Below are 115,343 nucleotides of genomic sequence, written 5' to 3'. Positions count from 1 at the left end.
GTGTCGTCCTCGTCGGTGCCGATCCGGCCGAGCATGGCGGCAGCGCCCCAGATCGCCAGGGGGGTGGCCGGCCCGGTGGTGCCGCCGCCCTGAGGGTCGTCGGTGCTCCGGCTCCGTTCGATCGGTGGCGCGCTGCGTTGAGCCTGCATGGCACTGCCTCTCTCGTCGCAGCCGTGCCCGTTGGGCGGGGCGGCCCCGCGACAATGCGGATCGCACGCCGGCCAGCCCGCGGTCGGTGTGACACGGCTCACTGCAACCATCGCATGCCGGGGTTCGTAGGCACACGCGGTTTCCCATTACCCGACTCTTCTCCAGCCCACGCCGCGTTCAGGGCAGCGGGCAGGAGATGCCCCGGGCGTGGTCGGTGAGCGCCGCGCCGACCACGGTCGCCTCCACCGGCAACACCTCCAGGCAGCGCCGCACCGCGGCGGCCATCAACGTGTTCGGTACCCGCATCGACAGCGTGCAGTGCGGTACCCACCGCCCGGGCTGGTAGTGCTCGACCAGGGTGATGCCGGCCGCGGCGAGCCGGGCGTGCACCTCCCGGTGGTGGGCGAGCAGCTCGGCGGTGGGCGTCGCCCCGAGCCAGAGCACCCGGCCGACGAACTGCCCGGCGTGCTGGAACGACAACCGCAACGGCGCGGCAACCACCGTGTCGCGCAGCGCCGCGCTGACCCGCTCCGGGTCGAAGCTCGGCGCCACCGCGAGCGAGACGTGCGGGCGGTGCCGCTGTTCCAGCAGGGAGCGCATGCTCTGCACACCCTCGGATTCCAACGCGTCCCACAGCACCCGGATCCGCCGGGTGGCGTCGGTGTCCAGGTAGAGCTCCAGCGCCGCGACCACATGATCACGGTAGCGGTCAGGTTTGACCGTCGCCGGTGGCGGTACCTCTGCCAGCGGGGGCGACTACAGGAGGCGTGACCCGAGTGGACGTGAGTGAACTGCTGACCGAGACATACGACCGGCTGCCCGACCTGGTCCGCGCGGCGGTCGACGGGCTCAGCCCGGAGCAGCTGCGTCAGGCTCCCGGGCCGGGCGCCAACCCGGTGGGCTGGCTGGTCTGGCACCTGACCCGGGTCCAGGACGACCACGTCGCCGACCTGATCGGGACGGAGCAGGTGTGGACCACCGGCGACTGGGCCGCGCGCTTCGGTCTCACCAGCGATCCGGGCGACACCGGCTACGGGCACACTGCCGAGCAGGTGGCCGCCGTCCGGCCGGAGAGCGCGCGGGCGCTGCTCGACTACTACGAGACGGTGCACGCCCGGACCCGGGACTTCCTGGCCGGTCTGCGCCCGGCGGACCTGGACCGGGTGGTCGACGAGGCGTGGGATCCACCGGTGACCCTCGGCGTCCGGTTGGTCAGCGTGGCCGAGGACGATCTCCAGCACGTCGGACAGGCCGCCTACGCCCGTGGCCTCGTCGAGGTCGGCTGACCGCTCCCGGGGGCACCGAGGTGGGCGGCCGGTCGTTCCCGCTATACCGAGGCGAGGCGGGGCGGGTGGCGCCCGTCCGCGTCGGACCACCCGGTCCGGGTGAGGCCGGCTCACCCTGGCCGGTGCGACCCTCCGAGGACGAGGGGAGGGCCGATGGCGAGCACGGCGCGGGACTATCTGCAAGGGCTGGCGCCCGGCCGGCGACCGGAGCTACCGGAGCGGACCGCCGGGACGCTGCGGCTGGACGCGCACGAGAACGGCACCACCGAGAGCTGGTACCTCACCGTCGCGGACCAGCACGTCGAGGTGAGCCGGTCAGCCGAGGGCGCCGACCTGGTGGTCCGGGCCGACCGGACGGTCTTCGACCAGCTGGCGGCCGGGCAGACGCACGTGTCCAGTGCACTGCTGCGCAACGACCTGACCGTGCAGGGCAACATCCGGCTGCTTCTGCTGCTCCGGCGGATCTTCCCCGGTTCGCCGGACGCCCGGCACCCGCGCGCGCTCGGCCGGCAGCGCACCGCAGGGTCCGAGCGCCGCGGTGGGCCGGAGCGCAGCGGCGGACGGGACGAGCGGTGATGCCGCAGCAGCCGGTTTGCGTGATCGCGGGGAACGCCTTCGCGGTCAGTGACGCGCAGGGTGACATGGAGGTCGACCCGCGCCACCCGATCGGGGTCTTCTCGTTCGACACCCGGTTCCTGTCCCACTGGGTGCTCAGCGTCGACGGGGAGCGGCTCAACGCGCTCTCCCGCGACGACATGACCTACTTCGAGACCCGGTTCTTCCTGGTGCCCGGGAAGGCGAGCCACTACGTCGACGCGGACATCTCGCTGATCCGGCACCGATCCATCGACGACAGCTTCAACGAGCGGATCACGCTGCTCAACCACTCGGCCGAACCGGTCGAGCTCACCGTCCGGCTGGACATCGGCAGCGACTTCGCCGACACCGCGGAGATCCGGCAGCCGCGCCAGCGCACCGTCGTGGTCACCGCGGATCAGGAGCGGCACCAGTTCCGGCTGCGCTACCAGCGGGAGCGCTTCACCCGGGAAGCCACGGTGACCAGCACCGCGCCGGTCGACGTGGACCAGGGTGGGATGACGTTCCGGATCCGGGTCGAACCGGAGGGCAGTTGGGTCACCGACCTGCACGTCGGGATGACGATCCACGGTGAGGGCGGGCGGGACCTGCGGGCCAGCCTGGAGTCGCACCGGGACATGGTGCGCCGGGGCATGCGCGAGGACCTGCAGGACTGGCTGGACCGGGCGCCGCAACTGATCACCGAGCGGAGGGAGTTGGCCGCGTCGTACGTGCGCAGCCTCACCGACCTGGCGTCGCTGCGGTACGTGCCGCTGGTGAACCCCGGCCGGGTGCCGATCGGTGGCCTGCCCTGGGCGATGGCGCTGTACGGGCGCGACAGCCTGCTCACCTGCCTGCAGAGCATCGCGTTCACCCCCGAGCTGACGCCGGCCACACTTCGCATGCTCGCCAATCTGCAGGGCGGCCGGCTCGACGACGAGCACGACGAGGAGCCGGGCAAGATCCTCTCCGAGCTGCGCTACGGCGAGTCGGCCGCGTTCGGCGACCGGCCGACCTCCCTCTACTACGGCGCGGCGGACACCACCCCGCTCTTCGTGGTGCTGCTCGACGAGTACGAGCGCTGGTCGGGCGACGCCGATCTGGTGCGGGAGCTGCGGCATCCGGCCCGGATGGCGCTGGACTGGATCGACGACTACGGCGACATGACCGGCGACGGCTACCTGCGCTACCAGACGCGCAACGACCGGCACGGCACCGTCAACCAGGGCTGGAAGAACTCGCCGGACGCGATCAGATACGCCGACGGCCGCACGCCCGGTCTGCCCCGGGCGACCTGCGAGTTGCAGGGGTACGCGTACGACGCGAAGCGGCGCGGAGCCCGGCTGGCCCGGGAGTTCTGGGACGACCCGGCGTACGCCGACCGGCTGGAGCGGGAGGCTGCGGAGCTGAAGCAGCGGTTCAACCGGGACTTCTGGCTGCCGCACCGGGAGTACTACGCGCTCGCCCTGGAACCGGACGGGACACCGGTGGACGCGCTGTCGTCCAACATGGGACATCTGTTGTGGAGTGGGATCGTCGACGACGAGCGCGCCCCGGCCCTCGCCGCGCACCTGGTCGGCCCGGAGCTCTTCTCCGGCTGGGGGGTGCGGACCCTGGCCGTTGGGCAGCACTGCTACAACCCGGTCGGCTCGCACCTGGGGGCGGTGTGGCCGTCGGACAACGCGCTGATCGTCGCCGGGCTTCGGCACTACCGGCGGGACGCCGAGGCCGCCCAGATCGCCGCGGGCATCTTCGACATGGCGCACACGCTCGGCGGCTCGGTGCCGGAGCTGGTCGCCGGTTACGAGCGGGAGTTCACCAAGTATCCGGTCCAGCTGCCGGCCGCCGGCCGCCCCCAGTCCTGGTCGGCGGGCGGGCTGCTGATGCTGCTCGGCGCCCTGCTCGGACTGCGGCCGATCGGGGACAACCTGCTGGTCAACCCGAGCCTGCCGCCCGGTTTCGGGCGAATCGAGCTGCTGGACATCCCGGGCCGCTGGGGGCACTCCGACGCGTACGGGCGGGATCGGGCCGCCTCCCCCCGGGAGAGTCGACCCCGGCTGCGCTGACCAGCGGCGGGCGCACCGCCGGCTCAGCGGATCGGCCACCACGGCGCGGGCACGTCGTACCCGGCGGAGATCTCCTCGGCGACCGTCAGGTCATCCGTCACGAGCAGCGCCGCCTCCAGCACCCGGGCCGGCACGGCGCTGGCGTGCCAGGCGCGTACCGCCCGCGCCCAGGGCCGCGGGTCGTCGGGCTGCCAGTACGCGAGATGCTCGGCCAGATGCCGGGCGGCGGGCTGGCCGCCGTCGTTTGCCTACGTCGACAGATACGGCCGCAGGTCCACCCCGGTGGCGCCGATCGCGGCGAGCACGTCGGTCACCTCGACCGGCGCCGGAAAGTCGCTGAGAGTCCGTCGCCACCAGGCGTCCAGGTACGCCTCGACGGCCTGCTGCTCGTCCGTGGGCCAGCTGCGCCAGTGCTCGAACGACCGTCGGCGGCAGGGGTCTTCCGCCCTGCGCTCGGCGGCCGCCGTTCGCCGTCGCCCGGTTCGTCGGGACGCCCCGGCGGCTCGTTCGGCGGCTTGGTCGGTCGGCTGCTCGGGTGGGCCGGAACCACCGGCCGGTCCGAGGGCTTGCCGTGGGATCGCTCGTCGGCGAACACCTGGTCGCAGTAGTCGGCTACCCGGCCAGGGCCACCGGCTGCGCTGACCAGGCCGGCGAAGGCGGGACTCTCCAGCGCCCGGCCGCGGTTGTCACCGGTCTCCCCCCGGTAGGCCCGGCAGAGACCGACGACGGCAGCGGCGGGAGTCGGGCGGCCAGTCGTGCCCGGACCCGCTTCGGGCCCCGGGCTGCCGCCGGGGGAGCGCTGACCGGGTGAGGCGGACGGCGCGGGAACGGTGGTGGTCGGCTCCGGCGGCGCGCCCGGCAACGTGCCGGTGGCGGCGAGCGCGACCCCGCCGGTGGCGGCGAGGGCGAGCGTGGCCAGGGCGGCCCGCAGGCCCATCCGGACCGTGGTGGCCCGCCTGCGTCGCGGCGGGTCGGCGGGCGCGGCGAGGGCGCGGTGGAACGCCTGCACGGCGGCGTGCTCACCGTCGAGCTCACCGGGGCGCGGCGCGGCGCGTAGGGCCGTCAGGAGCAGCACGAGCGGGCGCAGGCCATCGTGGTCAACGACGGGACCGCCGAGCAGGCGCTCGACGGTCTCCGGGTCCATCCGGTGTGCATTCATCTCGTGTCCCTCAGCGCCGGGCGCCGGTGGGACGTCACATCGCACGCCGCGGCTCCGGGACCGGAGTCGGCGGCGGTGGCCGGGCCTGGATGCGGGGGGTCAGCCCATGGTCTTGGCGCCGTCGATCGACTCGCGCAGGATGTCGGCGTGCCCGGCATGCTGGGCGGTCTCGGCGATGACGTGCAGCACCACCCGTCGCACCGACCAGCTCACCCCCGGCTCGAACCACGGGGCCACCGGCAGCGGGTGTGCGGCGTCGAGGTCGAGCGTGGCGACCAGCTCGTCCGTCTGCGCGGCCACCCGGGCGTATTCGTCGAGGAGACCGGCGAGGGTCTCACCCTCCTGCATCTGGAACTGGCCGACCCAGTCGACCGGCTCGGACTGCATGGCCTCGGCGCCGCCGACCGCGAACCGCAGCCAGCTTCGCTCGGTGAGCGCCACGTGCTTGATCAGGCCGCCGAGGCAGAGCTCGCTGACCGTGGTGCGGGCGGCGGCCTGCTCGTCGGTGAGCCCCTCGACGGTCTGGCGCAGGAAGCCGCGGTGGCGGTGGAGCGACAGCAGGAGATCGGCCTGCTCGCTGGTGCCGACCTGCTCGGAGATGGTCATGGACGCCGCCCTTCACTGGTGGTGGACCACGCCGAGCCTAGGACCGGGCACCGACATTTCGGTGTCCCGCGCGGCTGGCGGTCGGGCCAGCGCGGGCGCACCGGTTGCCGATCCCGGCCGAAGGGGGTGAACTGAATGACATGGGTGTGATTCGGGTGGGCACGTCGTCCTGGGCCGATCAGTCACTGCTGCGCTCGGGCTGGTACCCCCGCTCGGTGAACACGCCCGCCGGCCGGTTGCACTACTACGCCGAGCGCTTCGGACTGGTCGAGGTGGACACCTCGTACTACGCGGTGCCGGCGCCGGAGACCACCCAGGGCTGGGTGGACGCCACCCCGGCGGTGTTCACCTTCGACGTCAAGGCGTTCAGCCTGTTCACCGGGCAACCGACGCCCGTCGCCGCCCTCCCGCGCGACCTGCGACCGGCCGGCGGCCCGAGCCGGATCCGCCGTCGTGACCTGCCCGCCCCGGCGTACGAGGAGCTGTGGGCCCGGTTCCGCGCGGCGCTGGACCCGATCGCGGCGGCCGGCAAGCTCGGCGCCGTGCTGCTCCAGTTCCCGCCGTGGCTGGTGCGCGGAGCCGCCGCCGAGCGGCGCATCGCCGAGCTGGCCGAGCGGTGCCGTCCGTGGCGGGTCGGGGTGGAGCTGCGGCACGGGTCCTGGTTCGACGGCCGGTCCGCCCTGGACACCCTGGAGTTCCTGCGCACGCACGAGCTGAGCCTGGTCTGTGTCGACATGCCGCAGGGGCATCCGTCGTCGGTCCCGCCGATCCTGGTCGCCACCGCGCAGCCGGCGGTGGTCCGGTTCCACGGGCACAGCGACGCCTGGGAGAGCGGCGACAAGCAGGAGCGGTTCCGCTACGCCTACGGTGACCGGGAGCTGCGTTCCTGGTCCGAGCTGCTGACGGAGCTGGCCAGCCACGCCGACGAGCTGCACGTGCTGTTCAACAACTGCTGTGCCGGGCAGGCCCAGCGGGACGCGGAGCAGTTGGCGGCGCTGCTGGCCGGCGCCGGCCACGCTCGTCCCACCGCGGCCGGCGCCGCGAGCTGACGCCGTCGCCCGGCCGCGCCCGTGACCGTCCGGGATCGACGGTCGGGTGTCCCGGGCCGGACCGCTCCCGGCGGGGCCTCAGGTGGTGCGGCGGCCCCGGGCGCGGAAGGCGTCCTGCGCCCGCTCGTCGATGTCCGCGTCGTCCGGGAAGGACCGGCTGGGCGGCGTCGGGTCCGGCGGTGCCCCCGGCCCGGCCTCCGTCAGCCGGGTGGGCTCGACCGAGCCGAACCCGTGCCGACCCTGCGGCCCGGACGGCCCGGCCGGCGCTCCGGCCCGGCGTTCACCGCGTCGTCCCTCCGGCACCGCGGTCTCCTCGCTGCCCTCGTCCATCGGCGAGTCCTCGTCCGAGCCCCAGGGCGGCTCCGTGTCGTAGACGTCCCGGGTGCCCCACGGGACCGTCACCTCCGGATCGCGCGGAGTCCCACTGCGTCCCTTGTCCGCCGTCATGTCCACCTCGCTGCTCGGTCCGCCGGTACCGGCGCTGATTGCCCGTCACCGCGCCGGTCATGCCCGCTGAGCCGCGAGGGCGGACACCGGTCGGGACGGGCGTGGCCGGTTGCCGGCGGACGCCGGCCGGCACCCCACCCGAGGAGTCGGCGGGGTGCCGGTCGCGCCGGCCGTTTCAGCGGCCGGACATCGCCATCGGCTTCTTGGCGGCCATGCCCAGGCCGGCGACCTTGGCCACCCCCTTCGGCGCGCTGATCAGCCCACCGGCCCTGCCCAGCATCCCGCGCCACATCTGGCCCGGCTTCTGCTGCTCGCTCATGTACGCGGTCACCACCACCAGCGCGCCGGTCATCGCCGGGACCGCCCACTGGAGCAGCTTCATCTGCCGCTGGTTGGCGGCGACCTTGCTCGGCGTCTGGTGGTTCGGCTCGGTGATGCCGTCCACCGGCGGTCCACCGGCCTTCTGCAGCCGCATGCCGAGCAGTCGGCTGTAGCCGGTGATCGCGAGCGCGCCCACGGTCAGCGCTGTCTTGATCGTGCTGGCCCGGGCCACGCCGGCCTGGCTGGCCACCCGAGGGCTCTCGGTGACCAGTTCGCCGACCGCCCCGGCCAGGTGCGCGCCGATGGCGGCCGCGTTGACTGGCGTCCACCGGGACCAGCCCATCGAGGCGACCGGGAGGCGCTGGGTCGCGTCACTGATTTTCGCCGCCGCGCCGTTGACCCCGAGCGCCCCCATCAGAGAGCCGCCGAACCAGGCCGCCAGACCCAGATCGTGCATCGAGCGCAGTGCGGTATGCCGTTCGGACATCTGATCCCCTTCCGCCGTGTCGGGCGGTGCGGCATACCCACCGCCCGCGCGGCTAACCCCGTCCGTCACCCGCCGAGACCTCCGGGCGGGGGACAGGCGGGACAGCCGGCTCGTACGGGTCGTAGCGGCGGCGGCAGGAGTCGTCCGGGCCTGCGGGGGTAGAGCAGTCCTCAGCCACGAGGAGGGGGAACGGGGATGAGCCAGCCCGAGGAGAGCCGGGAGAAGACCCCGGAGACCGACGCGGTGCTGATGCACCCGGGCAACGACCCGAAGCGGACCACCGCCGAGGTGCCGCCGCGGCGGGACCACGGGGAGATCCGGGTGGAGCGGGACGGGGAGTTGGTGCCGCTCGATCCGGAGGAGTGAGGTCTAGCGCCGCCGCGGCAGGCCGGCGGCGAAGGCGGCCACCCGTCCGGCCAGCGGCGCCGCCGCGCGTACCCAGGTGAAGTGGTCCAGCGGGGCGCCGGCGTCCGCCACGGTGTAGTGCTCACGGAGCACCGGGGCCGCGGTCAGCTTGGCGCAGAGGTGGTCCATGGTGGCGTGCGGCGTGTACTGGTCGTCGTCCACGCTGATCGCGAGCACCGGGATGCGCAGCCCGCGCACCGCGGCCTCGGCGTCCACCCCGTCGAGCCGGGGGAAGCGCCCGGTCCGCGCGGTGTGCGCCCAGTCCCGGATGACCCCGCGCGCCTGCCGGCCACCGAAGCCCCAACCCGGCCAGACTCCGAGCAGCGCCGCGGTGGCGGCGATGCCCTGGGTGTACGGCAGCACGCCGTACCCCCGTCGGCCGGGGTAGCTGCGCCAGTGGGGGATGCCGACGGCCACCAGCGCCAGCCCGTCCACCGCGTCCTGGCCGTGCAGCGCGAGGTGCAGCAGCACCGCCTGGCCGCCGAGCGAGTGCCCGAGCAGCAGCCGGGTTCGCCCGTCCAGCCGGGGCTTGAGCGCCTCCAGCACGGCGCCGACGTCGCCGGCCAGTTCGGCGTAGCCGTAGCGGGACCGCCGGCTCGGCGCCGGTGTGCTGGCCCCGGTGCCGCGCAGGTCGGCGACGACCACGGCCAGGCCGGCCGCGCGCAACGCGGCGGCCAGTGGCCGGTAGTAGCGGGCCCGCACCCCCATCGCCGGCCAGACCAGCACCACCGGCGCGTCCGGCTGGTCCGGCTCGGGATAGACCTGCACCCCGATCCGCTCGCCGTCGACGTCGACGAACTCCTGGGTGTACTCGGCGGCTGCGCTCACCGGCTCAGCGTACGACGGGAAGCTACCGGCGGGTAGCTGGCGCGACGACGCGTGACCGTACGACGAGGGCCCCGCCGGCTCGGCGAGGCCCTCGTCGAACCCGGGTCAGGAGACGGTGATCGACCCGTTGCTGGCGCGGACGCAGGAGACCGCGCGGGCGGCCGTGGTGGCGGCGCCGGTCAGGCACTGGCCGAGCACCTGGTGCCCGGTGCCATTCGGGTGCCAGGACTCCTGGCAGGTCTGGAAGTAGGTGGCGCAGGTGTTCGCGATCTTCTGGATGGCGATCTTGTCCTTGCCGCTGAGACTGGTCACGAAGGTGCCGTTCGGCGGGCTGTTCTGCAGGCGGATGGGCGTGGCCAGCGCCCCGCTCGGGCTGGTCGCGGTCTCGCAGAGCCGGGCGCCGTCGAAGGCCCGCTGCACGTTCAGGTAGACCAGGTCGTCGGCGGGGAACTCGGCCGCGAGGGTGTCCCGGGTGGACTTCACCAGGGTGCCCAGGCCCTGCGAGAAGCGGTGACCGGGAGCCAGGCTGGCCCGGTGGATCGGGCAGCCGGCGGCGTAGCGCTCGGCGCCGAGCGCCCGGAACTTGTCCCGGGTGTCGTCCCGGCTGTCCTCCTCGTGGAAGCTCGAGTAGAGCTCCGGCGGCAGCGGGTTGGTGTAGTCCTGGAAGACGATCCGGTGCTGGCCGTCCGCGTCCACCTGGTCCAGGGTGGTCAGCAGCTGGCGTACCGCGGCGGTGGTCTCCGCGGTCGCGGCGCTGAACTGCGCCGCGGTGGCCAGGTCGGCGTCGCTGCACGGCTCCTGCGGTACCGGGCCGTTCAGGTACGCCCAGAACTCCCACCAGCCCGTCCAGGCGTCGGCGATGAACCGGTTGGCGCACTTCTCGGCCACGTTGCCGAAGGTGAACGAGCTGTTGTTCGAGCCGAGCCCGAGCAGGACCAGGTCGATGTCGTTGGTCTGCGCCACAGCGCGGAGCTGGTCGAGCTGGGCGGCCACCTGACGGCCGTTGGTCCGCGCCGACGACGCGGCGGCCATGTCGTGCGGCTGCCCTCCGGAGCAGGCCAGGTTGAACCGGTTCTGGATGCCGGGCAGCGTCGCACGGTGCAGCGAGGCGTTGGCCGAGCGGTGGCAGAAGTACGCGTTGCTGTTCGGCGCCGTCCACCCAGGGAAGCCCTGGGCGACGCCGTTGACGTCCACCACCGGGGTGTACGCCCCGGCGCCCTCGCCGCTGATGAAGCTGTCCCCGAGGGCGATCGCGGCGGTGGGCAGCGCGGCCGAGGCCGGGGCGGGCAGCGCCACGGCGGTCGACAGGGCGGCCGTGGCGACGGCGAGCGCCGCCAGCAACGTGCTACGGCGGAACCTGGACATACGTCTCCCATCCGTCCATCGAAATATGAAAGATTCTCCGGGAGAGCGCGATCAGATCACCCGCTGCTGACGGACGTCAATGGTTCGTCACGGAATCTTTCGATGACTGACACATCCGCCCGGAGCGCTGGCGGCGGCCGCCCGCGCATCGTGGGAGAAAGCGTGGCGGCGCTGTGGGGCCGGCGTCGATCCCGGGCGCGGCCCGGCACCGGGCCGCCGGAGTTTGCCCGTCAGGCGTCTGTCCGGCGCGGGCTGCGGCCCCGGGCCTCGGCTTGGGGGAGTGGGATCAGGCGGCGCGGTGGAACCGGGCGCGCCAGCGGCGTACGCCCTCGCCGTCGGTGATCTCCTCGACCCGCAGCGGCGTGAGCCCCGATCCGGCGAAGGCGTCGACCTCCGCCCGGGTCAGCGGCCACGGCGGGGCCACCGGCGGCTCCTCGTCGTCGGCCCGGCCGGCGGCGATCACCAGCAGCGTGCCACCCGGGGCGACCAGCTCGCCGACCGCGGCGAACGCGCCGGAGCGGAGCTGCGGCGGCAGTGCCTGCACGTTCATGCTCTCCAGCACCAGGTCGAACCCGTGTCGCCAGGCGGCGGGCGGGTCGAGCAGGTCCGCGGTGCGGTAGTCGACCGGCGAGCCGGGGTGCCGCTCCCGGGCCACCCGCACCGCGGTGGGGGAGATGTCGAAGGCGGTGGTGTCGAAGCCGAGCCCGGCCATGAACTCCGCGTCCCGGCCGTAGCCGCAGCCCACCACCACCGCGCGCCGGCCGGCGCCGGTCACGCCGTGCGCCGCCACCCACTCGACCAGCAGCCCGTGCGGCGAACCCCGGTCCCACGGCACCGCGGACTCACCCCGCTCGGCCTCGGTGTAGAGCCGCTCGAACCAGCCGGTCGGATCGCCCGCGGCCAGTGACTCGGCCGACAGTCGGCTGGTCGCCTCGTCCTCGTCCACGTCGTCTCCCGCCGCCCGCCAACGCCGGTCAGCGTAGCGGCCGCCGGCCGGCGTGCTCGTCCCCGCGGGCCGCCCGTACCCGGGAGACAGCCGCCCGCGCCGGAATCCGGGGAGTGCGCCCGGCGTTGGACCCGTGGGCGCCGCACTCCGCGCCGGTCACCCACGTTCGCGGCCGGCGTTCACGTCCGGACGCGGCGGGTCGCGCGGGGTGCCACGGGCTTGTCGGGGCATCGGGCTAGGCTCGCTGCGGCGCGCCGCGCCGGCGAGGCCCGCCGGTGAGCGGCACCACACCGCCGAGACCGGGGAGTACGACCAGTTGACCGCATCGCCTGAGACCCTCTACGGGGCCGACGACCTCACGCACCTCGAGGGGCTGGACGCCGTCCGCAAGCGCCCCGGGATGTACATCGGCTCCACCGACAGCCGTGGCGTGGGTCACCTAGTCAACGAGATCCTCGACAACTCCACCGACGAGGGTGTCGCCGGTCACGCCACCAAGGTCGAGGTGACGCTGCACGCCGACGGCTCGGTGCAGGTCGACGACGACGGCCGGGGCATCCCGACCGACGTGCACGCCAAGTCCGGCATCTCCGGTGTCGAGCTGGTGCTCACCCGGCTGCACGCCGGCGGCAAGTTCGGCGGCTCCGGCTACAAGACCTCCGGCGGCCTGCACGGTGTGGGCGCCTCGGCGGTCAACGCGCTCTCCCGTCGGTTCGACGTGACCGTCCGCCGCGCCGGCAAGACCCACGCGATGTCGTTCCGGCACGGCGTGCCCGGGATCTTCGACGGCGACGGCCCGGACGCCGCGTTCACCGCCGGCCCGGGCCTGCAGGTGGTCGGCGGCATGAAGCGCGGCCAGCGCACCGGCACGTCGATCCGCTACTGGTACGACCCCCGCTACTTCGAGACCGGCGCCGCGCTGGACACCGACGCGGTCCGCACGAAGCTGCGTAACACGGCCTTCCTGGTCCCCGGCGTGAGTTACCTGCTGCGCGACCGGACCGGCGAGGCGCCGACCGAGGAGCGCTTCCACTACCCCAACGGCCTGACCGACATGGTGGAGTTCCTCGCGCCTGCGGGCGACCGCCCGGTCTCGGGCACCCTGCTGGTCATTGGCGAGGGCAGCTACCGCGAGAACGCCGCCGACGCCAACGGCGTCATGCAGTCCAACGTGCAGCGCCGTGCCGAGGTCGAGGTGGCCTTCCGCTGGGGCACCGGCTACGAGCGCACCGTGGAGTGCTTCACCAACACCATCCGCAACGCGCACGGCGGCACCCACCGCAAGGGCTTCGAGCGGGCCCTGGCACGGACCCTCGCCGAGGCCGTCCGCAACACCCGCGGCCTGCTCAAGGCCAAGGAGGAGCCCCCGACCCTGGACGACGTCCTGGAGGGGATGACCGCGGTGGTGCACGTGCGGATCCCGGAGCCGCAGTTCACCTCGCAGACCAAGGACGAGCTCTCCACCGCCGGCATCACCAAGGTGATCCAGGGCGTGGTCGAGCAGCACCTCAAGGCCTGGCTGGAAGACCGGAAGACCAAGGCCGAGGCCCGCACGGTGCTGCAGAAGATCGTCGACGCGGCCCGGGTGCGGCTGACCCAGAAGCAGCAGAAGGACGCCGCCCGGCGCAAGACCGCCCTGGAAGGGGCGTCGATGCCGGCCAAGCTGGTCGACTGCCGCGCGGCGGGCATCGAGCGCAGCGAGCTGTTCATCGTCGAGGGCGACAGCGCCCTGGGCACCGGGCGCCTCGCCCGCTCCTCGGAATACCAGGCGTTGCTGCCGATCCGGGGCAAGATCCTCAACGTCCAGAAGGCCAACCTCCAGCAGGTGCTCGACAACGCCGAGTGCGCGGCGATCGTGCAGGTGCTCGGGGCGGGCTCGGGCCGTACCTTCGATCTCTCGGCGCTGCGCTACGGCCGGGTCCTGATCATGGCGGACGCCGACGTCGACGGCGCGCACATCCGTACGTTGCTGATCACGCTCTTCGCCCGCTACATGCGACCGTTGATCGAGGCGGGCCGGCTCTTCGCCGCGATGCCGCCGTTGCACAAGATCACCACCAAGGGGCGCAACCCGCAGACGATTTACACCTACACCCAGGCCGAGATGGAGGCGACGGTCCGCAAGCTGGAGAAGTCCGGCAAGCAGATCGTCACCCCGATCCCGCGCTTCAAGGGTCTCGGTGAGATGGACGCCGACGAGTTGTGGGAGACCACGATGAACCCGGCGACCCGGGCGGTGCGCCGGATCACCCTCGACGACGTCGACGCCGCCGAGCGGATCCTCGACCTGCTGATGGGCGAGAAGGTCGAGCCACGCCGCAACTGGCTGATCGACTCCGCCGACCGGGTCGACCGGGAGGCGATCGACGCATGAGCGAGGGCAGCGTGAACGGGAGCACCCGGTTCGGTCGAGGGGAAAGCTGAGTCATGGCACGCCGCAAGGAAACCAAGGTCGACCTCTCCGCGTTCGACCAGGCCGGCGCGCGGGTCTTCGACAACCCGCTGGTCACCGAGGTCTCCGACTCCTACCTGGAGTACGCCTTCTCGGTCATCCACTCCCGCGCCCTGCCGGATGCCCGTGACGGCCTGAAGCCGGTGCACCGGCGCATCCTCTGGTCGATGTACGAGCAGGGGCACCGCCCCGACCGGGGCCACGTGAAGTCCGCCCGGATCGTCGGCGACGTGATGGGCAAGTACCACCCGCACGGCGACACGGCCATCTACGACGCGATGGTCCGGCTGGCGCAGGACTTCTCGCTCAACGCGCCACTGATCGACGGGCACGGCAACTTCGGCTCGCCCGACGACGGCCCGGCCGCGTCGCGTTACACCGAGGCGCGGATGTCCCGCGAGGCGATGTTGCTCGTCGGCGAGCTGGGTGAGGAGACCGTCGACCTCGAGCCGAACTACGACGGCTCGCTGACCCAGCCGACCGTGCTGCCGGCCGCCTTCCCCAACCTGCTGGTCAACGGCGCGTCCGGGATCGCGGTCGGGATGGCCACCAACATGATCCCGCACAACCTGGGTGAGGTCGTGACGGCGGCCCGCTGGCTGATCAACCACCCGGACGCCCCGCTGGACAAGCTCATGGAGTTCGTCCCCGGCCCCGACCTGCCCACCGGTGGCCTGCTGCTCGGCCTCGACGAGGTCCGGCGGGCCTACGAGACCGGGCGTGGCGTGGTCCGGATGCGCGGCAAGGTGGAGATCGGCCCGTTGGAGGGCAGCCGGGGCCGGCAGGCGATCACCGTGGTCGAGCTGCCCTACGGCGTCGGCGCCGAGAAGGTCATCGCGGCGATCACCAACGAGGTCACCAAGACCAAGCGGCTCACCGGCATCGCCGACGTCAAGGACCTCACCGACCGCGAGAGCGGCACCCGGCTGGTCATCGAGTGCAAGGTCGGGGTCAACCCGCAGGCGCTGCTCGCCGACCTCTACCGGCTCACCCCGCTGGAGCAGTCCTTCGGCGTCAACAACCTGGTGCTGGTCGACGGGCAGCCGCAGACCCTCGGGCTGAAGGCGCTGCTGGAGGTCTTCCTGGCGCACCGCTACGAGGTGGTGACCCGGCGCACCGCCTACCGCCGCCGTAAGCGCGAGGAGCGCCTGCACCTGGTCGACGGTCTGCTGATCGCCCTGCTCGACATCGACAAGGTGGTCAAGCTGATCCGGGCCAGCGAGGACGCCCAGGCCGCCAAGGACGGCCTGATGCAGCGGTTCAAGCTCTCCGAGATCCAGGCGACCTACATCCTGGACACTCCGCTGCGCCGGCTCACCAAGTACGACCGGTTGGAGCTGGAGTCCGAACAGGAGCGGCTGCGTCGGGAGATCGCCGAACTGAGCACCATCCTCGACGACCCGAAGGTGCTCCGGAAGGTGGTCTCCGACGAGCTGGCCGCCGTGGCGAAGCAGCTCGGCGCGGCGCGCCGCACCACCTTGGTCGACGGTGACCTCAAGGAGGTGCTGGCCGCGTCCGTGCCGGCCGGTCCGCTGGAGGTCGCCGACGACCCGTGTCAGGTGATCCTCTCCGCGACGGGTCTGGTCGCCCGCACCGCGGCCGAGTCCGAGGAGTCCGCCGAGGGGCGTCGCCGGCACGGCCGGGTCAAGCACGACACCGTGCGTGCCGTCGTGCACTCGACCGCCCGGGGTCGGGTGCTCCTGGTGACCAGCGCCGGCCGGGCTTTCAAGATCGACGTGTTGCCGCTGCCGGTGCTGCCGGAGCAGGCCGGCACGGTGTCGCTGCGCGGCGGCATGTCCGCCGCCGAACTGGTGCCGCTGGAGCCGGGTGAGACCGTGGTGGGCCTGGCGCCGCTCGGCTCGGGCGCGGACGGCTCGCCGGGTCTGGCGCTCGGCACCCGGCAGGGTGTGGTGAAGGTCTGCTCGCCGGAGTGGCCCGTCCGCTCCGACGAGTTCGAGGTGATCAGCCTCCGCGAGGGTGACGAGGTGGTCGGGGCGACCTGGCTGACCGACGGCGCCGAGCAGCTCACCTTCATCAGCTCCGAGGCGTCGCTGCTGCGCTTCCCGGCCACGCTGGTCCGCCCGCAGGGCATCCGGGGTGGCGGGATGGCCGGCATCAACCTGCCCGGCACGGCCAAGGTGGTCTTCTTCGGCGCGATCCGCACCGACGATCCGAAGCACGGTGAGCCGATGGTGGTCACCTCCACCGGGGCGACGGTCAAGGTGACGCCGTTCAAGGCCTACCCGGCCAAGGGGCGGGCGACTGCCGGGGTGCGCGCCCAGCGCTTTCTCAAGGGCGAGACCGACGTGGTGGTCGGCTGGGTCGGTGCGCGCCCGGTCGGTGCCACCGCCCACGGCGAGCCGGTCGAGCTGCCGGCGGCGGACCCGCGCCGCGACGGCTCCGGCTTCGCCGTCATGCTCGGCCCCACCGTCATCGGCCACCAGGTCGAACGCGACTGACGCCCCGCCCTCCGCACCGACACGGCGCCCCGGACCGACTGGTCCGGGGCGCCCGCGGTCTGGCGTTGATCATGAAGTTGTTGCCGTGACGCGCCGGCGCCGAGAACTCATGATCAACAAGGTGGGTGGGGCGGGTCAGAGTTCGGGTTCGGGGCCTCGGCGGGAGGCGGGGGTGGTCTTCCGGAGGCGGGCGATCAGGCGCATGCCGTGGTAGATCACCAGGGCGGCGGCGGTACCGAGGGCGATCCCGTTGAACGACAGGTCGCCCGAGGTGAGGGTGTAGTTCGCCGCGCCGATGATCACCGCCACGGCGGCCGTCATCAGGTTCACCGGGTCGTGGAAGTCCACCCGGTTCTCGATCCAGATCCTGGCGCCCAGGATGGCGATCAGCCCGTAGAGCGCGGTGGTGGCGCCGCCGAGGACACCGGCCGGCACGGTGAGGATCAGCGCGCCGAACTTCGGGCTGAGCCCGAGCAGCACCGCCGTCAGGCCGGCGATCCAGTAGGCGGCGGTGGAGTAGACCCGGGTCGCCGCCATCACGCCGATGTTCTCCGCGTACGTGGTGGTGCCGGACCCGCCGCCGGAGCCGGCGAGCACGGTGGCGAGACCGTCGCCCAGGAACGCCCGGCCCATGTCCCGGTCGAGGTTGCGACCGGTCATCGCCGCGACCGCCTTGACGTGCCCCGCGTTCTCCGCGATCAGCACCAGGACCACCGGGACGACCAGCACCACGGCCCGCAGGCTGAAGCTCGGCGCGTGGAAGTCGGGCAGCCCGACCCAGGCGGCCACCCGCAGCCCGGTGACCGCCGCCGGGTCCAGCTCGCCGAGGGCGAGCGCGAGCAGCCAGCCGACCAGCACGCCGAGCAGGATCGACAGCCGGGCCAGGAAGCCGCGGAAGATCACGGTGGCGAGCAGGATCGCGGCGAGGGTGACCACCGCGATCAGCGGCTGTGCCTTCACACCCGTGCCACTGCCGCCACCGTCCCAGGCGACCGGGGCCAGGTTGAGCCCGATCAGCGCGACGATGGCGCCGGTCACCACCGGGGGCATCAGCGCGTCGATCCAGCGCGACCCGGCAAACTGCACCACCAGCCCGACCACGGCCAGGGCCGCGCCGGCGACGAGGATCGCGCCGAGAGCCGGGCCGATGTCCCCACCGGCCTTCGCGGCGAGCACCGGCGCGATGAAGGCGAACGACGAGCCGAGGTACGACGGCAGTCGGTTGCCGGTGACGAGTAGGAACAGCAGGGTGCCCAGCCCGGAGAAGAAGAGCGTGGTGGCCGGCGGGAAGCCGGTGATGAGAGGCACCGTGAAGGTGGCGCCGAACATCGCCACCACGTGCTGCACACCGATGCCGAGCGTGCGTGGCCAGGAGAGCCGCTCGTCGGGGTGGACCACGTCGCCGGGGTTCACCGCGCGGCCGTCGCCGTGCAGGGACCACGGGGACCAGCGGGATCGGGGTTTGGTGGGGGGCAGGGTCACGGGTACGCCCTTCGCGTCGGGGGAGCGGGACGGGGGCAGGAGACCCTGGGCGTTGTTTCTAGCACGCCCCCGCACCGCCACCGTCCGCGGTCGCCGGGCGATCGGGATGGCCCGGCCGCCGGCCCGCTCCGAGACGTCATCGCGCAGAGGCGGGCGTCTACAATCAACCAGCCTGTCTTCGTCGATGGCCCGGGTGCGCCGCGAAGCACCCCACAAATGATCGATCTCTTCTGCGGCGGAGCCGCTTACGCGGCGTGAGCGCCGCCATCCGGGTCCGGCCTCGACGCGAGCTTCGCTCGGCCCGCCGACCCCGCCCACATCGCTGCTGGCACCATCTCGTCGCCGCTCCGCTCTGGCCGCTGCACGGCGCCAATCTGGGCACCCTGCTGCGCACCTGCGACGCCGTCGGCGCCTGCCTCGCCGTACCGCCGTTCCGCTGGGTCGACGAGGCGGTGGCCCGAGGAAACACGCTGCGCCGGCCCGGCTGCGTGCACCGGGTCGGGAGCCCGCTGCGCTGGCTGACCGCCGAGCGGGCCGCCGGCAGCCGGATCCTCGGCGTCGAACTCGCCGACGAGGCGGTCCGCCTCGGTGACCTGCCGGCGGCCCGGGGTCGCACCGTGGTCGTGCTCGGGCACGAGGCGACCGGCATCCCGCCCGAGGCGCTGGACTGCCTGGACGCCGCCGTGGAGATCCCGATGGTGGGGCACGGGCACAGCCTCAACGTCGCCGTGGCCGGCTCGCTGGTCCTCTACAAGCTCGCCGGCCTGCTCTGACCGCGGGGCGCAACCCGCCCGGGGCGCAGCCGGCCCGGGGCGCGGCCCGGGCGGCGAAGCGGCCCGGCACGGCCCGCGAAGCGGGGGAGCGGTCAGGCGACGCCGACCGGCCGGAACTGCACGCTGACCCGCGGGCCGACCGGACGCGCGGTCTTGGGGATGGTGTGCTCCCAGGTGCGCTGGCAGGAGCCGCCCATCACGATCAGGTCGCCGTGGCCGAGGGGGAAGCGCAGACTCGCCCCGCCGCCGCGCGGGCGCAGCAGCAGCGACCGCGGCGAACCGAAGGAGACGATCGCCACCATGGTGTCGCTGTGCGCCGAGCGGCCGATGGTGTCGCCGTGCCAGGCGACGCTGTCGCGCCCGGAGCGGTAGAGGCACATGCCGGCGGTGACGAACGGCTCGCCCAGCTCGGCGGCGTAGTGCCGGGTGAGCGCCGCCCGCGCCGCAGTGAGCACCGGGTGCGGCAACTGCCGATCGCCGTCGTACCAGCAGAGCAGACGCGGCACGTCGACCTCGGTCTCGTACATCGTGCGGCGCTCGGCCCGCCAGGGCACCTCGTGCAGCAGGGTGTCGAGCACCTGATCGGAGCCCCGCACCCAGCCCGGCAGGTGGTCGACCCAGGCGCCCCGGGTCAGCTGCTGGCGACGAAGCCCGCCCGGCAACCGCGCCAGGGACGGCCCGGCGTCGGTCAGGTCGAGCATCGACGGCTGGTAGGTGGCCGGCGTCATGAGCCCACCCTAGCAGCACTTTCGTACAACCGTACGACCGGCTGTCAGCCGGTCACGGCGGCTCCGCGCAACGATTCGAGCACGGCGTCGACAACCCGGCCGCGGCCCTGCCCGTCGACCGTCGCCCACGCGCGGGCGGCGAGCGCGGCGCGCCGCTCGGGGGAGGCGAGCAGGCCGTGCACGGTCCGCGCGGCCGCTGCCCGGGCGGTGCGCCCGGCCAGCCCGCCGGCGGCCAGCTCGGGCAGCTCACCGAGCCCGGCGACCAGGCCGTGCCGGACCACCCGGTGGTACGACTCGCGCTGGTTGTCGACCACGCAGACCAGCGCCGTGGGCGCGCCGAGGCAGCAGAGTTCCCAGGTGGAGGTGCCGGCCGCGCTGACCACCAGGTCCGCGGCCCGGATCAGCGCCGGCAACTCGTCGGTGGGCGGGACGGGGCGTACGAACTGGCCGCGTCCCGGGGCGAGGTCCTCCAGCTCCGCCTCGATCTCCGGGCGGCCGACCACCACGGTCAGCTCCATCGGGTGGCCGGTGGAGAGCAGCACCCGGGTCAGCACCGGGGCGGCGCCGAGCGCGTCGGTCCCGCCGAAGAAGGCGAGCACCCGGGGGCGGCCGGACACGGTGGGGGACGGGGGCGACGGCGGCCGGGCGGTCACCACCGAGTCGCGCAGCAGGGCGTAGGTCGTACCGGCCAGCAGCCGGCCGGGCAGCTCCGGCGTCGCCGCGCCGAAGTTCTGGTCCAGGTAGAGGTCGGCGTCCTGGCCCCGGCTGTCGCCGTCGATGATGGCCACCGTGCGCACCCCGGCGGCGCGCAGCGCGCCCGCCCCGGCGGGGTCCAGCTCGTAGGAGTCGAGGACCATGACGTCCAGCCGGTGCCGGCGGGCCGTCTCGACCAGCTCCGCGGGCGTCGCCGGGCCGGGGTGCAGCGGGATGCCGCGCGCCGCGAGCTGAGCGGCCGCCCAGCCGACCCCCTCGACCGAGCCGAACATCTCAACCCGCGCGCCGCGGGCCAGGAACTCCTCACCCAGTGCCAGCGACCGGACCAGGTGGCCGACGCCGCGCCGCGGCCCGGCGTCGCAGCGCAGCCCCACCCGTACCGTGTTCAGGACTCCTCCAGCTGCTTCTGGCGTACGTCGGCGTTCAGCGCGCGCAGCGCCGGCTGCCCGTCCAGCCAGTCCGCGAGCTTGGCCAGTGGCACGCTGACGTCACCGAAGTGGTCGGTCACCGCCCGCACCAGGGCCCAGTCCCGGTCGGTGTCGAGGGTGAGCCGCAGACCGGAGCGGTCCGGGGTCAGCGTCACGCCGAGCACCCGGAACAGCTCCGGGTGGGTGTACGCGTACGAGGTGACGTGCACCCGGTGGTGGTCGGTGGCGAGCCGGTCGAGGGTACGCAGCGCCTCGGCGCGGATGATCTCGACGTCCAGCCCGCGGGGCAGGGTGCGGGCGATCGAGGTGCTGGCGTAGTCCAGCCCGGGCACCGCCCGGTAGACCGACGCCACCAGCGTGATGATCTCCGGGTCGAGCAGCGGGCAGTCGGCGGTGAAACGCATGACCGCGTCCCCGGGGTGCGCGTCCAGCGCGCCGATGAACCGGGCCAGCACGTCGTCGACCGGGCCCCGGTGGCACGGCACACCGAGCCGGGCGCACTCGGCCGCCACCGCGTCGTCGACGCTGTCCGTGCTGGTGGCCACCACCAGGTCGGCGAGCACCCCGCTGTCCTGGGCGGCCCGGACCACCCGGCCCAGCACGCTGCGCCCGGCGAGCGGACGCAGCACCTTGCCGGGCAGCCGGGACGAGCCCATCCGCGCCTGCACCACACCCACGATCCGTAGTCCGTCGGTGTGCGGGGCCGTACCGCCCGGCTGCGCTCCGGTGGTCGGCGCGGCGGTGGCGCCGGGACGGTCCGACCTCGTCGCGTCGGTCACTGCTGCTCCTCCTGCTTCGGGGTCAGCGCCTCGCGGGCCCGGCGCTTGGCGGCCCGGGCTCCCCGCTTGGCCAGCCGGGCCGGGGTGATCGCCAGCCGGCCGACCCGGTAGCTCAGCGAGCCGCTGAGCAGGTTGATCGTGGCGTCGGCCCGGCGCAGCGCCCGCTCCCGCGAGGTCAGCAGCTCCTCGGTCCACTTGAGCAGCGCGGCGAGCCGGGTCAGCTCCTCGCGCTGGCGCAGCCACGCCTCGCGCAGCTGCTGGTAGCTGCGCGGCCCGGCCGGTGGGTCGGTCGGCTCGACCGCCTTCAGCTCGGTGGCCAGGGTGACCCGCCCCTCGGCGTCCAGTCCGCGCAGCGCGGCGGTCACCGCCGCCTCGGTCTCCACCGCCGCCGAGACGGTGGCCCGGTCCAGGTCGCGTCCGGCGAGACCGCCGAGCACCACGGTCAGGCCGGCGACGTCCAGGGTGGACGCCCAGGGGTGGGCGTAGCCGCCGGTCAGTAGGGTGGCGGCGAACCGCCACAGGCTGCGGGCGAGCACGACGTCGCCCGGCAGCGGCTCGCTCGCCCGCCAGCTCGGGTCGAGCACCGCGTACCCGCCGTCGAAGACCACCGTGTTGTCGGCGCCGGCCAGCGCGACCGCCCCGGCGAGCCGACCGTCCGAGTCGGCGTGCCCGGCCAGCCACTGCGCGTATCCGTGCAGCAGCCGCCGCAGCGCGTCCAGGTCGCGTCGCAGGCTGGCGTCGAGCAGGAGGGTGCGCAGCAGGCGACCCTCGGGCACCGGCTGCCCGTCGAGCGCGGCCAGATCCCGGTACGCCGCCTCCCGACTGGCGAAGGGGGCGGCCGTCACCTCGCCGCGTCCGGCCGCGGCGGTCACCCGCCACTGCCAGCCCAGCGGTCCGTCGACCACCTCCAGAACCTCGGCGCCGGGCGGTCCGGTCTGCACCATCGCCACCGGCAGGTCGGCCGGCGCGGCGGCGGCCGGGGTCACGTCCAGCGGGGTCACGTCGTTCGTCCGGTGGGCGAGCACCAGCCAGCCCGGGGCGAGCGCGGCGGCCTGCCCGGCGTGCAGGGCGTCGACCGCCAGCCGGGCCGGGTCCTGGAGCACCGTCGCGGCGGCGGAGCCGTCGGCGCAGGCGCCGTGCAGCACGGCGTCGAAGAATCCGGACGCGGTGCGCCACTCCAGCTGGTCGGCGTCGAGCAGCGCGGTCGCCGCGCCCGCGTCGGGATATCCGGCGAAGGCCGGCCCGGGCCGGAGGCCGACCTCGGTGAGCCGCTCGCGCAGCTGCGCCCGGTTCGCCGGGCGCTCGGCGTCGAGCACGCCGGGGATGCTCCAGGCGGCGTCGTCGCGCCGGGCGTACCAGGGGGCGGTGTCGACCAGCCGGTGCAGCCCGATCGGGTTGTCCATTCGCAGCAGCAGGGTGCCGCCGGGGCGCAGCGCGTCGGCCAGCCGGGCGAGTACGCCGCCCCAGCCCAGCCGGGCGCCCTCCACCGACTCGACCGGATCCAGGCCGGCTCCGGCGATCACCACGTCGAAGCGCTCGTCGTCCGGGAGCGCGGCCGGGCCACCGACCATCACCCGTGCGCTGCGCGCCGCCAGCGCCACCCCGTCCGGGTAGCTGCGCAGCAGGCAGGTCACCTCGGCGTGCCCCAGCCGGTCGAGCAGCGTGGGATCGTGCGGCCCGGCCAGCAGCACGCGGGCGCCGGCCGGCACGATCCGGGCGGCCAGCGCGGCGAGCGGACCGCCGTCGACGAGGCGCTTCTCCGGCAGGTCGGACCAGGCCAGCATCTCCCCGCCCGGTAGCGCGATCCGGTCGGCGGCCGCCGTCTCAGTGGTCAACTCGTTCCTCCTGGAGGTTCGCCCACCCGAGCAGCTCGCGCAGCTCGGCCGGCGTGCAGCGGTGGTCGGTGCCCAACTCGGCGCGGGCGATCGCGACGGCGGTCGGCAGATCCACCGACTCGCCGTGCAGCTCCGGCCATTGGCGGCGGATCCGGGCGGTCCCGCCGAAGGTCGGGTCCTCGTTGGCGAGCACCATCGGGTCACCGTAGACCGCAGGCTCGCAGCCGGCGGCGATGCCGTAGAAGATCGCGCTGGTCAGCCGGTTCGACGCCACCCGGCGGTGCCGGCGCAGCTCGGTGAGCTGCTTGTCGAGGAAGTACGGGTCGGTGTCCCGCCACCAGTGGCCCCGATAGCCGTGGCAGATCACCCGGAAGCCGGCGTTCTCGTAGAGGCGGCGCACCCGGCGCATGCCGAACTCGTGCCAGTAGAGGCAGACCGTGACCGGGCCCGGCTCGGTGTCCCGGATCCGGGCGATCAGCTCCTTGTGGTCGCCGCGGACGTGCTGACCCTCCCAGCCGTGGAACGGGTACCAGATGGTGCCCTCCCGCTCCGCCTCCGGCGGGTCGTCCGGCCGCATGGCCAGCAGGTACGCGAAGGGCGCGCCGATCACGACGACGTTGCGCCGGCCGACCGACCAGGCGCGCCGGCGGGTCTGCTCCGACCAGAGCAGGCTCGGCGTTCCCTCGGCGTACGGGTGGCCGGGGGCGAGCCCGTCGCCGATGTTCCAGCCGTGCTGCACGTACCCGTTGATCCGCGGCGGGTGGCCGTCGCCCAGTCCCGCGTAGCGCGCCAGTACGTGGGCGTGGCCGTAGAAGTGGTTGGCGTGGTGCATCAGCGTCCCATCAGGCGGCGACGGGCCTCGCCGGGCGGCCGCGCAGCGCCGCGCCCAGCGCGTCGATGACGCGGTCCTGGTCGGCGTCGGTCAACGTCGGGTAGAGCGGCAGCGAGAGCTGCTGACCATAGAACGACTCGGCGACCGGGCAGGATCCGCGCCGGTAGCCGAGGTCGGCGAAGGCCGGGTGCCAGTGCACCGGGATGTAGTTGACCTGCACGCCGATGCCGGCCGCGCGCATCGCGTCGTAGACCTCGCGGCGACGCCCGTCGAGCACCCGGATCGGGTAGAGGTGCCAGGCCGGCTCCGCCCAGGAGTGGCGTCCCGGGGTCAGCACGCCCGGCAGGTCGGCCAGGGCCTCGTCGTAGCGGGCCACCAACTCGGCGCGGCGGGCGAGGAACGCGTCGAGCCGGCGCAACTGGCTGCGGCCGAGCGCGCAGAGCACGTCCGGCAGCCGGTAGTTCAGCCCGAACTCGTGCACCTCCTGGTGCCATCCGCCCTCGTCCGGCCAGCGCAGCTCGTCGCGCTCGCGGACCAGCCCGATGTTGCGGAACCGGCGGGCCCGCTTGAGCAGCTCCGGGTCGGGCGCGGCGACCGCGCCGCCCTCGGCGGTGGTGAGGTGCTTGGTCGGGAAGAACGAGAAGGTGGTCAGGTCGGCGAGCGAGCCGACCGGCCGGCCCCGGTAGGTGGCCCCGATGGAGTGCGCCGCGTCGGCCAGCAGTAGGGCGTCCGAGCCGGCCATCGCGGTGCGCAGCGCGTCGTAGTCCGCCGGGTGGCCGGCGTAGTCCACGGCCGAGACCACCTTCGTGCGGGAGGTCGTCGCGGCGGCCACCGCTGCCGGGTCGAGAGTGAAGGTCTCCTCCTCGACGTCGGCAAAGACGATCTTCGCGCCGAGCAGGGCGGCGCTGCTGGCGGTCGCCACGAAGGTCATCGGCGGGACGATCACCTCGTCGCCCGGGCCGACGCCGGCCGCCGCGTACGCCACGTGCAGCGCCGCGGTGCCGTTGGAGACCGCCGCGCACCCGGCCCCGCCGGTCACCTTGGCGAGGTCGGCCTCGAAGCCGTCGACCTGCGGGCCGGTGGTGAGCCAGTCGCCGCGCAGCACCTCGGCCACGGCCTGGATGTCGTCCTCGGCGACCGAGTGCCGGCCGTACGGGAGCATCGCCATCACGCGTTGAGGCCGAGCATGGTGCGCAGCTGCTCGACCGTGAGCCACTCGTCGTTGGTGTCCGACTGGTAGGCGAAGCCGTCCGGCACCGCCTCGCAGTCCACCGGCGGCTGGTAGCCCCAGCCGGCGATGGTGGGCTGGACGATGTAGCGGTCCTTGGCCCGCAGCGTCCGGCGGCTGTCGTCCGGCGCGATCATCTCCTCGTGCAGCTTCTCGCCGGGCCGGATGCCGATCTCGTGGGTGGTGGCGTCCGGGGCGACCGCCTCGACCAGGTCGAGGATCCGCATGCTGGGGATCCGCGGGACGAAGAGCTCGCCACCCTGCATCTGGTCGAACGAGTCCATGACGAACTGGACGGCCTGCTCCAGGGTGATCCAGAAGCGGGTCATCCGCTTGTCGGTGATCGGCAGGCTCTTGCCCTCGGCGGCCAGCCGGCGGAACAGCGGGACCACCGAGCCGCGGCTGCCGACGACGTTGCCGTAGCGGACCACCGCGAACCGGGTCGGATGGTGGGCGGCGTAGTGGTTGGCGGAGACGAAGAGCTTGTCGCCGACCAGCTTGGTCGCGCCGTACAGGTTGATCGGGCTGGACGCCTTGTCGGTGGAGAGCGCGACGACCTTCTTCACGCCGGCCTCGATCGCCGCGTCGACCACGTTCTGGGAGCCGGTGATGTTGGTGGCGATGAACTCCGAGGGGTTGTACTCGGCCGTGTCCACCTGCTTGAGCGCCGCGGCGTGCACCACGTGGTCGACGCCGTGCATCGCCCGGGTCAGCCGGTGCCGGTCCCGGATGTCGCCGATGAACCAGCGCAGCCGCGGGTCGTCGCCGAGCTGCTGGCGCAGCTCGTACTGCTTGAGCTCGTCGCGGGAGAAGACCACCACCCGGGCCGGGTCGGCCTCGGCGAGGATGTGTCGGAGGAAGGTCCTGCCGAAGGAACCCGTTCCCCCGGTGATCAGAATGGACGATCCATTCAAGTCACTCAATTTGGTGCTCCCGTGATCGTGGATGAAACGGCGGCCCTCGGCCGGCCGACCGGACCGAGACGCTAACCGCGGCGGGTTAACGGGCCGACGCTCCCGGGTTAACCACGGCCCCTCGGGCCGTGAATGGCGGGCACCCGGCCGGCGAACACTTTCCCGCAGCTCAGTCACGGGCTGACCGGGCCGGATCAGGCGGCTACAGTGACCGCGCGTACGCGACGCGGCCCGCGATCCGGGCCTGGTGTCGCACCCGTTCCGCGGGCCAGACGTCGCGGTGTCGCGACCGGCCAACCCCAGTGCAGAGCAGCCCGGCCCCGTTCGCCGCGCCTACCGGAGCAAGATCCGGCGCCGGCGGGTGACCGGTGACCCCAGGAGGCGGCGATGGCAACCGGCACCGACGTGATGGAGCGGGCGGCGACCCCGAGCGGCGCGCCGGCCGGCTCGCGCCGGCGATGGCTGGTGCCGCTGCTGCTGGTCGTCGGGTGGCTGCTCGGGGTGGCCTGGCGGATGTGGCTGGGCCGGCACATCAGCCTTCCGATCGCGCACACCGACGAGGACAGCTATCTCAACACGGCGCGGGCGCTGGCCGGTGGGCCGGGCGGATTCAGCAGCGAGAACGAGCTGCTGCGCCGGGTCGGCTACCCGATGCTGATCTCCCCGGCCTTCCTCGGCGACTGGGACTTCACCCATAGCTACCGGCTGGTGCAGCTGATCAACGCGATGGTGAACGCGGCCCTCCTTCCGTTGGCGTACCTGCTCGGCCGGCGGCTGCTGCGCCTGGACCGCGGGCCGGCGCTGCTGGCCGCCGCGGTCGCCGCCACGCTGCCGGCGACGGCGTTCTACGCCAACGTGGCGATGATCGACACCGTGATGGCGCCGCTCGTGGTGGCCTGGCTGCTCGCCGTGCACCGGTGGATCGAGCGACCCGGTCCGCTCGCCGCGGCGACCGTCGGGCTGTTGGTCGGCGCGTTCCACCTGTTGCACTCCCGGGGTCTGGTCATCGTGGTGGTGCACGCCGCTCTGGTGCTGCTGCTGTTGGTCCGTCGCCGGATCACCCCCGGCGTGGTGCTGGCCGCGCTGCTGCCGGTGCTCGCTCTGGCGCTGGTGAACGAGGCCGGGATCCGCCTGCTCGGCGAGAAGGTCTACCTGCTCGGCAACGAGCCTTCCGGCGGCACCGTGCAGGCGATCGCCTCCGGCCCGGGGCTGCTGCGCCTCGGCGCGGCGGTCGGCACCCAACTCTGGTACCTCGTCGTGATCACCTTCGGGTTGGCCGGTGTCGCCTGGGTGGGCGCGCTGCGTGAGCTGCGCCGCCCCGAGCACGGTCCGGCGTCGCGGTGGACCCTGGGCGTGGCGCTGGCCACCACGGTCGGGGTCGCCGGTGGGGCCTCGGTGATCCTCGCCGGCATCACCGGCAAGCCGCTGGACGCGATCTACGGGCGCTACGTGCAGATGCTCGCCCCGTTCTGGCTGCTGGTCGGGCTCCGGGTGGTGCTCGCCGCCGGCTACCGGGTGGTGCTGCGCCGCACGGCGGTCGCGGCGGCGCTGCTGGTCGTGGGCGCCGCCCTGATCAGCGCCCGGCTGGCGTACGTCCAGAGCCGGGGCCACAGCCTGCGCTACGGCGGGTTCAGCGCTCCGGACCTGTTCGCGCTGACCGGCGGCTGGCGGGAGTTCCGCCCGTTCACCGGCGCGCTCGTCGGCGTCGCCGGCTGCGTGCTGCTGATCGCCGCGGCGTGGCTGCCCCGGCTGCGGGTGCCCCTGCTGGTGGCGCTGCTCGCGGTGAACGTCGGCACCATGCAGGTGATCTCGCACCGGATCGTCCGACCGATGGTGGCGGCGACCGCGCCGACCCCGGCGGTCGCGGACCTCGGCATCCGCCCCGGCGAGCGGGTGTACGCCTCGACCGGCGTGCACTACATCCTCCGGTTCAACCTGAGCCACCAGGTGACCTGGACCGACGTGCGCTGGTTCAGCGACCGCCCGCCGGCCGCGGCCGAGGTGGTCTTCACCCGCTGGGCGCCCGGCGAACCGGACGACTGGCCGGGCGAGCAGTACGGCTTCGTCCGGCTCGGCGGCAACCCGCAGCAGCACTGGGCGGCCTGGCGGCGCGGCTGAGCGCAGCGGCGCCGGTCCGGCCGTTTCCCGCCGTGCGGGCCATTTCCGGGCACTTCAGTTAACGACGGGTGTCCGGCCGGTGAATGGCGTACGGACAATTGTCGAACGGCTCGGACAATTCAGCGCCGCCGACGGTTCGAGCGGTCGAGGGAAATCGGGATGACGGTGATTTCCCGGCCGTCGGAAACCTCCGTCCGTGGCGTGCCCTCGACGAATCGGAACCGACGGTTCATCTGCCGCACGACGGTGTTGTGCGCGAGCACCTCGCCGTCGAGTCGCGCCAGCCCGAGATCGTCGAACGCGTGGTCCACCGCCGCGCGCATCACGGCCAGCCAGGCGGGCAGTGTCTCGCCTCGGGCGGCCAGGCCGTCGGCGTCGAGATAGAAGCCCCAGGAGCCGGTCCGTGGCTCGTCCCAGCGCAGGTCGAAGAAGGTGACCACGCCGCACGGCACCCCGTCGTGGAGGTACATCAGCACACGCCGGGACGGGTCGCCGCGCACCGCCGACCACCACCGGTCGTGCTCCTCGGCGGTGATCTCGTGACTGGTCTTGCTGACCTGCCGGTTGGTTTCCTGATTACGCCAGGACAACATCAGGTTAACGTCGTCCCCGGTCGCTTCGCGCAGCACGTGCCTCTCGCTTTCCGTGGTGTTTCCCGCAATCGTCTGAGCACCCTACCCGGCCCCGGGAAATGTGATGTCGATTCGCTGGGCCTGTACACTCCGGCGCATGAACGAATTGAGTCGCGCGCAGATCCGCGACCTCATGGCGCAGGTGCTCAAGAACCAGGGCAAGGTGCTGCCGGAGGACGACGCTGCGGATCTGCGGGAGATCGCTTTCCGCTCCCTGGACTTCTCCGAGCTGGCGCTGCGGGTCGAGGACGAGACGGGCGAGGAGCTCAACTTCGACGCCCCCGGGCTGCGTCGGATCTCCACCGTCTCCGACGTGCTCGACTTCCTCGTCGAGCTCCAGCGGCAGTGACCGTCGCGACCTCTCGCGCCGGGTCCACCGCGCACCCGGAGCCGGCCGGCATCGACAACCGCATCGTCGTCGGTGGCACCCCACTGACCTGGCGGGCGCTGCCGGAGCTGACGCTGTCCGCCCCGGCCGCGGTGCTGGCACACGGCGCGGCCGACGCCCTCGCCGCGGCCCGCCACCACGCGACGCACGGCACCGAGCTGCTGCTCAGCGGCGCCGGTCGGGTCGACGCGGCGCTGCGGGCCGAACTGCGCGACGCCGGCTTCGCGCTGACCGAGCTGGTCGACGGTGAGTCGCGCGACGAGGCCCCGACCCGGGTCCGCGCCGCCGATCCCGGTCGGCTCTGGCTGCTCACCTCCGGCTCCACCGGCCGGCCCAAGCGGGTCGGCCACACCCTCGACTCGCTCACCACCGTGCGGGGCGAGCAGCCCGCCCGGACGTGGCTCTGCCCGTACGCCCCGGGCACGTACGCCTGGTGGCAGGTGGTCACGCTGTCGCTGACCCAGCCCGGCCAGCACCTGGTGGTGGTCGAGCAGGATCAGCTCGACGACTGGCCGGCGCTCGCCGCCGCGCACGGTGTGGACGCCGCCTCCGGCACACCGACGTTCTGGCGCCGCACCGTCTACCGCGACGCCGCCGCGCTGGCCCGGGTGCCGCTGCGCCAGATCACGCTCGGCGGCGAGCCGGTCGACCAGGCGATCCTCGATCAGTTGCGGGCCCTCTTCCCGGCCGCCCGGCTCTCCTGGATCTACGCCTCCTCCGAGGTCGGCGCCGCGATCGTGGTGCACGACGGTCAGGCCGGTTTCCCGGTGCAGTGGCTCGACCGGGTCGTGCCCGGCCGGCCGGCGCTCAGCGTGCGCGACGAGGAGCTGGTGATCACCTCGCCCTACCACGGAGCCGGGCTGGACGGCGCGGTCCGCACGGGCGACCGCGTGCAGGTGGTCGGCGACCGGGTGGTCATCACCGGCCGGCTCGACGCCGACGAGATCAACGTCGGCGGGAGCAAGGTCTCCGCCGGGCTGGTGCGGGACGTGCTCACCGCGCACCCGGGAGTGGCCTGGGCCCGGGTGACCGGGCGGCGCGCCCCGATGCTGGGCCGGATGGTGGTGGCCGAGGTGGTCCCGCAGCCGGGCACCGACGCCGAGCCGCCGGACGAGGCGGCGCTGGTGCGCTGGTGCGCCGACCGGCTGCCCGAGCACGCCGTACCCCGCCGGATCCGGATGCTGACCGAGATCCCCGTCAAGGAGACCCTGAAGAGCGATGTCTGACCGCGCCGAAACCCCGATCGTTCCGCCCAGCTCCGTCGTCCTCGTCTCCGGCGGTTCGCGCGGGCTCGGGCTGGCCATCGTCACCGACCTGCTCGAGCAGGGCGTCCGGGTGGCTGCCTTCGCCCGGACCGTCACGCCGGAGCTGGCGAAGCTCGCGGCCGAACACCCCGACCGGATCCACGTCGGGTCGGTGGACGTCACCGACCTCGCGGCCGCCCAGTCGTTCGTCCGCGAGGTGGAGCAGCGGCTCGGGCCGATCGACGGCCTGGTCAACAACGCCGCCGTCGGGCAGGACTCGCTGCACGTACACACCGCCACCGGTGACATCGCGCGGATCATCGAGACGAACCTGACCGCGCCGTTGCAGCTCACCCGGCTGGTGATCCGCCGGATGCTCGGCCAGGGGCTGCGCGGGCGGATCGTCAACGTGACCTCGATCTGCGCCCAGCGCGGCTTCCCGGGCCTGGTGGCGTACTCGGCCACGAAGGGCGGGATGGACGCGGCCACCCGGTCGCTCGCCCGCGAACTCGGCGGCCGGATGCTGGTCAACGCGGTGGCGCCCGGCTTCTTCGCCTCGGAGATGTCCGCGGTGCTCGGCCAGACCCAGCTCGACCAGATCGTGCGCCGCACGCCGACCGGCCACCTGACCGAGCCGGAGGAGGTCGTGCCGGTGGTCCGGATGCTGCTGCGCGAGCAGACGAACATCAACGGCCAGGTCATCGTGGTGGACGGTGCGGCCTCCATCTGAGCTGGAGCGGACCGTGCTGCCCCGGCCGCCGGCCGGGGCAGGGCCGCGTCCGGTGCCGGCGCTAGTGGCGGGGGCCGAGCGCTACCTGCGGGTGGGCACCCCCGCCGAACTGGCCGCGGCGCTCACCCGCAGCCACCTCGACGACGGTCGCTGCGTCGGCTGGTACGGGCCGCCGACCCCCGGCTGGCGGGTGGCGATCGACGCCGAACGGGCCGACGCGCCGGTGCCGGTGGCGCTGGCCCGACGCTTCGGTGCGGCCGACTTCTGGGCCCGGTGGACCCGGGCCGAGTGCTACTGCAAGCTGGCCGACGTGCCGGTGGTGGCCTGGTGGCGCCGGCACGGGCTGGGTACGCCGGCGCAGAGCCCGGCGGTCTGGCGGACGCTGCGCCTGGCCGACCTGGTGGTCACCGTCGCCTTCGCGCCGCAGGCGGACGGCTGCTGATCTCCCGATCTCCCCCGACCCGGTGGGGGCGGGGGAGATCGGCGCGGGTCCGGCGACGTCACGGCGGCCGGCGGGTGTGGACCCCCGACGTCACCGACCCGAGCCGCGCGCCGCCGACGGGGGCGACGCGCGACGGACCCGGCGGTCAGCCGGGCAGCCGGTCAGATCAGGTCCCAGCTCAGCGGGGTGCCGCGGGAGACGTCGGTGGCGAAGGCGCGGCCGAGCACCCGGTCGATCTCGACCGGCGGCAGGCCACCCGCCGGCCGGATGGAACGGACGTTGCGCTCGGTCACCGGGTCGCCGGCGCGGACGTCCTCGACGACGAAGAGCGAGCGACGGAAGCGCAGGCCCTCCCGCTCCGCCGGCGTGGGGCCGATCGCCGTGCCACCGAGTGCCGCGTACGCCCGCTCCGACTCGATCACCAGCGCGGCCAGCTCGTCCGGGTTGAGCGAGAAGTCCGAGTCCACCCCGCCGTCGGCGCGGTCCAGGGTCACGTGCTTCTCGATGAAGCAGGCGCCGAGCGCCACCGACGCGACCGGCACCCCGATGCCGGGGGTGTGGTCCGACAGCCCGACCGGCACGCCGAACGCGTCGGCGAGCACGGGGATCCGGCGCAGGTTGCTGTCCTGCGGCGGGGCCGGGTAGGAGGCGGTGCAGGCGAGCAGGATGATGCCGCCGGCGCCGCCGTCCCGGGCGGTGCGCACCGCGGCGTCGATCTCGGCCATGGTGGCCATCCCGGTGGAGATCACCATGGGCTTGCCGGTGCTCGCGACGAGCCGGATCAGCGGCAGGTCCACCAGCTCCGAAGAGGCGATCTTGTACGCCGGCGCGTCCAGCGACTCCAGCAGGTCCACCGCGGTGGCGTCGAAGGGGGAGGAGAAGACGGTCAGGCCGTGCTGCCGGGCCCGCTCGAAGATCGGGGCGTGGAACTCGTACGGGGTGTGCGCCTTCTCGTAGAGCCGGTAGAGGTTCTCGCCGCCCCACAGCTCGTGACCGCTGGAGATGCGGAACGCCGGGGTGTCGACGTCGATGGTGATCGTGTCCGGGCGGTACGTCTGGAGCTTCAGCGCGTGCGCGCCGCTCGCCGCCACCGCGTCGACGATGGCCAGCGCCCGGTCCAGGTCACCGTTGTGGTTCCCGGACATCTCGGCGACCACGAAGGGTCGCTCCCCGGCACCGACCGCGTGCGGTCCGATCTTCAGTGTCGCCGTCATACCGACCTCTGCTCACCTGCGTCCGCACCAGTGTGCGGTCCTGTCGTCGTCGTCCACCGGGTGCGGGGACGACCTGGAAAACCAGGGCGCCGGGAGCCGAAGCGGCTCCCGGCGGGGATGTTGACCCGGGGTGCGATCACGGGTTGCCGCGGCCCGCCAGCGCGTCGTTGCGGACGTTGTCCGTCGCCCCGCTCGCCGGGTGGTCGCCGGCGGATTCGCCCGGGGCGTCGTCCGCGGCCCGCCCGCTCGCGGCCTCGCCGGCCGGCGGGGCCGGGCGGCGCAGCCGACCCGCCACCCGGTGGGCCTGGCGCAGCGCCGCGTACGCGAGGTAGTCGTTGCGCCCGACCAGCCGGTGCTTCAGCCCGGTGATCCCGGCCGGCGGCGGGTAACCGGCCGCCGGCAGGTACCGGCGGTAGTGCTCGGCGACCCGCTGGAAGAAGGCCCGGCGCAGGTGCGGGTGCAGCCGGTCGTCGTTGCCCACCACCACGAGGTAGTGGTTCACCATCAGCTGGAACAGCTCGGCCTGCAGCTGCTCGTCGGGGTGCCGGCGGCGCACCCAGTCCATCAGCCGCTCGTACTGGTCGAAGGCGTCGAAGTGCCGGCCGCTGCGGGTCGAGGTGATCGCGCCGAGCCGGCCCTGGCGGTAGAGGTAGCAGATCCGGTCGAGCACCGAGATCTTCTCCGCGCCGATCAGCAGCGGGTGGCTGAACGGGATGTCCTCGTACCAGCCGGGGAAGAAGCGCAGCTCCAACTCGTCCAGGAAGGCCCGCCGGACCACCTTGTTCCAGGCGGTGTGCTGCACCCGCAGCAGCTGCGGCTGGTCGGCCAGGCGCACCACGCCGGAGATCCCGTGCAGCAGGTGGCTGCTCGCGTCGACCTCGCGCCGGCCGTCCTCGTGCACCCGCAGGTGGTCGAGCATCAGCACGTCCGGCTCGTGCTGGCGCAGCCGGTCCAGCACCGCCGGGATCGTGCCCGGCGGCAGCCAGTCGTCGCTGTCGACGAACCAGACATACCGGCCGGCGGCCACCTCGAGGCCGGCGTTGCGGGCCAGCCCCAGGCCGACGTTGCTGCTCAGGTGCACGGTCCGGATCCCGGACCGGCCGGCGGCGTACGACCGGAGCATGTCGCCGCAGCGGTCCGGGGACGCGTCGTCCACGGCGATCAGCTCGACCGCGCCCGCCTCGCCCGCCGGAATGTCGGCCCGGATCGACTCGAGGCACTGGTACAGGTACGCCTCGACGCCGTACACGGGCACGACGATGCTGAGCAGCGGTGGCGGGGACTCGTTGACCACGCCGCCACCTTCGACCCCGCGGGTGGACGGACCCGGAACCGGACGTGGCCGACGAAGGTGGAGTTTCTGAACAACCGCTGAGCGGCGGGTTAACGGTTGAGGATGCGCCGCACCGGGCCGCCGACCACCCGCTTGACCCGGGCCCGCAGCTGCTGTTCCTGGAGGGTCTCGATTTCGCCGCGCAGCTCCTGGTTGCGGTCGTGCAGCCATCGCACCCGCTCCAGCAGCACGTCGGCGCTGGTGGCGCCCGCCGGGCGGACGGCGGGCGGGAAGGTGGTGGCGCGCACCTGCTCGTCGAAGCGGGTGGCGCTCTCGCCGTCGGCGAAGGCGTGCCCCAGGTCGTGCTTGGCGAGGAAGGCGAGCATGGTCTCGTACCGGGCCTTGTGCCCGTTGTTCATCGCCGTGTAGTCCGCCTCCGCGTACAGGTCGGCGGCGTCGACGTCGGCCGACACGTCCTTCATCACCCGGTGCGGGATGTCGAAGTACCGGGCCAGCTCCAGGGTGCGCGAGTCGTGCGCGAAGAGGTAACCGGGCGTCCCGGCGATCAACGCGGTGATGGTGCCGTGGATCCGGGTGCCGAAGGCGAAGTCGAACCCGGAGAGGTAGTCCATCCAGGTCCACGGGTCCACGAACATCCGCACCTTGTCCTCGGTGAAGAGGGGGTGCGAGGTGTGGATCGGGATGGCGCTCTTCTTGCCCCGGTCCTCCGGCGCGTCGCCGTAGAGCAGGGTGCCGAGGGTCTTCAGGTCCTGCGGAAGGTAGCGCAGGTTCGGGTACCGCTGGTGGTGCGCGGTCACCACCTTCGCCATCGACTTCACGTACGGCGAGATGGTCAGCGCGACCCGGTCGTGCGGCTCCAGGGTGGCCTTGCGCTTCTCCACCCGCAGGCTGTCACCGTGCAGGAACATCGACGGGCAACCGATCACGTCGACCGCGGAGAAACCGAGGGTGCGCAGGTAGCTCTCGGTGATCTCGCCCCGCACACCGATGCTGTGCGAGCGGTCCAGCACCGCGCGGACGAAGCGGCTCACCACGTCGTCGATCGGGCGCAGGTACTCGCGGTCGCCCTTGACGTCGGTCTGCACGCCCACCCCGAGCACCACCACCGGGATCTTCAGCCGCTCGATCAACTTGGTCATGGTGACGATGCGGTGCGCGTAGCTGCGGCGGAACGCGTTGGCGAGCGGGATGACGTACACGTCGTACTGCTCGTTGATCTTGTCGGCGTCGCGCAGGTCGATTTTGAACTCGGTGGAGGTGATCTCCGCCGTCGCCGTCCGGAGCAGCTTGTGCGCGGCGTGGCTGAAGACCAGGTTGCCGTTGTTCTCGCCGATCCAGTTGCCCTCGAAGGCCTCCTCCGGCGAGTAGACGTCGAAGGGCCCCTTCTTGGCCCGCATGAGGATCCGCTGGTGCATCGGTGGCTCCACCTCTCGTCCGTCCGCGGCGGCGTCCGACTCCGGACACCGGCCCCGACAGGGTTGGGGAGGCGGTACGTCCGACACCTCCAGGCCCCGAGATATTAGGCCACGCGACAGCGGACGAACACCCACGCGTCACCCTCGTCCACCCGGCTGGACGGCGTCCACCGACCGGGCGGGTAGGGTGCCCGAACGGACGGCACTGACCGGGAACCACCGCACGGCGGCGGCCTGCGCCGCCCACCGGACCGCTGGGAGGAGAGGTACGTGCTGGTGACGCCGCGCAGGGTGGAGGACCGGCCATGACGGGCGCACCGACGACCGTGGCGCCCGGCCGGACCGCACCGGCCGGCCGGCTGCCCTCCCTCACCGGACTGCGCTGGATCGCCGCGCTGCTGGTCTTCGGCTTCCACGCCGGCACCATGCGGATCATCGCCGAGCCGGACTACCAGGGCGTGGTCAACAAGGTGTTCAGCCTCGGCCTCTCCGGGGTGCAGTTCTTCTTCATCCTCAGCGGGTTCGTGCTGGTCTGGTCGTACCGGCCCGGCGAGCGTCGGCGGGACTTCTGGCGCCGGCGGGTCGCCAAGATCTACCCCAACCATCTGCTGCTCTGGGCGCTGGTGCTGCTGGTCGGGCTCTGGTTCGCCGACCCGGTCAACCCCTCGGCGGCGGTGCAGAATCTGCTGCTGATCCAGGCGTGGAACCCGACGCCCGGCTACTTCTACAGCGTCAACACGGTGAGCTGGTCGCTCTCCTGCGAGTTCTTCTTCTACCTCTGTCTGCCGCTGGTGCTGCCCTACCTGCGCCGGGCCCGGCCGTGGCTGCTCTGGGCCGTCGTGGTGGCCGTGCCGCTGCTGATCCTGGCGCTCTGGCCGGCCCAGGCGCTGGTGCCGGAGGCCGACCGCTGGTGGTTCACGCAGATCTTCCCGCCGGTGCGGTCGCTGGAGTTCTGGATGGGCGTGGCCGCCGCCGAGCTGATGCGCCGCGGCCGGTGGCGGGGCCCCCGGCTCACGTCGGCCAGCGTCCTCTTCGTCGCCACCTGGGCGGTCGCCGCCGCGTGGGTCCGCGCCGAACTCTGGGCCGCGCTGCTGTCGGTGGCGTACATCCTGGTCATCACGGCAGCGGCCGACGCCGACGTGCGCGGCCGGCGCTCACCGTGGCGGTCCCGCCCGATGATCTGGCTCGGCGAGGTGTCGTTCGCCTTCTACCTGGTGCACGTCTTCGTGATGATGACCGTGCTGCGGCTGACCGGCGACTGGGGCGTCGGGCTGCCCGGCTGGCGCGGGCCGGCGGTGGTGCTCGGCTTCCTGCTGCTGAACCTGGTGCTCGCCGGGCTGCTGCACCGCTACGTCGAGATGCCGATGATGCGTCGGCTCGCGCCACGCCGGCGGGCCCGCCCGGCCGACACCGCGCCGCCGGCCGCGCCCCCCACCGCGCCGCCCGCCACGGTCACCGTTCCGGCGCCGCGCGCGGGCACCGCGACCCCCGCCGACCAGCCGGCGTACGTCGAGTCGCGCTGAGGCTGTCCACCCTGGTCAGTGCCCTCGGCGCGGCGTCGGCGACACGCCCGTCACGCGATGCGACCCGGCGGCGCCGACGGTAGCGTGGTGCCGTGCCTTCCGTCGCGCTCACCTGTCCCCTGTGGTGGGTCGCGCGATGGGCGGCCCGGCTGCTGACCAGCCTCGCTGTCCTCGGTGCCCTGAGCCTGGGAGCGTCGGCCACGGACGCGCCGGCGCCGGCGGTGGCGCCGGTGGCCGGCTCGGTCGCGGGGCACCACGCCGGCGCCGACGACACGCTGGCCGCCGAGCAGCGGGTTCCCACCGGCGTTCTTCCCTCCGTGGTGGCCGGTCCGGCCGCACCGGCGCCGGCTGGCGCGTCGACCGTGGTGGTCGCCGCGGACGTCCGGCCGCCGCTCTCGGCCACGCCGGCCGCCCGGGCGCCCCGGGCCCCACCGGCCGCCTGATCGCACCCCGCGCAAGCCGCCCGCCGCCGCGCCTGTCGAACCTCCCCGCCGCGCCCGCCCGACGACCCGATCCGGGCTGTTCCACTGCCCCAGCTCCGGGCAGCCCGACAGTGGCCCGCGATCACGCCGGAAGCCCCGGCCGTCCCGCACCCGCCTCCGCTGCCCGTTAGGTGCCGTCAATGGAGAAGACCGTCCTCTACCAGTTCCTGATCGAGGTGCCGCAGGCCGCCGCCATCTGGTCGGCCCTGCTGGTGCTGGCCCTGACCGTGCTCACCGTGCTGGTCGCCCGCCCCGAGCGCGACCGACCGGACGACACCCCGCCTGCCGCCCCGACCGAGCGGGAGCTCGCCGCGGCCGACGCCGCCGACCTGCGCCGGTACGCCGACGAGGTGGCCGTCGCGGCCGCCGGGGCCGCGCAGACCGCCCGCCGACGGCGCGCGGACTGGCTGGCCACTCAGGCCGAGGCCGAGCGGGCCTGGACGGCGTACGACGAGGCGGAGGCCGTTGCCCGGCGGTTCGCCGGCGCGGGCGCGTTCGGCCCGCCCAGGACACCGCACACCCCCGCCGAGTACGCGGCCCGGGAGCGGCACCTGCACCGGGCCGCCACGGCGGCGCACTGGCGCGGCGAGCTGACCCTGCGGCAGCTCGGCGACGTGCTGGCCCACCGCAACGGCTGGGATCCCCGGCGGCACCCGGTCGAGCAGGAGGTCCTGCTGGCCCGGGTGATCCGGGACGGCAAGCTGGCCGAGCACCGGGCCGCGGTGCAGCGGGAGCGGTCGGCGTGGCGGGACGCCGAGTTGGCCGCCGAGTCGGCCCGGACCCTCGCCGCCGAGGCGTACGCGGCGGCGGCGCGGCTCCGGCCGGCCCGGGTGCCGGCGCCCCGCCGGGCCGAGGGCATCAGCGCCGCACGGGCCACCGTCGGGCGTTGGCGGCCGGCCCGGGTGGGCTGATCCGACGATTGTTCCGTGACCCCGGTCACAGAGCGCCGGAAACGGTCAGCCGGAACAGTGGGCACCAATCTCGCAGGGGTTCCGGGGCTGTTGTCGCCGACCTGTCCGATTGTCGCCCTCCGGTGCCGGCAGAACTGCTCGTCCCATTGAGTCACGCCAGTGTCCGTACGCGCAAAAAAAATTATCATGATCGACGTTTACGCAGGTGGGTAAGGGTTGGCAGGGTCCATACCTACCAGTAGTGTCGGCGCGTCCGGTGCGGTAACCGATCGCAAGAGGCGACGCCGCGCCGACCCGCCTAATCGAGTTCCACGAGCCGGGGACCCACAAGCATTTCCGGGGTGAATCCGCGAGCCACGGCCCGCGGTAGGGCGATCTTCCCGCCCGAATCCGTCAGCTAACCCGGTCGGCGGTGTCGGAAGGAGTTCAATCCTCGTGTCATCCGCTCCCACCCCTTGGTCGTCCCCACCTCTCCACGGCACCGCGGTGCCCGCGCTCGCCCGCCCCGTAGCGGCGAGCTGACCCCGGCACCCGCGTCTTCCGCCCGGCCACCGGGCGTTCCCCTGAGCGGTCCACCACCCGCGGACGAGATCCGCGCGGTCACGCCTGCCTGTCCTCGGACGCCGGCGCGGTGCGTCGCTCTTCCCCTCAGTCCGTGGAGGATCCCGTGAAGCACACCCTCAAGCGCCAGCTCCGTCGTCTCGCCACCCAGCGTCCGGTGCAGGTCGCCGCCGCGTCCGCCGCGGCGCTGGTGCTCGCGTCCGGCACCGGCGCGCTGCTCCACAACGGCGACGACAAGCCCGTCACCCAGCACGCCTCGGCCTCGGTGGCCGAACTGCGCAGCGACAGCGTCGCCTCCCGGGGCGAGGCCCGGACCAACCCCTCGACCAGCAGCTCGCCGTCGACCGCCGCGCCGTCGGCGGCCAGCCCGGCGCCTGCGGTCAAGAAGGCCGTCGACCCCGACCTGACCCGCAAGCCGGAGCCGCCGAAGCCGCCGGCGAGCAAGATCCTGGACTACGACTACCAGGCCCAGACCACGTACTTCTACTGCGGCCCGGCCGCCACCCGCAACGCGCTCAGCGCCGCCGGGATCGAGCGCAGCCAGGACGCCCTGGCCACGCAGCTCGGCACCACCGAGATGGGCACCAACTCCGCCGAGGACACCACCCGGGTGCTGAACGCGGTGGTCAAGGGCGACCCGTACCGGACCCGGATGTTCCCGGGCGCGCCCAGCCCCGCCCAGATGGACCGGCTCCAGGCCGACGTGGTGGCCGCGGTCAGTGACGGGCGCGGCGTGGTCGCGAACATCGTCGGCGACGCCACCGACGTCGACGGTGGGTGGCACTCCTTCTCCGGCGGGCACTACATCGCCGTGGTCGGCTACCGGGACAACGGCCGGACCGTGAAGATCGCCGACTCGGCGAACCCGGCGGTGCCGTCGTACTGGATCACGACCATCGACCTGGCGAACTGGATGGCCACCCGCGGCTACTCCGCCTGAGCAGACAGCAGGACGTCGGGCGTCGGCTCCCTCAGGGAGCCGGCGCCCGCTGCGTTGGTGGGCGGAATCCTGTCGGATCCGCTACCTCCGGCTGTCGTCCGCCGACCGGACACTCGCCCGGCAGCCGGGCCGGTGGCACACTGCGGACCATGGTCGATGACACCGGTACCCGCGCCGACCGCCAGCCCGTCCTGCTGCTGCTGCACGGGCTGGGCGCCACCGGCGAGGTGTGGCTGCCCTGGGCGCCGCTGCTGGAGAGCCGGTGGGCGGGACGGTGGCTCGCACCGGACCTCGCTGGGCACGGCTGGTCACCGCCGCTGCCGGCGTACTCCTTCGGCGCGCTGGCCGAGCGGGTCGCCGCCGCGCTGGCGCCGGGCGACCGGTTGGTCGTGCTGGGGCACTCGTTGGGCGGCGTGGTCGGGCTGGCGCTGGCCGCCCGGGCCACCGGGCTGCCCGTGGACGCGGTGATCGGGCTCGGCATCAAGGCCGTCTGGTCCGAGGCCGAGCTGGACAAGGCCGGCGAGCTGGCGACCCGACCGGTCACCTGGTTCGCCAGCCGGGACGAGGCGGCCCGCCGCTACCTGCGGGTCTCCGGGCTGGCCGGGCTGCTGCCGCCGGACCACCCAGTGACCGAGGCCGGGCTGCGCCAGGTCGACGGTCGCTGGCGGCTGGCCATGGACCCGGGGGCCTTCGCGGTGGGCAGGCCGGACCTGCCCGCCCTGCTGGCCGGGACCGACGTGCCGGTGCTGCTCGCCCGGGGTGAAAACGACCCGATGGTCACCGACGCGCAGCTCAAGGAGCTGGGGGTGCCGGTCGCCACGCTGCCCGGGCTCGGCCACAACGCCCACGTCGAGGATCCGGCCGCGGTGCTGGCGTTGGCCGACCCGTACCGCTGAGCCGCCCGACGGGCGTGTGCCGGCGGCTCAGGCGGTGGGGGACAGCGGCAGCGCCTCCGGCTCGACCGGCAGCCCGGCGCGCGGGGACGGCGGGCTCCAGCCCGGCTCCAGCTCCCGCCGGGCGGCGTCCAGGAACGCGTCTGCGTACGACTCGGCGGGGAAGTCACCGAGGTAGCGCCGCCGGGTCACCCAGCGCTCCGGCGCCATCGGGTCGGCGCCGAGCAGCCGGTCCAGCATGTCGTCCAGGTTGGCCATGTCCCGGCGCAGCACGTAGCCCGCGCCGGCCAGCGGGAACCGCTCGGTGAACCGGTCGCCCTCGCCGCCCATGTCGGTCACCGCGAACGGCTTGCCCGAGTAGAGGTAGTCCGAGATCACCCCGGAGACGTCGGAGATCAACGCGTCGGAGCGGTTCACGCACTGCACCAGGCTCAGCTCTCGGCTCGCGGCGGCGCCCCAGATGTGCGGCCGCCCGGTCCGCGCCCGATCCGCCGACAGCAGCTCGGTCAGCCGGCCCAGCTGCCGGGCCGAGGCCGGGTTCTGCGCGGTGTACGGGTGGGCGCGCAGGATGACCGTCGCGCCCCGGTCGAGCAGCCGCCGCAGCAGCGCCTCGGCCACCGGCAGCGAGCAGTAGTCCGCGTCCGCGTGGTGCCCGGTCCAGGTCGGGGTGTAGAGCACCGTCCGGGGCGCCTCGGCGGGCAACGGCTCCGGGCGTACCTCGATCGACTCGACCTGCGGGCGGCCCACCACCACGAACTTCTCCGCCGGGATGTCCACCCCGGCCCGGGCGTACCGGTCGATCGCCGCCGGCCCGGCCACGAAGATCCGGTCGAAGATCGCGGAGACCGGGTTGGCGCTCGGCGCCTTGTCGCTGTCGCCGTGGTGCAGCTGCACGTGGGTCAGCTGGGTGAACCGGATGAGGTGGGCGTTCTTCGCGCCGTGGTTGACGTAGAAGGCCACCTTCAGGCTCGGCACCAGCACCTCGTCCATAGCCCGCAGGGTGGGGCAGTAGACGACCGGGGCGGTGGTGGCCGCGGCGACCGGGGCCAGGAACTCCGGCTCGCGCACCAGCACCAGGAACGGCCGGCCGATCCGCTGCAGGTACGGCAGCCACATGGTGACCTGGTACTCCGAACCGGGCGGGGCGGAGAAGTGCAGCACGAACTCCGGCTGGTGCCGGCGCAGCGCCCGGCCCACCGCCCCGCCGCCGGCCGGCGGACGGAACCGCCGCCGGGCCAGGTCCAGCGCGACCGCCCCGGCGCCCGCGCCGACCAGCAGGGTCACCGCGAGGGCGACCAGGGCCGGCAGGGTCGCCGCGGCGCTCAGCGCGAGCACGGCGAGCAGCCCGAGCAGCGCGCCGCCGAGGTGCGTGGCGACCAGCGGAGCCCAGGACCGCACCGGCAGGTTCGCCGCCCGGATCTCCAGGTTGCCGGCCTGCCGCAGCGGCCCGACCAGCAGCACCAGCCCCAGCAGCACCAGGGCCGTGGCGGCCAGCGCGGGGTCGAAACCGGCGTCCAGCCGACGGGCGTACCCGACCAGGACGGCGGCGGCGATCAGCGTCGTCTCGGCGGCGGTGTCCGCGCTCGGGCGGATCCGCCGTTCCACGGCGGCCGCGCCGAGGGCGGCCACCGCCAGCGCCAGCCCCCAGCCGGTCGCCCCGGTCAGGGCCACGACCAGGAAGGCCAGCACGGCCAGCCCGATGCTCAGGCACCGTGCGATCAGCTTCCGGACCAGGTCACCACGCATGTCGCTCCGTTCACCGCCGTCCCGGTCAGCAGTCGTCGGCCGTCAGCCGACGCTCGCCGTGGCGGCGTCCGCCTCGGCCGGCGTCGGCTGGGCCGGCACCGCCGGCGCCTCACCCGGCGCCCGGCGTACGTCGATGACCTGCCCCGTGAGCTCCGAGATCAGCACGTCGAGCGAGGCCTGGGCGACGGTCTCGGCGGCGAGCAGGGTGTGCTCCGGCTCCTCGCCGAACGCCTTGGTGCGCATCGGGGTCGCGGTCCGCTCGGGGTTGATGCAGTTGACCCGTACGCCGAACTCCGCCCACTCGTCGGAGAGCGCCTGGGTGAGGTTGACCAGCGCCGCCTTGGTGGAGGAGTAGAGGGCGTACTGGGCCCGGCCCCGGGTGTAGGAGCTGGAGGTGTAGAGCAGCAGCTGGCCCTTGGTCTGCTGCAGGTAGGGCAGCGACTGGCGGGCGGCGATGACCGGCCCGACGAAGTTGACCTGGAGCACCCGGTCCATGGTCTCCTCGTCCATCTCGGTCAGGGCGCCCTTCTCCAGGATGCCGGCGGTGACCACCACGTGGTCGATCCGGCCGGTCGCCTCGAAGGCGCTCTTCAGCGCCGCCTCGACGTCCTCGGTGCGCTCCACGTGGGTGCCGGTGCTGGAGCGGCTGAACGGGAAGACCTGCGCGCCGTAGCGGCGGGCCAGCTCGGCCAGGTCGTGGCCGATGCCGTAGCTGCCACCGAAGATCACGATCGTCCGGCCGGTCAACTCCTCGGTGTAGCTGCGGTGGTCGGTGACCCGGGGGGCCTGCGCGGCGGCGAGCTGGAAGAGCTTGTCCGCGAGGTGCACGTCGACCGGGTGGGTGACCTTGATGTTCTCGTCCGAGCCGTCGATCACCTTGATCGGCGTGCCGGGCAGGTAGCGAAGCACCACGCCGCAGTCGTCGGTGGCGGCGAAGTTCGGGTCGCCCTCGGCGCGCCGGTAGGCCTCCCGGATGGTGCCGGAGCGGAACGCCTGCGGGGTCTGGCCGCGGCGCAGCGAGGAGCGCACCGGGATGTCGGTGATGCACTCGTTCTCGTCGACCTGGATGATCGTGTCCGCCGACGGGATGGCCACGTCGACCGCGGAGTAGCTCCAGAGCGCGTTCACGCACTCACGGACGATCCGGCCGCTGAGCAGGGGCCGCACCGCGTCGTGGAAGAGGATGTTGCAGTCGCCCTCGCCGACCGCGTCCAGCGCGATGCGGGTGGTGGCGTTGCGGGTGTCGCCGCCCTCGATCACCTTGGTGACCTTGCGGAAGCCGGCCTTGTCGACGATCTGCTGGGCGTCGGGGACGTGCCCGGTGGCCATCAGCACGATGATCTCGTCGATCTCCGGGGCGGCCTCGAAGACGGCCAGGGTGTGCTCGATGATCGGCTTACCGGCGATCTTCAGCAGCTGCTTGGGGATGCCGAGCCCGAGCCGCGTCCCGGTGCCGCCGGCCAGCACCACCGCCACTGTCCGCGAGGGCCGCCATGGCGCCGGGTTCTCCGGTGCGGCGTCCGGGCCAGTGGTGTGGTCCTGCGTCATTGCCGATCCTCACTTCCGGGGGGGGTTAACGAAAGGTTCCGCCCAGGCGGCGACCGGATGAACCTTAACGCGCGACGCGCCCCGCCCCAATGCCGCGGCGGGCCGGACGGCACCCGTGTCGGGTGCGTCCGGCCCGCCGCCCAGGTCACTTGCGGTTGGCGAACGCCTCGTAGGCCCGGATCACCTCGTCGGTCGGCCCGTCCATCCGCAGCACGCCCGATTCCAGCCAGATCGTCCGTTCGCAGGTGTCCCGCACCGAGGAGAGCTGGTGGCTGACCAGGAACACCGTCCCGGCGCCCTCGCGCAGCTCGCGCACCCGCTGCTCGCTGCGCTTGCGGAAACCCTTGTCGCCGGTGGCGAGCGCCTCGTCGATCAGCAGCACGTCGTGCTTCTTCGCCGCCGCGATCGAGAAGCGCAGCCGGGCGGCCATGCCCGACGAGTACGTGCGCATCGGAAGCGAGGCGAAGTCGCCCCGCTCGTTGATCCCGGAGAACTCGATGATCCCCGGGGCCTCCCGCTGCACCTCGGCCGGGGACATCCCCATCGCCAGGCAGCCCAGTGTCACGTTGCGCTCGCCGGAGAGGTCGTTGAGCAGCGCCGCGTTCACCCCGAGCAGCGAGGGCTGGCCCTGGGTGAAGACCGCGCCCCGGTTCACCGGCAACAGGCCGGCGATGGCCCGCAGCAGCGTCGACTTGCCCGAGCCGTTGCTGCCGATCAGGCCGATCGCCTCGCCCCGGTACGCGGTGAAGCTGACCCCCTTCACCGCGTGCACCTCCCGGATCTCCGGCGCGGAGGTGCGGGTGACGATCCGGCGCAGCGCCGCCACCGGGCTGGTGCCGCCGCCGGCGCCCTTGTGCACCCGGTAGATCACGTGCGCGTCGTCCACCACCACCGTGGGGATCCGCTCCCGCACCTGGGGCAGCGTCACCGTCGCGTCGTTCGACGCCTCGTACTGGTCAACCACGGCCGTACTCCTGTTCGCCGCGCCAGAAGTAGAGGTAACCCCCGACGCCCATCACGATCGCCCAGCCCGTGGCGACCAACCAGAGCTGGGGCAGGGACGAGTTGAGCACCGGCGCCTCCTCCAGCAACGCCACCCGAGCCAGCTCGATGTAGACCAGCATCGGGTTGAACTCGACCAGCCGGGTGGCCCAGCCGGGCAGGTTCTCCTCGAAGAGGGTGACGCTGTAGAGCACGCCGGAGCCGTACATCCAGGCGCGCAGCACGAAGGGCATGACCTGCCGCAGGTCGGCCAGCTTCGCGCCCATCCGGGCCACCGCCATGGTGAGCCCGGCGTTGAAGACCGTCTGGAGCAGGATCGCCGGCACCAGCAGCAGCCAGGCGAAGGTGATCGGCTCGCCGGTCACCAGGACGATCGCGATCAGCACCACCAGCGAGCCGAGCAGCTGCTGGAACTGGGTGACCGTGACCGCCAGCGGCAGGCTGGCCCGGGGAAAGTGCAGCGCCCGGATCAGCCCCAGGTTGCCGCTGATCGCCGTCGTGCCGTTCTGCGCCGCGGTCTGGGTGAAGTTGAAGATGAACAGCCCGGTGCAGAGGTACGCGATGAAGTTCGGGATGCTCTTCTGCTCCAGCACCAGGCCGAAGATCAGGTAGTAGACCGCCGCGTTGGTCAGCGGGGTGAGCACCTGCCAGAGCTGCCCCAGCTTGGCGTTGCTGAACGAGGCGACCAGCTTCGCGTTCGCGTACGTGGCGATGAAGTGCCGGTAGTGCCAGAGTCGCCGGCTGTACTCGCCCAGGGACGGCGGCTCGTCGGCGACCCGCAGTCCGTAGCGGGCGGCCAGCTGCGCCTGGGTGAGGCCGGAGTCGGGATCGGCCAGCGCGGTGTTGGCCATGGATTTGGCGCTCCGATCTTTCGGTTCAACGGGATGCGCGCGACGATGGTGTCGGACGTGGCCGCGTGCGGGGGAGCGCCGCCTCGTCGCTGCGTGGACACTAGTCCGAAACACGTCGGGACGCAACCGTACCGTCGTTGCGCTACTCTGGTCGCCGTGACGTGCGGAAAGAGTCCCAGGTGACGACCGAGAAGAGGCGCGCGCCGGCCGGCGCGGCGGTGCTCCGCGACGACATCACCACGGCCATCCGCCGCGCGTTGATGCAGGAGCTGGCCGCGGTCGGCTACGGCCGGCTCTCCATCGAGGCGGTGGCCCGCCGGGCCGGTGTGAGCAAGACCGCGATCTACCGGCGGTGGAGTTCGAAGCCCGACCTGGTGCTGGAGATCGTCGCGGCGGCGGCGCAGGGCAAGGTGCCGGCGCTGGACACCGGCAGTCTCCGCGGCGACCTCGCGCTGCTCTTCCAGGTGGTGTCGCGCGCGCTGCGCCACCCGCTGGCCTCGCAGATCATCCCCGACCTGCTCGCCGAGGCCGCCCGCAACCCCACCATCGACCAGACCCTCCAGCAGGTGCTCCGGGCCCGCCAGCAGGAGATCGGCGGCCAGTTGGTCCGCCGGGCCGTGCAGCGCGGCGAGTTGCCCGCCGACGCCGACCCGGAGGTCGCCGTCGACCTGATCGTCGGGCCGCTCTACTGGCGGCTCGCCGTGGCGCGCACCGCACTCACCGACAGCTACCTGGACAACCTGGTCGAGGCGGTCGCCGTCGGTCTCGGCGCGAAGAGCGGTGTGCCGCACCAGCGGGAGACTGCGGTGGGGACGTGAATTTCCGGTTGCCGGCCGGCCGCCGCAGGACGAACACGCGCGGACGGAACCGGTAGGCTGCACCCGCCCATCCGGACACCCTCCGTGTCGATGCCAGGGAAGTCCGACCCTGAGCGCCTACGGAACGACGACAAGGACGGCTCGTGACGCAAGTCAAGGACGCTGTTGTGACGCCCGCGTCGGCGGAGCCCGGAACGGGCCCGAGCGCCGTGCCGCGGCAGGGTCTGACCCGACTGGTCAGTACCGGGATCGCGGCCGCACCGGCCCTGCTCACCGACGCCGCGGTGCTGGCCTTCGCGCTCTGGACGGTGCTCTACCACGCCGCCTTCATCTTCAGCCTGGCCCCGTCGGTGACCTTCAAGATCTGGCTGGTCGGCTGCGTGCTGGTCGCCGCCGTGGCGCTGCTGCGGGCCCGCCGCCGGGCGGTGTCCGCCGCCGCTCCGGCCGCCGACTCGCCGGCCGCCGCGTCGCCGGCCCCACTCCCGCGCCGCTGGCTGGCCGTGGTGCTGGTCGCCGCGGCCGTCGCCGCGGTCACCGCCGGGCTGGCCGGCGTCAGCGCCGGGGACGGCATCTCCTGGTGGATCCCGGCGGCGGCCGGCGCGGTCGCCGCGGTCGGCGGCATGCTGCTGCTGCGCCGCTCCTGGCTGGCCACCCCGCAGCCGGTCCCGGCCGCCCCCGCGCCCACCACGCTCCAGTCGACGTACGCGCTGGTCATCTCCGGGCTGGTCGCGATCTCCTCGTTCTTCCTGGCCCGCAACACCCCCGACGACGTCTACTACGTCGGCAAGTCGGTCTGGGTCGCCGAGCGTGACATCGTGCCGCTGCGGGACTTCCTCTTCACCGAGAACGTCGCGCACGCGATGGGCTCCCAGCCGCCGATCGCCTCGATCGAGGTGTTCGCCGGCGCGCTCGCCCGCGTCATCGGCATCCACGCCGCCTCGGCGACCTGGTACGTGCTGCTGCCGATCATGGCGGTGCTCGCGATCCTGGCGCTCTGGCGGCTGGTGCACCGGTGGGCGCCGCGCCGGCCGATGCTCGCCTTCACGGTGGCGGTCGCCTTCCTCTACCTGGTCGCCGGTGGCGACGCCGCGCTCGGGACCTTCCACCTGCCCCGGCTCTACGAGGGCAAGGGCATGTTCGTCTCGGCGGTCATCCCGCTGATGTGGCTCTACCTGACCGAGTGGTTCGACACCCGGTCGCGCCGCAGCCTGCTGCTCGTCGTGGCGCTCTCGATCACCGCGGTCGGCCTCACCACGACCGCCGCCATCATCCTGCCGATGCTGGCCGGGGCCGGCGCCTTCGCCATGCTGCTGGTCGGTCGCTGGAAGGACGCGCTGATCGCCGGCGCCGCCGCGGTGGCGTACCCGGTCGGCTCGGTGGTCGTCTCCCAGCTGGTGTTCCCCGCCGTGGCCGCCACCGGCGCGGACGCCGCCTTCTTCGACGCCGAGTACACCTACCGGCGCACGCTGATGGTCGGCGTGGTCGGGGTGGTCTGCGGCCTGGCGCTCTGGTGCGGCCCGCTGCTGGCCCGGCGACGGACCCCCGCGCTGCTCGCGGCCGGCGCCACCCTGGCGCTCAGCGTGCTGCTCATCCCGGGCGTGCTCGAGGCGTTGAGCGCGGTCAGCGGCATCTCCGTGGTGCTCTGGCGGGTGCCGTGGCTGCTCGCCCTGCCGACGCTGATCGGGTTGCTCTGCACGGTCGACGTGCCCGCGCCGGCGCGGGCGCTGCGCCGGGTGGCGAGCGTCGGCATCGCCGGCGCGATGGTCGCCTCGTTCGCCCTCTTCGCCACCCCGATGTGGTCGCCGCAGAGCTGGGTGGAGGTGCACGACCGGCCCACCTGGAAGCTGCCGCAGCAGCGACAGGGGATCGCCTTCTGGATCAAGGACCTGGACCGACCGGACGGGCTGGTCCTCGCCCCGTCGGTGATCATGCGGACCTCGCTCGTCGTCAGCAGCCGGGTCCGGGTCGTCCTGCCCCGCGACTTCTACCTGGTCGAGTACGACCTGAACTCCGACTTCGCCAAGGACCGGCTGCTGCTGTCCCGGTTCGCCGACGGACGGACGCAGCCCACCCGGGCCGAGCTGGAACCGGCACTGCAGCGGCTGGATGTCGGGACCATCTGTGTCTACAACGGCAACACCTACGCCCGGGAGGTGGCTCCGCAGCTCGGCTACACGGAGTTCGCCAAGCGTCGGGCGCCGGGGGCGGTGACCTGCTTCCGGCGCGACGGCTGAATTCGGCTCGCCGCCTCCGGCCACACTGGAGGCGGCGTTGGCCGTCTTTGACCGGTATGGGGCGGGATACCCGAGCGACGCCCGGCTGTCCCTTCGCGTTAAGGTCGCAGTCACCTGCGGGCGGCTCGTGATCGATCAGAACCGGGCCCGTCGTCGATCTTCTAGGGGAGCGTACTCGTTGTTCGGCACGTTGACAGGACGGATCGGGGTGGCCGCTCGCGGCGCGCTGCTGGTGCTGTCCTACCTGGTCATGCTCGTTGCCGGCGCCCTGGGCTGGGTCGCCGTCTTCGCCGTCGCCGGGCTGGCCGCCGTTCTCGGCGAGTTCGCCCTGGCCCGCTGGTCGCCGGCGTCGGCGACACTGCTGGAGAAGGTCGGCCTGCACGGGTCGTACCGGCAGCTGACCCGGGACCTCGCGGCCGTGCTGCTGGTGACCGTGGAGGTGGCGCTCAGCGGCGCCGAGTTGACGCTGCTGCTGTTGCTGCCCGCAGCGGTCTGGGTGATCTCGGTCTTCGCCGGCGCGCTCTCCACGATGATCGACCGACGTAACCCGGTCTCGGCGCTGGTCCGCAACATCGAGCTGGGCCCGATGAAGTCGGCCCCCCGCCCGCCGGCCTGGGCCGCGGCCGTCGCCGGCGACCGGATGCCCCTGATGAACGTGCTGCTGGTGCCGGCCGCGGTGGCCGCCGCCGTGCAGGACGACGTGACCCCGTTCTTCGTCGCCGGTGCGGTGGCGCTGGCCGCCACCGCGGTCGTCGGCGCCGTCGTCGCGCTCACCTGGCTGCGGGGCCGGGGCAGCGGGCAGGGCCCGCTGCTGCCCGCCGTGCAGCGCTGGCTGGACACGCACCGCCCCGAGGTGGCGCTCTACTTCGCCGGGCCGGCCAAGGACGTCTACCAGGCGAACATGTGGCTCGCTCCGACCGAGGCGCTCGGCCAGCGCGCGGTGGTGCTGATGCGCAGCCGGGAGGCGTTCCTCGAACTCGCCGACACCCGACTGCCGGTGATCTGCGTACCGGCCGGGGTGGACTTCATGAACCTCGAGCTGGGCAGCGTGCGGGCGGCGCTCTACGCCGCGAACGTCGGAGCGAACATCCACATGCTCCGGGAGCCGGGCATGAAGCATGTCTTCGTCGGTCACGGCGACAGCGACAAGCAGGCCAGCGTCAACCCCTACAGCAAGGTGTACGACGAGGTCTGGGTCGCCGGCCTCGCCGGCCGTGAGCGGTACGCGCGGGCCGGGGTGGGCGTGCTCGACTCCGACATCGTCGAGATCGGACGCCCGCAGCTCGCCGGTGTGCACACCTTCGGCGCCGAGTCGATCGACCGGCAGTTCACCGTGCTCTACGCGCCCACCTGGGAGGGGTGGCTCGACGACGACCCGTACCACACCTCGCTGGTGCTGATGGGCGAGCGGATCGTCAAGGGGCTGCTGGCCACCACGCCGGGAGTCCGGCTCATCTACAAGCCGCACCCGCTGACCGGCTCCCGGTCCAAGGAGGCCAAGGCGGTGCACGACCGGATCGTGGAGCGGATCCGGGCCGCCGGTGGGGACACCGACGCGAGCTCGCTGGACGGTACCCGGCACCTCGTGGTGACCGGCCGCGTGCCGGCGCTCTTCGACTGCTTCAACCAGACCGACCTGCTGATCAGTGACGTGTCCAGTGTGGTCTCGGACTTCGTGCAGAGCCAGCGGCCGTACGTGGTGGCCAACCCGGGCGGGCTGCCGGAGGACGAGTTCCGCCGGGAGTACCCGACCTCGCGGGCGGCGTACCTGCTCTCGGTGGACTGCGGCGAGCTGGAGAAGATCGTCGCGGTGACCCGGGCCGGGGACGACCCGATGACCGAGGCCCGCCGGGAGCTGAAGACCTACCTGCTGGGTCCGGCCGAGGCCAACCCGATGGACCGGTTCCAGGAGGAGATCGCCCGGCTCTGCCGCTGATCCACCCGCCCGGCGGTGGTCAGCCCAGCAGGGCGGCCACCGCCTCGGCGACCGGGGTGTCCGCCGGCAGCGCCGCGGCCGCGACCACGGCGGCCACCGGCAGCGGACCGTACAGGTGCGGAAAGAGCTGCCCGCCGCGCGACGGCTCCCAGCGCAGCCGATCCCCGAGTCGATCCGGGTCCACGGTGAGCAGGGTGAGCCCGGTGGCCCCGGCGAAGTGCCGTCGGGCCGTCTCCACCACCTGGTCGGCGCCGGAGAGGTGGATGAAGCCGTCCTGGCGGTCCACGGCCGAGCCGGCCAGGTGCCCGGCCGCCCGGGCGTCGTCCCACTCGGTGGTCGGCAGCAGTTTGTAGATCACTTCGGCAGCGTACGTGGGGTCCGGCCGCGGGCGGGCCGGCGCGGGCCGCTCCGGACGGTTTCGGCGGTACCGGCCCGGCCGTCCGCCCCGGGCCGGCATGCTCACAGGTGGAGCGGGTCGCGGAGGGATGGGCGATGGCGAGCTACGACGACGACTGGACCGACAGCCAGCGCGCGCTGTACGACGAGTGCTACCAGGCCGGCGGTGACTGGGCCGAGGATCCCGACACCCCCTCGGACGACGTGCAGCACGTGATCAACCTGGCCGAGGCGGACGACGACACTCTCGGCGACTCCGAGATCGACTTCCCGCCCCTGGTCGACGCGGTCACCCAGGCCACCGGGGAGAACGTCACGAGCGTCCCGGTCAGCCACGAGGACCCGGCCTTCCGGGGCTTCGTGGACGGCGTCCGGGACGCCACCGCGGAGGACGTCTTCGGCCTCTGACCGAGCCGGGCACCCGCAGCGCGCGGCCGCGCCTGCCCTGCGCCGGTCCGCGTTGCCTCCGCGCCGGCCCAGTTCCCGACTTCAAGCGACGGATTCCCCCCACCGCCGGGCTCCGGCCGGGACATCTCGCCCGCCCTTTGCTCTGCTTCACCGCAGGCGACAGTCAGGGCCCGTCACTGTTGCCCCCGCTGAAGCAGAGCAAAGGACGTCAGCAACGGAGTCGGGGCAGGGCGACCGGGCGCGAGCCCCCCGGGGACGAACAACGGCGGCGGAGGGGCGAGCAGAGGCCGAGCAGAGGCCGATCCAGGGGCGAGGGGAGGGGCCGACCGGGGTGCGGCAGAGGGCGAGCAGGGCCGTGCCGGGAGGCCGGCGGCGGGGCGGATGCGGTGGTCGGGGTGCTGCGGGGGGTTAGCCTCAGCCGGGCGGCCCTCCCGCCGGGGCCGCGCTTCTGCCACCATTCGCAGAACGACGGTTCGACGGATGGGGGGCACGGGTGCGGATCCTGCTGGTCGAGGACGACCGTCGGGTGGCCGCCGCGCTGTTGTCCGCGCTCACCCGGCGGGGCTACGAGGTCGAGCACGCCGCCACCGTCGGGGCGGCGCTCTCCGCCGCCCCGTGCGACCTGGTGCTGCTCGACCTGACCCTGCCCGACGGGGACGGCACCGACCTGTGCCGGGAGCTGCGCCGGCGCAGCAGCCAGCTGGGCATCATCGCGGTCACCGCGCGGGGCGAGGAGCGGGACCGGGTGCTCGGCCTGCGGCTCGGCGCGGACGACTACGTGGTGAAGCCCTTCTCGATGGTGGAGCTGCAGGCTCGCATCGAGGCGGTGCTGCGCCGCGCCGCGCACGCCGTGCCGGAGCGGAACCTGATCGAGGCCGGTACGGTCCGGATCGACGTCTCGGCCCGTACGGTCACGGTCGACGGCCGCGCGGTGGCGCTCACCCGCAAGGAGTTCGACGTCCTGGTCTCGCTGGCCCGCCAGCCCGGGGTGGCGGTGCCCCGTGACCGCATCCTGCTCGACGCCTGGGGCACCACCTGGACCGACCGGCACACCGTCGAGGTGCACGTCGGGTCGCTGCGGGGCAAACTGGGCGACCCCGGCCTGGTGGAGACCGTGCGCGGCGTCGGCTACCGGCTGCGGAGCGAGTGAGGAGGGGCCGGTGCGTCGTCGGCTCGTGATCAGCTACCTGCTCCTGATGGTGCTGGTCCTCATCGCGCTGGAGACCCCGCTCGCTCTCACCCTGGCGACCCGGGAGACCGATCGGGTGCGCGCCGACCGGCTCGCCGACGCCACCCGGTTCGCCTCGCTCGCCGGGCCGGCGCTGCGTGGCGGCGGCCCCGGCCCACTCGACAGCGAGCTGCGCAGCTACGACGAGCTGTATGGCATCGGCGCGGCGGTGGTCGACCGGGACCGGCGCACCGTGGTCTCGTCGGCGAGCTGGCAGCGTGCCGTGGGTACCACCGAGGCGCAGGCCGCCGCCCTGGCCGGCCAGCAGTCCAGCGGCCCGGAGTCGGTGTGGCCCTGGGTGGACGGCCCGATCGTGGTGGCGGTGCCGATCAACGACGGCGGCGAGGTGCTCGGCGCGGTCGTCACCGTCACCTCGGCCGCAGCGGTACGCCGCACGGTCACCACCTGGTGGCTGCTGCTCGCCGGGATCGGCCTGCTGGTCGTACTGGCCTGCGTGCTGACCGCGTTCGGGCTGGCCGGTTGGGTGCTACGCCCGGTGACCGAGCTGGACGCGGTCACCCACGAGATCGCCGAGGGCGACCGTGGCGCGCGGGTGCAGCACCAGCTCGGGCCGCCCGAGCTGCGCCGGCTGGCGGCGAGCTTCAACAACATGGCCGACGTGGTCTCCGACGTGATGGACCGGCAGCGCGCGTTCGTCGCGCACGCCAGCCATCAGCTGCGCAACCCGTTGACCGCGCTGCGGCTACGGGTGGAGGAGTTGGGCCCCAGCCTGACCGACCCGCAGGGGCGGACCGAGCACCGGCTGGCCCTGGAGGAGACCGACCGCCTCGCGCTGGTGCTCGACGCGCTGCTCACCCTCGCCCGGGCCGAACGGGAGGAGAACGAACGGGTCACCGTCGACGCCGCCGAGGCGGCCGAGTCGCGGGTGGCCGCCTGGCAGCCGTTGGCCCGGCACCGGTCGGTCACGCTTCGACTGGTCACCTCCGGCGCACCGACGTACGCCTGGACCGTGCCGACCGCCGTGGACCAGGCCCTCGACGCCCTGATCGACAACGCGGTCAAGTTCAGCGGCGCCGGCGGGGAGGTCACGGTGACCGTCGCCCGTCGCGACGGCGGGGTCGCGCTGGAGGTACGCGACACCGGCCCCGGGATGACCGAGAGCCAGCTGGGGCAGGCGACCGAGCGGTTCTGGCGGGCGCCGGACGCGCAGAACGTGGACGGCGCGGGACTGGGGCTGACCATCGCCGCGGTGCTGGTCGACGCCTCCGACGGGCGGCTGACCATGCGTCCGGGCGAGCCGCGCGGCCTGGTCGCCGGCCTCTGGTTCCCGGCGCCCGACGAGCCGGCCGCCGGGCCCGACGAGCCGGTGACCGGGGACGACGAGTCGAGGGGCGGGTCCGGTGCGCCGGGGGCTGGAGTCGGTGGACCGGGCTCGGGGGCCGACGAGGCGGACCCGCCCGCGCCGGACCGGCTGCCGGCCGCCGCCGGTTAGGGCTTCGCCGCCCGGTACCAGGCGGCGGCGCCGGGGTGCAGCGGCAACGGCGAGGTGGCGATCGCCGATCGCGGGCTCATCCGTCCGGCCGCCGGGTGCGCCTCGGCCAGCTCCGACCGGCGCTCCATCAGCAGCCGGGTCACGTTGCGGACCAGTGGCTCCGGCAGGCCGGCACGGACGATCAGGAAGTTCGGGTCGGCGACGGTGGTGACCGGCGCGACCCCGTACACCGAGCGGGGGATGTCCCGGGAGACGTAGACCTCGCCGTAGCGGGCCCGCAGCGGCTCGGTCCACGCGCCGAGGTCGATGATCCGGGTCGGGCTGCCGCCGGCCAGGTCCGCGATGCCCCGCACCGGCAGCCCACCGGAGAAGAAGAACGCGTCGATCCGGCCGGCGCGCAGCGCGGCCACCGAGTCGTCCAGGTTGAGCCGGGCCCGACGGATCCCGCCGTCGCCCAGGCCGACAACGTCCAGCAGGCGGGTCGCGGTGATCTCGGTGCCGGAGCCGGGTGCGCCCAGGGACACCCGCCGACCGCGCAGGTCGTCGACCGTGTGCACCGGCCCGGCGCCGGAGGTGACCAGGTGCAGTTGGTCGTCGTAGACCCGGGCGATCGCGGCGACCCGCGGGTCCGCGTCCAGGCGGGCCGGGAGCACGTCGGCCTGGGTGAAGCCCAGCTCCGCCTCGCCGGTGGCAACCAGCCGGACGTTCTCCGCCGAGGCGGGGGTGACCACCACGCTGGCCCGGACCCCGGGCAGCTCCCGGTTGAGGATGGCGGCCAGCGACTCGCCGAAGGCGTGGTAGACCGCGGTCGGGCTGCCCGTGGCGATGCGGATCTGCACCGGATCGCGGGGAGCCTCCCGGCAGCCGGTCAGGCCAAGGCCCGCCGTCAGCAGCACGGCCAGCAGCGCCGCGGGCGGGGCGGCGCGCCACCGGACGGGGCCGGGCCGGGTAGGACTCACGCGGAGCACTCTGCGCCGGACAGGTGCCCGGCCGCAACCCCGGCGTCGGTCGATCAGGCCGGATCGCCGGCCCGGGCGGGGGCCAGCGCGCTGCGGTGCAGGATCACGGCCCGATCCGGGCCGTCGGCCACGCTGACCAGGAAGCAGCCGGTGCCCGGCCGCAGCGTGGCCGAGACACCGAGCAGGGTGGCGCTGCGGATCAGTACGGCGGCGAGTTCCCGGTCGGTGAGCCGGACGCCCAGGATGTGCCGGCGGACGTGTCGCCCACCGGCCAGCAGCGCCGACCGCCAGGCCGCCTCGGCGAGCCGGGGCACCCAGACCCGGCGGGCGGTGGAGGCACCGGGCACCGGCGCGGCGAGCAGCTCCCGGCGCCCCTGCCGCCAGCCGACCTCCAGCAGCCGCGCGTAGCCCACCCGGTGTTCCCGCCGAACCCGGAGCCGGTGCACCTCGTAGCGGCGGCGCAGCCCGCCGACCGACACCTCGTGTTCGACCGGGACCTCCAGCCGCTCCAGCAGTTGCCGCATCCGCTGCGCGGCGTCCTCCCGGTTGAACTCCACCACGGGGGCCGGGTAGTGCGCCGCCCCGCGCTGCGGTCGCAGCTCGGCCGGGCGGGGCATGCAGCGCAGCAGGCAGGCGGCCTCGAAGGCGTCGGCCAGGGTCAACCAGTCCAGCGGGGGCGGCATCGACGGGCGGTCGGGCCGGTCGAGCAGGGCGGGTTCACGGGCCAACGGTCGCTCCCTTGTCGGAGTCGGGGTGCCCCTACCGTGACGGGTAAGCCCGTCGGGCGAAACCGATCCGGCCCAGCCTTGAGGAAATCTTGCGGCTGCCTCAGAGCTCGGTGACCACCACGTCGACCTGGCGTGGCCGCCCGGCCGGAGCCGGCTGCTCCACGACGGTGTACTTCAGCTCCCGCAGCGCGTCGAGCAGCTGCTCGGCGGTGCGCGGTCGGACCCCGGCGAGCAGCAGGTCGCGGACCAGTCGCCCCTTGGTCGCCTTGTTGAAGTGGCTCACCACCGAGCGGACGGGGACCCCGTCAACCTCCCGCTCGTGCAGCACCCGGACGGTCACCGTCCGGGCCGCCAGCTCGCCGCGCGGGGCCCAGGTGGCGGCGTACGCGCCGGAGCGCAGATCCAGCACCGGCCGGTCGCCCGCCGCCGCGGTCATCGCCGGGGCCAGCGCTCGCCGCCAGTACGCCGACAGCGCGCCCGGGCCGGGCAGCTTCGCGCCGATCGGGCAGCGGTAGGGCGGGATCCGGTCGGTGAGCCGGACCGCGCCCCAGAGCCCGGAGCTGATCAGGATCGACCGGCGGGCCGCCCGCTCCGCGGCCGGTGGCAGCGAGCCGAGGTCGAGCGCCTCGTAGAGCACACCGGTGTAGATCCGTGCGGCCGGCGCGGTGGCCGCCACGGCCAGCCGTGCGTTGCGTCGCAGCTCGTCCCGCTGGCCCTCGCTGAGCCCGAGCGCCGCCCGGGCCGCCGCCTCGTCCGGCCCGCCGCAGAGCGTGACCAGCGCGGCCAGCACCTCCTCGCGGGCCGGGTTCAGCTCCGGCAGGGCGAGCCGGGACAGGTCCAGCCGCCGGCCGGTGCCGGCGTCGGCCTTCCCCTCCGACGGCGGCAGCAGGATGAGCACCGGTGAAATCTACCGCCACGGCCGCACGGGGATCTCCGGGTGGTACACGCGGTAACCGCCGATCTCGCGTACCGGGGTGGCGTCGAGGCGGTCGCCGAGCAGCCGGCGCAGCCGGAACTCCGCCACCGAATCGATCTCCACCACGTAGCCGGGCCGGTCGGCCCGCCCCACCTGCCGCCAGTACGGCGGGTACCGGTTCTGCCCCGGGCTGAGGTTGTCGGCGAGCACGCCGCAGACCACCTCCTCGGCGGTGTTGAAGACCAGCCGGTTGCAGGTCCAGTAGTCCCCGTACACCTCGTGTGGCCCGTCGGCGCGCAGCGCGGCGGCCAGCTCCCGGGCCCCCCGCTCCTCCTGGCGGGCCGCCGCGACGCCGGTGCCCGCGAAGAGCACGGTGGCCGCCACGGCGGTCGCGGCCAGTCCCGCCAGCAGCGCGGTCGCCACCGCGCCGGCCAGCCGGCCGAGCGCGCCCACCGTCCCCCGCCAGCAGGCGACCGCAGCCACCCAGAGCGGCCAGAGCACCGCCGGTAGCGAGATCTGGAGCACCGACAGGTAGCGCGCGTTGCTCAGCGGGTCGGTGGCGGCCAGCGGACTGCGCACGTACGACAGCAGGGTCAGCGCCGCGCCGGCGACCAGCGCGAGGTGGGTCACCGGGCCGATCCGCCGATCGGGCGGCCCGCCCGCGGCGCGTCGGTACGCGACCAGCGCGAGCGCCGCCGCGACCACCAGCAGCAGCGGGTAGAGCACCCCGAACCACTCCTGCCACCTCGCGCAGCCGTCGACGGGGCAGAGCCCGGTGGCCAGCGGCACCCCCTCCAGCAGCCCGCCCCGCACCCGCGGCGGCCACCCCGGCACCGGGCCCTCACCACTGCTGATCCGTCGCAGCACCGACAGCGAGTCCTCCCCGGGCGGGGCGTAGAGGTTGTCCCGGATCATCGGGGCGACCCCGACGGCGAAGCCGGCCAGCAACAGCGCCCCGGCCCAGCCGAGCAGCTCCCGGCGGGCCGCGTAGACCAGCAGCAGCCCGGCCACCGCGAGGTACGGCACGATCAGCCAGTCGGACCAGACGGACACCCCGGCCAGCAGGCCGAAGAGCCCGACGGCCAGCCGGCGGCGGCGGATCGTGCCGGCCGCCAACCCCACCGCGATCAGCAGCATCAGCAGCACCGCCGCCTTCACCTCGGGCCGGCCGCCGACCACGGTCAGCTGGTCCCGGACCACCCGCTCGGGGCCGACCGCGAGCAGGCCGACCACGAGCGTGGCGAACCACGGTGAGCAGATCCGCCGGGTGAGCCGGTAGATCAGGTAGAGGAAGAGCGCGTAGAGGACGAGCATCGGTAGCCGCAGTACCGGCCAGCTCGGCCCGGCCACCGCGATCAGCGGCGCGGCCAGGTACGACTCGAGCATCCCCATGTAGCGCTGGCCGTAGAGGAAGACCGGGTGTGACCGGCCCTGCGCGATGTGCAGCGCGGCCAGCCCGAAGGTGGCCTCGTCGCTGTTCGAGGCGGGCACCGTCAACAGGGTCAGGACCAGCCGGTAACCGACCCCGGCCAGCCCGAGCAGGAGTGCGACCAGCGCTGGCCGGTCGAGCCGCGGACGCCACCGCCCACGGTGCTGCACTGGTTGCGACACGACCACGCCCCCGTCGTCGTCCCGACCGGAGTGTTTCACGGCCTCGGGGGCGGCCGGGGTGGATCGGGGCAGACCGCTCGGCGAAGATCGCCTCGCATGGCCGTGGCCGCGTTGGTGTGGCAGGGTGGCAGCGTGTCACCCACTCCCGCCGGCCAGCTGGCCGTCCCGCGCCTGCACCGTGCGGCGCGGATCGAGGACGCCGTGCACCAGCTCGTCGAGCGCCGGCTGCGGCGCACCGGCTGGCGGATCAACATCGTCGCCTACACCGGCTACGGCTCGCCCGGCTGGGTACGGGTGATGTGCCGGGTGTTGCTGGGCCGCCCCGACACCCGGCAGCGGGGCCGGCTGGAGAAGGTCCGCGGCTGGCGCAGCTTCACCACCCTGCCCGCCAAGTACGTCACGGTGTTCATCGAGGCCGGCGGGGTGCGGCACGAGGCGCAGGCGGACCGCAGCGGCTTCGTCGACATCATGGTCAAGGCCGACCTGCCGCCCGGCTGGGGCACCGTCCGGCTGACCGTGTCGGACGCCGAACCGGTCGACGCGCCGGTGCGCATCCTCGACCCGGACGTCCGCTTCGGCATCCTCTCCGACATCGACGACACGGTGATGGTGACGGCGCTGCCCCGGCCGCTGCTCGCCGCGTGGAACACCTTCGTCCTCGACGAGCACGCCCGCGCGGCGGTGCCCGGCATGGCGGTGCTCTACGAGCGGCTGGTCACCGCCCACCCGGGCGCCCCGGTCTTCTACCTCTCCACCGGCGCCTGGAACGTGGCGCCGACGCTGACCCGGTTCCTGTCCCGGCACCTCTACCCGGCCGGGCCGCTGCTGTTGACCGACTGGGGCCCGACCGCCGACCGGTGGTTCCGCAGCGGCCGGGAACACAAGCGGGCCACGCTGGCCCGGCTGGCCCGGGAGTTCCCCGACGTGCGCTGGCTGCTGGTCGGCGACGACGGCCAGCACGACCAGGAGATCTACCGCGAGTTCGCCGCCGCGAACCCGGACAACGTCGCCGGGGTGGCGATCCGCCGCCTCTCGCCGACCCAGTCGGTGCTGGCCGGTAGCCTGCCCGGCCCGCACGACCTGCCGTCGGCGGTGGGGCAGAAGTGGCTCTCCGCGCCGGACGGGGCGGGCCTGTGGCAGCTGCTCCGCGACGCCGGCCTGGTCTGACCCACGCCGAGGGCACGCGGGCGGCGGCTCGGGCCACGCCGCCTGCGCGGGTCAGCCCTGACGGAGCCAGACGACGCCGAGCGGCGGCACCTGCAGCGCGGCTGAGGCCACCATGCCGTGCCACGGCACGTCCTCGGCGTGCACCTCACCCAGGTTGCCCACCCCCGACCCGCCGTAGTGGTGCGCGTCGGTGTTGAGCACCTCCTGCCAGGCGCCACCGGCGGGCAGGCCGATCCGGTAGTCGTGCAGCGGCAGGGCGGAGAAGTTCGCCACGCAGACCAGCGTCGAGCCGTCCGGGGCGATCCGGACGAACGACACCGTGTTGTTGGCGACGTCGTCGCCGGCGATCCAGCGGAACCCGGCCGGCTCGGTGTCCTGCGCCCAGAGCGCCGGGGTGGCCCGGTAGGTCCGGTTCAGGTCGGCGACGAGGCGCTGCACGCCGGCCCGCGCCGGGTCGTGCAGCAGGTACCAGTCGAGCCCGCGCTCCTCGCTCCACTCCCGGTCGTCGGCCAGCTCGCAGCCCATGAACAGCAGCTGCTTGCCCGGGTGCGCCCACATGTACGCCAGCAGCGCCCGCACGTTCGCCAGCCGCTGCCAGGTGTCGCCGGGCATCTTCGCGGCCAGCGAGCCCTTGCCGTGCACCACCTCGTCATGGCTGATCGGCAGCACGTAGTTCTCGCTCCACGCGTACGCCAGGGAGAAGGTGAGCTGGTGGTGGTGGTGCTGGCGGTAGACCGGGTCCTTCGAGGTGTAGAGCAGGGTGTCGTGCATCCAGCCCATGTTCCACTTGAAGCCGAAACCCAGCCCGCCGGCGGAGGTGGGGCGGGTGACCCCCGGCCAGGCGGTGGACTCCTCGGCCACCATCACCACCCCGGGGTGGTGCTTGTAGACGGTCGCGTTCGCCTCCTGCATGAAGGCGATCGCCTCCAGGTTCTCCCGACCGCCGTACCGGTTGGGGGCCCACTGGCCGTCCTGCCGCGAGTAGTCCAGGTAGAGCATCGAGGCGACCGCGTCCACCCGCAGCCCGTCGACGTGGAACTGCTCGCACCAGTAGAGCGCGTTCGCCACCAGGAAGTTGCGCACCTCGAGGCGGCCGAAGTCGAAGACGTACGTACCCCAGTCGGGGTGTTCGCCGCGGCGCGGGTCGGGATGCTCGTAGAGCGGGGTGCCGTCGAAGCGGGCCAGCGCCCACTCGTCCTTCGGGAAATGCGCCGGCACCCAGTCCAGGATCACCCCGATGCCGGCGCCGTGCAGCCGGTCGACGAGGTGACGGAAGTCGTCCGGGTCGCCGAAGCGGGAGGTAGGGGCGAAGTAGCCGGTGACCTGGTAGCCCCAGGACCCGCCGAAGGGGTGCTCCATCACCGGCAGGAACTCCACGTGGGTGAAGCCCAGCTCGGTCACGTACTCGGTGAGCTGCTCGGCCAGCTCCCGGTAGCCGAGCCCGGGCCGCCACGAGCCGAGGTGCACCTCGTAGACGCTCATCGGCTCCTGGTGCGGCTGGCGCCGGGCCCGCCGCTCCAGCCAGTCCGCGTCGGACCACTCGTAGCGGGAGTGGTGCACCACCGAGGCGGTGGCCGGCGGCACCTCGGCGTACGCGGCAAGCGGGTCGGCCTTGTCCCGCCAGCGGCCGTCCGCGCCGAGCACCCGGTACTTGTACCGGGCGCCGACCCGGGCGTTCGGTACGAAGATCTCCCACACCCCGGTGGAGCCGAGCGAGCGCATCGGCCAGCCGTCGTCCGGCGCCCAGCCGGTGAAGTCGCCGACCACCCGCACACCGCGCGCGTTCGGCGCCCAGACGGCGAACGCCACCCCCTCGTCGAAGACCCGGGCGCCGAGCGCCTCCCAGAGCCGCTCGTGCCGGCCCTCCCCGATCAGGTGCAGGTCCAGCTCGCCGAGGGTGGGCGGGTAGCGGTACGGGTCGTCGTGCACGACACCGTCCGCCTCGACCCGGTAGTCGAGCGCGGTGCCCGGCACGACGGTCTCGAAGATCCCGACGTCGTGCACCCGCTTCATCGGGTGGCGCTCCCCGTCGACCAGTGCGGCGACGTCGCCGGCGCCCCGGCGCAGGGTGCGGATGGTGGTCCGGCCGTCGGCGGGGTGCGCGCCGAGCACCGCGTGCGGGTCGTGGATCTCACCGGCGATCAGCTGGTCCATCGGGCGTCGTCCTTCTGGGCGGGAACGGTCGGGGCGGTGCCGCCGGAGAGGTCATCGGGGACGGCTTCGACGGTGAGCTCCGCCGGGCCGGTCGGGGCGGGCGCCGGCACCTCGGGCGGGACCGGGCGGCGCACGGTGAGCACGTGCGCGGGCTGCAGGTACGGGTCGAGCCGCACCGCGTTGCGCTGCCCCCAGTCGTAGCTGGTCCCGGTCAGCTCGTCGTGCACGGTGAACCGCTCGTGCCAGTCGAAGCCGAGCGCCGGCATGTCCAGCGTCGTGTTGCCCCACTGCACGGTCCGCGAGTCGAACGAGCAGACCACGATGACCGTGTTGCCGGTCTCCGGGTCGCGTTTGGACCAGCAGAGCAGCGCCGGGTTGTCGATGTCGTGGAAGCGCAGGTTGCGCAACCGGTGCAGGGCCGGGTTCTCCCGCCGGACCCGGTTGAGGTCGGCGATGAACGGGGCCAGCGAGCGCCCCCGCGCCTCGGCGTCGGCCCAGTCCCGGGGACGCAGCTCGAACTTCTCGTTGTCCAGGTACTCCTCGGCGCCGGGGCGGGCCACGTGCTCGAAGAGTTCGTAGCCGGCGTACATGCCCCAGGAGGGGGAGAGCAGCGCGGCCAGCACCGCCCGGATCTTGAACATCGGCGGGCCGCCGTGCTGCAACGACTCGTGCAGGATGTCCGGGGTGTTCGGCCAGAAGTTGGGTCGCATGTAGTCGGCCGCCGCGACCAGTTCCTCGCAGTACTCGCGCATCTCGGCGGCCGACGTACGCCAGGTGAAGTAGGTGTACGACTGACTGAAGCCGATCTTGCCGAGGCCGTGCATGATGGCCGGCCGGGTGAACGCCTCGGCCAGGAAGAGCACGTCCGGGTCGACCTGCTTGACCTCCCCGATCAGCCAGTGCCAGAAGTCGAACGGCTTGGTGTGCGGGTTGTCCACCCGGAAGATGCGGATGCCCTCGCCGACCCAGTGCAGCACGACCCGGAGGATCTCGGCCCGGATGCCCTCCGGGTCGTTGTCGAAGTTCAGCGGGTAGATGTCCTGGTACTTCTTCGGCGGGTTCTCCGCGTACGCGATGGTGCCGTCGGCCCGGGTGGTGAACCACTGGGGATGCTCGCTCACCCAGGGGTGGTCGGGCGCGCACTGCAACGCCAGGTCCATCGCCACCTCCAGGCCCTGCTCGGCGGCGGCGGCGATGAAGTTGCGGAAGTCCCGCGCCGTACCCAGGTCGGGGTGGATGGCGTCGTGCCCGCCCTCGGCGGCGCCGATCGCCCACGGCGAGCCGACGTCGTCCGGCCCGGCGGTGAGCGAGTTGTTGCGGCCCTTGCGGTTGGCCCGGCCGATCGGGTGGATCGGCGGCAGGTAGAGCACGTCGAAGCCCATCGCGGCGACACCCGGGAGCCGGTCCGTGGCGGTGGCGAAGGTGCCGGAGCGCGCCGGCGCGTCGACCGTGGCCGGCACGGCGCCCTCGGAGCGGGGGAAGAACTCGTACCAGGCGGAGAAGAGGGCCCGCTCCCGGTCCACCCAGAGCCGGTGCTCGTCGCCGGTGGTGACCAGCTCCCGCACCGGGTACGCCCAGAGCAGCTCGGCCAGCTCCAACGCCGGCGTGACCCGACGTGGCAGCGGGCGGGCGGTGTCGCGCAGCGCGGCGGCGGCCGCGGCCACCCGATCCCGTTCGGCGGGCGGCACCAGCGCGGCGGCGACGTCGAGCACCCGGGCGCCCTCGGCCAGGTCGTTGGCCAGCTCCGCCGGGCCCTGACCGGCCGCGACCTTCTTGGTCACCGCGTTCTGCCAGGTGAGGTACGGGTCGGCGAACGCCTCGACGTGGAACGTCCAGGCGCCCACCGCGTCCGGCCGGATGCCGGCGTGCCAGCGGTCCTGCCCGGGCTCGCCGGGGCGCATCCGGGTGAAGGGGCGGGCGGCGCCGTCCGGGCCGTGCCAGACCACGTTGCAGCCCAGCGCGTCGTGGCCCTCGCGATAGGCCCGGGCCGCGACCGGCACCCACTCACCGACCACCGCCTTGGCGGGGTAGCGGCCGCACGAGACGACGGGGGAGACGTCTTCGATCGGGAACCGTCCAGTCACCCCGCCAACCTACTGCGTGTGATCCGCTTCCGCGCGGCTCAGCCGGCCGCTCCCACCGACCGGTAGACCTCCAGGGTCCGCGCCGCGATCGCGTCCCAGGAGAAGTGCTCGACCGCCCGGCGCCGGCCGGCCAGACCGAACTCGGTGATCCGTTTCGGGTCGGCCAGCAGCTCGTTCATCCGCGCGGCCAGGTCGGCGACGAAACGCTGCGGGTCCAGCGGCCGGCCGGACCCGTCGCCGGCCTGCTCGATCGGAACCAGCAGACCGGTCTCGCCGTCGGCGACCACCTCCGGGATGCCGCCGGTGGCGGTGGCCACCACCGCCGTCTCGCAGGCCATCGCCTCCAGGTTGACGATGCCCATCGGCTCGTAGACCGAGGGGCAGGCGAAGAGCGTGGCGTGCGTGAGCACCTGGATCACCTCGTGCTTGGGCAGCATCTCGGCCACCCAGACGACCCCGGAGCGGTTCGCCCGCAGCTCGGCGACCAGACCCTCCACCTCCGCGGCGATCTCCGCGGTGTCCGGCGCGCCGGCGAGCAGCACCAGCTGGGTGTCCGTCGGCAGCTCGCGCGCGGCGCGCAGCAGGTAGGGCAGCCCCTTCTGCCGGGTGATCCGGCCCACGTAGACCACGCTGGGCAGCGCCGGGTCGATGCCCAGCCGGTCCAGCACGTCGGTGCCCGGATCCGGCGCGTACTGCCGGGTGTCGATGCCGTTGTAGACCACCCGGACCCGGTTCGGGTTCACCGCCGGGTACGCGGTCAGCACGTCACGCCGCATCCCCTCACTGACCGCGATGACCGCGTCGGCGGACTCCACCGCCGTCCGCTCGCACCACGAGGAGAGCTCGTAGCCACCGCCGAGCTGCTCGGCCTTCCACGGCCGCAGCGGCTCCAGGCTGTGCGCGGTGACCACGTGCGGCACCCCGTAGAGCAGCTTCGCGGTGTGCCCGGCCAGGTTGGCGTACCAGGTGTGGCTGTGCACCACGTCGGTGCCGGCGCAGCCGGCCGCCATCTCCAGGTCCACACCCATCGTGCGCAGCGCGGCGTTCGCGCCGTTCAACCCCGGCGGTTCGGCGTACGCGGTGACCCCCGGCTCGGTGCGGGGCGCGCCGAAGCAGTGCACCCGGACGTCGGTGAGCCGACGCAGCTCCCGGGCCAGGTACTCCACGTGCACCCCAGCTCCGCCGTAGACCTCCGGCGGGTACTCACGGGTGAGCAGATCGACGCGGAGCTGTCCGGTGGCCGGGGAGGAGTCGGTCATGCCCGCACCCTAGTGCAGAAGTGTGCCCGTACGAGTGGTGAAGTCGGACGGCTATGGATAGCGTCTGAGCATGGCTGCCAAGGTGCTCGCGATCGTCCTGGCCGGCGGAGAGGGCAAGCGCCTGATGCCGCTGACCACGGACCGGGCCAAGCCGGCCGTCCCGTTCGGCGGGATGTACCGCATGGTCGATTTCGTCCTCTCCAACCTGGCCAACGCCGGCTACCTCAAGATCGTCGTGCTGACCCAGTACAAGTCGCATTCGCTGGACCGGCACATCACCAAGACGTGGCGGATGTCGACCCTGCTGGGCAACTACGTCACCCCGGTGCCGGCGCAGCAGCGCCGCGGGCCGTGGTGGTTCGCCGGCTCGGCCGACGCCATCTACCAGAGCTTCAACCTGATCAACGACGAGCAGCCCGACTACGTGATCGTCTTCGGCGCCGACCACATCTACCGGATGGACCCCCGGCAGATGGTGGAGGACCACATCGCCTCCGGCGCGGCGGTGACGGTCGCCGGCATCCGGCAGCCGCTGTCGACGGCCGACCAGTTCGGCGTCATCGAGGTGGGCGAGGACGGCCGGCGGATCCGGGCGTTCCGCGAGAAGCCCACCGACGCGGTCGGCCTGCCCGACGCGCCGGACGAGATCTACGCCTCGATGGGCAACTACGTCTTCACCACCAAGGCGCTCTGCGAGGCGGTGGAGCGCGACGCGGCCGACAAGACCAGCAAGCACGACATGGGCGGCAGCATCATCCCGATGCTCGTCGGGCGGGGCGAGGCGAACGTCTACGACTTCCGCGACAACGAGGTGCCGGGCAGCACCGACCGCGACCGCGGCTACTGGCGCGACGTCGGGACGCTCGACTCGTTCTACGACGCGCACATGGATCTGATAAACGTGCACCCGGTCTTCAACCTCTACAACTTCGACTGGCCGATCTACACCGAGCAGCCGCCCTGGCCGCCGGCGAAGTTCGTGCACCAGTGGGGGGAGCGGGTCGGCCGGGCGGTCGGCTCGATGGTCTCGCCCGGCGCGGTGATCTCCGGCTCGCTGGTGGAGAACTCCGTCGTCTCGCCCAAGGTCAAGGTGCACTCCTGGTCGCACGTCGACGGCGCGGTGCTCATGGAGGGCGTCGAGATCGGCCGGCACGCGGTGGTCCGCCGGGCCATCCTGGACAAGAACGTCTTCGTCCCGGAGGGCGCCGAGATCGGCGTCGACCTGGAGAAGGACCGGCAGCGCTACACCGTCTCCGACAACGGCATCGTGGTGATCGGCAAGGGTCAGCGCGTCGAGCCCTGACCGTCTCGCAATTCCCGAGGAGGACCCCGCAGTGACGCACGCCCGTGCCGGCCAGCCGGCCGAGCCCGCCGACCTGGTCGACGTGCCCCGGCTGGTGACCGCCTACTACGCCGAGCACCCCGATCCGCAGGACCCGGCGCAGCAGGTCTCCTTCGGCACCTCCGGCCACCGGGGGTCGAGCCTGCGCGGAGCGTTCAACTCCGACCACATCGTCGCGGTCACCCAGGCGCTCTGCGACTACCGGCGGGAGCACCGCGTCGACGGCCCGCTCTTCCTGGGCCGGGACACCCACGCGCTCTCCACGCCGGCCACGGTCGACGCGCTGGAGGTGCTCGCCGCCAACGAGGTGACCGTGCTGGTGGACAGCCGGGACGGCTACACCCCCACCCCGGCGTTGTCGCACGCCATCCTCACCCACAACCGCGGTCGGACCAGGGGGCTCGCCGACGGCATCGTGATCACCCCGTCGCACAACCCGCCGGACGACGGCGGGTTCAAGTACAACCCCACCCATGGCGGGCCGGCCGACACCGACGCGACGAAGTGGATCCAGGACCGGGCCAACGCCATCCTCGTCGGCGGGCTCGCCGAGGTCCGGCGCGTCCCGTACGCCCGGGCCCGCGCCGCCGAGACCACCGGCACGTACGACTTCCTCGCCAGCTACGTCGACGACCTGCCGGCGGTGCTCGACCTCGACGCGGTGCGGGCCGCCGGGGTCCGGATCGGCGCCGACCCGCTCGGCGGAGCGAGCGTGGCCTACTGGGGCGAGATCGCCGAGCGGCACCGCCTCGACCTCACCGTGATCAACCCGACCGTCGACCCGACCTGGCGGTTCATGACCCTCGACGGCGACGGCAAGATCAGGATGGACTGCTCGTCGCCGAACGCGATGGCCTCGCTGATCGCCGCCCGCGCCGACTACCAGGTCTCCACCGGCAACGACGCGGACGCCGACCGGCACGGCATCGTCACCCCCGACGGCGGGCTGATGAACCCGAACCACTACCTGACGGTGGCGATCGGGCACCTGTTCCGGACCAGGTCGCAGTGGGGTCCGGCGGCGGCGGTCGGCAAGACCCTGGTCTCCTCGTCGATGATCGACCGGGTCGCCGCCGACCTGGGCCGCCCGCTGCTGGAGGTGCCGGTCGGCTTCAAGTGGTTCGTGCCCGGGCTGCTCGACGGCGCGGTCGGCTTCGGTGGCGAGGAGAGCGCCGGCGCCTCGTTCCTGCGCCGCGACGGGGGCACCTGGACCACCGACAAGGACGGCATCCTGCTCTGCCTGCTCGCCTCGGAGATCATCGCGACCACCGGCAGGACGCCCAGCGAGCACTGGACCGAGCTGGCCGAGCGCTTCGGCGCCCCGGCCTACGCCCGGATCGACGCCCCGGCGACCCGGGAGGAGAAGGCGGTGCTCGGCAAGCTCTCCCCGGAGCAGGTGACCGCCACCGAGCTGGCGGGCGAGCGGATCACCGCCACCCTCACCACCGCTCCCGGCAACGGCGCGCCGATCGGCGGGCTCAAGGTGACCACCGAGTCCGGCTGGTTCGCGGCGCGCCCGTCCGGCACCGAGGACGTCTACAAGATCTACGCCGAGTCGTTCCAGGGGCCGGAGCACCTGACCCAGATCCAGCAGGAGGCGAAGGACCTCGTCGCCGAGGTGCTCAAGCAGGCCTGAGCGAGGGGCGCCGCCGGCCTCCGCGCCGGCGGCGACCGCCCTGCCGCGTCGCTGTCGTGCTGGCGGCCGTGCCATCTCGCCGCGGTTCGCGCCGGCCCAGCGGGGTCCGGGCCCGGATCAGCGCGGTGGCGGCAGTTCGCGGCGGTTGAGCTGCTCGCGCAGCCCCTCGGGCAGCAGTTCGCGCAGCTGCTCCGGGAGCAGCGGCAGATCCAGCAGGCTGAGCTTGAGCTGGTTGCGCTCCTGGTAGCGGCGCGGGTCGAGACGGACCACCAGCCCGGCCTCGCGGCGGAAGCTGACATCCAGGGTCCCCTCGGTCGCCGCCTCCCGGATCACCAGGCCGTCCATCTCCACGGCGACCGGCGCGGAGTCCGGCTCCAGCTCCAGGCGGATCTTCTCGTCGGGGGAGAGCACCACCGAGCGGGAGATGCCCGCCATCGGCGCGGACGGGGTGACCACCACCGCCTGCGCCGCCGGCGAGACCAACGGGCCGCCGGCGGCATAGCTGTACGCGGTCGAGCCGGTCGGGGTGCTGATCACCAGCGCGTCGCAGCGGTAGTAGCCGTAGCGTTGCCCGTTCACCGCCAGGGTGGCGTTGACGAAGCCGGCACCGGGATGGCGGACCAGCGCGACGTCGTTGAAGGCCACGATGTCGTCGCCGCAGACGTCGCAGACCAGGCAGCTGTGCGCCTCCACGGTGAAGTCGTGGCTGCTCAGCCGGTCCAGCGCCGCCGGCAGCTCCGGCGGCTCCACCTCGACCAGGAAGCCGAGCCGACCCAGGTGTACGCCGAGCACCGGCTTGGGGTCACGGACCACCAGCCGGAGCGCGCCGAGCATGGTGCCGTCCCCGCCGATGCTGATCAGCGCGCTGACCCGGCGAGGCAACTCGTCCTCGGGTAGCGCCTCGACACTCGCCGGCACCCGGTGCCGGTCCGCCGAGCGCACGGCGAGGCCCTTGCGGTGCCGGGCGGCCCAGTCGGCGATGATCCCGACGATCTCGGTGACGTCCCGCGTCGGGTGCAGCACCAGCCCGAGCAGGGTGCGGTTCATGTCTACAGCTCACCACATCCCCGCTTCCTCGGGCAGCGGTACTGGTAGGTGCGGCGGTAGGCCTGTCGACCCACCTGACGCCCCCGCTCCCGCGCGGGAGGACCTGATGATTCGAACGACCCCGTCGCCGGAAAGGGCGGATCGACCATGGCGACGGTGGTCTCGACGGCGTCCATCGTCCATCGAGCGTCGTGATGGTTGCGTGAACAACTCGGTTGTTTAACCATTTTTGCGTCATTTAGTCAAGTATGGTGCTGGACGTGTCTTTCGCCCGAAATCTTCGCTCCCCAGTAGATGAACGTCAGATTGGGTTGCGCCCCACAGGCGCGGTGAGGAGTGGCGGAGTGCTCGGCCCGCCCGCGGCCACGGTGTCCCGACCGGCTCGGCAGCACGGCGACCAGGGCACCGGCTCCGTCGTCGCCGGCCGGTGGGTCACCCGGCTTCTCCGCTGCTATCCGGTCAGCCTGGTGGTGCTCGCGCCATACGTGCTGTTCATCCTCCCGGTCGCAGCGGTCAACCAGAATCCCGACCTAGGGTTCCTGGTGCGTCTGGTCGGCCTGGCGCTGGCGGGCAGTGTGCTGATGGAGACAGCCGCGTTGCCGCTCCGTAGGTCAGCGCTCGGCTGGGACCGGGGCATACGGGCGGCCAACGACCATCCGCGCATCTATGCCATCGCCCGCGGTGTCAGCGTGGTCAGCATCGTCGCGGACCTCACCGGTGCCGTGGTCGGGCGTGGAACCGTCTTCACGCAAGTGTCCGGGGGTCTACCTGACTCGCCGCTCGCCAGCCTCTCCGCGCTGGTGTCCGGCTGGTCGGCGCTCGCCGTCGCCCTGCTGATCGCCTCCTCTCTGGGCGGCCGTGCCAGCACGCGGAGAGTCGGTGGCTGGCTGCTTGCGCTGGCTCTGACGCAGGCGCTTCTTGTTGTCATGACGGCCCGTTCCGCGCCGTTGCTCGGGTTCATCTCGTTCCTGGCGGCGGCGGGTGCCATCTCGGGAGTCATCCGGGCCCGCTACCTCGCGGTGGCCGCTGTGGTGCTCGCGCTCGCCTGGCCTGCCATCTTCGAGTTGCGCAACGACATCCGGCAGAGCGGCGGGGTCAGTGTGTCCGAGCTGGTCACAGCTGGGGACCGGCTCAGGCTCGACCTTCAGATGTCGGCGGCCGCCCACCATCGGGTTCCGGTTGACCTGCCACAGCCTGGACCGGTGGACTACCTCCGGTACGGGTTCGTCCCCCGGGTACTGGACTCCGACCGTCCCACGATCTCGACCGGGGTCGAGATCAACCAGTACCTGGGTGGCGGAGCGACCTCGGCTTACAGCTTTCTGGCTCTGGGCAACGTGTACTTCCTTGATGGTCCGTGGGCCGTCGTCATCTTCTACGGGCTGTGGTCGGCCTTGGTGGTGCTGTTGCTCCGTGCGGGCCGAGCCCCCGGCCCGATGCGGCTCGCCGTGCTCTGCTTCACACTCGCGGGCCCGTTGCTCTGGTCGAGCACTTACCCCGACTCCATGCTCGCCTTCATTCAACACGTCGTCTCGGCGGTGCCGGTGTTCCTGCTGCTTCACCTGACCGGCAGGAAGGGCACGTCGGCAAGGGTGGAACAGCATGCAGGCAGCCTTGGCCAGGGACGAACTGCGGAGGCTGTCCATGCGGTACGCGGCCGAGTGGCGGGCACGGCTCGCGTATGACGTGGAACGGCAGACGTTCCGCGTCGGACTGGTGTTTGAGCTCGCAGCCGTTGGGACCGTCGCCGATGTGGGAGGCGGGCCGGGACTCTTCTCGGTCGGATGCGCCAGCGTCGGCATGTCCGTCACTTTGATCGACGAGTTCGCCGACGCGGCCAACGAGTCCCGGATCGGTGAGCTGCTCGACCTGCGGTACATCGCCGCGACATGAGCTGATGGGTGTGCGGACCCCCAATCGCAACTGGCTGGGACGGGGCCACGCCCATCCGCTCGTCCGAACGTTGACCCCGGTGGTGGTACGGGTGCTGCCCAGCCGACGCACTCTCTGCTCGGACATCTACCTGTCCGGACGCTGGCCCCTGGACCGCTGACGACTGGGTCACGCGGTCTGCTGCGAACCCTGGCATCGACCGAAAGGTGCACGTCTGATGGACCGTTCCCGACTTGGTCGCGCCGTCCTGCGTGGTCGTCACCAGGGGCTGGCGCGGAAGATCGCCCTGTACGACGAGGACCCGGACCGGACGTGGATTGAACGGCACCAGGTGCGACGGTTCAACGAGGTGTGGGAGTACTGCCTCGCAGAGGTGCCGTTCTACCGGTCGTGGGGCCGGGAACACCGTCTTCCGGAGCGGATCGACCGGCTCGCGGAGCTGCGAGGCTTCCCGTCGTTGACCAAGGAGATCCTTATCGCCCGGCATGACGAGATCTTTCAGAACGGCCGGATTCGCGACGCCTACACCACCGGCGGCAGCACCGGGCAACCGACGCGTTATCCACGCGGCGCAGGTGAGGTCGACAGGCGATGGATCGACGCGTACCTCGGCCGGCACTGGGCGGGGGTCCGCCCGACGGATCCTGGGGTGCTGCTGTGGGGACACTCCCACCTCTTCGGCGCCGGCCTGCGCGGCCGGCTGGCCCAGGCGCAGCGAAAGCTCACCGACCTGGTCGTGAACGTCACTCGGCTGAACGCCTACGACCTCAGCGAACCGTCGCTGCACGCGCACTACCTGGCGGTGCGTCGTCGTGACCCGGTCGCGCTCACGGGTTATACCTCGGCGGTGTTCAAGCTGGCCCGGTACATCGAACGGAACCAGCTTGACCTGGGTGAGCCTCGTCGGCTGCGGGCGGTCATCCTGTGCGCCGAGACAGCCAGTGACGCAGACATCGCCCTGGTGGAGCGGGTGTTCAAGGTCCCGGCAGTGATCGAGTACGGCTCGGCTGAGACCGGTGTGCTCGCCATGTCGCGAGAAAGCACGCGAGACATCAGGCTTATCTGGGACAGCTTCATCTGTCTCACCGATGCCGACGGAGAACTCAGCGTCACCACTCTGACCGACCGTCTCTTCCCGCTGATGCACTACGCCATCGGCGACCGGGTCGAGCCCAGCGACGTGGTGGACGGCAACGCCCTGGCGTTCCGTGCGATCCTCGGCCGGCAGCAGGACGTCGTCAGCGTCGGGTCGGCGCGGGGTGTGCTCGACCTGTCCGCGATCCTTCCGGTACACATCCTCAAGTCGTACCCAGGCATCGTCGGGGTGCAGTTCCGGCAGGTGCGTCCGGACGTTTTACAGATCCACGTCGAGGCGAACCGGCGACTCGACCTGGCGGACGTGAGCGCGTTCTTCGTACGCGAATTGCGAAAGGACCATCCGGAGCTCGTTGCGGACTCGATCAGCTTCGCCCAGATCTCCGATCCCGCCCGGACCCGGGCCGGCAAGCACGCCCTCTTCGTTCCGTGAGACCAGAGTCATCGTCGGAGGAGCACGCGTTTCCCTTCGAGGTGAGGGTCGTTTGACAGTGGTGCCGACACCTCAGGCTGCCTTCTCTTCCCCGGTCGGAGGCGCACCGTATCGGGTGCCACACCCCCGGCGACCCACGCTCGCCCCCGGGGAGCGGGTGATCTGGATCCTGCGGCGCTACCCGATCACCATCCTGGTGCTGGCGCCGTACGCGTTGCTCTTTGTACCGATGGCCGTCCTGTACGCCAATCCCGAGACCGTGTTCATCCTCAGGCTGCTGGGTGCGGCGCTCGCCGGTACGCTGCTCGTCGAGACGGCTGCCCTTGCGGCTCGTCCTCAGCGCCGCTGGCGGCCCGGCGTCGCCGCGGTCAATGCCTCCTACCGGCACCTGTATCTCGTGGCGCGTTTCGTCGCCGCGGTCAGCGTCGCCGCATCGATCGCCGCAGCAAGAGCGGGTCAGGGCACCATCTTCACCCAACTGGGTGACGAGGTCGCCGCCTCCCCGGTGGCCCGGGTGGCCGCGCTCTCCGCCGGCTGGTCCTACCTGGCCTTCGCGCTGCTGCTCGCCAGCTACCTCGGCGGCCACGCCAGCCGTACCCGCATTCTCTGCTGGGTCGGCTTCCTGGTGGCCGGGCAGGTCGCGACGGTGACGCTCACCGGCATCACGTCGCCGGTGTTCGGTTACCTGTCGTTCGTCGCCGGCGCGGGTGCCATCTGCGGCCTCTTTCGTGCGCGCGCGGTGCTGCTCCTCGGCGCCGTGCTCCTGATGGCGTGGCCGACCCTGTTCGCACTGCGTAACGACATCCGCACCGACGGCGGGGTGAGTGTCGCCTACGACGTCACCGCTGGCGACCGGCTCCGGCTCGACCTACAGCTCGCCCACGCCGCCGAGTACGACGCCCCGGTGGACGTCGGGCAGCCCGGCCCTATCGAGTTTGCCCGGTACGGCCTGGTGCCGCGGATTCTCGACTCCGACCGGCCGGCCATCTCGACCGGAGCCCTGATCAACCAGTACCTCGGCGGCTCGGCGACCTCGTCGTACAGCTTCCTCGCGCTCGGCAACGTGTACTTTCTCGTTGGTTGGCTGGGTGTGCCGCTCTACTACGCCGCCTGGGCGGCGCTGGCCGTCCTTCTACTCCGGGCACGTGGCGCACCGGGCCCGATTCGACTCAGCCTTTTCTGTTTCGTGCTGGCGGGCCCTCTGCTCTGGTCCAGCGGCTACCCCGACGCCATGATCGCTTTCCTCCAGCACATGGTCGCCGCGCTGCCCGTCTTCGCGGTGCTGTTTCTGCTGAAAGGACGGGCGCGGGGCCGACACGCTGTGGACCGGAAGCCGGTCCGGCTGTCGCCGGCTGCGGGCCTGGGGGCGACGCGGTGGGCCTGATCGAGGGATGACCCGCCCAATCGGCTCGGGTGTGCACCGTCTCCGTAGGCGGCCGAACCGCGCCCGTATCTACGTCCGGGGCTTCATCGGTGGTCGTGCCCCGTGGGCGGTCCTGACGACGGCACTGTCGAGCCTGGGAAACCTCCTGCTCTCACTGACCGTCGCGCGGCTGGCGCCGATCGACGACCTCGGCCGGTTCGCTCTGGCCTTCTCCCTGTACGTGCTGGCGACCGGCCTCTCTCGGACGGTGGTGACCGAGGCGGTCCTGGCCGAGGCGGTGGTCGAGCGGGCCAATCGTCCAGCGATCGCGGCGGGTAGCCGCAGGGTGGTCGCCGTCGGCATTGGGGGCGCTGGTTTGCTCCTCGCTGGCGGGATCGCCGATCGATCCAGCTACCTGATTCTCGCTGGAATCGCCCTGCCCGGTCTGTTGCTGCACGACTACGCGAGAAACGTCGGCGTCGGGGTAGGACGGCCCCGCCCCGCGTGCGTGCGAGAGTTGGTCTGGAGCGCACTGACCGCGCTCGCCGCTCTGCTGGGCCTGACCGGGGTGGTGGGTCCGTCAGTCGTCTTCGGCTTGTGGGCCGGCGCCGGCGCCCTGCTCGGGTACGCCACGGCTCTACTGCACCGTCATCAGGTCCGGCCCGGCTGGCGCCTGGACCGTACCGGCAGCCGCACGGCCGCCAGCTACGGCCTCCAGTTTCTGCTCACCGCCGGATCGGCCCAACTCGCCCTGACGGCGTTGAGCGTGACCGTCGGCATGGCCGTCGTGGGCGCATTGAGCGCCGGACGCACCGTGCTCGGTCCGGCGACACTCCTGGTGGGAAGTGCCTCCTCGCTGGTCATTCCCTACCTCGCCCGCGTCCGGGCGGCGACGGGGCCCGTCCGGCGGCGTGCGGCCGTGCGGATCACCGTCGCACTGCTCCTCGCCACCGCGCCGGCCTGCCTGTTCGTTCTGCTGCTGCCGGACCGTATGGGCGAGGCGGTCCTCGGCGACAACTGGCGGCACGCCGAGCCGCTGTTGTGGCTGCTCGCGTTGGAAGTGCTGCTCGGCGGGGTCGCCATGGTGGGTTTCGCAGGGCACCGGGTTCAGGGCGTCGCCCGACGGGCGCTACTACTCGGGGGCGTGCTCGGTGTGCTCAGGGTTCCGGTGGTCGTGGCCGGCGCCGTGATGTGGGGAGCGGTTGGTGCCGCGGTCGCCTTGGCGGTAATGGGTCTGATCAGTGCCGCAGCCTGGTGGGCCAGCTACCTGCAAACGACCGGTCGAGGTCGCGATGGCGGAGCGATTGCCGTGGAGCGCCGATCCAGCGGGAGGCCGACTGCTGCTTCCGGAGCAGGAGGGGCGGGCTTCGAGCTGCCCGCTCCCGCGCCCGGGGTCACCGGTGGCCGATAACCCTTGCAAGCGCGGTGAGTACCCGATCGATGATGACCTTCAGGTCCACGTCCGAGAGTTCGGCGTATGTGGGCAGGTTGATGCCGCGCCGAGCCAGGTCGACAGTGACTGGATAGGCCCCGTCGGCATCCGCGTACGGCGGCAGGTGCGGGATGGGAACGAAGAACGGCCGTGTCTCGACGCCGAGCATCTCCAGCGTTCGGGCGAGTTCGTCGCGCAGGTTTTCAGTACCCGGCGGGCCGACGAGAAACGACCCCATCCAGGGTGCTCGGCGTACCCCGGGGAGGATCGGCTGGCGGTTGATCAGTGGCGGGCTGGCCAGCTCACGTTCGTACGTGCTGATGACCGCATCACGTCGGCCGATGATTTCGTCGGCGCGTTCGAGTTGGGCGCAGAGCAGAGCCGCCGCGAGGTTGGTCAGGCGGTAGTTGTAGCCGACGACGGGGAAAAAGTAGCGTCGGTGTGGGTCCATGCCCTGGTTCCGCAGTAGCCGCATTCGCTCGGCCAGAGCGGGGTCAGAGGTAGTCACGCAGCCGCCCTCACCAGCCGTGATCACCTTATTGCCGAAGAATGAGAACGTGGTGGCGTCGGCAAGGTCGCCCGTCGGGCGGCCGTTCAGAAGGGCGCCGAACGACTCGGCGGCATCGGCGACCAGGAGCAGTCCTTGTCGCGCGCACAGTGCCCGGAGCGCAGGGTAGTCGGCCGGATGACCGTACAGGTCGACGGCCACGACGGCACGGGTACGGGGGCCGACGGCGGCCGCGACCTGTTCCACGTCGATGCACCAGGTTTCCGGTGACACGTCGACGAAGACCGGCCGGGCGCCGCAGTAGGTCACCGCGTTCGCGGTGGCGACGTAGGTCAGGGCCGGGACTATGACCTCGTCACCGGGACCGATTCCCGCCGCCGCGAGGACGAGATGCAGCGCCACGGTGCCGTTGCCGGTTGCCACGGCCGTCGCCGCACCGCACCTGGCCGCGAACTCCCCCTCGAACCGCTGGAGGTACGGGCCCTGGGAGGAGATCCAGCCGCTCCGGTACGCGTCAAGCAGGTAACGCTCCTCCAGATCCGACAGGCAGGGGCGGGCGACCGGGTAGTGATCCTGCGCGTTCAACGGCTTCCCCCGGAACTCAACGTTTCGGCGAACGACGACCGAGGCATCGGCCCTGGCTGGCCGGCCCGCACCCAGTCCAGCACGGCGACATAGTCGGCGGCGGTGTCCCGCCACGTGCGTTCCGCCAGCAGCGCCCCGGCCGTCCGTGAGGAGCGTGCGTAGTGCTCCCGGTCCTGCAGGAGGCGCCGGACGGCCGCCGCGAGGGCGGCCGGATTGTGTGCCGGGAACACTGCCGCATCGGCCTGGGTGAAGTCGAGCTGGGCCAGCAGGGGCTCCGAGTCGGCGCAGGCCACGGGTAGCCCCCAACTAAACGCCTCCAACATGGCCCCGCTGGCCGCCTCCCACAGCGACGGCACGACCACCGCCGCGGCGCGGGCGTACAGCGACGCCAATTCGTCGGTGCTCACAAATCCCGGGAAGGAGACCCGTCCCCGCAGGTCGGGCCGGTTGGCGCGGGCGCACAGCCGGCTCGCCTCCGGTTCCACCAGGGGCCCTGGGCACACGAGTCGGCACTCAGGGAGCAGCGTCATCGCCTCCAGCAGTGTGGCGTGGTTCTTCAGCGGCGCGGTCGACGACGGATACACCAGCAGACCCGCTTCGGGCTCGGCCGACGGCTGCGGGCGCGCGGCGTGAAAGGCGGGCAGCGGAATCATCGCGATCTTGTCACGCGCCTCGGGAAACGCCCGCACCGCTTGCTCGTAGGGGTGTGGCCAGGACACCACCACGGCGGCAGCCCGGGCCACGTTCCGCCGGATGACCTCCGCGAAGCCCGGAGCGCCGAGGCCCGGGTGGAGCTGACGCAGGTCGTGCATCACGATGACGGACGGGTTCGCGTGCACCGGCACGCCCGCGAACGGGTAGATCGTGACGTCGACGCCCGCCCCGGGGGCACGGTTCCACTGCCGAACGAGGTTGACAGTACGGCGTAGGGCCACCGACGTTGCCGCGCTGCGGGGGGTGTGCCGGCGCAGCAACCGGCCGAGCCGGTTGTCCGTCCGCAGGGGCGTACGGATCTCGGACCACCCGATGTGTTCCGACGGGACCTGCCGGCGCCACTCGTCGCCGGTGCCGGTGAGCACGTGGACGGTCAGCTCGTGCGGCCCCTCGGCCATGCCATTCAGCAGCCCGTAGGTGAACGCCTCGATTCCCGCCGAATGTCCCGGCCGGACGGCGGTGGCGTCGATACCGATCCTCACCGGTCGACTCGCACGAGCCGGCCCGCCCGCTCGTCCTCGAGCAACTGGCGGTCGGCGTCCACCATCACCCGCACCAGATCGGTGAAGTGGGTCTTGGGTGCCCACCCCAGCAGGCGGCGGGCCTTGCCGTAGTCGCCGATCAGCGCGTCCACCTCGGCCGGGCGGAAGTAGGCCGGGTCTGTGTCAACGTACGTCCGCCAGTCCAGGCCGACGTGGGCGAACGCCGCCTCGACGAACTCGCGGACGGTGTGTCCCTCGCCGGTCGCGACCACAAAGTCGTTCGGCTGGTCCTGCTGAAGGGTGAGCCAGACTGCCTCCATGTATTCCGGTGCGTATCCCCAGTCGCGGACCGCGTCGAGGTTGCCCAGGTAGAGCTTGTCCTGGATGCCGGCCTCGATCCGGGCGACCGCCCGGCTGATCTTCCGGGTCACGAAGTTCTCGCCCCGCCGAGGGCTCTCGTGGTTGAACAGGATGCCGTTGGCGCAGTACATCCCGTACGACTCCCGGTAGTTCACCGCAGCCCAGTAGGCGAAGACCTTCGCGCACGCGTACGGGCTGCGGGGGTGAAACGGGGTCTCCTCGCGCTGCGGCGGCGGGGTTGAACCGAACATCTCCGAGGAGGACGCCTGATAGAAGCGGCTGCTCACCCCCGCGAGCCGGGCGGCCTCGAGCAGCCGGAGGGCGCCCATCCCGGTGACGTCGGCCGTGTAACTCGGGATGTCGAAAGAGACCCGCACGTGGCTCTGCGCGCCCAGGTTGTAGATTTCGTCAGGTCGGATGTCTCGTAGCAGGGCTACCAGCGAGCCAGCGTCGGACAGGTCGCTGTAGTGCAGGAACAGGCGCGCGTCCGGGTGACGTGGGTGCACGTCGATCCGGTCGATCCGCTCGGTGTTGAAGCTCGACGACCGGCGCTTGAGACCGTGCACCGTGTAGCCCTTGTCGAGGAGAAGCTCCGACAGATAGCTGCCGTCCTGCCCGGTGATGCCGGTGACGAGTGCGACTCGACTCATGCCGCGCCTTTCCCGAAAAGATGAAGGTTGTCTTCGATCAGTGGTCCGCGGGATGGCTCGGCCGCAGAATCCGTGCGGGAACACCCACCACCACCACGTTCTCCGGCACGTCCTGGACAACCACTGCGCCGGCGCCCACCACCGCGTTTCTTCCGATGGAGATGTTGTCGACGACGGTGGCGCCAGCGGCGATGGTCGCGCCTCGGCCGACCCGGCTGCTGCCGGCCACCCTGCACCCCGGCAGCAGTGTGGCGAAGTCACCGATCGCGGTGTCGTGACTCACCGTCGCGCCGGTGCCGACGTGTACGTGTCGCCCGAGGCGGACATCGGTGGTGAGGATCGCGCCGGGCCACACAACGCTGCCGTCGCCCAGCGTGCACCGGGCGCCGACGGTCGCCGCCGGAGAGACCAACGACCCGGCGCGGCGACCGTTGCGGCTGGCCAGCTGGTCGATCCGAGCCCGTACGGAACCGTCGCCGACGCCGATGAGGTAGCACACCGAGGGGTCGGCGGTGTCCAGCCATTCGTCTTCGCCCAGCCAGGGGACCGGGAAACGGGTCGCCTCTGCGGTCCGGTGCGGACCCAGGCAACCGAGCAGCGGACGCCCTGCCTGCTCCCCGACCCAGGCGATCTCGCGGGCGTGTCCCGACGTGCCCAGAACGACCAGTGGTGAACGGGCCGATGCGGTCCGGTCAGGGGAGGGAATGCGAGCGACCTCGGCGGTGGTCATGTCACGGTTATATCGGCACCGGGATGTCGCCATCTCGTCTTTCACGTTTGGCGCGACGATTGTCGGTGGAGACGAATCTCTCAGCCAGCAAGATTCGCGGAATCGTCACCGTACTCGCGGACGCTCGTTTTCAGAATCGTTCAACGAGGCGCTGGATGCGGGAGGTCCGTGGTGCAGGAGAACCGCCTGACCCCCCGCCCGCGCCAGAACGGGCGGCAGATCACCACGGAACCGAAACCGTTCCGGGTATTGATCACTTCCACCTTCTTCGAACCCGGTTACCGGGCTGGTGGCCCCGTCCGCTCCGTCGCGCACATCCTCGACGCCGCCTCACCCGAGGTGGCCCCAATCCTGGTCACTCGGGACCGTGATCTGGGCGCGACCGAGGCGTACCCGGGACTGTCCGGTCGGTGGGTAGATCGCGGCCGAGCCAGGGTTTTCTACTTGTCGTGGCGACGGCCCCGGCAGTGGTATGGCCTTTGGCGGCAGCTGCGGGCGGTGCGCTTCGACCTGCTATATGTCAACAGCCTGTGGGCGCCGATGTCGCTGGTGCCGATCCTCGGCGTCCGGTTCGGCCTGCTGCGCTCGGGCCGGGTAATGGTTGCCCCCCGGGGTGAGTGCTCGGCCGGGGCTCTGTCGCTGAAGTCAAGCCGCAAGCGACTGTTCATCACCGGCTGGCGCTGGGTGCTCCGCAGTCTCGCCGTCGAGTTCCACGCTTCGACCGAGCGGGAGGCGGCCGACGTCCGGGGGATGTTCCCTTGGACGACCGTCCGGATCAACGCCAACCAGACGGGGCTGCCGCTCGAGCCAGTGCCGGTCCCCGCTCCCGCGCCGGGGCCGCTGCGGTTGGTATTCGTGGGCCGGATCGCCGCGATGAAGAACCTGGCCCTCGCGCTGGAGGCCCTGTCGGCCGTGCGACAGCCGGTGCTGCTGGACGTGTACGGCCCGATCGAGGACGCCGCCTACTGGCGCCGTTGTGAGGCGCTGTTGGCGGCGCTTCCGTCGAACGTCCGGGCGACATATCGTGGCAGCCTCGCACCCTCGGCCGTGCTGGACGTGTTCGCGGACCACGACGCGCTGGTGCTGCCGACGCTCGGGGAGAACTTCGGCCATGTCATCGCGGAGAGTCTCGCCGGCTCCTGCCCAGTGCTTTGCTCCGACCGGACACCGTGGACCCCTGTCCTGCGGAACGGGGGAGGAGCGGTGTTGCCGGAACTCACCGCTGGCGCCTGGGCGGCCGAGATCGAGCGGTGGGCGGCGCTCACCCCCGAACAGCGCCACGCCGCTCGGGTGGCGGCGGGAGACGCCTATCGGCATTGGCGCGCTGATCTCGCCGAGGTGAACATTCTGGACCTGGTGCGGGGATCCGCCGGCCCGCGGTGACGACCGGGCATCCGTCGGAGTTCATCCGGTTTGTGGTCGTATGGCGTTTCTGGCCGATGCCTCGCTCGTTGCTCGACGTGTGGCCGTCCGACCGCCTCTGGGGCGTGCCTGATCCGTGAGCGACGAACAGGAGCTTCCGTGACTCACTCAGTAGCCGGACGCCGGGTGCTCATCACCGGCGGTACGGGTTCCTTCGGCCAGACCATGGTGCGCCGGCTCCTCGACCGGGGGGTCATCGAGGTACGGGTGCTCAGCCGGGACGAGGCCAAGCAGGACGCCATGCGACGGCTGCTCGGCGACGAGCGGGTCCGCTACTACGTCGGCGATGTGCGGGACTACGACTCGGTGCTCAAGGCCAGTCGGGGCATCGACTACATCTTCCATGCCGCCGCCCTCAAGCAGGTGCCCTCGTGTGAGTTCTTCCCGCTCGAGGCGGTCCGCACGAACGTGCTGGGCAGCAGCAATGTCGTCGAGGCCGCGGAGCGCAACGGGGTCGGCTCGGTGGTGGTGCTCAGCACCGACAAGGCCGTCTATCCGGTGAACGCGATGGGCATGAGCAAGGCGATGATGGAGAAGGTCGCCCAGGCGCACGCCCGGAACAACCCGAACAGCGCCACCACGGTCTCCTGCGTCCGGTACGGCAACGTCATGTACTCGCGCGGGTCGGTGATTCCGCTCTTCATCGAGCAGATCAAGGCGGGTCGGGCGCCCACGGTGACCGATCCGGGGATGACCCGGTTCCTGATGTCGCTGGCCGACTCGGTCGAGCTGGTCGAGCACGCCTTCCAGCACGCCCGGCCCGGCGACATCTTCATCCGCAAGGCCGCCGCCTGCACTGTCGGTGACCTGGCCGAGGCGGTCTGCCAGCTCTTCGACGTGCCCGCCAAGCTCGACGTGATCGGCGTACGGCACGGCGAGAAGCAGGATGAAACGCTGGCCAGCCGGGAGGAGCTCGCCCAGGCCGAGGACTTCGGCGACTTCCTCCGGGTGCCACTCGACGGCCGCAACCTCAACTACGCGCTCTACGTCTCCGAGGGTGACCTCGGCGGCGGGCCGGCCGAGGACTTCAACTCGGCGAACGCGCCGCGGCTCGGCGTACCCGAGATCATCGAGCTGTTGAAGACGCTGCCCGAGGTCCGCGCGGAGCTGGCCCTGCGGGACCCGGTGCTGGCGTGCTGAAGCTGGCCGTCACCGGCGCCGGCGGTTTCCTCGGCTGGCACGTCCGGGTGCTGCTGCGCGCGCTCGGCTGGCCCGAGCCGACCGTGCTCACCCGCGCCGACCTCGCCGACTCCGGCTTGGTCGCCGCGAAGGTGGCCGGGGTCGACCAGGTGCTGCACCTGGCCGGCGTGAACCGCGGGGAGCCGGCGGACGTCGCCGCCGGAAACGTCCAGCTCGCCGCGCAGCTCGCCGCCGGGCTCAAGCACTGCGCGAACCCGCCGAGGCGGGTGGTCTACGCCAACTCGGTGCAGGCCGGCAACGGCACCCCGTACGGCGACGCCAAGGCGACCGCCGCCCGGGTGCTGGCGGACTCCGGCGTCGATCTCGACGACGTGTTGCTGCCGAACCTCTACGGCGAACACGGCCGGCCCTACTACAACTCGGCGGTGGCGACCTTCTGCCGGTTGCTCGCCGAGGGTGGGCGGCCCGAGGTGCACGCCGACCGTGAGTTGAGCCTGGTGCACGTGACTGACGCCGCCGCCCGGCTCATCGGCATGCCCGCGGGCGGGTCGTGGGACCCGGCCATGCCGGCGCTGCGGATCGGTGTCCAGGCACTGGCCGACCGGCTCGCCGGGATGGCCGCGACGTACCGGACGGGGGAGATCCCGCCCCTGTCGGAGCGGCACGACGTGCGGCTGTTCAACACCTACCGGTCGCACTGCTTTCCGGCGCACTATCCGCTGCCGTTGCCTCGCCGGGCGGACGCCCGCGGTGAGCTGGTCGAGACGGTCAAGGCGCACGGCGGCGCCGGCCAGACCTTCTGCTCCAGCACGGTTCCCGGGATCACCCGTGGCGAGCACTTCCACCTGGCGAAGGTGGAGCGGTTCGTGGTGTTGCGCGGCTCGGCCGAGATCAGCCTACGCCGGGTGGGCGATGCCGAGGTGGTGCGCTTCCCGGTGCGCGGCGACGAGCCGGTGCTCGTGGACATGCCCACGATGTGGGTGCACAAGCTGGTGAACACCGGCCCGGACGAGCTGGTGACGATGTTCTGGACCAACGAGCTCTTCGACCCGGATCGGCCGGACACCTGGCCTGAGCCGGTGGAGGCGGCGCGGCCGGCGCCGGTGGCGGTCGGCGCGTGAAGATCGGCCTGGTCAGCCAGTGGTATCCCCCGGAGGGGGTCTTCATTCCGGGCAACCTTGCCGACCAACTGGCCGACCGTGGTCACGAGGTCCGGGTGCTCACCACCTTCCCCAGCTACCCGCACGGCCGGATCTTTCCCGGGTGGCGGCAACGCTGGCGGCACCGGGAGAGCGACGGGCCGGTCGAGATCCGGAGGGTGCCCGCCTATCCCAGCCATGACACGTCGGCCGCGCGGCGGGCCGTGAGCCACCTCTCCTTCGGCGCCAGCAGCTCGGCCGGGATGCGGTGGCTCGCCGGCGTCGACGTCACGTACGTCTACCATCCACCGCCCACCTCGATCGCCGCCGCGGCGCTGCTGCACGCCGTCCGGCGGACACCGATCGTGCTGCACGTCCAGGACCTGTGGCCCGAGTCGGTGGTGCACTCCGGGATGGCGCCTCTGGGACGGAAGGGGCGCGCCCTGGGAAGTGCGCTCGGCGGGCTGATGCGCCGCACGTACCGGATGGCGGACGCGGTCGTGGCGATCTCGCCCGCGATGGCCGAGCGGGTCGTGGCGCGCGGCGCTGACCCGGCCCGGGTACGGGTGGTCTGGAACTGGACCGACGACGCGCTGTTCCGTCCGGTGCCGGTCACCGCGGAGGCCCGCGCGGTGCTCGGTCACCGGGGGCGCCCCACCGTGATGTTCGCCGGCAACATCGGTCTGCTGCAGGGCATCGAGACGGCCGTGCGGGCGGCCGCCGCCGTCCGGGACCGGGTCGACGTCGTGCTGGTCGGCTCGGGCGCCGGCGAGGATGCCGCCCGCCGGCTCGCCGACGAGCTCAGCGCCGACAACGTGCGGTTCGTCGGCCGGCGTCCGGCCGAGCAGATGGCCGACCTGTACGCCGCCGCGGAGTGGCAGCTGATCTGCCTGCGCGACGTGCCGGCCCTGCGCGCCGCCGTCCCGTCGAAGCTGCAGGCCGCGCTGGCCTGCGGCGTGCCGGTGATCGCGTCGGTGGCGGGCGACACCGCGAACCTGGTCCGGTCGACCGGGGTCGGCCTCGTCTGCCCGCCCGAGGACTGGCAGGCCCTCGCCGACCGGTTCGCGGAGGCGGCCGCCCAGCCGGCCCTCGCGCGGGAGGAGATGGGCCGCCGGGCTCGACAGGTCTATCAGGAGCGGATGTCGCTGCGCGCGGGCGTCGACCAGTTCGAGGACATTCTGACCAAGGTGGTAGCAGAGAGAGGACGGGCATGACCCGGATCATGACGGTGGTCGGCACCCGACCCGAGATCATCCGGCTCTCCCGGGTGATCGCCCGGCTCGACGACACGGTGGACCACGTCCTGGTGCACACCGGACAGAACTGGGACAGCACCCTCTCCGACGTCTTCTTCACCGAGCTGCGGCTGCGTCAACCGGACCGCTTCCTGCGCGTCGACACCTCCTCGCTCGGCCGGGTGTTGGGCGGTGTGCTGGTCGGCATGGAGGCGGCGATCGCCGAGGTGCGGCCGGACGCGCTCTTGGTGCTCGGTGACACCAACAGCTGCATCGCCGCCCTGATGGCCCGGCGGATGCGCGTGCCGGTCTACCACATGGAGGCCGGCAACCGGTGTTTCGACCTCAACGTGCCGGAGGAGACCAACCGCCGGCTGGTCGACCACGTCGCCGACTTCAACCTCGTCTACACCGAGCACGCCCGGCGCAACCTGCTGGCCGAAGGGCTGCACCCCCGCCGGATCCTGCACACCGGCTCGCCGATGCGGGAGGTGCTGGAGCACTACCGCGTCGAGATCGCCGCGTCGCCGATCCTGCGGCAGCTCGAACTCGAACCGGGCCGCTACTTCATGGTCAGCGCGCACCGCGAGGAGAACGTGGACCAGCCGGCCCGGCTGCGGCAGCTGCTGGACTGCCTCCGGGCGGTCCACGACCGCTGGGGCTACCCGGTGCTGGTCTCCACCCACCCGCGCACCCGTAAGCGGCTGGAGGCGTTGGCGCCGGACGCCGCCGCTCTGGAGGGCATCGCCTTCCACGAGCCGTTCGGCCTGATCGACTACGTCCATCTGCAGACGAAGGCGTACTGCACGCTGTCGGACAGCGGGACGATCAGCGAAGAAGCGGCCATTCTCGGTTTCCCCGCGGTCACCCTGCGGGAGTCGATCGAGCGGCCGGAGGCGCTGGACGCCGGCGGCATCATCATGACGGGGTTGGACCCGGCGGGCGTGGTCGAGGCCGTCCAGGTCACCGTGGACCAGGTCGCCGCGCAGGGCGTGCCCTGTCCGGTCGACTACCAGGTGCCGGACACCTCCCGGCGGGTGGTCGACTTCATCCTCTCCACCGTCCGCCGGCACCACGACTGGGCGGGCATCCGCCGCTGATCCGCGTCGAACGAGGCCGGCGATCGCAACCGCGACCGCCGGCCTCGATGTCTCTCCCGATGCCGGTCCCGGTCATCGGCGATGTACGGGACGACGAAGGGGGCACCGCGTGCGGTGCCCCCTTTGCCGACTGCCCCGCCCCTGCGGGGAGCGGGTGGTTCAGCGCGACGGCAGCGGCACGCCCAGCGGGCCGTCCAGCATCGGCCCGACCGGCTGGGCGGAGAGCAATGCGAGCTGCTCGACGACCTTCGCCGGGTCGTCGTACGGGTCGAGCCCGCTGGCCTCCATCGGGTCGAGCGCCGGCACGGCCACGTGGGACACCAGGGGGTGGAACGGCCGGGTGTCGATCTCGCCGGTGCCGAGCAGATCCTCGTGCAGCTTCTCACCGGGCCGGAGGCCGGTGTAGACGATCGGCACGGAGCTGGACGCGTGCTCGGCCATCTGGCGGGCCAGGTCGGCGATGCGGACGGGCTCGCCCATGTCGAGCACCAGAGCCTCTCCGTCGCGCCCGATCTCGGCGGCCTGGAGCACCAGGTGGACGGCCTCCTGGACGGTCATCAGGTAGCGGGTGACCTCAGGATGGGTGACGGTCAGCGGCTTGCCGTCCTCGATCTGCCGCTGGAACGCCGTCACCACCGAGCCGCGGCTGCTCAGCACGTTGCCGAACCGGACACTGAGGAAGGTCCCGGGGAACCGGGACGCGGCGTGCGCGGTCAACCGTTCGGTGATCCGCTTCGAGTAACCGAGGACGCTGATCGGGTCGGCTGCCTTGTCGGTGGAGATGTTGACGAACTTGGCCACGTCCGGGCAGGCGTCCAGCACCGACAGGGTGCCCCAGACGTTCGTCTTGACCGCCTCGCCCGGGTGTCGTTGCAGCAGGGTCAGGTGCTTCAGCGCCGCGGCGTGGAAGATGATCTCCGGGCGGCGCTCCCGGATGATCCGCCGGATCTCTTCGTCGTCGCGCAGGTCGGCGAGGATCAGCTCGGGACCGTCCAGCAGGGCCCGTCCGGCGAGTGACATCTGCAGGCTGTGCAGGGCGGACTCGTCCCGGTCCAGCATCATCAGCTCACCCGGATCCGCCTTCATCACCTGGCGGCACAGTTCGGAGCCGATGGAGCCGCCGGCGCCGGTGATGAGGATCCGGCGACCGGTCAGGCTGTTCGTGCTCATCGGCAGGTCACCGACCACCTGGCGGCGGCCGAGCAGGTCGCTGATCTGCACGTCGCGGACGTCGGTGACGGTGATCCGATGATCGACCAGGTCCCGGACCGGGGGCAGCACCTTGAACGCCGCGCCGGCCTGGAGCGTCGCCTCGCGGATCTGTCGGATCAGCGCGGCGTCGGCGTTCGCCACCGAGAAGATGACAGTGCTGGCGCCGGTACGTCGAACCGAGGCGGCCACGTCGTGCCGTCCGCCGAGCACGCGCACCCTGCCGATGCGCAGGTCACGCTTGTCCGCGTCGTCATCGAGCGCGCCGACCGGCAGGTACCGGCCACGCGGGTCGCTCAGCATGGCGCGCAGCAGCCCCTGGCCGGCGTTACCCATCCCGAACAGCAGCACCGGCGTGGACGACCGGACGTCGGGCCGCATGGCGAGATCGCGCCGATGCCGGTACGCGAACCGGGCGCCGAGCATGAACAGCAGGGCCAGCGCGCCGCCGACCAGTGGGGTGCTCGCCGGTACCGGCCGGTCGCCGGAGGGCAGCAGGCCGAGCAGGACGATCGCCGCCGTCATGATGGTGGTACCGGCGACGCCCTGGACCTCCTGCAGGCTGCCCAGTGGGTGCCGCCCGGAGTACAGGCGACGCAGCGCCGCCACCGCCACGTGCACGATCGCCGCGACCGCGCCGATGGCTGCGGCCCGGCCCAACTGGCCCGGGGGAAGCTGGAACTCGAACCGGGTCCACACGGCCGCGACGAAACCGCCGATCCAGGCGGTGGTGTCGGTGGCGAGGAAGCCGGTGGTGCGGCGACGGGCCCTGGCCCGTCGCGTCCGCCGGTCCGCGTGTGCCGTCATCTCGGGGTGCTGCGGCATGTATTGGCTCCCTGTTCCGTCTTTCGACCACTCCCGCCGCACGGCAGAAGGAGCTCTACGCTCTTTGTCCTTGTTACATGCTCATACGGCACTGTTGGGCGTTTTCGGGTTGGATGAGTCGAATATCCTGCCTGTCCTGGTTGGGGCGGGCGGGCTACCCGGCGGCCCTCAACGGGCCGGTACGCCCTTGACAACCACCTGATCGGGCACATCCCGAACGACGCAGGCACCGGCGCCGACGGTGCTGTCGCGTCCGATCCGCAGGCCCTGGAGGACGGCCGCGGTGGTGCCGATGAGGACACCCTCGGCGAGGTGACAGTCGCCGGAGACGGCGGCGAGCGGATTGACCGAGACGTAGTCGGCGAGAGTGCTGTCGTGGCCGACCGTGGCGTTCTGGTTGAGATGTACGTGTCGGCCGAGGGTGACGTTCGTGGTGACCCGGGCCCCCGGGAAGGCCACGAACCCCGGCCCGTGCTCCGTGTCCGGCCCGACCGTGGCGTCCGGGTGGACCAGACTCGCCGCCGGGACGCCGTACCCGTCGGTCCGCCGCCCGACCGCTCGGCGGATCCGCGGGTCTCCGATGCCGACGACGTGGTGGACGCCCGGCGGGGCGTCGCGCAACCAGGCCACGTCGCCGAGGTACGGCACGTCGAGTCGCTGCAGCCGCTTGAGGTTCTCCTCGGTGGGTCGGTCGTCGACGACACCGAGCAGCTGCCAGAGCGGCTGTGGGGCGGCCTCGTTGACCGCCCGGGCGATGGTCAGCACCTCCCGGCCGTGTCCACCGCAGCCGACCACCACAAGTCCCGTGGTCACGCGGCCGGGCCCCCCGCCCGGAGGGTGAGGAACTCGTCGATCGCGGCGAGCACCCGGCCGACCTGGGGCTCGCTCAGCGCGCTTCCGCTGGGCAGGGTGAGGCCGTCGGCGAACAGCCGCTCCGCCGCGCCGGTGAGCAGGCTCTCCGCCCCGGCGTGGACGGGTTGCAGGTGCATCGGTTTCCACACCGGTCTGGTCTCGATGTCCCGCTCGGTCAGGTGGGCTGCCAGATCGTCCGCCCGCCAGCCGCACCGCTCCTGCTCGACGGTGATGACGGTGAGCCAACAGTTCGACCCGGTGTCCTCCCCGCCGAGCAGGCGCACGCCCGGCACTGGAGCGAAGAGCTTGGCGTAGCGGTCGCGCAACTGACGGCGTCGGGCGATCATGCCGTCCAGCCGTACCAGCTGGGCCCGGCCCAGTGCGGCCAGGAGGTTGCTGAGCCGGTAGTTGTAGCCGGTCTCGCGGTGCTCGTAGTGCGGCGTCGGCTCCCGGGCCTGGGTGGAGAGGTGACGGGCCCGAGCCAGCAGGGCGGCGTCGTCCGAGACGAGCATCCCGCCACCGGAGGTGGTCATGATCTTGTTGCCGTTGAAGGAGAGCGCGCCGACGCGCCCGAAGGAGCCGGCAGCCCGTCCCCGGTAGCCGGCACCGAGTGCCTCCGCGGCATCCTCCACCAGGGGAACGTGGGCGTCGACGCAGAGCGGTACCAGGGCCTCGTAGTCGGCGCAGCTGCCGAACATGTCCACCGGGACGACAGCGCCGACCCGTTCGCCGCGCGATCGCAGCCGCTGGATCAGCGTGGCCACGAGCTGCGCGTCCACGTTGCCGGTCTGCGGGTCACAGTCGACGAAGACCGGTCGCGCGCCGATGTAGCGGACCGCGTTGGCGGTCGCGACGAAGGTGAGCGTGGGCACGATGACCACGTCGCCGGGTCCGACCCCGACGCCGAGCAGAGCGAGGTGCAGGGCGGCGGTGCCGGAGCTGACCGCCAAAGCTCCCGCGGTGCCGACCCGCTCCGCTATCTCGCGTTCGAACGCCTGCAGGTCCGGACCGGCCGGCGCCACCCAGCCCGAGCGGAGCGCGGCGATCAGGTACGACTCCTCGAGCGGACCGACGTCGGGTGGGGAGAGCAGGACTCGCGGGTTCGCCGGTCCGGCCCCCTGCAAGGTCGTCATGCCGGGGTCCGATCCCGCTGCGGCGGTGCCGGGCGGTGCGGCGTACCCAGGAACTCCGGGGCGGTGGCCGAGCCCGCCGCGTTGATCCCGTCGCGGCGCAGCACGGTGCGCACGGTCGCGAGGAGGATCGACAGGTCGAGGCGGGGGCTGCAGCTGTCCACGTACCGCACGTCGAGGTCCAGCTTCTCCTCCCAGCTCAGACTGTTGCGCCCGCGCACCTGGGCCAGCCCGGTGACGCCGGGTCGTACCTCGTGCCGGCGGGACTGCCACGGCGAGTAGCGATCGAGGTACTCGGGCAGCAGCGGGCGGGGGCCCACCAGGCTCATGTCGCCGCGCAGCACGTTCCAGAGCGTGGGCAGCTCGTCGAGGCTGGTGGCGCGCAGCCAGCGCCCGAGTGGAGTGAGTCGGGCGTCGTCGCCGACCAGGCCCCGGCTGGGGTTGGGCGGTCGCATGGTGCGGAACTTGACCACCTCGAAGGGGCGTCCGTGCAGACCGGCCCGGCACTGCCGGAACAGCACCGGGCGGCCGAGGCCCACCGCGACCAGGACGGCCACGAGCGCCAGCACCGGCGCCACCAGCACCAGCAGCAGGGCCGCGAGGGTCGTGTCGAAGATGCGCTTGCCCCGGTGGGGGCGGGTCAGCAGCAGAGGGTGATCGGGGGCGTTCACGAGACCACCAGGTACCGGCACCGTTTCGACCTCCGGAAGAATGTGACGCGCAGTTACAAAACGTTCTATCAGGACAAAACAGCCCAGCGCCTCCGAATGGCGACACTCGGGCTGCTACGCCCCGATCAACCCCGAAAGTTCGCGCATGGAAACGGCCTACCCGCCCGTCCTTGCGCGGTCCGTGCCATCGGTGGCCGGGCGGTAGAGTCGCGACGCCGGACGGGCGAGGGGAGCCCGCCGGTCGGGCGAGGGGGACTTGTGCTGCACCTGAGGGTGATTGCTCCGCCGGACCAGTCGGCGGCGGTGACCGACCTGCTGGCCGCGGAGCCCGGCGTGACCCACCTGGTGGTGCTGCCCGGCGCCGCCCGACAGCCCCGGGGCGACCTCATCCAGTGCGACGTCGTCCGGGAGAGCGCCGACAGCGTGCTGCGCGGCCTGCAACAGCTCGGTGTGGAGGCGCGCGGGGGTGTCGCCGCCGCCGACGTCGAGCTGACCATCTCCGCGGCGGCCGACCGGGCGGCGGAGGAGGCGCCCGGCAGCGGCGCCGACGCGGTGGTGTGGGACGAGATCGCGGCCAAGACCGGCGAGCAGACCGAGCTCTCCGGCACCTACCTGGTGCTGATCATCGTCGCCACCATGATCGCTGGCATCGGCGTCCTGCTCGACCAGCCGATCCTCATCGTCGGCGCGATGGTGGTCGGTCCCGAGTTCGGCCCGCTCGCGGCGCTCTGCGTCGGGCTGCTACGCCGGCGACCGGGCACCGTCCTGCGGTCGGTGCAGGCCCTGGTGGTGGGCTTCCTGGCAGCCATGGTGGCCACCGTGCTGAGCACCTGGGTGCTGACCGCGGCCGGCCTCGTCAACCGGGAGATGCTGCTGGCGGAGCGGCCGCTGACCGACTTCATCTGGCGGCCGGACGCGCTCTCCTGGGTGGTCGGCCTGCTGGCCGGGGTCGCCGGCATGCTCTCGCTCACCTCGAAGAAGTCCGGCAGCCTGGTCGGGGTGCTGATCTCGGTCACCACCGTGCCGGCCGCCGCGAACGTCGCCGTCGCCGGCGCCTACGGGGTCTGGGGCGAGGCGGGCGGCTCGGCGCTCCAGCTCGTGATCAACATCGTCGCGATCGTGCTCGCCGGGCTGCTCACCCTGCTCGTGCAGCAGTTCTGGTGGTGGAACGTCAGCCGTCGGAACCGGCTTCGAGCCGGCGGGTGAGCAGAGTCCGCAGCGGGATCGACTCCCCGTCCCGGCCGCCCTCGCCGACGATCAGCGGCGGTGGGCTCGGTTCGGCCTCCGTGCCGAACAGCCGGGCTCGCAGGCTGCCCGGCACGGTCAGCAGGAAGAACCGGCCGTCCACGTCGACCGCCCGGCTGCGCGCCTGGTCCACGTACCAGCCGGTGAGCCCGGTCCGGTACCGACCGCGACCGTCGTAGGAGCGCGCGACCAGCCGGGTCGGGCGCAGCCCCCGCCGGTTGGCCTCGGCCACGAACCAGGTCACGATCTCCGCGGCCTCCGCGTGCGCGGCCGCCCGCCGTCGGGCGTCGGCCTCCGCATGGGCCCGTACCGCCCGCCGCTGTCGCTCCGGCCAGTCCAGGCCGTCGTCCTCACCCACGCCCCGACGGTACGCTCCGACGCCGCGCGGCCTCGTCGGCCCTCGGCGTCCTCGGCCACTCGTCCCGGCCACGGCTGGTTCACCGCCCTCATCGGCCTGCGGGCCGATCCGGCGCACCTCTCGTGGGCCGATGCTGTGGAGCTGACTCGTTCGCGACATCACCGGCGTGATGCGCTTACGACATCAGCTCTACAGCAGCGGGCAGGGTGTTGGTCGGCGCGGAGCAGGTGCTCGGGCGTGCGGGCCGCGGCAGCCGGCCGGCAGGACCCGGTCAGGTCGATCGGCGGCGGCCCGCCGGGCGGTGGCGTGGGTACCGCCTGCCGCCCGGCGGGCCGGCCGGAGAGGTCGGGCCGTAAGGGTCAGGCCAGGCCGGCGCGGCGCAGCGCGTCGGCCATCGCGTCGTTGGCCGGCGGTGTCGCGCCGCCACGGCCCTGTCGGACCCCGCCGCGGTCACCCTGACCGCCGCGTCCGTCACCACCCTGGCCACGGCCGCCCTGACCGCCGCGTCCGGCGCCGCGCTGACCCGGGCGCCCGCCACGGTCCTGACCGCCGCCGCGAGGGCCGCCCTGACCACCGGCATCGCCCTGACCGCCGGCGTCGCCTCGGCCGCCGCGACCCGGGCCGCGACGGTCGGCGTCGGCGCCGGGCTCGTCCTCGAGCCGCAGGGTCAGCGAGATCCGCTTGCGCGGTACGTCGACGTCGAGCACCTTGACCTTGACCACGTCACCGGACTTCACCACCTCGCGCGGGTCCTTGACGAAGGTCCGCGACATCGCCGACACGTGCACCAGGCCGTCCTGGTGCACGCCGACGTCGACGAAGGCGCCGAAGGCGGCCACGTTGGTCACCACGCCCTCCAGCACCATGCCCGGGGTCAGGTCGCCGATCTTCTCCACGCCCTCGACGAAGGTCGCGGTGCGGAACTCGGGCCGCGGGTCCCGGCCCGGCTTCTCCAACTCGCCGAGGATGTCGGTGACGGTGGGCAGGCCGAACGTGTCGTCGACGAAGTCGGTCGCCCGCAGCCCGCGCAGGATCGCCGACCTGCCGATCAGTGAGCGCAGGTCCTGCCCGGTGCTGGCCAGGATGCGCCGCACCACCGGGTACGCCTCGGGGTGCACGCTGGAGGAGTCCAGCGGGTCGTCGCCGCCGGGGATGCGCAGGAAGCCCGCGCACTGCTCGAACGCCTTCGGGCCGAGCCGGGCCACCTTCTTCAGCTCCGCGCGGGTGCGGAAGGGGCCGTTGGCGTCGCGGTGCAGCACGATGTTCTCGGCCAGCCCGGCTCCGATGCCGGAGACCCTGGTCAGCAGCGGGGCCGACGCGGTGTTGACGTCCACCCCGACCCCGTTGACGCAGTCCTCGACCACCGCGTCGAGCGAGCGGGAGAGCTTCACCTCGGACAGGTCGTGCTGGTACTGCCCGACGCCGATCGACCGCGGGTCGATCTTGACCAGCTCGGCGAGCGGGTCCTGGAGCCGGCGGGCGATGGAGACCGCGCCGCGCAGCGACACGTCCAGCCCGGGCAACTCCTGCGAGGCGTACGCGGAGGCGGAGTAGACCGAGGCGCCGGCCTCGGAGACCACCACCTTGGTCAGGTTCAGCTGCGGGTGCCGCTTGATCAGTTCGCCGGCGAGCTTGTCGGTCTCCCGGGAGGCCGTGCCATTGCCGATGGCGATCAGCTCCACCCCGTGCGCTCCGGCCAACCGGGCCAGGGTCTCGATCGAGGCGTCCCACTGCCGGCGCGGCTCGTGCGGATAGATGGTGTCGGTGGCGACCACCTTGCCGGTGCCGTCCACCACGGCCACCTTCACGCCGGTGCGCAGACCCGGGTCGAGCCCCATCGTCGGCCGGGCGCCGGCCGGGGCGGCGAGCAGCAGGTCGCGCAGGTTGGTGGCGAAGACCCGCACGGCCTCCTCCTCGGCCGCCTGCCAGAGCCGCATCCGAAGGTCCGCGCCCAGGTGGATGAGGATGCGGGTACGCCAGGCCCAGCGAACCGTGTCGGCCAGCCACCGGTCACCCGGCCGGCCCTGGTCGCTGATCCCGAACCGGCCGGCGATGACCGCCTCGTACCGGCTCGGACCGGTCGGCGCCGCGTCGGCCTCGCCGCTCTCCTCCGGCTCCATGGTCAGGTCGAGCATGCCCTCCTTCTCGCCCCGGAACATCGCCAGGATCCGGTGCGACGGCAGCTTGGCGTACGGCTCGGCGAAGTCGAAGTAGTCGGCGAACTTCGACCCGGCCGACTCCTGCCCGTCGCGTACCCGGGACACCAGCCGGCCCCGTGACCACATCTGCTCGCGCAGCGTGCCGATCAGGTCGGCGTCCTCGGCGAAGCGTTCGATGAGGATGGCCCGGGCGCCGTCCAGCGCGGCGGCCGGGTCGGCGACCCCCTTCTCCGGGTCGACGTAGCCGGCGGCCACGGCCCGCGGGTCCTGCGCCGGATCGTCGAGCAGCGACTCGGCCAGCGGCGCCAGCCCGGCCTCGCGGGCGATCTGCGCCCGGGTCCGCCGCTTCGGCTTGTACGGCAGGTAGATGTCCTCCAGCCGGGACTTCGAGTCGGCCGCCATGATCTGGGCTTCCAGCGCCTCGTCGAGCTTGCCCTGGCCGCGGATCGACTCCAGCACCGCCGCCCGCCGCTCGTCCAGCTCGCGCAGATAGCGCAGCCGCTCCTCGAGGGTACGAAGCTGGGTGTCGTCGAGCAGGCCGGTGGCCTCCTTGCGGTAGCGGGCGATGAACGGCACGGTCGCGCCGCCGTCGAGCAGCTCCACGGCCGCCCGCACCTGACGCTCGGCCACGCCGAGCTCCTCGGCGATCCGCTGATGAACAGAGAGGGTCACGATCTCGATCCGCCTTCGGGAGTGGTTTCCGCCCAGCATTCTGCCGCGCTAGCGTGGCGATCATGGAACCACCTGTGGAGCCGCGCGCTCGGCGGCTCTTCGGCGGCAGCGCCCGGGCCCTCGGTGACCTCGCCGCCAGCCCGTTCCGGGCCGACCGGGACCGGATCGTCGGCTCGCCGTTCTTCGCCCGGCTCGGCGGGGTCACCCAGGTGATCAGCCCGGTCGGATCCGGCCTGCTGGTGCACAACCGGCTCACCCACAGCCTGAAGGTAGCCCAGGTCGCCCGCGCGATCGCCGAACGGCTCACCGCCGACGAGCGCCAGCGTGACCTGCTGGAGAAGCTCGGCGGCTGCGACCCGGACGTGGTGGAGGCGGCGGCGCTCGCCCACGACCTCGGGCACCCGCCCTTCGGGCACCTCGGCGAACGGGTGCTGGACCGGCTGGCCCGGCAGCGGCTCGGCCTCACCGACGGCTTCGAGGGCAACGCCCAGTCGTACCGGATCGTCACCAGCACCGAGATCCGCGGCGCGGCCACCACCGGGCTGGACCTCACCGCGGCGGTGCGTGCCGCGATGCTGAAGTACCCGTGGACCCGCCTCGACCACCCGGATCCGCATCCCCGGCTGCTGGACCCGCCACCGCGCGGGGCCACCCCGCCGCCGGACGACCCGGAGAGCGGCTCGTCGAAGTTCGGCGCGTACCGGACCGAGGTCGACGACCTGCGCCAGGCCCGCGAGCCGTTCGTCGGCCGGATCGCGGACTGGCAGCAGACCGTCGAGGCCTCCGTGATGGACACCGCCGACGACATCGCGTACGCCATCCACGACGTGGAGGACTTCTATCGGGTCGGGGTGCTCCAGCAGGGGGCGGTGGCCGCCGAGCTGATGGCCTGGCAGCGGGAGGGCGGGCACTTCCGGGCGATCACCGACGCCGCGTTGGGCACCTCGGCCCGCCGGCCCGGCGCGGCGATCGAACGGCTGCGCCGGCAACTGCACCGCAAGGACGCCTGGGTGGCCGACGACGAGGCGTTCGGCGCCGCCGTCGAGCATGTCCGGGAGGAGCTGGTGGACGGCCTGCTCGCCATGCCGTTCGACGGTTCGATCGAGGCCGAGCAGTACGTGGCCCGCTTCTCCGCGCGCTGGTCGACCCGGTTCGTCGAGGCGATCACGGTCAACGACCAGCCGTCGGTGCGCTCCGGCCATGTGCTGCTCGCTCCGGCGCAGTGGCACGAGGTGCAGGTGCTCAAGTTCGTCCACCACCGGTTCGTGCTGGCCCGCCCGGACCTGGCCCTGCACCAGCGTGGGCAGGCCCGGCTGCTGGGCACCCTGGTGGAGGCGCTCTGGGAGTGGCTGCTCGACCCGGAGGAGGAGTCGCGGCTGCCGCGGCGGCTGCACGACCTGGTCGAGCTGGCCGAGGCGGAGTTGCATCCGCGCACCCCGGACCGGATCGGCCGGGCCCGTGGTCGGGCGATCATCGACTTCGTCGCGCAGCTCACCGACAACCAGGCGGTGGCGCTGCTGGACGCGCTCTCCGGCCGCGGCGGCGCGCTCTGGACCGACGCGTTCGTGCTCTGAGCGCCGCTGCCGCCCGGGTCAGGCGACCGACTGCCACCAGCCGTCGACCGCCGGCGGGTCGTCCACCACCACCCGCTCGCCGGGCCGCGGCACGGCCAGCCGGACGTCGCGCGCCTTCGTCTCGGCCCAGAGCCGGTCCACCGGCTCCGACCAGTCGTGCAGGGCGAGGTTGAACGTCGCCCAGTGCACCGGGATCAGCAACCCGCCGCGCAGGTCGAGGTGGGCGGTGACCGCCTCCTCCGGGTACATGTGGATGCTCGGCCAGGCCCGGTCGTACGCGCCGATCTGCACCAGCGTCGCGTCGAACGGGCCGTGCTCGGCCCCGATGGCGGCGTAGCCGGCGAAGTAGCCGGAGTCTCCGGTGTAGAAGACCTTCCGGTGCGCCCCGGCGACCACCCACGAACTCCAGAGCGTGCCGTCGCGGCGCAGCCCCCGGCCGGAGAAGTGCTGCGCCGCAGTCGCGGTGATCTCCAGGCCGCCCACCCGGTGGCTCTCCGACCAGTCCAGCTCGATGATCCGCTCGGCCGGCACCCCCCACCGGTCGAGGTGCGCGCCGACGCCCAGCGGCACCACGAACGGGGCGGACTGCCTGGCCAACAGCTCCCGCACGGTGGGCAGGTCGAGGTGGTCGTAGTGGTCGTGGGAGATCAGGATCGCGTCCAGGGCGGGCAGTTCGTCGAGGCGGACCGGCGGCTCGTGCAGCCGGCGGGGGCCGACCAGCGCGGACGGTGAGCAGCGCTCGCTCCACACCGGGTCGAGCAGCACCCGGCGGCCCTCGATCTCGATCAGCGCGGAGGCGTGGCCGTACCAGATGATGTTCAGTTCCCGGCTCTTGTCGGCCTCGCCGGGCACGTCCGCCGGCCGCAGCAGCGGCACGGCCGCGCCCGGGCGGCGCTTCTGCTTGCCGAAGACCAGCTCCCAGAGCAGGTTGCGGCCCGGCTCGGGGACCATCGTCCGGGTGCTGGCCGGGTTGTGGAAGGCGCCGTTCCGGAATCGTGGCGACCGGGCCGCCCGCTCGGCCCGGGCCCCGGCCAGCCGGCCACCCAACGCCAGCGGCACGTCCCGGGCCACCCAGGCCAACCCGGCCAGCGCGGCCACGCCGACGAGCCCTCCCAGCCGCCGGCCGAGAGCCCGCTCGAACTGCGGTCGTTCCGCTGGTGCGCCCATGGTTGTCCCTTCCAGCCGTCTCCCGCAGTACACCGTAGCCACCGAGCGCCGCCGCGCTCCAGGGAACCCGGTGCGCGGCGGCGCCCGGCCGCGGGACGCGGCTGCTCAGCCGCCGTTGCTCGGTCGCTGCCTGGTCAACCGCAGGCGCGGGCCGGCGCCGGCGAGCCGGGCGGTCGCGCTCAGGAAGAACCGGCCGAGCCGGGCCCGGGCCTGCACGGCCGGGTGGGTGGCGCCGAAGTCGTCCGGGTCGGCCTGCCCGTCGGCGAAGAGCGCGTAGGTGAGCAGCGGGGCGCCCGCCGGGTCGAAGATCACCCCGGCCTCGTGCCGCGCGCTGTCGAACCAGCCCGCCTTGGTGGCGACCCGGGCGCGCTCGGCCGACGACATGACCCGTCGGATCCCGTCGGTGTAGGCGATGGGGGATCGCAACAGGTTGAGCAGGAACGTCGTGGCGGTCGGGGAGAGCAGGGCGCCGGCGACCAGCGCCCGCAGCAGGTCGTGGGTCTCCCGGGGGGTGCTGGTGCCGAGGAAGAACCGGTTCGGGTTGGCGACCGGCTGGACCTGGGTGTTCGGGAAGCCCTTCGCCACCAGGATGGCGTTCAGCTCGAGAGCCGGGCAGACCAGGCCGCAGAGCCGGACGGCGGTGTCGTCGGAGACGGTGAGCAGGGCGGCCAGCGCGTGCCCGAGGGTGATCGAGCTGGGGTAGGCGCCGTCGAGGCTGAAGATGCCGTCCCCGCCGGGCACCACGATCGACTCGGTCACCTCGAGCCGCTGGTCGAGGGCGAGCAGACCCCGGTCGACCTTGTCGAGCACCGCGACGGCCACGGCGATCTTGTTGACGCTGTACGCCTCGAGGCGCTGGTCGGGGGAGTCCGCCACGGCCACCACCGGCGCGCCGGCGGCGTCGGTCACGCTGACGTACGCCTGCCAGTTGCCGCCGGCCTGCGTCGTCGCCCGCTCGTAGGCCCGGGCCACCCGGGCGGCCACCAGCTGGGCGGTGGCGGCCGGGGCGGCGTCGGTTTCCACCGCGGCGGACGCCGGCGAGGTGGTGCCCAGTACGGTGCCGGCGGTGGCCACCGTGCCGAAACCGAGCGCGGTCCTGCGGTTCACCCGGATAGTCAATCGTCTCTCCCGTCGTGGTGCGCCGGAGTTGTCTCCGGCCCACCACCCTAGGCGAACCGATAGATCCCGGTGATCCCGTGGACGCCTCATCCCAGGCGTCGCCGCAACCGGGAACCGAGCGTTCCGGGCAGCCCGACGGCGACCCGCAGCAGGTGGGCGGGGTCGGGCAGCCAGCCTCCGCTCAGCGACTCGCTGGCCGGGTCGGGGTCGAAGAGCACCCCGTCGTGCGGGGCCACCGGCCGGTCGCTCAGCCCGAGCCGGCGCATCAACGGCCCGACCAGGGCGTCGTAGAGCCCCGGCAGCACGGTGAAGCCGACCCGCATCAGCGGGTTGAGCCGGCCCACCGACACCTCCCGCCGGGGCCGGTCGGCGCAGTTGACGATGGCCCGGGCCACCCGCTGCGGGGTGGTGATCGGTGGCGGTGGCCGGCCGACGTGGCCCAGGTGGTTCGCCGCCCGCTGGTACACCGGGGTGTCCACGCTGCCCGGGTTGACCAGGCAGACATGGATGTCCGGGGAGTCCCGCAGCTCCTGCTGGAGCACCCGGGTCAGCCCGGCCAGGCCCCACTTCGCCGCCACGTAGGCGCTCAGGTAGGGCGCGGTGATGTGCCCGAGCACCGACCCGGTGAGGATCAGGGTGCCCGCCCCGGTGGCCCGGAAGTGCCGCAACGCGACCCTTGCGGCCTCGGCGGCGGCCAGCAGGTCGGTCCGGACCACCTGCTCGAAGAGCCGTCCGGGCAGCTCGTCGAAGCGCCCGTACGCGGTGACCGCGGCGGCGTGCACCCAGACGTCGATCCGGCCGAAGCGGTCGACGGCCGCCTCGGCGAGCGCCTCCAGCGCGCCGGAAGTGGTGACGTCGGTCGGCACGGTGAGCACCTCGGCGGCGGCGCACTCCGCTCGTACCTCGGCGAGGGTCTGCGGGGCGCGGGCGGCGAGGACCAGGCGGTCGCCGCGCCCGGCGAACACCCGGGCCGCCGCCCGCCCGATGCCGCTGGTGGCGCCGACGACCACCACCACCCGGCTCATGGCGCGAGTACGACCTTGACGCACCCGTCCCGCTTCTGCTGGAACATCTCGTACGCCTCCGGCGCCCGCTGCAACGGCAGCCGGTGGGTGTGCAGGTCCTCGACGCCCAGCGGGTCGTCGTCGCCGCTGAGCAGGGGCATGATCTCGTCGACCCAGCGCCGCACGTGGCACTGGCCCATCCGCAGCTGGATGCCCCGGTCGAACATCTCCATCAGCGGCATCGGATTCTGCTCACCGCCGTAGACCCCGGAGATCGAGACGGTGCCGCCCCGACGGACGGCCTTCACCGCGGCGTGCAGCACGCTGAGTCGGTCCACCCCGCCCCGGTCGATCACCGGCCGGGCCAGCCGGTCCGGCAGCAGTCCGGCGGCGGTGTGGGCGAGCTTGCCGGCGGGCGCGCCGTGCGCCTCCATGCCGACCGCGTCGATCACCGCGTCCGGGCCGCGCCCGTCCACCAGGTCGATCAGGGCGCCCGGCACGTCGTCGAGTTCCCGGACGTCGAGCACCTCCACGCCGTAGCGGCGGGCCAGCTCGAGCCGCTCCGGGACGAGGTCCAGGCCGATCACCCGGCCGGCGCCGAGGTGCCGGCCGACCCGGGCGCAGAGCTGCCCGACCGGGCCGAGCCCGAAGACGGCGAGGGTGCCGCCGGGCGGGGTGTCCGCGTACTTCACCGCCTGCCAGGCGGTGGGCAGGATGTCGGAGAGGTAGAGCCAGCGCTCGTCAGGGCCGTTCTGCGGCACGGTGATCGGGCCGAAGTCGGCGTACGGCACCCGAAGGAACTCGGCCTGCCCGCCGGGGACGGAGCCGTAGAGGGACGTGTAGCCGAAGAGCGCCGCGCCCTTGCCCTCGCTGCGCACCTGGGTGGTCTCGCACTGGGCGTAGAGCTGTCGGCTGCACATCCAGCAGTTTCCGCAGGCGATGTTGAACGGCACCACCACCCGGTCGCCCGGCTTCAGCCGGCTCACCCCGGAGCCGACCTCCTCGACGATGCCCATCGGCTCGTGGCCGAGCACGTCGCCCGGCTTCAGGTACGGCCCGAGCACCTCGTAGAGGTGCAGGTCGGAGCCGCAGATGGCGGTCGAGGTGATGCGGACGACCGCGTCGGTCGGCTCCTCGATCCGAGGGTCGGGCACCTCCTCCACCCGCACGTCCCGTTTGCCCTGCCACGTCAAAGCCTTCATGCCCGCGTCCTCCCCTGGAAGTCCTCCTCGGGGCTGCTACCCCGGTTGAGGGACTTGAACCGGAAGTACCCGCAGACGCTGTCGACCTGCCCCGGATGTGGGGCAGGCCGACTGGCGTGGGCCGGGATCCTCGCCCGGGCAGGGCGCCGACCGGCGTCCCCGCCTGCGCTGGAACAGGGCGAGGGACGGCCGGTCAGCGTGGGGGAGGCACTCGCGCCGGGCCGCAGACGGGCACGGGCCGCCGCCTCCCGGGCGGGAGGCGGCGGCCCGTCGTGCGGCCGGGGCCGTCAGGAGCCGGGGGTGTTGTCGCCCCGCTTCGTGGTGGTGGCCGCGAGGAAGTCCCGGTTGAGCCGGCCGATGGTGTTCAGCGGGATGCCCTTCGGGCAGGCCACGGTGCACTCACCGGCGTTGGTGCAGCCACCGAAGCCGGACTCGTCGTGCGCGTCGACCATGCCGATCACCCGGGTGTACCGCTCGGGCTGGCCCTGCGGCAGCAGCGAGAGCTGGGTGAGCTTGGCGGCGGTGAAGAGCATGCCGGAGCCGTTCGGGCAGGCCGCCACGCAGGCGCCGCAGCCGATGCAGGCCGCCGACTCGAAGGCGGCGTCCGCGTTGGCCTTGGCGACCGGGGTGGAGTGCGCCTCGGGCGCGCTGCCGGTCGGCGCGGTGATGTAGCCGCCCGCAGCGATGATCTTGTCGAAGGCGCCCCGGTTGACCACCAGGTCCTTGATGACCGGGAAGGCCCGGGCCCGCCACGGCTCGATGTCGATCGTGTCGCCGTCGGAGAACTGCCGCATGTGCAGCTGGCAGGCGGTGGTGCCGCGCTGCGGCCCGTGCGCGTTGCCGTTGATCATCATGCCGCACATGCCGCAGATGCCCTCGCGGCAGTCGTGGTCGAACGCCACCGGGTCCTCGCCGGCGAGGATCAGCCGCTCGTTGAGCACGTCGAGCATCTCCAGGAACGACATGTCCGGGGAGACGTCGTCGACCTGGTAGGTCACCATCCGACCCTTGTCCTCGGGGCCGGTCTGGCGCCAGATGCGCAGGGTCAGGTTCACTTGTAGCTCCGCTGCGTGGGGTGGACGTATTCGAACTTCAGGTCTTCCTTGTGCAGCACCGAGGGCTCACCCGTGGCGGTGAACTCCCAGGCCGCCACGTACGCGAACCGGTCGTCGTCGCGCTGGGCCTCGCCGTCGGAGGTCTGGTGCTCGGCCCGGAAGTGGCCGCCGCAGGACTCCTCGCGGTGCAGGGCGTCGATGCACATCAGCTCGGCCAGCTCGAAGAAGTCGGCCACCCGGCCGGCCTTCTCCAGCGACTGGTTGAGCCCCTCGCCGTCGCCGACCACCCGGACCCGCTGCCAGAACTGCTCGCGCAGCGCCCGGATCTCGGCGATCGCCTTGCGCAGCCCGGCGTCGCTGCGCTCCATGCCGCAGTGCTCCCACATGATCTGGCCCAGCTCGCGGTGGAACGAGTCCACCGTCCGGTCGCCGTTGACCGCGAGCAGCCGCTGGATCCGGTCCTCGACGTCGGCGCGCGCCTCGACCGCCGCCGGGTGGCTGGCGTCGACCTTCTCCAACGGGCCCGAGGCCAGGTAGTTGGCGATGGTGGTGGGCAGCACGAAGTAGCCGTCGGCCAGGCCCTGCATCAGCGCGGACGCGCCGAGGCGGTTGGCGCCGTGGTCGGAGAAGTTGGCCTCGCCGATCACGAACAGGCCCGGGATGCTCGACTGGAGGTCGTAGTCGACCCAGAGCCCACCCATCGTGTAGTGCACCGCGGGGTAGATCCGCATCGGCACCTCGTACGGGTCCTCGCCGGTGATCCGCTCGTACATCTCGAAGAGGTTGCCGTACTTGGCCTCGATGGCCTTGCGGCCCAGCCGGTTGATCGCGTCGGCGAAGTCGAGGTAGACGCCGAGCTTGGTCGGCCCGACGCCCCGGCCCTCGTCGCAGACGTTCTTCGCGGCGCGGGAGGCGATGTCGCGGGGGACCAGGTTGCCGAAGGAGGGGTAGATCCGCTCCAGGTAGTAGTCCCGCTCGTCCTCGGGGATGTCGCGGGGGCTGCGGTCGTCGCCCTTGGCCTTCGGCACCCAGACCCGGCCGTCGTTGCGCAGCGACTCGCTCATCAGGGTCAGCTTCGACTGGTGGTCGCCGGAGACCGGGATGCAGGTCGGGTGGATCTGGGTGTAGCAGGGGTTGGCGAAGTACGCGCCCTTGCGGTGGGCCCGCCAGGTGGCGGTGACGTTGCAGCCCTTGGCGTTGGTGGAGAGGTAAAAGACGTTGCCGTAGCCGCCGGAGGCGAGCACCACGGCATCGGCCATCTCGGTGCTGATCTCGCCGGTGACCAGGTCGCGGACCACGATGCCCCGGGCCTTGCCGTCCACCACGACCAGCTCGAGCATCTCGTGCCGGGCGTTCATCTCCACGTTGCCCAGGCCGATCTGCCGCTCCAGCGCCTGGTACGCGCCGAGCAGCAGCTGCTGGCCCGTCTGACCCCGGGCGTAGAAGGTGCGCTGCACCTGGGCGCCACCGAAGGAGCGGGTGTCGAGCAGGCCGCCGTACTCGCGGGCGAACGGCACGCCCTGCGCCACGCACTGGTCGATGATGTTGACCGAGACCTCGGCGAGCCGGTGCACGTTCGACTCCCGGGAGCGGAAGTCGCCGCCCTTGACGGTGTCGTAGAAGAGCCGGTGCACCGAGTCGCCGTCGTTGCGGTAGTTCTTCGCCGCGTTGATGCCGCCCTGCGCCGCGATCGAGTGCGCCCGGCGCGGGCTGTCCTGGTAGCAGTAGGACTTGACGTGGTAGCCCTGCTCGGCCAGCGTGGCCGCGGCCGAGCCGCCGGCCAGACCGGTGCCGACCACGATCACCGTCATCTTCCGGCGGTTGGCCGGGTTGACCAGCTTGGCCTCGAAGCGCCGGGTGGACCAGCGCTGTTCGATCGGGCCGTCGGGAGCCTTGGCGTCGGCGATCGGGTCGCCCTCGGTGTAGAGATCCATGTTCAGGCCACCAATCCGGTGAGTACGGCGAACGGGACCACCAGGAAGCCGGCGCAGAGCGCGACGGCGAAGACCAACGCGGCGGTACGGGCCCGGCGCTCACCCTGCGGGGTCTGCTGCCCCAGGCTGCGGAACGCGCTGAACGCCCCGTGCCGAAGGTGGAAGCCCAGCGCGACGATCGCCAGGGTGTAGAAGAGCGTCACGTACCAGCGCTCCGGCGCGAAGTCGGCGACGACGTTGGCGTACGGCTTGGTCGGGTCGCCGACCGGGTTCAGGTGACCGGTGGTCAGGTCCAGCAGGTGGTAGATGACGAAGAGCAGGATGATCACCCCACCCCAGCGCATCGTGCGGGCCGCGTAGCTGCCCCGGACCTTCGCGCGGTGCGCGTACCGGACCGGTCGGGCGGCCCGGGCCCGCAGCGCCAGCATCGTGGCGGCGCCGATGTGCGCCAGTACGGCGACGGTCAGGACGCCGCGCTGGATCCACAGGAACCAGACGCCCGGCAGCAGCGGCTTGCCGATGTCGCGCAGCCAGTGCGCGTAGTGGTCGAACGAGGTCTCCCCCGTGAACACCTTCAGGTTGCCGAGCATGTGCAGGATGAGGAACAGCACCAGGATGATGCCCGTCACCGCCATGACGGCCTTCAGGCCGACGTTGGAGCGGATGGGCGACCGCGTTCTCGTGACTACCACGTGTTCGACGCTAAAAGCACTTTGATCAGTCGTCCAATGCATCGACCTCGCAGTCTTGATAGCCGTAGGCTATGTAGATGCAGCTCCATCAGCTCAGGTACTTCGTTGCGGTGGCCGAAGTACGACATTTCACCCAGGCGGCCGACATCGTCGGCATAACCCAGCCGTCGTTGAGTAAGCAAATTCACGCCCTGGAGACCGACCTGGGAGCCCCGCTCTTCGAACGGGTAAGAGGCAACATCGCCCTCACCTCCGCCGGCGAGGTGCTGCTGCCGTTGGCCAAGCGGATCCTCGCCGACGTCGACACCGCCACCCGGGAGGTGCAGGAGCTGGTCGGGCTGCGCCGCGGCCGGGTACGCCTCGGCGCCACCCCCAGCCTGGCCACCTCGCTCGCCCCGCCGGTGCTGCGCCGGTTCCGCGACGCGCACCCCACCGTCGACCTGCGGGTGGAGGAGGGCGGCTCACAGGACCTGGTCCGTGACCTGCTCCGCGGTGACCTTGACCTGGCGCTGATCATCATGCCGGCCCAGGGTGCCGACCCCGGCCTGCGTGTCGACCCGATCCTGCGGGAGAGCCTGGTGGTCGCCTCGGTGGCCGGGGTGTCCGCCGCCACCACCGGCGAGCTGCTGCGCATCACCGACCTGCGGGACCAGCCGATGGTGATGTTCCGCGAGGGCTACGACCTGCGCGACGCCACCATCCAGGCCTGCCGGGAGGCCGGTTTCGAGCCGACCTTCGCCGTCGACGGCGGAGAGATGGACGCGGTGCTCAGCTTCGTCGAGGCCGGCCTGGGCATCGCGCTGGTGCCGGGCATCGTGGTCGCCCGCCGCCCGGGGGTGCGGATCACCCGACTGGCCCCACCCGGGGTGACCCGGACCATCGCCGTCGCCCGGCGCCGGGACGTGGTGCCCACCCACGCCGGCCGGGAGCTGCGCCGCATCCTGCTCGACTACGTCCGCGACGCCACCTCGACCGGCGAGCTTCCGCCCGGCGTCGAGCCGCTGTAGGGGGTCGCGCCGGCCGCCCGACCGGTCGCCTCGTCCCAGCTGCGCGACGAGCAGCAGCAGGCAGACCTCACCGAGGCAGACGAGGCGTTCGATCAGACCCACGAACGGGCGCAGCGGCGAGCCCACCAGGTAGGCGGCCACGAACGGGGCCATCGCGACCAGGCAGGCGATCGCGCCCAGGCCCACCGCGCGGGCGAGCCGCCCCGGATGCCGTACGGCGGTCAGCAGCGCGCCGACCGGCAGCCCCGACAGGGCGGCGACGGCGGCCCAGCGGTGGATGTCCCCGGTCGTCGTCACCGCCGCGCCGACGGGATCGCGCGGGAAGGCGACCAGGACCACGAGCCCCAGGCACCAGGCGCCCAGTCCGGCCGGTCCCACCGCCGACAGGAGCCGAACCCGGCCGCCGGCGACCCGCCCGACGGACCGGGCGACCGGGGCGAGCAGCAGCGCCGACCCCACCGCCAGCGCGACGATCGCCACGTTGAACAGCCACCCGTGGCGCGACAGCGCGTAGTCGCTGACCGTCTCCCGGACCGGATCGACCGGGCTCCCGGGCAGGTGCAGGACGCCGATCAGCAGCAGCGCCAGCCCGGCGACGAGCAGCCCGACGAGGCGGGCGACGGTCGCGGTGCGGGCCGGCCGGGGGCGGGCGGCGATGGCGCTGCCGGGGGCAGCTCCGGGGACCACAGGGGCAGTGGGCACGGATCGGGCTCCTCAGCGCGGTGGCGCGCCCGGTCGGCACGCGAGGGCGAGGCGTCTTCCCGATCTGCCCCGCGCCACACCACCCGATCGGGATCCGCCCCGGTCCCGCCGGCTCAGCGCCCCTCGGCCTCGTCCATCGCCCGGTAGATGCGCTGCTCCGAGACCGGGTACGGGGTGCCGAGCGCCTGCGCGAAGACGTTCACCCGCAACTCCTCGATCATCCAGCGGATCTCCCGCACCGCGGCCTCCTGTCGGCGGGCCGGGGACAGGGCGGCGAGCATGTCGTCGTACTCCTTGCGCACCGTCGCGACGCGGTCCTGCTGCTGCCGGTCCCGCTGCGGGTTCTGCGGCAGCCGCTCCAGCCGCCGCTCGATCGCGGTCAGGTAGCGCAGCAGATCGGGCAGGCGGGCGTACCCGGTCTCGGTGAGGAAGCCGGCGTGCACCAGCCCGGAGAGTTGGGCGCGGATGTCGGCCAGCGCGGCCACCACCGACAGGTTCTGCGTCCGGCCGAGTCGCTGCTCGACCGCGTACCCCGCCGCGAGCACCCGGCGGGCCCGCTCCATCACGTCGACCACGGTGTCCACCAGGTCGGCCCGGACCCGCTCGCGCAGCGCGGCGAAGCCGTCGGCGTCCCAGGCCGGGCCGCCCGCGTCGGCGATCAGCTTGTCGATCGCCGCGCCGGCCGCGTCCTCGATCAGCGCCGGCACGCTGCCGTGCGGGTTGCGGCTGAGCGCCAGCTTCGCCTCGTTCGACAGCCGCCCCTGCAGGAACTTCGCCGGCGATGGCACGGTCAGCCGCAGCAGTCGCCGGGTGCCGGCCCAGTGCGCCGCCTCCGCCTCGGCAGCCGAGTCGAAGACCCGTACGCCGACCGTGCTGCCCTCGTCCACCAGCGCCGGGTACGCGGTCACCGCGTAGCCGGCGCGGACCTGCTCGATGCTGCGTGGCAGGGTGCCGATGCCCCACTCACGCAGCCCGGTGCGGGCCACGTCCGGCGCGGCGGCCGCCACCACCTGGCGTACCTCCCGGGTGAGCTGGCGCTGCAACGCCGGCAGGTCCTTGCCCTCGGCGACCGGCTGGTCGTCCTCGCCGAGCACCCGGAACGTCACCCGCAGGTGCGGTGGCAGCTTCGGCACGTCCCAGGCCTCCCGGGGCACGGTGACCCCGGTCATCCGGCGCAGCTGCCGGGTGAGCGCGTCCAGCAGCGGCTCCTCGCCGGCCGGCATCGCCGCGAGCGCGGCCCGGGCGTAGTCCGGCACCGGGACGAAGTTGCGGCGCAGCGCCTTGGGCAGCGAGCGGATCAGCGCGATCACCAGCTCCTCGCGCAGCCCGGGCACCTGCCAGTCGAAGCTCTCCGCCGGCACCTGGTTGAGCAGCGGCAGCGGGATGTCCACGGTGACGCCGTCGGTCGCGGTGCCCGGCTCGAACCGGTAGGTCAGCGGCAGGGCCACCCCGTCGGCGCGCCACTCGTCCGGGTAGTCGGCCTCCTCGACCCCGCTCCGGCCGGCGTTCACCAGCAGCTCACGGGTGAAGGTGAGCAGCTCGGGCCGCTCCCGGCGGGTCTTCTTCCACCAGGCGTCGAAGTGCCGGCCGGAGACCACGTCGGCGGGGATCCGCTCGTCGTAGAAGCGGAACACCGTCTCGTCGTCGACGAGGATGTCCCGCCGGCGGGCCCGGTGCTCCAGCTCCTCGATCTCGGTCAGCAACCGCTGGTTGTCCTGCCAGAACTGGTGGTGGGTCTGCCAGTCGCCCTCCACCAGCGCGTGCCGGACGAACAGCTCCCGGCTCAGCGCCGGGTCGATCCGGCCGAAGTTGACCTTCCGGGAGGTGACCAGCGGAATGCCGTAGAGGGTCACCTTCTCGTACGCCATCACCGCCGCCTGCTTCTTCTCCCAGTGCGGCTCGCTGTAGCTGCGCTTGACCAGGTGCTGGGCGAGCGGCTCGACCCACTCCGGCTCGACCCGGCCGGCGATGCGGCCCCACAACCGGGACGTCTCCACCAGCTCCGCGGCCATCACCCAGCGCGGCGGCTTGCGGAACAGCGCCGAGCCGGGGAAGAGCCCGAACTTCGCCCCCCGGGCGCCCAGGTACTCGTTCTTCTGCGGATCCTTGAGCCCGACGTGTGACAGCAGCCCGGCCAGCAGCGACTGGTGGACCTTCGGGGTGTCGATCTCCTCCGGCAGGTCCGCGCCGACCCCGCGCCGCTGCCCGGCGTTCGGGCCGCCGTCGGCGTCGCGCGCCGGTCGTCCGCCGCGCCCCCCGCCGCCCGATTCGGGGGTACGCAGCACCTGGCGCAGCTGGCTGACGATGTCCTGCCACTCGCGGACCCGCAGGTAGTTGAGGTACTCGGCCTTGCACATCCGGCGGAAGGCGCTGGACGAGAGAGCCCGTTGCTGCTCCCGCAGGTAGCGCCAGAGGTTGAGCAGCGCGACGAAGTCCGACTCCCGGTCGGTGAACCGGGCGTGCGACTGGTCGGCCTGGGCCTGCTTGTCGGCCGGCCGTTCCCGGGGATCCTGAATGGAGAGCGCGGCGGCGATCACCATCACCTCGGTGGCGCAGCCGTTGCGCTCGCCCTCCACCACCATCCTGGCCAGCCGGGGGTCGACCGGCAGCTGTGCCAGCCGCCGCCCCAGCGGGGTGAGGCGCTTCGTCAGGTCGGTCTCGGTGGGGTCCAACGCGCCCAGCTCGTGCAGCAGGTTGACGCCGTCGGTGACGTTGCGCCGGTCCGGCGGGTCGATGAACGGGAAGGCGGCGATGTCGCCGAGCCCGATCGCGGTCATCTGGAGGATGACCGAGGCCAGGTTGGTCCGCAGGATCTCCGGATCGGTGAACTCGGGGCGGGAGAGGAAGTCCTGCTCGTCGTAGAGGCGGATGCAGATGCCGTCCGAGGTCCGCCCGCAGCGCCCCTTGCGCTGGTTCGCCGACGCCTGGGAGACCGGCTCGATCGGCAGCCGCTGCACCTTGAGCCGGCTCGAGTAGCGGGAGATCCGCGCCGTGCCCGGGTCGACCACGTACTTGATGCCGGGCACGGTCAGCGAGGTCTCCGCGACGTTGGTGGCGAGCACCACCCGGCGCCCGGTGTGCGCGGCGAAGACCCGGTGCTGCTCGGCGGCGGAGAGCCGGGCGTACAGCGGCAGGATCTCGGTGCCGAACAGCGCGCGCTTCTTCTGCACCAGCTTGCCCAGCGCGTCGGCGGTGTCCCGGATCTCCCGTTCACCGCTGAGGAAGACCAGGATGTCGCCGTGGCCCTCCGCGGCCAGCTCCTCGACCGCGTCGCCGATCGCCTGGATCTGGTCCCGGACGTTCTCGCCCTCGCCGTCGTCCTCCTCTTCCTCCCCCTCGTTGACCTCGACCAGCGGCCGGTAGCGCACCTCGACCGGGTAGGTCCGGCCGGACACCTCGACGATCGGGGCGGGCCTGCCCTCGGCGTCGGCGAAGTGCCGCGCGAAACGGTCGGTCTCGATGGTCGCCGAGGTGATGATCACCTTGAGGTCGGGGCGGCGGGCGAGCAGTTGCTTCAGGTACCCGAGGATGAAGTCGACGTTGAGGCTGCGCTCGTGCGCCTCGTCGATGATCAGGGTGTCGTACTGGCGGAGCATCCGGTCGGTCTGCAGCTCGGCCAGGAGGATGCCGTCGGTCATCAGCTTGACCAGGCTGCGGTCGCTGACCTGGTCGGTGAAGCGGACCTTGTAGCCGACCACGTCGCCCAGCTCGGTGCCGAGCTCCTCGGCGATGCGGTCGGCGACGGTGCGGGCGGCCAGCCGCCGGGGCTGGGTGTGCCCGATCAGCCCGTGCACCCCGCGCCCCAGCTCCAGGCAGATCTTCGGCAACTGGGTGGTCTTGCCGGAGCCGGTCTCGCCGGCCACGATCACCACCTGGTGGTCCCGGATCGCGGTGGCGATGTCGTCCTTGCGGTCGCTCACCGGCAGGCCGGTCGGGTACGTGATCACCGGTACCGCGGCCCGCCGGTCGGCCAGCCGCTGCTCGGCCCGGGCGACCTCGGCGGTGATCTCGGTCAGCGCCGACTCCCGCCGCTCCGGGTCGCGCAGCTTCCGGACGCCGTCCAGCCGTCGCTGGAGACGGCGCTGATCGCGGAACATCAGGGGGGAGAGGCGGCGGTGCAGCTCACGGAGCGAGTCGGGCGCGGCCGGTGCGGCTGGATTCTGCATGTCGTCGCCAAGAATAGGCAGGCGCGGGCGGCGCCGCTCCTGGGTTACCGGCGGTCGGCCCGCCACCGCGTCCGCGAACGCGAGAGCGGATGCCGCAACGCCCGTCAACGCCCGGCCCGCCGCGCCCCACCACCCGTGCGCGGCCCCTTTGCTCTGCTTCACCCACGGCAACACTGGGAGCGCTCCGGTGTTGCCGTCGCTGAAGCAGAGCAAAGGGCGTGGTCGGGGCGTCCCACCGGTGATCGCAGCCATCGACGCGTCGCCGCCCGCGGTCGCGCGACGGCGGAGGAATCCGACCGGGCTAGAGTTGCCGCCGACCGAGCTCGACGAGGGGACGCCGATGACGATGCGGGACACCGACCGGGCGCTGGTGCAGGCCGCCACGGCGGTCGCCAAGCTGCGCTGCCGTGGTGAGAACCACACCGTCGCCGCCGCGGCCCGCAGCGCGGACGGCCGGGTCTTCACCGCCGTGAACGTCTACCACTTCACCGGCGGGCCCTGCGCCGAGCTGGTCGCTATCGGCGCGGCCGCCACCCAGGGCGTCGGCGAGCTGGAGACCATCGTCGCGGTCGGCGACCGGGGGCGCGGGGTGATCCCGCCGTGCGGCCGGTGCCGGCAGGTGCTGCGGGACTACTACCCGTCGATCCGCGTGATCGTCGGGCCGATGGACGCGCTACGCGTCGTGCCGGTCGGCGACCTGCTGCCCGAGACGTACGTCTGGGCCGACCAGCAGATCGACGCCGCGACCCCGGCACCCGCCCCGCGCAGCAGCGCGCAGGGCTGACCGGCGCGCCGGCGAGCCGGGTCAGTCGCCCGCCGCCGCCTCCAGCATCGAGCGCGGCATCGGCACGCTCTCGAACCGGACGTTTCCCTCGGGCACCATCCAGTTCATCACCTGCACGACGAGCCGCCCGGCCCGTACCGCCGGGTCGTTGCGGTAGAGCTCCCGTGCCCGGTCGCGGTGGACGGCGAGCACCACGAAACCGCGCAGCCGGTCGTCGTCCGCGTCGACGAACGGCCCGGCCGCGAGGACGAGGCCCTGTTCCACCAGGCCCGCCTGGTGGGCCAGGTGAGCGTCCTGCAACCGGTCGGCCGCCTCCGGCGGCAGCTCCGGGGCGTCCGGCGGGCGGACCAGCAGGACGACCGTGTGCTGGTCGAATCGCATGCCCTCACCCTAGGGGCGCACGACGCCCGCCGTCGCCGGTCCGCCGGGCTGTCCGCCCAGCTCAACGAGGTTCGATGGACGACCGCCGGTGGGGCCCGCCGTAGGGGGTCGGCTAAGGTAAGGCGAACCTAAGCGCGTACCCGCAGGAGAGTCGTGACCACCCTCGCCAGCCGGCCGGTTGCCGCCGGCCGCCGCAGCAGCGCCCGTAACGGGCGTCGACTCGCGGTCACCCTCGCGGCCGGGCTGTTGCTGCTGCTCGCCGTGCTGGCCAGCTTCGCCCTCGGCAGCCGGCCGCTCGCGGTGGACCAGGTCTGGCACGCGCTGGTCGCACCCGACGGCGGCGAGGCGAGCACCATCGTCCGCGAGCTGCGGATGCCGCGTACCGCCCTCGGCCTCGCCGTCGGTCTCGCGCTCGCGGTGGCCGGGGTGCTCTTCCAGGCGCTCACCCGCAACCCGCTCGCCGAGCCGCGGATCCTCGGCATCAGCGCCGGCGCCTCGTTCGGCGTGGTGCTGGCCATCTCCGTCTTCGGCGTCGGCACGCTCGCCGGGTACGTCTGGTTCGGCATCGGCGGCGCGCTGCTGGCCGGGCTACTGGTCTTCGCCGTGGCCTCCCGGGCCCGCGAGGGCGCCAGCCCGGTCACCCTCGCGCTGGTCGGCGCCGCGCTCGACGCCAGTCTCGCCTCCGGGGTGTACGCGCTGCTCAGCATCGACGCCCGCACCTTCGAGGAGTACCGGTTCTGGGTGGTCGGCGGGCTCACCGGACGGGACCTGTCGGTGTCCGCGCAGGTGCTGCCCTTCGTGCTCGCCGGGCTGATCCTGGCCGCCCTGGTCGCCCGGGGACTGGACGCGCTCGCCCTCGGAAACGACGTTGCCCGCGGGCTCGGCCACCGGATCGGCCTGGTGCGTCTCGGCGGGGGCGTCGCCGCCGTACTGCTCACCGGCGCCGCCGTGGCCGCCGCCGGGCCCATCGCCTTCGTCGGGCTGGCCGTGCCGCACCTGGCCCGGGCGCTGGTCGGCGCCGACCACCGGTGGACGCTCGCGGTCTCCGCGCTGCTCGGGCCGGCGCTGCTGCTCGGTGCCGACGTCGTCGGCCGGCTGGTCGCCCCGCCCGGCGAGATACCGGCCGGCATCGTCACCGCGCTGATCGGCGCGCCGCTGCTGGCCTTCCTGGTCCGTCGCGCCCGGGTGGTGACCGCGTGACCGCCACCACCGACGCCTCGCCGGCTCTGGGCACGGCGCGGCTGCCCGGCCGCTCGCTGCTGCGGGTCGGCCCGGTCAGCGTCCAGATCCGGCGCCGCTCGGTGCTGGTCGCCGCCGTGCTGATCGTGCTGCTGGCGGCGGCCGTCGTGCTGAGCCTCTCGCTCGGCACCCCGTACGTCGCCCCGCGCGACGTGCTGCGCTCGCTCTCCGGCGTCGGCACCCCGTACGACCTGGTCGTCCTCGACCTGCGGTTGCCGCGCATCGTGCTGGCGGCGGTGGCCGGCGCGGCGTTCGGGGTGGCCGGGACGATGATCCAGAGCGTCGCCCGCAACCCGCTCGCCAGTCCGGACGTCATCGGCATCACCCAGGGCGCCGGGCTCGCCGCGACGGTGGCGCTGACCAGCGGCGTCGCGGCGGTGCTGGTCGCGCCGGCGGCGCTGGTCGGTGGGCTGGCCGCCGCGGTCCTGCTGCTCGCCCTCGGTGCCCGGCACGGGCTGGCCGCCCAGCGGTTCGTGCTCGCCGGGGTGGCGGTGGCGTTCGCCCTGCGGGCGCTCACCGAGGTGGTCATGCTCACCGCGGACCCGATCGACGGCCTGCGGGCGCAGATCTGGCTGATCGGCACCCTCGCGGGCAAGGGCTGGACGGAGACCCTCTGGATCGCCGGTACCCTGCTCGTCCTGCTGCCGGTGCTGGCCTGGGCCGGCTGGGCGTTGAACAGCACCGCGCTCGACGACGACACGGCGCGGGGCATCGGGTTGCGCCCGGTGGCCCGTCGGATCGGGCTCGCCGGCACCGGCGTGTTCGTCGCGGCCATGGTCACCGCCCAGGTCGGCGCGGTCGATTTCGTCGCCCTGGTCGCGCCGCAGGTGGCCCGGCGGCTGGTCCGGGCCGAGCGGCCGCCGGTGTTCTGCGCCGCGCTGCTCGGCGCCCTGCTGCTGGTGCTGGCCGATCTGGCCGGCCGCCGGCTCTTCGCGCCCACCCAGCTGCCGGCCGGCGTGCTGACCGCCGCGATCGGCGGCCCGTACCTGATGTACCTGCTGCTGCGCGGCCGCCGGCGGACCTCGTGACCACCGCCGCCACCCGCTTCTCCCTCCACCCCTACGAGGAGGCGTGATGCTCTCCACCCGCGACCTGGTCGCCGGCTACGACGAGCGGACCGTGCTGGACGGGCTGGACCTGGACCTGCCCGCCGACGCGTTCACCGTGATCGTCGGGCCGAACGCCTGCGGTAAGTCGACGTTGTTGCGGACGATGGCCCGGCTGCTCACCCCGCGACGCGGGACCGTGCTGCTGGACGGCGCCGCCATCCGGGAGCTGCCCACCCGGGAGGTGGCCCGCCGCCTCGGCGTGCTGCCGCAGAGCCCGTTGGTGCCCGAAGGCGTCACGGTCGCCGACCTGGTCGGTCGGGGCCGGCAGCCGTACCAGCGCTGGTGGCGGCAGTGGTCGGAGGAGGACAGCGCCGCGGTGGACCAGGCCATGGCCCTGGCGGACGTCACCGGCCTCGCCGACCGGCCGGTGGACACCCTCTCCGGTGGCCAGCGGCAGCGGGTGTGGATCGCGATGACCCTCGCCCAGGACACCGACGCGCTGCTGCTGGACGAGCCGACCACCTTCCTCGACCTGGCACACCAGGTGGAGGTGCTGGACCTGCTGCACCGGCTCCGCGTCGAGCGGGGCCGCACCGTGGTGGCCGTGCTGCACGACCTCAACCAGGCCGCCCGGTACGCCGACCACCTGGTCGCGATGCGTGCCGGAGCCGTGGTGGCCGCCGGACCGCCCCGCGAGATCCTCACCGCGGACCTGGTCCGCGAGGTGTTCGGGCTCGACTGCGTGGTGGTGCCGTGCCCGGTCACCGGCGCGCCGCTGGTGGTGCCCGCGCTCACCAGTCCCACCCTGGCCGGCGGATCGTCCGCCGTCGCCACCCCCGTCGGCACCGACCCGACCAGCGCCGGTTCCCCGGCCGCCGGTCGGTCGGCTGCCGACTCTCCGGCTGCCGGATCGTCCGGCGCCACCCCTGCTGCCGGCGCACTCGCCGGCTCGTACCCCTCGGAAGGAATCTGATGCGTCGTCTCGTCGCCGCTCTCGCCGCGGCCGCCGCCCTCGGCGTCGGACTCACCGCCTGTGGTGAGAGCGACCCGGTTGCCGGCACCACCGGCGGGGAGACCCGGGAGATCACCCACGCCATGGGCACCACCAAGGTGCCGGCCGAGCCCAAGCGGGTCGTCGTCCTCGACACCGACAAGATCGACACCGCGCTGTCGCTCGGCATCACGCCGATCGGCGCCGCCACCGCGGGCGAGGCGAGGAGCTGGCCGACCTACTTCGGCGA

At 72.8% G+C, this 115,343-nt stretch carries 97 protein-coding genes, 2 pseudogenes and 1 riboswitch (2 of these 100 cut by a window edge); of the genes and pseudogenes, 45 read left to right on the top strand and 54 right to left on the bottom strand.

Annotated features, from left to right (window positions below; translation table 11 throughout):
- Together AB0C04_RS23900 and AB0C04_RS23895 are read right to left on the bottom strand one after the other, a co-directional pair.
- On the bottom strand, positions 1–149 hold the 5' portion of the coding sequence (locus tag AB0C04_RS23900; protein ID WP_350873174.1) for a hypothetical protein. 37 nt of this gene lie to the left of the window's left edge; the window shows 149 of its 186 coding nt (coding positions 1–149); it begins with the start codon at positions 147–149; its stop codon lies beyond the left edge, outside the window.
- A gap of 178 nt (positions 150–327) precedes the next feature.
- Positions 328–843, bottom strand: coding sequence for a 2'-5' RNA ligase family protein (locus AB0C04_RS23895; protein ID WP_350873173.1), 516 nt, complete (start codon positions 841–843; stop codon positions 328–330).
- A gap of 83 nt (positions 844–926) precedes the next feature.
- On the opposite strand from AB0C04_RS23895, the gene AB0C04_RS23890 reads away from it, so the two are divergent.
- From AB0C04_RS23890 to AB0C04_RS23880, 3 genes are all read left to right on the top strand, one after another.
- Positions 927–1,436: a DinB family protein gene (locus AB0C04_RS23890; RefSeq protein WP_357058278.1), complete on the top strand. Its 510-nt coding sequence runs from the start codon at positions 927–929 to the stop codon at positions 1,434–1,436.
- A gap of 153 nt (positions 1,437–1,589) precedes the next feature.
- Positions 1,590–2,012, top strand: a complete 423-nt coding sequence (locus AB0C04_RS23885) for an SCP2 sterol-binding domain-containing protein (RefSeq protein WP_357058180.1) — start codon at positions 1,590–1,592, stop codon at positions 2,010–2,012.
- On the top strand, positions 2,012–4,078 hold the full coding sequence (locus tag AB0C04_RS23880; protein ID WP_357058178.1) for a glycogen debranching N-terminal domain-containing protein: 2,067 nt from the start codon (positions 2,012–2,014) through the stop codon (positions 4,076–4,078). The genes AB0C04_RS23885 and AB0C04_RS23880 overlap by 1 nt, the downstream gene beginning before the upstream one ends.
- 310 nt (positions 4,079–4,388) lie before the next feature.
- On the opposite strand, the gene AB0C04_RS23875 is transcribed toward AB0C04_RS23880, so the two are convergent.
- Positions 4,389–5,237, bottom strand: a complete 849-nt coding sequence (locus tag AB0C04_RS23875) for a hypothetical protein (RefSeq protein WP_357058176.1) — start codon at positions 5,235–5,237, stop codon at positions 4,389–4,391.
- Between the two features lie 99 nt (positions 5,238–5,336).
- The gene (locus AB0C04_RS23870; protein WP_357058174.1) at positions 5,337–5,843 is read right to left on the bottom strand and encodes a DinB family protein; all 507 of its coding nucleotides are present in this window, start codon (positions 5,841–5,843) and stop codon (positions 5,337–5,339) included.
- A gap of 140 nt (positions 5,844–5,983) precedes the next feature.
- Here AB0C04_RS23870 and AB0C04_RS23865 point away from each other — a divergent pair, with 140 nt between their 5' ends.
- A complete protein-coding gene (locus tag AB0C04_RS23865; RefSeq protein WP_357058173.1) occupies positions 5,984–6,892 on the top strand; it encodes a DUF72 domain-containing protein in 909 nt (302 codons plus the stop codon).
- Between the two features lie 78 nt (positions 6,893–6,970).
- Here AB0C04_RS23865 and AB0C04_RS23860 read toward each other — a convergent pair whose 3' ends face one another.
- Both AB0C04_RS23860 and AB0C04_RS23855 read right to left on the bottom strand, forming a co-directional pair.
- A complete protein-coding gene (locus tag AB0C04_RS23860; RefSeq protein ID WP_357058171.1) occupies positions 6,971–7,339 on the bottom strand; it encodes a hypothetical protein in 369 nt (122 codons plus the stop codon).
- Between the two features lie 175 nt (positions 7,340–7,514).
- Positions 7,515–8,147, bottom strand: coding sequence for a hypothetical protein (locus tag AB0C04_RS23855; RefSeq protein ID WP_357058169.1), 633 nt, complete (start codon positions 8,145–8,147; stop codon positions 7,515–7,517).
- Between the two features lie 195 nt (positions 8,148–8,342).
- Here AB0C04_RS23855 and AB0C04_RS23850 point away from each other — a divergent pair, with 195 nt between their 5' ends.
- The gene (locus AB0C04_RS23850) at positions 8,343–8,513 is read left to right on the top strand and encodes a hypothetical protein (protein WP_357058167.1); all 171 of its coding nucleotides are present in this window, start codon (positions 8,343–8,345) and stop codon (positions 8,511–8,513) included.
- Positions 8,514–8,516: 3 nt separating this feature from the next.
- Here AB0C04_RS23850 and AB0C04_RS23845 read toward each other — a convergent pair whose 3' ends face one another.
- The 3 genes from AB0C04_RS23845 to AB0C04_RS23835 all read right to left on the bottom strand — a co-directional run bounded on the left by AB0C04_RS23845 (position 8,517) and on the right by AB0C04_RS23835 (position 11,691).
- Positions 8,517–9,380 (bottom strand): alpha/beta fold hydrolase, encoded by an 864-nt coding sequence (locus AB0C04_RS23845; RefSeq protein WP_357058165.1) that lies wholly within the window; start codon positions 9,378–9,380, stop codon positions 8,517–8,519.
- Positions 9,381–9,485: 105 nt separating this feature from the next.
- Positions 9,486–10,745 carry a hypothetical protein gene (locus AB0C04_RS23840; RefSeq protein WP_357058163.1) on the bottom strand — a complete coding sequence of 420 codons (1,260 nt, stop codon included), beginning with the start codon at positions 10,743–10,745 and terminating at the stop codon, positions 9,486–9,488.
- Positions 10,746–11,031: 286 nt separating this feature from the next.
- Positions 11,032–11,691 (bottom strand): class I SAM-dependent methyltransferase, encoded by a 660-nt coding sequence (locus AB0C04_RS23835; RefSeq protein ID WP_357058161.1) that lies wholly within the window; start codon positions 11,689–11,691, stop codon positions 11,032–11,034.
- A gap of 316 nt (positions 11,692–12,007) precedes the next feature.
- Between AB0C04_RS23835 and AB0C04_RS23830 the strand changes: the two genes are divergently transcribed.
- Both AB0C04_RS23830 and AB0C04_RS23825 read left to right on the top strand, forming a co-directional pair.
- Positions 12,008–14,065, top strand: a complete 2,058-nt coding sequence (locus tag AB0C04_RS23830; protein WP_357058159.1) for a DNA topoisomerase IV subunit B — start codon at positions 12,008–12,010, stop codon at positions 14,063–14,065.
- 53 nt (positions 14,066–14,118) lie between these two features.
- Complete coding sequence (locus AB0C04_RS23825; RefSeq protein ID WP_357058157.1) at positions 14,119–16,602, top strand: DNA topoisomerase IV subunit A; 2,484 nt, start codon at positions 14,119–14,121, stop codon at positions 16,600–16,602.
- Between the two features lie 135 nt (positions 16,603–16,737).
- Here the strand turns inward: AB0C04_RS23825 and AB0C04_RS23820 are convergent, their stop codons facing one another.
- Positions 16,738–18,084, bottom strand: a complete 1,347-nt coding sequence (locus AB0C04_RS23820) for a solute carrier family 23 protein (RefSeq protein WP_357058155.1) — start codon at positions 18,082–18,084, stop codon at positions 16,738–16,740.
- A gap of 254 nt (positions 18,085–18,338) precedes the next feature.
- Between AB0C04_RS23820 and AB0C04_RS23815 the strand changes: the two genes are divergently transcribed.
- The gene (locus AB0C04_RS23815; RefSeq protein WP_357058153.1) at positions 18,339–18,857 is read left to right on the top strand and encodes a TrmH family RNA methyltransferase; all 519 of its coding nucleotides are present in this window, start codon (positions 18,339–18,341) and stop codon (positions 18,855–18,857) included.
- 92 nt (positions 18,858–18,949) lie between these two features.
- On the opposite strand, the gene AB0C04_RS23810 is transcribed toward AB0C04_RS23815, so the two are convergent.
- From AB0C04_RS23810 to pseB, 7 genes are all read right to left on the bottom strand, one after another.
- The gene (locus tag AB0C04_RS23810) at positions 18,950–19,585 is read right to left on the bottom strand and encodes an alpha-ketoglutarate-dependent dioxygenase AlkB (RefSeq protein WP_357058151.1); all 636 of its coding nucleotides are present in this window, start codon (positions 19,583–19,585) and stop codon (positions 18,950–18,952) included.
- A gap of 44 nt (positions 19,586–19,629) precedes the next feature.
- Positions 19,630–20,688 (bottom strand): spore coat protein, encoded by a 1,059-nt coding sequence (locus tag AB0C04_RS23805; protein WP_357058276.1) that lies wholly within the window; start codon positions 20,686–20,688, stop codon positions 19,630–19,632.
- Complete coding sequence (locus AB0C04_RS23800) at positions 20,685–21,407, bottom strand: glycosyltransferase family protein (RefSeq protein WP_357058274.1); 723 nt, start codon at positions 21,405–21,407, stop codon at positions 20,685–20,687. Before AB0C04_RS23800 ends, AB0C04_RS23805 begins: the two co-directional genes overlap by 4 nt.
- 95 nt (positions 21,408–21,502) lie before the next feature.
- Positions 21,503–23,341, bottom strand: coding sequence for a class I SAM-dependent methyltransferase (locus AB0C04_RS23795; RefSeq protein WP_357058149.1), 1,839 nt, complete (start codon positions 23,339–23,341; stop codon positions 21,503–21,505).
- Positions 23,331–24,173 carry a hypothetical protein gene (locus AB0C04_RS23790; RefSeq protein WP_350873155.1) on the bottom strand — a complete coding sequence of 281 codons (843 nt, stop codon included), beginning with the start codon at positions 24,171–24,173 and terminating at the stop codon, positions 23,331–23,333. Before AB0C04_RS23790 ends, AB0C04_RS23795 begins: the two co-directional genes overlap by 11 nt.
- A gap of 10 nt (positions 24,174–24,183) precedes the next feature.
- Positions 24,184–25,335, bottom strand: coding sequence for an aminotransferase class I/II-fold pyridoxal phosphate-dependent enzyme (locus tag AB0C04_RS23785; RefSeq protein WP_357058272.1), 1,152 nt, complete (start codon positions 25,333–25,335; stop codon positions 24,184–24,186).
- Positions 25,336–25,340: 5 nt separating this feature from the next.
- Entirely contained in the window at positions 25,341–26,324 is a 984-nt protein-coding gene (pseB, locus tag AB0C04_RS23780) for a UDP-N-acetylglucosamine 4,6-dehydratase (inverting) (protein WP_357058146.1), read from the bottom strand.
- 378 nt (positions 26,325–26,702) lie between these two features.
- On the opposite strand from pseB, the gene AB0C04_RS23775 reads away from it, so the two are divergent.
- Positions 26,703–28,433, top strand: a complete 1,731-nt coding sequence (locus AB0C04_RS23775) for a hypothetical protein (protein WP_357058144.1) — start codon at positions 26,703–26,705, stop codon at positions 28,431–28,433.
- A gap of 119 nt (positions 28,434–28,552) precedes the next feature.
- On the opposite strand, the gene AB0C04_RS23770 is transcribed toward AB0C04_RS23775, so the two are convergent.
- Positions 28,553–29,062 carry a GNAT family N-acetyltransferase gene (locus AB0C04_RS23770; protein WP_357058142.1) on the bottom strand — a complete coding sequence of 170 codons (510 nt, stop codon included), beginning with the start codon at positions 29,060–29,062 and terminating at the stop codon, positions 28,553–28,555.
- Positions 29,063–29,162: 100 nt separating this feature from the next.
- Between AB0C04_RS23770 and AB0C04_RS23765 the strand changes: the two genes are divergently transcribed.
- Genes AB0C04_RS23765 through AB0C04_RS23750 form a run of 4 tightly spaced genes read left to right on the top strand, consistent with a single transcriptional unit; the run spans position 29,163 to position 31,869 of the window.
- A complete protein-coding gene (locus AB0C04_RS23765; protein ID WP_357058140.1) occupies positions 29,163–29,414 on the top strand; it encodes a phosphopantetheine-binding protein in 252 nt (83 codons plus the stop codon).
- Positions 29,411–30,679: an AMP-binding protein gene (locus AB0C04_RS23760; RefSeq protein ID WP_357058138.1), complete on the top strand. Its 1,269-nt coding sequence runs from the start codon at positions 29,411–29,413 to the stop codon at positions 30,677–30,679. Before AB0C04_RS23765 ends, AB0C04_RS23760 begins: the two co-directional genes overlap by 4 nt.
- Positions 30,672–31,427: an SDR family NAD(P)-dependent oxidoreductase gene (locus AB0C04_RS23755; protein WP_357058136.1), complete on the top strand. Its 756-nt coding sequence runs from the start codon at positions 30,672–30,674 to the stop codon at positions 31,425–31,427. The genes AB0C04_RS23760 and AB0C04_RS23755 overlap by 8 nt, the downstream gene beginning before the upstream one ends.
- Positions 31,411–31,869 (top strand): hypothetical protein, encoded by a 459-nt coding sequence (locus AB0C04_RS23750; RefSeq protein ID WP_357058134.1) that lies wholly within the window; start codon positions 31,411–31,413, stop codon positions 31,867–31,869. Before AB0C04_RS23755 ends, AB0C04_RS23750 begins: the two co-directional genes overlap by 17 nt.
- A 161-nt stretch (positions 31,870–32,030) precedes the next feature.
- Here AB0C04_RS23750 and pseI read toward each other — a convergent pair whose 3' ends face one another.
- From pseI to AB0C04_RS23735, 3 genes are all read right to left on the bottom strand, one after another.
- The gene (gene pseI, locus AB0C04_RS23745; protein ID WP_357058132.1) at positions 32,031–33,083 is read right to left on the bottom strand and encodes a pseudaminic acid synthase; all 1,053 of its coding nucleotides are present in this window, start codon (positions 33,081–33,083) and stop codon (positions 32,031–32,033) included.
- A gap of 136 nt (positions 33,084–33,219) precedes the next feature.
- Complete coding sequence (locus tag AB0C04_RS23740; RefSeq protein ID WP_357058130.1) at positions 33,220–34,377, bottom strand: glycosyltransferase; 1,158 nt, start codon at positions 34,375–34,377, stop codon at positions 33,220–33,222.
- Positions 34,378–34,466: 89 nt separating this feature from the next.
- Complete coding sequence (locus tag AB0C04_RS23735; protein WP_357058128.1) at positions 34,467–35,792, bottom strand: polysaccharide pyruvyl transferase family protein; 1,326 nt, start codon at positions 35,790–35,792, stop codon at positions 34,467–34,469.
- Positions 35,793–36,097: 305 nt separating this feature from the next.
- Here AB0C04_RS23735 and AB0C04_RS23730 point away from each other — a divergent pair, with 305 nt between their 5' ends.
- The 5 genes from AB0C04_RS23730 to AB0C04_RS23710 all read left to right on the top strand — a co-directional run bounded on the left by AB0C04_RS23730 (position 36,098) and on the right by AB0C04_RS23710 (position 41,105).
- On the top strand, positions 36,098–37,315 hold the full coding sequence (locus AB0C04_RS23730) for an acyltransferase (protein WP_357058126.1): 1,218 nt from the start codon (positions 36,098–36,100) through the stop codon (positions 37,313–37,315).
- A 92-nt stretch (positions 37,316–37,407) separates the two neighbouring features.
- A complete protein-coding gene (locus AB0C04_RS23725) occupies positions 37,408–37,758 on the top strand; it encodes a hypothetical protein (protein ID WP_357058124.1) in 351 nt (116 codons plus the stop codon).
- Positions 37,759–37,937: 179 nt separating this feature from the next.
- Positions 37,938–38,708 carry a hypothetical protein gene (locus tag AB0C04_RS23720; RefSeq protein WP_357058122.1) on the top strand — a complete coding sequence of 257 codons (771 nt, stop codon included), beginning with the start codon at positions 37,938–37,940 and terminating at the stop codon, positions 38,706–38,708.
- Between the two features lie 285 nt (positions 38,709–38,993).
- Positions 38,994–39,135, top strand: a riboswitch (cyclic di-AMP (ydaO/yuaA leader).
- A gap of 228 nt (positions 39,136–39,363) precedes the next feature.
- Positions 39,364–40,209, top strand: coding sequence for a C39 family peptidase (locus tag AB0C04_RS23715; RefSeq protein WP_357058120.1), 846 nt, complete (start codon positions 39,364–39,366; stop codon positions 40,207–40,209).
- 149 nt (positions 40,210–40,358) lie between these two features.
- Positions 40,359–41,105, top strand: a complete 747-nt coding sequence (locus tag AB0C04_RS23710; protein ID WP_357058118.1) for an alpha/beta fold hydrolase — start codon at positions 40,359–40,361, stop codon at positions 41,103–41,105.
- A 27-nt stretch (positions 41,106–41,132) separates the two neighbouring features.
- Here AB0C04_RS23710 and AB0C04_RS23705 read toward each other — a convergent pair whose 3' ends face one another.
- From AB0C04_RS23705 to AB0C04_RS23690, 4 genes are all read right to left on the bottom strand, one after another.
- On the bottom strand, positions 41,133–42,848 hold the full coding sequence (locus tag AB0C04_RS23705; RefSeq protein WP_357058116.1) for a CDP-glycerol glycerophosphotransferase family protein: 1,716 nt from the start codon (positions 42,846–42,848) through the stop codon (positions 41,133–41,135).
- 42 nt (positions 42,849–42,890) lie between these two features.
- Positions 42,891–44,396 (bottom strand): bifunctional cytidylyltransferase/SDR family oxidoreductase, encoded by a 1,506-nt coding sequence (locus tag AB0C04_RS23700; RefSeq protein ID WP_357058114.1) that lies wholly within the window; start codon positions 44,394–44,396, stop codon positions 42,891–42,893.
- Between the two features lie 145 nt (positions 44,397–44,541).
- On the bottom strand, positions 44,542–45,360 hold the full coding sequence (locus AB0C04_RS23695) for an ABC transporter ATP-binding protein (RefSeq protein WP_350873137.1): 819 nt from the start codon (positions 45,358–45,360) through the stop codon (positions 44,542–44,544).
- Complete coding sequence (locus AB0C04_RS23690) at positions 45,353–46,249, bottom strand: ABC transporter permease (protein WP_350873136.1); 897 nt, start codon at positions 46,247–46,249, stop codon at positions 45,353–45,355. Before AB0C04_RS23690 ends, AB0C04_RS23695 begins: the two co-directional genes overlap by 8 nt.
- A 218-nt stretch (positions 46,250–46,467) precedes the next feature.
- Here AB0C04_RS23690 and AB0C04_RS23685 point away from each other — a divergent pair, with 218 nt between their 5' ends.
- The 3 genes from AB0C04_RS23685 to AB0C04_RS23675 all read left to right on the top strand — a co-directional run bounded on the left by AB0C04_RS23685 (position 46,468) and on the right by AB0C04_RS23675 (position 51,237).
- A complete protein-coding gene (locus AB0C04_RS23685) occupies positions 46,468–47,067 on the top strand; it encodes a TetR/AcrR family transcriptional regulator (RefSeq protein ID WP_357058270.1) in 600 nt (199 codons plus the stop codon).
- A gap of 143 nt (positions 47,068–47,210) precedes the next feature.
- Complete coding sequence (locus tag AB0C04_RS23680; protein WP_357058111.1) at positions 47,211–49,301, top strand: DUF6077 domain-containing protein; 2,091 nt, start codon at positions 47,211–47,213, stop codon at positions 49,299–49,301.
- Positions 49,302–49,479: 178 nt separating this feature from the next.
- Complete coding sequence (locus AB0C04_RS23675; RefSeq protein ID WP_357058109.1) at positions 49,480–51,237, top strand: CDP-glycerol glycerophosphotransferase family protein; 1,758 nt, start codon at positions 49,480–49,482, stop codon at positions 51,235–51,237.
- Positions 51,238–51,256: 19 nt separating this feature from the next.
- On the opposite strand, the gene AB0C04_RS23670 is transcribed toward AB0C04_RS23675, so the two are convergent.
- Positions 51,257–51,595, bottom strand: coding sequence for a DUF952 domain-containing protein (locus AB0C04_RS23670; RefSeq protein WP_357058107.1), 339 nt, complete (start codon positions 51,593–51,595; stop codon positions 51,257–51,259).
- A 134-nt stretch (positions 51,596–51,729) separates the two neighbouring features.
- Between AB0C04_RS23670 and AB0C04_RS23665 the strand changes: the two genes are divergently transcribed.
- The 3 genes and pseudogenes from AB0C04_RS23665 to AB0C04_RS23655 form a co-directional block, all read left to right on the top strand.
- Positions 51,730–52,041: a hypothetical protein gene (locus tag AB0C04_RS23665; protein ID WP_357058105.1), complete on the top strand. Its 312-nt coding sequence runs from the start codon at positions 51,730–51,732 to the stop codon at positions 52,039–52,041.
- Between the two features lie 493 nt (positions 52,042–52,534).
- Complete coding sequence (locus tag AB0C04_RS23660; protein ID WP_350873131.1) at positions 52,535–53,191, top strand: response regulator transcription factor; 657 nt, start codon at positions 52,535–52,537, stop codon at positions 53,189–53,191.
- Positions 53,192–53,201: 10 nt separating this feature from the next.
- A pseudogene (locus AB0C04_RS23655) lies at positions 53,202–54,563 on the top strand (HAMP domain-containing sensor histidine kinase); the annotation flags it as partial.
- A 155-nt stretch (positions 54,564–54,718) separates the two neighbouring features.
- On the opposite strand, the gene AB0C04_RS23650 reads toward AB0C04_RS23655, so the two are convergent.
- From AB0C04_RS23650 to AB0C04_RS23635, 4 genes are all read right to left on the bottom strand, one after another.
- Positions 54,719–55,681 (bottom strand): TAXI family TRAP transporter solute-binding subunit, encoded by a 963-nt coding sequence (locus tag AB0C04_RS23650; protein ID WP_357058103.1) that lies wholly within the window; start codon positions 55,679–55,681, stop codon positions 54,719–54,721.
- 53 nt (positions 55,682–55,734) lie between these two features.
- Entirely contained in the window at positions 55,735–56,364 is a 630-nt protein-coding gene (locus AB0C04_RS23645) for a hypothetical protein (RefSeq protein WP_357058268.1), read from the bottom strand.
- A gap of 145 nt (positions 56,365–56,509) precedes the next feature.
- On the bottom strand, positions 56,510–57,307 hold the full coding sequence (yaaA, locus tag AB0C04_RS23640) for a peroxide stress protein YaaA (protein ID WP_357058101.1): 798 nt from the start codon (positions 57,305–57,307) through the stop codon (positions 56,510–56,512).
- 9 nt (positions 57,308–57,316) lie between these two features.
- Positions 57,317–58,936: a hypothetical protein gene (locus tag AB0C04_RS23635; RefSeq protein ID WP_357058099.1), complete on the bottom strand. Its 1,620-nt coding sequence runs from the start codon at positions 58,934–58,936 to the stop codon at positions 57,317–57,319.
- A 96-nt stretch (positions 58,937–59,032) separates the two neighbouring features.
- Here AB0C04_RS23635 and AB0C04_RS23630 point away from each other — a divergent pair, with 96 nt between their 5' ends.
- Entirely contained in the window at positions 59,033–60,103 is a 1,071-nt protein-coding gene (locus AB0C04_RS23630) for a phosphatase domain-containing protein (RefSeq protein ID WP_357058097.1), read from the top strand.
- 51 nt (positions 60,104–60,154) lie between these two features.
- On the opposite strand, the gene glgB is transcribed toward AB0C04_RS23630, so the two are convergent.
- The 3 genes from glgB to glgA are packed head-to-tail and all read right to left on the bottom strand — an operon-like array spanning position 60,155 to position 65,600.
- Entirely contained in the window at positions 60,155–62,257 is a 2,103-nt protein-coding gene (gene glgB, locus AB0C04_RS23625; protein ID WP_357058095.1) for a 1,4-alpha-glucan branching protein GlgB, read from the bottom strand.
- On the bottom strand, positions 62,245–64,341 hold the full coding sequence (locus AB0C04_RS23620; protein WP_357058093.1) for a maltotransferase domain-containing protein: 2,097 nt from the start codon (positions 64,339–64,341) through the stop codon (positions 62,245–62,247). The genes glgB and AB0C04_RS23620 overlap by 13 nt, the downstream gene beginning before the upstream one ends.
- Before the next feature lie 38 nt (positions 64,342–64,379).
- A complete protein-coding gene (gene glgA / locus AB0C04_RS23615; RefSeq protein WP_357058091.1) occupies positions 64,380–65,600 on the bottom strand; it encodes a glycogen synthase in 1,221 nt (406 codons plus the stop codon).
- A 70-nt stretch (positions 65,601–65,670) separates the two neighbouring features.
- Here glgA and glgC point away from each other — a divergent pair, with 70 nt between their 5' ends.
- Positions 65,671–66,903, top strand: a complete 1,233-nt coding sequence (gene glgC, locus AB0C04_RS23610) for a glucose-1-phosphate adenylyltransferase (protein ID WP_357058089.1) — start codon at positions 65,671–65,673, stop codon at positions 66,901–66,903.
- A 31-nt stretch (positions 66,904–66,934) separates the two neighbouring features.
- Positions 66,935–68,578: a phosphoglucomutase (alpha-D-glucose-1,6-bisphosphate-dependent) gene (gene pgm / locus AB0C04_RS23605; RefSeq protein WP_357058087.1), complete on the top strand. Its 1,644-nt coding sequence runs from the start codon at positions 66,935–66,937 to the stop codon at positions 68,576–68,578.
- Between the two features lie 117 nt (positions 68,579–68,695).
- On the opposite strand, the gene AB0C04_RS23600 is transcribed toward pgm, so the two are convergent.
- Positions 68,696–69,625, bottom strand: coding sequence for an NAD(+)/NADH kinase (locus AB0C04_RS23600; RefSeq protein ID WP_357058085.1), 930 nt, complete (start codon positions 69,623–69,625; stop codon positions 68,696–68,698).
- Between the two features lie 344 nt (positions 69,626–69,969).
- Between AB0C04_RS23600 and AB0C04_RS23595 the strand changes: the two genes are divergently transcribed.
- The 5 genes from AB0C04_RS23595 to AB0C04_RS23575 all read left to right on the top strand — a co-directional run bounded on the left by AB0C04_RS23595 (position 69,970) and on the right by AB0C04_RS23575 (position 75,820).
- A complete protein-coding gene (locus AB0C04_RS23595; protein WP_357058083.1) occupies positions 69,970–71,310 on the top strand; it encodes a hypothetical protein in 1,341 nt (446 codons plus the stop codon).
- A gap of 218 nt (positions 71,311–71,528) precedes the next feature.
- Complete coding sequence (locus AB0C04_RS23590; protein WP_357058081.1) at positions 71,529–71,678, top strand: hypothetical protein; 150 nt, start codon at positions 71,529–71,531, stop codon at positions 71,676–71,678.
- 57 nt (positions 71,679–71,735) lie between these two features.
- Positions 71,736–73,046, top strand: coding sequence for a hypothetical protein (locus AB0C04_RS23585; protein WP_357058079.1), 1,311 nt, complete (start codon positions 71,736–71,738; stop codon positions 73,044–73,046).
- Positions 73,047–73,203: 157 nt separating this feature from the next.
- Entirely contained in the window at positions 73,204–74,430 is a 1,227-nt protein-coding gene (locus AB0C04_RS23580) for a hypothetical protein (RefSeq protein ID WP_357058077.1), read from the top strand.
- 7 nt (positions 74,431–74,437) lie between these two features.
- Positions 74,438–75,820 carry a hypothetical protein gene (locus AB0C04_RS23575; RefSeq protein ID WP_357058075.1) on the top strand — a complete coding sequence of 461 codons (1,383 nt, stop codon included), beginning with the start codon at positions 74,438–74,440 and terminating at the stop codon, positions 75,818–75,820.
- Here the strand turns inward: AB0C04_RS23575 and AB0C04_RS23570 are convergent.
- The 4 genes from AB0C04_RS23570 to AB0C04_RS23555 form a co-directional block, all read right to left on the bottom strand.
- Positions 75,804–76,934: a DegT/DnrJ/EryC1/StrS family aminotransferase gene (locus AB0C04_RS23570; protein WP_357058073.1), complete on the bottom strand. Its 1,131-nt coding sequence runs from the start codon at positions 76,932–76,934 to the stop codon at positions 75,804–75,806. The genes AB0C04_RS23575 and AB0C04_RS23570 overlap by 17 nt on opposite strands.
- Positions 76,931–78,013 (bottom strand): glycosyltransferase, encoded by a 1,083-nt coding sequence (locus AB0C04_RS23565; protein ID WP_357058071.1) that lies wholly within the window; start codon positions 78,011–78,013, stop codon positions 76,931–76,933. The genes AB0C04_RS23570 and AB0C04_RS23565 overlap by 4 nt, the downstream gene beginning before the upstream one ends.
- A 113-nt stretch (positions 78,014–78,126) precedes the next feature.
- A complete protein-coding gene (gene gmd, locus AB0C04_RS23560) occupies positions 78,127–79,140 on the bottom strand; it encodes a GDP-mannose 4,6-dehydratase (RefSeq protein ID WP_357058070.1) in 1,014 nt (337 codons plus the stop codon).
- A 37-nt stretch (positions 79,141–79,177) separates the two neighbouring features.
- Positions 79,178–79,870 (bottom strand): NeuD/PglB/VioB family sugar acetyltransferase, encoded by a 693-nt coding sequence (locus AB0C04_RS23555; RefSeq protein WP_357058068.1) that lies wholly within the window; start codon positions 79,868–79,870, stop codon positions 79,178–79,180.
- A 168-nt stretch (positions 79,871–80,038) separates the two neighbouring features.
- Here AB0C04_RS23555 and AB0C04_RS23550 point away from each other — a divergent pair, with 168 nt between their 5' ends.
- The 5 genes from AB0C04_RS23550 to wecB all read left to right on the top strand — a co-directional run bounded on the left by AB0C04_RS23550 (position 80,039) and on the right by wecB (position 85,906).
- A complete protein-coding gene (locus tag AB0C04_RS23550; protein ID WP_357058066.1) occupies positions 80,039–81,253 on the top strand; it encodes a glycosyltransferase family 4 protein in 1,215 nt (404 codons plus the stop codon).
- Between the two features lie 138 nt (positions 81,254–81,391).
- A complete protein-coding gene (locus AB0C04_RS23545) occupies positions 81,392–82,432 on the top strand; it encodes an SDR family NAD(P)-dependent oxidoreductase (RefSeq protein WP_357058064.1) in 1,041 nt (346 codons plus the stop codon).
- Positions 82,426–83,553 (top strand): NAD-dependent epimerase/dehydratase family protein, encoded by a 1,128-nt coding sequence (locus AB0C04_RS23540; protein ID WP_357058062.1) that lies wholly within the window; start codon positions 82,426–82,428, stop codon positions 83,551–83,553. Before AB0C04_RS23545 ends, AB0C04_RS23540 begins: the two co-directional genes overlap by 7 nt.
- Positions 83,550–84,785 (top strand): glycosyltransferase family 4 protein, encoded by a 1,236-nt coding sequence (locus tag AB0C04_RS23535; RefSeq protein ID WP_357058060.1) that lies wholly within the window; start codon positions 83,550–83,552, stop codon positions 84,783–84,785. The genes AB0C04_RS23540 and AB0C04_RS23535 overlap by 4 nt, the downstream gene beginning before the upstream one ends.
- Positions 84,782–85,906: a UDP-N-acetylglucosamine 2-epimerase (non-hydrolyzing) gene (wecB, locus tag AB0C04_RS23530; RefSeq protein ID WP_357058058.1), complete on the top strand. Its 1,125-nt coding sequence runs from the start codon at positions 84,782–84,784 to the stop codon at positions 85,904–85,906. Before AB0C04_RS23535 ends, wecB begins: the two co-directional genes overlap by 4 nt.
- A gap of 159 nt (positions 85,907–86,065) precedes the next feature.
- Here the strand turns inward: wecB and AB0C04_RS23525 are convergent, their stop codons facing one another.
- From AB0C04_RS23525 to AB0C04_RS23510, 4 genes are all read right to left on the bottom strand, one after another.
- Positions 86,066–87,940, bottom strand: a complete 1,875-nt coding sequence (locus AB0C04_RS23525) for a polysaccharide biosynthesis protein (protein WP_357058056.1) — start codon at positions 87,938–87,940, stop codon at positions 86,066–86,068.
- Between the two features lie 168 nt (positions 87,941–88,108).
- Entirely contained in the window at positions 88,109–88,753 is a 645-nt protein-coding gene (locus AB0C04_RS23520) for an acetyltransferase (protein WP_357058054.1), read from the bottom strand.
- Entirely contained in the window at positions 88,750–89,925 is a 1,176-nt protein-coding gene (locus AB0C04_RS23515; RefSeq protein WP_357058052.1) for an aminotransferase class I/II-fold pyridoxal phosphate-dependent enzyme, read from the bottom strand. Before AB0C04_RS23515 ends, AB0C04_RS23520 begins: the two co-directional genes overlap by 4 nt.
- Positions 89,922–90,593: a sugar transferase gene (locus AB0C04_RS23510; RefSeq protein ID WP_357058049.1), complete on the bottom strand. Its 672-nt coding sequence runs from the start codon at positions 90,591–90,593 to the stop codon at positions 89,922–89,924. Before AB0C04_RS23510 ends, AB0C04_RS23515 begins: the two co-directional genes overlap by 4 nt.
- 258 nt (positions 90,594–90,851) lie before the next feature.
- Between AB0C04_RS23510 and AB0C04_RS23505 the strand changes: the two genes are divergently transcribed.
- Positions 90,852–91,799, top strand: a complete 948-nt coding sequence (locus AB0C04_RS23505) for a DUF389 domain-containing protein (protein WP_357058047.1) — start codon at positions 90,852–90,854, stop codon at positions 91,797–91,799.
- Here the strand turns inward: AB0C04_RS23505 and AB0C04_RS23500 are convergent.
- Both AB0C04_RS23500 and AB0C04_RS23495 read right to left on the bottom strand, forming a co-directional pair.
- Entirely contained in the window at positions 91,765–92,196 is a 432-nt protein-coding gene (locus AB0C04_RS23500) for a hypothetical protein (protein WP_357058045.1), read from the bottom strand. The genes AB0C04_RS23505 and AB0C04_RS23500 overlap by 35 nt on opposite strands.
- Before the next feature lie 359 nt (positions 92,197–92,555).
- The gene (locus AB0C04_RS23495) at positions 92,556–95,027 is read right to left on the bottom strand and encodes a Tex family protein (protein ID WP_357058043.1); all 2,472 of its coding nucleotides are present in this window, start codon (positions 95,025–95,027) and stop codon (positions 92,556–92,558) included.
- 62 nt (positions 95,028–95,089) lie between these two features.
- Between AB0C04_RS23495 and dgt the strand changes: the two genes are divergently transcribed.
- Positions 95,090–96,601, top strand: a complete 1,512-nt coding sequence (gene dgt, locus AB0C04_RS23490; RefSeq protein ID WP_357058041.1) for a dGTP triphosphohydrolase — start codon at positions 95,090–95,092, stop codon at positions 96,599–96,601.
- A gap of 18 nt (positions 96,602–96,619) precedes the next feature.
- Here the strand turns inward: dgt and AB0C04_RS23485 are convergent, their stop codons facing one another.
- The 7 genes from AB0C04_RS23485 to AB0C04_RS23455 all read right to left on the bottom strand — a co-directional run bounded on the left by AB0C04_RS23485 (position 96,620) and on the right by AB0C04_RS23455 (position 104,816).
- Positions 96,620–97,768, bottom strand: coding sequence for an MBL fold metallo-hydrolase (locus tag AB0C04_RS23485; protein ID WP_357058039.1), 1,149 nt, complete (start codon positions 97,766–97,768; stop codon positions 96,620–96,622).
- Between the two features lie 105 nt (positions 97,769–97,873).
- Positions 97,874–98,875, bottom strand: a complete 1,002-nt coding sequence (locus AB0C04_RS23480) for a serine hydrolase (RefSeq protein WP_357058037.1) — start codon at positions 98,873–98,875, stop codon at positions 97,874–97,876.
- A gap of 98 nt (positions 98,876–98,973) precedes the next feature.
- A complete protein-coding gene (locus tag AB0C04_RS23475) occupies positions 98,974–99,912 on the bottom strand; it encodes an SDR family NAD(P)-dependent oxidoreductase (protein ID WP_357058035.1) in 939 nt (312 codons plus the stop codon).
- Positions 99,909–101,093, bottom strand: a complete 1,185-nt coding sequence (locus AB0C04_RS23470; protein WP_357058033.1) for a zinc-dependent alcohol dehydrogenase — start codon at positions 101,091–101,093, stop codon at positions 99,909–99,911. Before AB0C04_RS23470 ends, AB0C04_RS23475 begins: the two co-directional genes overlap by 4 nt.
- A gap of 287 nt (positions 101,094–101,380) precedes the next feature.
- A complete protein-coding gene (locus tag AB0C04_RS23465; RefSeq protein ID WP_350873101.1) occupies positions 101,381–102,148 on the bottom strand; it encodes a succinate dehydrogenase/fumarate reductase iron-sulfur subunit in 768 nt (255 codons plus the stop codon).
- Complete coding sequence (locus AB0C04_RS23460) at positions 102,145–104,082, bottom strand: fumarate reductase/succinate dehydrogenase flavoprotein subunit (RefSeq protein ID WP_357058030.1); 1,938 nt, start codon at positions 104,080–104,082, stop codon at positions 102,145–102,147. The genes AB0C04_RS23465 and AB0C04_RS23460 overlap by 4 nt, the downstream gene beginning before the upstream one ends.
- Before the next feature lie 2 nt (positions 104,083–104,084).
- Entirely contained in the window at positions 104,085–104,816 is a 732-nt protein-coding gene (locus AB0C04_RS23455) for a succinate dehydrogenase cytochrome b subunit (RefSeq protein ID WP_357058028.1), read from the bottom strand.
- Positions 104,817–104,851: 35 nt separating this feature from the next.
- Here AB0C04_RS23455 and AB0C04_RS23450 point away from each other — a divergent pair, with 35 nt between their 5' ends.
- Positions 104,852–105,781 carry a LysR family transcriptional regulator gene (locus AB0C04_RS23450; RefSeq protein ID WP_357058025.1) on the top strand — a complete coding sequence of 310 codons (930 nt, stop codon included), beginning with the start codon at positions 104,852–104,854 and terminating at the stop codon, positions 105,779–105,781.
- 54 nt (positions 105,782–105,835) lie between these two features.
- Here the strand turns inward: AB0C04_RS23450 and AB0C04_RS23445 are convergent.
- Positions 105,836–106,468 (bottom strand): annotated as a pseudogene (locus tag AB0C04_RS23445) (DUF998 domain-containing protein); the annotation flags it as partial.
- A 128-nt stretch (positions 106,469–106,596) separates the two neighbouring features.
- On the bottom strand, positions 106,597–110,649 hold the full coding sequence (gene hrpA, locus AB0C04_RS23440; RefSeq protein ID WP_357058023.1) for an ATP-dependent RNA helicase HrpA: 4,053 nt from the start codon (positions 110,647–110,649) through the stop codon (positions 106,597–106,599).
- A gap of 340 nt (positions 110,650–110,989) precedes the next feature.
- On the opposite strand from hrpA, the gene AB0C04_RS23435 reads away from it, so the two are divergent.
- Positions 110,990–111,433 (top strand): cytidine deaminase, encoded by a 444-nt coding sequence (locus AB0C04_RS23435; RefSeq protein WP_357058021.1) that lies wholly within the window; start codon positions 110,990–110,992, stop codon positions 111,431–111,433.
- 21 nt (positions 111,434–111,454) lie between these two features.
- Here AB0C04_RS23435 and AB0C04_RS23430 read toward each other — a convergent pair whose 3' ends face one another.
- The gene (locus AB0C04_RS23430) at positions 111,455–111,814 is read right to left on the bottom strand and encodes a YciI family protein (RefSeq protein WP_357058019.1); all 360 of its coding nucleotides are present in this window, start codon (positions 111,812–111,814) and stop codon (positions 111,455–111,457) included.
- Positions 111,815–111,967: 153 nt separating this feature from the next.
- Between AB0C04_RS23430 and AB0C04_RS23425 the strand changes: the two genes are divergently transcribed.
- The 4 genes in view from AB0C04_RS23425 to AB0C04_RS23410 are tightly spaced (at most 46 nt apart) and all read left to right on the top strand, a layout consistent with a single transcriptional unit that may run on beyond the window.
- Complete coding sequence (locus AB0C04_RS23425; RefSeq protein WP_357058017.1) at positions 111,968–113,014, top strand: iron ABC transporter permease; 1,047 nt, start codon at positions 111,968–111,970, stop codon at positions 113,012–113,014.
- On the top strand, positions 113,011–114,081 hold the full coding sequence (locus AB0C04_RS23420; RefSeq protein ID WP_357058015.1) for an iron ABC transporter permease: 1,071 nt from the start codon (positions 113,011–113,013) through the stop codon (positions 114,079–114,081). Before AB0C04_RS23425 ends, AB0C04_RS23420 begins: the two co-directional genes overlap by 4 nt.
- Positions 114,082–114,127: 46 nt before the next feature.
- Positions 114,128–115,075, top strand: coding sequence for an ABC transporter ATP-binding protein (locus AB0C04_RS23415; protein WP_357058013.1), 948 nt, complete (start codon positions 114,128–114,130; stop codon positions 115,073–115,075).
- A protein-coding gene (locus AB0C04_RS23410; protein WP_357058011.1) for an iron-siderophore ABC transporter substrate-binding protein crosses the window boundary here: on the top strand, positions 115,075–115,343 show its 5' end (the start). The gene runs 676 nt beyond the window's last position; the window shows 269 of its 945 coding nt (coding positions 1–269); its start codon is at positions 115,075–115,077; its stop codon lies beyond the right edge, outside the window. Before AB0C04_RS23415 ends, AB0C04_RS23410 begins: the two co-directional genes overlap by 1 nt.

This window comes from Micromonospora sp. NPDC048909 (assembly GCF_040649635.1).
Taxonomy (GTDB): domain Bacteria; phylum Actinomycetota; class Actinomycetes; order Mycobacteriales; family Micromonosporaceae; genus Micromonospora.
This window is presented reverse-complemented; position numbering and strand designations above follow the sequence as displayed.

Excerpts from the sequence above, each read along its gene's own strand:
- AB0C04_RS23415 (WP_357058013.1), top strand. The coding sequence starts at position 114,128 with ATGCTCTCCACCCGCGACCTGGTCGCCGGCTACGACGAGCGGACCGTG.
- AB0C04_RS23705 (WP_357058116.1), bottom strand. The coding sequence starts at position 42,848 with ATGCGTGGTGACCTGGTCCGGAAGCTGATCGCACGGTGCCTGAGCATC.
- dgt (WP_357058041.1), top strand. The coding sequence starts at position 95,090 with ATGGAACCACCTGTGGAGCCGCGCGCTCGGCGGCTCTTCGGCGGCAGC.
- AB0C04_RS23735 (WP_357058128.1), bottom strand. The coding sequence starts at position 35,792 with ATGCACCAGCGGATCCTCATGCGGGCCAAGAAGGGGCCCTTCGACGTC.
- AB0C04_RS23585 (WP_357058079.1), top strand. The coding sequence starts at position 71,736 with ATGGACCGTTCCCGACTTGGTCGCGCCGTCCTGCGTGGTCGTCACCAG.
- AB0C04_RS23435 (WP_357058021.1), top strand. The coding sequence starts at position 110,990 with ATGACGATGCGGGACACCGACCGGGCGCTGGTGCAGGCCGCCACGGCG.
- AB0C04_RS23470 (WP_357058033.1), bottom strand. The coding sequence starts at position 101,093 with ATGAAGGCTTTGACGTGGCAGGGCAAACGGGACGTGCGGGTGGAGGAG.
- glgC (WP_357058089.1), top strand. The coding sequence starts at position 65,671 with ATGGCTGCCAAGGTGCTCGCGATCGTCCTGGCCGGCGGAGAGGGCAAG.
- AB0C04_RS23790 (WP_350873155.1), bottom strand. The coding sequence starts at position 24,173 with ATGCACCACGCCAACCACTTCTACGGCCACGCCCACGTACTGGCGCGC.
- hrpA (WP_357058023.1), bottom strand. The coding sequence starts at position 110,649 with ATGCAGAATCCAGCCGCACCGGCCGCGCCCGACTCGCTCCGTGAGCTG.
- AB0C04_RS23885 (WP_357058180.1), top strand. The coding sequence starts at position 1,590 with ATGGCGAGCACGGCGCGGGACTATCTGCAAGGGCTGGCGCCCGGCCGG.
- AB0C04_RS23575 (WP_357058075.1), top strand. The coding sequence starts at position 74,438 with ATGACCCGCCCAATCGGCTCGGGTGTGCACCGTCTCCGTAGGCGGCCG.
- gmd (WP_357058070.1), bottom strand. The coding sequence starts at position 79,140 with ATGAGTCGAGTCGCACTCGTCACCGGCATCACCGGGCAGGACGGCAGC.
- pseI (WP_357058132.1), bottom strand. The coding sequence starts at position 33,083 with ATGACGGCGACACTGAAGATCGGACCGCACGCGGTCGGTGCCGGGGAG.
- AB0C04_RS23475 (WP_357058035.1), bottom strand. The coding sequence starts at position 99,912 with ATGAGCCGGGTGGTGGTGGTCGTCGGCGCCACCAGCGGCATCGGGCGG.
- AB0C04_RS23450 (WP_357058025.1), top strand. The coding sequence starts at position 104,852 with ATGCAGCTCCATCAGCTCAGGTACTTCGTTGCGGTGGCCGAAGTACGA.
- AB0C04_RS23775 (WP_357058144.1), top strand. The coding sequence starts at position 26,703 with ATGGCAACCGGCACCGACGTGATGGAGCGGGCGGCGACCCCGAGCGGC.
- AB0C04_RS23720 (WP_357058122.1), top strand. The coding sequence starts at position 37,938 with ATGGAGAAGACCGTCCTCTACCAGTTCCTGATCGAGGTGCCGCAGGCC.
- AB0C04_RS23710 (WP_357058118.1), top strand. The coding sequence starts at position 40,359 with ATGGTCGATGACACCGGTACCCGCGCCGACCGCCAGCCCGTCCTGCTG.
- AB0C04_RS23880 (WP_357058178.1), top strand. The coding sequence starts at position 2,012 with ATGCCGCAGCAGCCGGTTTGCGTGATCGCGGGGAACGCCTTCGCGGTC.
- AB0C04_RS23555 (WP_357058068.1), bottom strand. The coding sequence starts at position 79,870 with ATGACCACCGCCGAGGTCGCTCGCATTCCCTCCCCTGACCGGACCGCA.
- AB0C04_RS23810 (WP_357058151.1), bottom strand. The coding sequence starts at position 19,585 with ATGACGCCGGCCACCTACCAGCCGTCGATGCTCGACCTGACCGACGCC.
- AB0C04_RS23850 (WP_357058167.1), top strand. The coding sequence starts at position 8,343 with ATGAGCCAGCCCGAGGAGAGCCGGGAGAAGACCCCGGAGACCGACGCG.
- AB0C04_RS23455 (WP_357058028.1), bottom strand. The coding sequence starts at position 104,816 with ATGCATTGGACGACTGATCAAAGTGCTTTTAGCGTCGAACACGTGGTA.
- AB0C04_RS23460 (WP_357058030.1), bottom strand. The coding sequence starts at position 104,082 with ATGGATCTCTACACCGAGGGCGACCCGATCGCCGACGCCAAGGCTCCC.
- AB0C04_RS23665 (WP_357058105.1), top strand. The coding sequence starts at position 51,730 with ATGGCGAGCTACGACGACGACTGGACCGACAGCCAGCGCGCGCTGTAC.
- AB0C04_RS23430 (WP_357058019.1), bottom strand. The coding sequence starts at position 111,814 with ATGCGATTCGACCAGCACACGGTCGTCCTGCTGGTCCGCCCGCCGGAC.
- AB0C04_RS23875 (WP_357058176.1), bottom strand. The coding sequence starts at position 5,237 with ATGAATGCACACCGGATGGACCCGGAGACCGTCGAGCGCCTGCTCGGC.
- glgB (WP_357058095.1), bottom strand. The coding sequence starts at position 62,257 with ATGGACCAGCTGATCGCCGGTGAGATCCACGACCCGCACGCGGTGCTC.
- AB0C04_RS23730 (WP_357058126.1), top strand. The coding sequence starts at position 36,098 with ATGACGGGCGCACCGACGACCGTGGCGCCCGGCCGGACCGCACCGGCC.
- glgA (WP_357058091.1), bottom strand. The coding sequence starts at position 65,600 with ATGACCGACTCCTCCCCGGCCACCGGACAGCTCCGCGTCGATCTGCTC.
- AB0C04_RS23645 (WP_357058268.1), bottom strand. The coding sequence starts at position 56,364 with ATGCCGCCCCCGCTGGACTGGTTGACCCTGGCCGACGCCTTCGAGGCC.
- AB0C04_RS23855 (WP_357058169.1), bottom strand. The coding sequence starts at position 8,147 with ATGTCCGAACGGCATACCGCACTGCGCTCGATGCACGATCTGGGTCTG.
- AB0C04_RS23485 (WP_357058039.1), bottom strand. The coding sequence starts at position 97,768 with ATGGGCGCACCAGCGGAACGACCGCAGTTCGAGCGGGCTCTCGGCCGG.
- AB0C04_RS23700 (WP_357058114.1), bottom strand. The coding sequence starts at position 44,396 with ATGACGCAGGACCACACCACTGGCCCGGACGCCGCACCGGAGAACCCG.
- AB0C04_RS23865 (WP_357058173.1), top strand. The coding sequence starts at position 5,984 with ATGGGTGTGATTCGGGTGGGCACGTCGTCCTGGGCCGATCAGTCACTG.
- AB0C04_RS23755 (WP_357058136.1), top strand. The coding sequence starts at position 30,672 with ATGTCTGACCGCGCCGAAACCCCGATCGTTCCGCCCAGCTCCGTCGTC.
- wecB (WP_357058058.1), top strand. The coding sequence starts at position 84,782 with ATGACCCGGATCATGACGGTGGTCGGCACCCGACCCGAGATCATCCGG.
- AB0C04_RS23785 (WP_357058272.1), bottom strand. The coding sequence starts at position 25,335 with ATGCTCCCGTACGGCCGGCACTCGGTCGCCGAGGACGACATCCAGGCC.
- AB0C04_RS23860 (WP_357058171.1), bottom strand. The coding sequence starts at position 7,339 with ATGACGGCGGACAAGGGACGCAGTGGGACTCCGCGCGATCCGGAGGTG.
- AB0C04_RS23825 (WP_357058157.1), top strand. The coding sequence starts at position 14,119 with ATGGCACGCCGCAAGGAAACCAAGGTCGACCTCTCCGCGTTCGACCAG.
- AB0C04_RS23600 (WP_357058085.1), bottom strand. The coding sequence starts at position 69,625 with ATGAACCGCACCCTGCTCGGGCTGGTGCTGCACCCGACGCGGGACGTC.
- AB0C04_RS23515 (WP_357058052.1), bottom strand. The coding sequence starts at position 89,925 with ATGACGACCTTGCAGGGGGCCGGACCGGCGAACCCGCGAGTCCTGCTC.
- AB0C04_RS23630 (WP_357058097.1), top strand. The coding sequence starts at position 59,033 with ATGGCCGTGGCCGCGTTGGTGTGGCAGGGTGGCAGCGTGTCACCCACT.
- AB0C04_RS23840 (WP_357058163.1), bottom strand. The coding sequence starts at position 10,745 with ATGTCCAGGTTCCGCCGTAGCACGTTGCTGGCGGCGCTCGCCGTCGCC.
- AB0C04_RS23765 (WP_357058140.1), top strand. The coding sequence starts at position 29,163 with ATGAACGAATTGAGTCGCGCGCAGATCCGCGACCTCATGGCGCAGGTG.
- AB0C04_RS23870 (WP_357058174.1), bottom strand. The coding sequence starts at position 5,843 with ATGACCATCTCCGAGCAGGTCGGCACCAGCGAGCAGGCCGATCTCCTG.
- AB0C04_RS23525 (WP_357058056.1), bottom strand. The coding sequence starts at position 87,940 with ATGCCGCAGCACCCCGAGATGACGGCACACGCGGACCGGCGGACGCGA.
- AB0C04_RS23690 (WP_350873136.1), bottom strand. The coding sequence starts at position 46,249 with ATGGCCAACACCGCGCTGGCCGATCCCGACTCCGGCCTCACCCAGGCG.